This window comes from Pseudomonas sp. BF-RE-25, from assembly GCF_019956105.1.
In the GTDB taxonomy this organism is placed as follows: Bacteria; Pseudomonadota; Gammaproteobacteria; order Pseudomonadales; family Pseudomonadaceae; genus Aquipseudomonas; species Aquipseudomonas migulae.
Genome location: NZ_JAHBDB010000001.1, coordinates 56,406 through 139,007, shown reverse-complemented (window position 1 = coordinate 139,007; position 82,602 = coordinate 56,406). Strand labels below are relative to the sequence as shown.

Genomic DNA, 82,602 nt, shown 5'->3' with positions numbered 1-82,602 from the left:
GGCGATAGCGGTGGCACATTCAACATTGATGTGACTGACACACCGCTATCGCCAGCAAGCCGGCTCCTACAAGGGTAATCAGTGACCGGCGACGATGCGGGTTGAACTCGTGGCATACACCGGGCCGAGGCGATCGAGGCGGCCGCTCCAGGCGGTCAGCGCCAGCGCCACCAACACCACCAGACCACCGATCCATGCGGTATGGATCAGGCCCATGTGAGCGACGATCAAACCACCGCCCCACGCGCCACCGGCAATGCCGAGGTTGAACGCCGCGATGTTCAGGCCGGAAGCCACGTCCACCGCATTCGGCGTGTGATGTTCGGCCTGACGCACCACATACACCTGCAAACCCGGCACGTTGCCGAAAGCGACCGCGCCCCAGACCAGCACGGTGGCCAGCGCCAGCCACGGGTTGCCGGCGGTGAAGGTCAACACGAACAACACAGCAGCGAGCAGGGCGAAGATGATTTTCAGGGCTTTGATCGGGCCGCGTTTGTCGGCCAGTTTGCCGCCCCAGATATTACCGACGGCAACCGAGATGCCGTACACCAGCAACACCAGGCTGACGGTGCCGGCGCTGAAACCAGAGATGTCTTGAAGAATCGGCGCAAGGAACGTGAAGGCGATGAACGAACCGCCGTAACCGACCGCCGTCATGGCATACACCAACAGCAAGCGCGGTTGTTTGAGGACCTGCAACTGTTCCAGCAGCGAAGCCGGTTTGCTGTGGGTGATGTTTTTCGGCACGTAGAGCAGGCTGCCGATGAACGCAATCACACCCAAAGCAGAGACGGCGAGGAAGGTTTCACGCCAGCCGAAATGCTGACCGATGAACGTCCCCAACGGTACGCCGGTGACCAGCGCCACCGTCAGACCGGTGAACATGATCGCAATCGCGCTGGCGGCTTTTTCCTTCGGCACCAGGCTGGTGGCGATGGTCGAGCCAATCGAGAAAAACACCCCGTGGGCCAGGCCGGTGACGATTCGCGCAATGATCAGCGATTCGTAGCTCGGTGCTTTCCACGCCAGCAGGTTGCCAAGGGTGAACAGCACCATCAGCGACAACAGCAGCATTTTGCGCGGGACTTTGCCGGTGAGGGCGGTCAGCACCGGGGCACCGATGGCAACGCCCAGGGCATAGAGGCTGACCAGCAGGCCGGCGGACGGCAGGCTGACGCCGAGGTCGGCGCCGATAGTGGGTAACAAGCCAACGATGACGAACTCGGTCGTCCCGATGGCGAAGGCGCTGAGGGTCAGCGCGAGCAAGGCAATGGGCATGGCTGCAACTCCGGTGGGTTGATTGATGGAGCGCAGTGTCGGGGATTGGGTTGTGCGGAAAAATAGAGGTATTGGCATTTGATATTTGCCCTGAACGCAAATATCACCTCGATGGAAACACGCAGCCCTTTGTAGGAGCCGGCTTGCTGGCGAAGGCGGCCTCAAATGCACCGCCGTTCTCGAGGGCCTCATCGCCAGCAAGCCGGCTCCTACAAGGGTTGCGTGTAATCCAGGTTTTTTATGTGGCACCGGACCTGTAGGAGCTGGCTTGCCAGCGATGGCGGCCTCATATACGCCGCCGTTTTTGAGGGCCTCATCGCCGGCAAGCCGGCTCCTACAAGGGTTGCGTGTAGTCCGGGGTTTTTATGTGGCCCCGGACCTGTAGGAGCTGGCTTGCCAGCGATGGCGGCCTCATATGCGCCGCCGTTTTTGAGGGCCTCATCGCCGGCAAGCCGGCTCCTACAAGGGTTGCGTGTAGTCCGGGGTTTTTATGTGGCACCGGACCTGTAGGAGCCGGCTTGCCGGCGAAGAGGCCGGCCGTGACAGCGTCAATGCCGGATCAGCTTGTTGCGTATTTCACTCGTCGATTCCACCCAGAAAACCTGCTGGCCAGCGATCTCGGCAGCCACCGGCAAACCATCGCGGTACACCAACCGATTACTCGCCAGTGCCGGCACTTTCGCACCGGGTAGCAGCGTGCCGGCGAGATTCAGCGGATCAACCCCGCACACGGCAATCAGACTCCCGTCATGCGCCCGCCGCCGCACTTCGCGCAGTAACGGAATCGCCTCGGGCAAGGCGAACTGTTCACCGGCCAAACCACTGACAAACCGCCCGCCGCGAATCTCGCCGCGAGCCTCCAGCCGATGGAACGTGCGCAGCAATTCGCGCCAGCTCGGCAACCAGTCTGCTTCGCGTTCCAGCAGGCGCCAGAACACCACGCCGTAGCGGCGCAGCAAGGTCATGGCAATGTGTTCCAGGGTGTCGCTCGGCGTTGGATGTTTGTTATCCACCACCTGCGCTGGCGCCCCGCGTCGAAGCAAGGCCCAGCGTCCGGCGTCATCCATGCCTCCGATAAACGCTCCGCGCCCGCGTCGGCTGCTGCGATTCTGCCGTTTATTGGCCGGCGTGATCAGCGCCCGTAAACCGGCAAAACTGTCGGCGTTCACCAGCCCGGCGCCGACCAGTTCCTGCAAGGCGATTTCCAGCTCCGAGCGCAGCAGATGAGCCTCGTAAATCAGCTCATCGAAAAACAACGCGCCGTGTTGGCTGAGGGCTTGGTAAACCTTTTGAGTTTTGGGCGACAGGTCGCTGACCGGTGTCTGTTCAGTCAGACCGCTCCATAACCCGACCTGGCTGCGCGGCAGCAACACAATCGGCGTGCTGCGCAGCGCCGTGCTGGCGCTTTTGTTGTGCGCGGTCAGGCGCGTCCAGACCAGTTTGCCACTACGGCACAGGTCATCCAGCCAACTCGCTGAATAGCCTTTGATCCGCGCTGGCAGAATGTCGCTGTCCCAGGCTGAAGCGGCGGCGGGATAGCCTTCGAACTGAGCGACGATGGCGGGCAGCACCGCATTGCCCTGGCCTTGGGTCGAGGCAGAAAGATGCTGCCAGTCGAACAGGAATCGCATGAAATCCTGCAACGCCACAGGCTCGATTTCTCGCCGCAGACGCTTGACCGTGTAGCGATGAATTCGCGCCAGCAGATGCCGCTCGCACCATTCTTCCTGATCGGCGCCGGGGGTGAAGTGGCCGCGCAACACATAACCTTCGCGTTCCAGTTGCGCGAGTGCCTGGGTGACGTGAGTCGAAGGTAATCCCAGAGGTTTGGCAATCGCGCTCAGTGGCAACGGACCAAAAGCGCTGAGTCGTGCGCGGATAACTTCCAGCACCGCTTCGTCTGCTTCCCAGACGTCATTGAACCCCGGCAGCGCCTCCAGCGGTGGCGACAAATTTGCCTGTGGATAAATGGCGCGCAGGCACGTCAGCCGCTCCACCGCCAGCCACAGCAATTGCCCGGCATCGATCTGCAAACGACTGGCGCGACCGCTCTCGGCAAGGGCATTCAACCAATCAATCCACTGCGCATTGGCCTGCGCCTCGGCATCGGCGATGCACGCGAGGCTCATCAACGTCTCGTGCATTTCATCGGCATTGGTCGGCGTCGGCCAGGCCTCATCGCGCACCGCTTGAATCGCCTCGGCATCCAGCGCGCCGAGGTCGTCGGTGGACTGCGGGTCGGTCCAGCGCCGGTTGAGCACGGCTTGGGTGCGGCGCTCTTCCAGCGGCGCGTCGTCGAGAAAGGTGTAAGGCCGGGCGCTGAGAATTTCGGCGGCCAGCGGCGAAGGCGCCGGCAGGTCGCGGCTGATCAGGCGAACGTCGCCGCGTTCCATGCGCCGCAACAACGTCAGCCAGCCTTCGCAGTCCATGGCTTCGTGGAGGCAATCGTCGAGGGTCTGTTCCACCAGTGGATGATCGGGAATCTCCCGTTCGCCGGCGAGGTTTTCCACGCAGGCGATCTGGTCGGGAAACACGCTGGCGATCAGGTCTTCGCTTTTCATCCGCTGAATCTGCGGGGGGACTTTGCGCCCGCCGCTGTAACGCGGCAACGCCAATGCGACGCCGGCATTCCAGCGCCAGCGCACACCGAACAGCGGCGCATCGAGCACCGCTTGAATCAGCAGGTGTTCGGCGCTGTTGCTGTGCAGGTAGCGCCAGACATCATCGAGCTCAAAGCTGTGGCTGGTGGACAGCGACAACACGATCGCATCTTCGCTGGCGGCAGCCTGCAATTCGAAGTTGAAGGTGCGGCAGAAACGCTTGCGCAGGGCCAGGCCCCAGGCGCGGTTGATGCGGCTGCCGAAGGGCGTGTGGATGATCAGTTGCGTGCCGCCGGACTCATCGAAAAAGCGCTCCATCAGCAGCGTGTCCTGCGAGGGCAGGGCGCCCAATGTCAGGCGTGCGCGGGCGAGGTAATCCACCAGTTGTCCGGCGCTGTCGAGGTTCAGGCCGAGGGTCTCGGTCAGCCAGTCGAGGGCCGGCTGCAAGTTGCCGGGCGTGGCGCCGAGCAGGTCGTCGAGTTGCGCTTGCAGGCGCGCCACGGCGAAGGACAACTCCGCGCTGCGCCCCGGCGCTTCGCCGAGCCAGAACGGAATGGTCGGCGGCTGGCCGTGCGCATCTTCGACCCGGACCTTGCCGGCTTCGACCCGCAGGATTCGGTACGAGGTGTTGCCCAACTGAAAGACATCACCGGCGATGCTTTCCACGGCGAAGTCTTCGTTGACGCTGCCGATGTTCAGCCCTTGCGGTTCCAGCAGCACGCTGTAGTCGGCGTTGTCCGGGATGGTGCCGCCGCTGGTCACGGCGGTGAGTTTGCTGCCGCGTCGACCGCGCAAAGTACGCGTCACGGCGTCGCGGTGCAGGTACGCGCTGCGGATGCCCTGGCGACCGTTGTAGCCCTCGGCGAGCATCTGCAGCAGCGCCTGATAATGTTTTTCGTCGAGCTCAGCGTAGGGCGAGGCATTGCGGAACATCTCCAGCAGCGCGTGCTCCGGCCATTCCTGGCAACTGACCTCGGCGATGATCTGCTGGGCCAGTACGTCCAGCGGCGCTTGAGGAATCTGCAAGGTATCGAGTTCACCCCGGCGCACGCAGTCGAGCAGTGCGGTGCATTCGATCAAATCGTCGCGGGTGGTGGCGAACAATCGGCCCTTGGGCGTGCCGCCGATCTGGTGGCCGGAGCGGCCGACACGTTGCAGGAATCCGGCAATCGAACGCGGCGACGAGATCTGACAGACCAGATCGACATCACCGATATCTATCCCCAGTTCCAGCGACGCCGTGGCGATCAGCACTTGCAGGTCGCCGCACTTGAGTCGTTGTTCGGCATCGAGGCGAAACTCCTTGGCCAGGCTGCCGTGGTGGGCGGCGACTGCTTGCTTGCCGAGACGTTCGCTCAAATGCCGGCTCAGGCGTTCGGCCAGCCGCCGGGTGTTGACGAAAATCAGTGTGGTGCGGTGTTCGCGGGCGAGGACGGCGAGGCGGTCGTAGACCAATTCCCAGACATCGTTGGCCATCACCGCCGACAGCGGCACCGGCGGTACTTCGATGCCTAGATCCCGTGGACGGGCGTGGCCGATGTCGATGATTTCGCATGCGCGATCACGACCGACCAGAAAGCGTGAAACTGCTTCGATGGGTTTTTGCGTGGCGGACAGGCCGATGCGCATCAACGGTGCTGCGCATAACGCCTGCAAACGCTCCAGGCTCAGGGCCAGATGGCTGCCGCGTTTGCTGGCGGCGATGGCGTGGATCTCATCGACGATCACCGTGCGCGTGGTGCCGAGCATTTGCCGGCCGGAGTCGGAGCCGAGCAGCACGTAAAGGGATTCCGGGGTGGTCACCAGAATGTGCGGCGCGGTCTTGCGCATCGCCGAGCGTTCTTTTTGCGGCGTGTCGCCGGTGCGCACGGCGGTGTTGATCTGCAACTCGGGCAGGCCCAGCGCATGTAACTGTTCAGTGATGCCGGCCAGCGGGTTTTGCAGGTTGATCTGGATGTCGTTGGACAAGGCTTTGAGCGGCGAGACGTAGACCACCAGTGTTTCGTTGGGCAGCCCGTCTGCGGTTTCCAGGCCACGGTGGACCAGATCGTCGATGACGGCGAGAAACGCGGTGAGGGTTTTACCGGAGCCGGTGGGCGCGGCGATCAACGTCGAACGGCGCTGACGGATCAGCGGCCACGCCCGGGCCTGGGCGGCGGTGACCGTCGGGAAGGTGCTGCTGAACCAGGCGCTGACGGCGGGGTGGAAGCCTGCCATGGCCGCGTCCGTGGGGATGGGCAGATTCATGGAGTAATTTATGCGGGTGGGGTGAGGAAGATGCAAGTACCGCTCGGGATCTCTGCTGGCCTTCAGGGCCTCTTCGCGGGCAAGCCTCGCTCCTACAGGGGTAGGCGGTGCTCTTGTAGGAGCGAGGCTTGCCCGCGAAGAGGCCCGAAGCAGCACCACAAATCCCGGAGATCTACACTTTACGGATGACGGTTGCGCACTAAACCCGCAAAATGCAACGATTCCGGCAACTATCGACGGCACTGCCCGCGAGCGGTGCCGATAAAGCCATTGATCCAATCAGACTGGGCCTGCTGACTCTATGCGAATGCGCCTTATGTTACTGGGCGGCGGAAATGCCCTTGGGCAGGCGCTGATTCGCCTCGGTGCGGAGGAAGACATCGGTTTCCTCGCCCCCCGCCCACCGCAAGACGGCTGGGATGCCGCGAGCCTGACGCAACTGCTCGACGACACGCGCCCGGACGCGTTGATCAACCTCGCCTACTACTTCGACTGGTTCCAGGCGGAGACGGTCAGCGAATCGCGTCTGGCCGGGCAAGAGCGTGCAATCGAGCGTCTGGCCGAACTGTGCCAGCATCACAACATCGTTCTGCTGCAACCCTCGAGCTATCGGGTGTTCGACGGCTCGCGGGCGACCGCCTACAGCGAAAAAGACGAACCGGTGCCGCTGGGCCTGCGTGGTCAGGCCTTGTGGCGCATCGAGCAAAGCGTGCGCGCGACCTGCCCGCAACATGTGCTGCTGCGGTTCGGCTGGCTGCTCGATGACAGCCCCGACGGCACCCTCGGGCGTTTCCTGTCCCGTGCCGAAAAACCGGAAGAACTGTTGATGGCCGATGACCGTCGCGGCAACCCGACGCCGGTCGACGACGCGGCCCGGGTGATCATTTCGGTGCTCAAGCAACTCGATTGCGCGGCGCCACTGTGGGGCACCTACCACTACGCCGGGCACGAGGCGACCACGCCGCTGGCGCTGGGGCAGGCTATTCTCACCGAAGCCCGCGCACTGCATCCGCTGGCCATCGAAGCGCCGACCGCCCAGGCTCACGCCGCACGCCCGGACGCTGCCGAAGAGCCGCAACACGCGGTGCTGGCCTGCAAGAAAATCCTTCACACCTTCGGGATCAAGCCCCGCGCCTGGCGTGCGGCACTCCCTGGCTTACTGGACAGGTTCTATCGCCATGGCTGACGGCCCTGTTTTAATCACCGGCGGCGCGGGTTTCATCGGCTCGCACCTGACCGACGCCTTGCTCGCCAAGGGCCATTCGGTACGGATTCTCGACGACCTGTCCACCGGCAAGCGCAGCAACCTGGCGCTGGATAATCCTCGCGTCGAGCTGATAGTCGGCGACGTCGCCGATGCCGCCCTGGTCGCTCGCGCAATGGTCGGTTGCAGTGCGGTCGCGCATCTGGCAGCCGTGGCGTCGGTGCAGGCTTCGGTGGATGATCCGGTGAAGACTCACCAGAGCAATTTCATCGGTTCGCTGAATGTCTGCGAAGCCATGCGCCAGAGCGGCGTCAAACGTGTGCTGTTTGCCTCCAGCGCAGCGGTCTACGGCAACAATGGCGAAGGCCAGTCGATCGACGAAGACACGCCCAAGGAACCGCTGACGCCGTATGCGTCGGACAAGTTGGCCAGTGAACATTACTTCGATTTCTACCGTCGCCAGCATGCGCTGGAACCGGTGATTTTCCGCTTCTTCAACATCTTCGGCCCGCGCCAGGATCCGTCCTCGCCGTACTCCGGGGTGATCAGCATTTTTAGCGAGCGCGCACAAAACGGCCTGCCGATCACGGTGTTTGGCGATGGCGAGCAGACGCGGGATTTTGTTTACGTCGAAGATCTGGTCGATGTGCTGGTGCAAGCCATCGAAAAACCGCAGGTTGAAGTCGGTGCGGTCAATGTCGGCTGGAACCAGGCGACCACGCTCAAGCAAATGCTGGAAGCGTTGAAAGTGGCGGTCGGTGAACTGCCGCCAGTGAGCTACGGCCCGGCGCGTTCGGGTGATATCCGCCATTCGCGGGCGAACAATCAGCGACTGCTGGAGCGGTTTTCCTGCCCTGCTCAGACGCCGATGAGTGTCGGCCTGGCGCGGTTGTTGGGGCGCTGAGTTTTTCGCCAGCAAGAAAAAGGCGCCTGTGAAGGCGCCTTTTTTTGTAGCTCGTTCCCACCACGTGAACGATTTTAGAACTTGTAACCCAGGCCCACCATGTAGATGAACGGGTCCACGTCGACATCGACCTTGGCACGGGTGCCTTGTGCCACGGCGTTGTTTTCCACGGTGGCGGTGGTATCGATGTCGATGTAACGCACTTGGGCGTTGAGCATGATGTTGTCGGTGATCATGTAGTCGGCACCGACCTGAAACGCCATGCCCCAGGAGTTATCAGCCTTGAAGTTGCTGAAGCCATTGGCGCTGGCCTCGCTGCCGACGTGCTCGTCGTAGATCCAGGTGTAGTTGATACCGGCGCCAACGTACGGTTGGAATGCAGACTTGCCGTCCAGTGGGTAGTAGACAATGCTCAACGTCGGCGGCAGGTGTTTCAGGCTGCCGAGTTTGCCGTTCGCCGCGCCGAGGGCGGTGCCTTTGAGCTTCACGTCATGTTCGAATGGCGTGGCCGCGAGCAGCTCGATGCCCCAGTGGCTGTCGAGCATGTAAGCGAAGTTCAGACCCAGTTGCGTGTCGCTGCTCATGGTGGCCTTGCCACCCAGATCGGCGCCGGCCAACGGACCTTGATCGACCTTGACGTTGGAGCTGTCGGCTTTCGGGTTGACGGTGATTGCACCGGCACGAAGGAGGATGTCGCCGGCTTCGTGGGCATGGGCGAGCGGGGCTGCGAGCGCGAGGGCAAACAGCGAGGCGCTGAGCAAAGACTTGTGCATGGAGGCTCCAGAGGACGTTGAAAATGTTCGATGTCCAATGGTACGGAGCGGTCTGGTCCGGTCTTTTGACTCAGCTCAATGAAACGGTGATGGCACTAATTTTTGCGGAACCTTTGAGGACGCCTTCGCGGGCAAGCCTCGCTCCTACGGGTTAGCGCCACACCTGTAGGAGCGAGGCTTGCCCGCGAAGGCGTCCTTCAAATCAACACGCGAACACCAGATTCACTCCGGCAATTCATAGATATAAATCTTGTCCGCCTCCATCTGATACCCGGCATCCGCCAACTCACTGGTCGACGCTTTAACCTGCAACGCCCCCTCGATCCAATAAGGCTGATACAGCTCGTCCAGCTTCACGCCGACTTCGCTTTTGACATGCACGATCTGGTTCGACGGCGGTGGCGGTACATGGATGCAGGCGCCGAAATACGGCACCAGCAGAAACTCCGTAGTGCGGCCTTCTTCACTCACTTCCAGCGGCACGATGTAGCCCGGCAGGCGAATGTTCTGGCCGTCGAGGCTCTTCACCACCGGTGCATTGGGCATGTCCTGTTTCGCGGCTGGCGCCGACTCGGCGGACAGCGCGCTGCCCATCTGCGAGAGGTCGTGCAGGGGTGTCATGTTCGGCACTTCCGGTGCGGCGTCCGGCGGGATCATTTCCGACCAGGTCAGCTCTTTCGGCTCGGCGGCCCACAGCGGCAAGGCGACCAGCATCAACAGCGCAAGCAGAGCGCGGGGCATCATTAACGTCCTCATAGTCGGATCGACAGGCCATCGGCCAGGGATTGGCGATACGCGCGCCACGCCGGCACGCTGCCCATCAGCAGCGCGGCGATCAGGATGCCACCGAGCAGCGTCCATTCATATTCGCTGGGCCACGCCAGCGGCAGAAACAGACCGTAATTGGCCTGTACGTAGCCTTGCGCAGCGGCGATGCCCACATAAAGCAGGGCCACGCCGGCGATCACGCCTGACAACGCCAGGGCGAACGCCTCCAGCACCAGCAACGTCGCGATGTGCCATGGCCGCGCGCCCACCGAGCGCAGAATAGCCATCTCGCGCCGACGTTCATTGAGGCTGGTGAGAATCGCCGTGAGCATGCCGATCAACCCGGTCAGCACCACAAACAGCGAGACCACGAACAAGGCTTTTTCTGCGGTGCTCATCAAACTCCACAACTCTTGCAGCGCCACGCCCGGCAGGATCGCCAGCATCGGTTCGCCACGGAATTCGTTGATTTCGCGCTGCAGGGCAAAGGTCGAAATCTTGCTGTTGAGGCCCAGCATGAATGCGGTGATCGCTTGCGGCGTCAGGTCCATGTTGCGTGCCTGATCAGCGCTGATCCGACCGTTGCCGCGCGCCGGCACGCCGTTGTGCCAGTCGATGTGAATCGCTTCCATGCCGCCGAGGCTGATGTGCAATGTACGGTCCACCGGTGTGCCGGTGCGTTTGAGAATGCCGACCACCGTGAACGGTTTGTCATCGTGCTTGACCAGGCTGATCATCGCCACGCCGTGGGCCAGCACCAGTTTGTCGCCGAGTTTGTAGTGCAGTGCATCGGCCACTTCGGCGCCGAGCACCACTTCGAACGGATCGGTGGCGAAGGCGCGACCGTCAGCCAGTTCCAGGTGTTGTTGATGACCGTACTGGTAATGCTCGAAGTACGCCTCGGTGGTGCCCATCACCCGATAACCGCGATGGGAATCGCCCAGCGACATCGGGATCGCCCACTTCACTTTCGGGTTGTTGGCGAAGTGCTCGAAGCTGTCCCAGCGGATGTTGTTGGTGGCATTGCCGATGCGGAACACCGAGTACAGCAGCAGGTTCACTGAACCGGAGCGGGCGCCGACGATCAGGTCGGTGCCGCTGATGGTGCTGGCAAAACTGGCCTTGGCTTCGGTGCGCACGCGCTCCACGGCCAACAGCAGGCAGACCGACAGGGCGATGGCGAACGCGGTCAGGATCGCGGTGAAGCGGCGGTTAGCCAGGCTGGCCATGGCTAGACGAAACAAATACATCTCAAACCTCTGCAGGCGTGGCGGCGCGATTGAGTTCGGCCAGCGACAGGTTGCGATCGAACAACGGCGCAAGGCTTTGGTCGTGACTGACGAACAACAGGCTCGACCCGGCTTCGCGGCATTCGGCGAACAACAGGCGAATGAAGTTTTCGCGGGCGTCGTAATCCAGCGCGGAAGTCGGTTCGTCGGCGATCACCAGCTCCGGCTGACCGATCAACGCACGGGCGGCGGCGACGCGTTGTTGTTGGCCGATGGACAGTGAATCGGCGCGGCGACCGAGGATGCTTTCATCCTTCAAACCCAAATGAGCGAGCAAGGTTGCCGCCGCCTGATCGACGCTGCCATGGCGCTGGATCGCCCGTTCGGCGCGCAGCCTGGAGAAGTGGCAGGGCAGCTCGACGTTCTCGCGCACCGAGAGAAACGGCAGCAGGTTGAACTGCTGGAAGATGTAGCCGGTGTGATCGACGCGAAAGCGATCACGCGCGCCGGCACCGAGTTCGGTCAGTTCCTGGCCGAGCAGGCGAATGCTGCCGCGATCGGGCTTTTGCACGCCACCGAGCAGGCCGAGCAGGGTGGTCTTGCCGCTGCCGCTGGGGCCTTTGAGGAACAGGGTTTCACCCGGTTCCAGGCGAAAGGCCGGGATGTCCAGCAGCGGCGGGTGGCCGGGCCAACTGAAGCCCAGGTCGGACAGTTCGATGAGTGCTTGGGTCATAACACCGGTTTCATTGGGTTGTCTCAATTTCACATGCAACACCAATCCCTTGTAGGAGCGAGGCTTGCCCGCGAAGGCATACTGCCAGTCGACATCAATGTTGAATGTGACGACCTCTTCGCGGGCAAGCCTCGCTCCTACAGGGGGGGGGGCGGTGGGTTCAGAATTTCAGGGCGGCCGCCTTGGCCGTCACTTCTACCCCTTGCTGCCCGCTCGGGCTGATCAGTTGTACCTGAATTTTCTGGGTCGCCGGGAACGTGTTGAAAAGGTTTGCCAGATCCAGGGTTTTCAGTGCGCCCGGCGTCGCGCAGGTGAACTGGTAATGAGCGTGGATTTCGCTGTGGTCGTGGTGATGCTCGTCTTTGGCATCGTCGTCATGATCATCATCGGCATCCGGCTTGTCACCGAACAGCGGGCTTTCCAGTTCCTGAGTCGCGACCACGCAACCCGCCGCTTTCGGCAGGCTGAACAGGGCCAGCGGTTTTTCAAGTTGTGCACGGGCGGCGGCGACTTTGGCTTTGTCGGCGTCAGTGGCGGCCGCGTGTTCGAACCCCACCAGGTTCATCGCCGGGCTTTCCAGTTCCAGCTCCAGGGTCTGACCGTCCAGCGCTGCGTTCAGGCGACCGACACCATGCTCGTGGGTGCCGAGGCTGCCGTGTTCATGGTCGTGATCATGCTCATCGGCGGCATGGGCGATGGCCAGCGGCAACAGGGCAAACGGCAAAGCGAGCAGCAGACGGCGCATGGCGGGTCTCCGAAAAGTAAAATGAAGAATTTGTTATGTAATCTTATAACGTAAGTGCGGGGAGTTTGACCGGCTACTTGGCGTTGCACAAGTCCCATGGGAGCATGCAGGTCAGAAATGTGCGGGAGCGAAACCATGTTGCGTATACGCGGAAGCATCGGCGACTGGCCGGTGGATTTGACCCTGGAGATGGACGACGCTGACTGGGCGCGACTCGGCGCGCAGGTGCAGGTGGTCAAGCCAGAGGTCAGTGCAGCGCCGGCCAAACCGGTGAATCAGGATGATGCGCAGTGGCAGGTCGCAAAGGATCTGCTGCGCAAGGCCGGGCAACTGAGCGGGCCGGATTTGCTGGAGCAACTGGAAGGTTTGACTGGCAGCGCAGCGTCGGGCAAGCGCCTGCTGGTGCGGTTGCGGCATAGCGCGGAGGTGAAGGTGGAGAGTGGCGGAGATACGCCGCTGTATCGCTGGCTGTAGAAATGCGTTGTTTGTGCGGCCGCCATCGCCGGCAAGCCGGCTCCTACAGGTTCGTGCAAATCCTGTAGGAGCCGGCTTGCTGGCGATGAACGAAAACGCGGTCTATCAGTACAACGCAGCAAACAACTTGCGGCGATACGTGGTCACCAACGGGTGATCATTGCCCAACAATTCGAACACTTGCAGCAACGTCTTATGCGGCAAGCCTTCGCTGTAGCTGCGGTTACGCACGAACAGCTTGAGCAATGCATCCAGCGCCGCGTCGTACTGCTGACGGGCCAGTTGCTGGATCGCCAGTTGATACACCGCTTCATCGTCCTGCGGATTCTTCGCCAAGCGCGCCTTCAAGTCGGCGGCATCCGGCAAGTCCTTGGCCTGGCCGAGAAACTGGATTTGCGCTTTTGCACCGGCCAATGCGGCCTTGTGCTCATCGCTTTTCACCGCGTCGAGCACGGTTTGCGCTTCACCCAGCTCACCTCGTTCAGTCAGGCAGCGGGCATACAGAATCAGCGCTTTGGCGTTGGTGTTGTCTTCGCCCAGCAGCACTTTGAGAATGGCTTCTGCATCGGCGAAACGGCTCTCGTCAAACAGCGCCTGAGCCTGTTCGAACGGATCAGCCGCCGCCGGTGGCGGCATTTGTACGTGAGGCTCGAGCATGGTGCGGACGGCGGATTCCGGCTGCGCACCGGCAAAACCGTCCACTGGCTGGCCATCCTTGAACAACACCACGGTCGGCAAGCTGCGGATGCCGAAGCGAGCGACGATGTCTTGTTCCAGATCGCAGTTGACCTTGGCCAGCAGCAACTCGCCCTGATAGCTCTCGGCGATGGTCTGCAGCATCGGCATCAGCACTTTGCAGGGCGCACACCATTCGGCCCAGAAATCCACCAGCACCGGTTTGTGGAAAGAGTTCTCGATCACCGACTGGTCGAAATCGGCAGTCGTGGCGTCGAAGATGTACGGCGTTTGCTGACTCATGGGGGATCTCGTAAAAGCGTGAATGGGGCAACTATACGGCTTGGCGGGGTGTGGCTGAAAGTGTGCGCAGTCTGACAGATTGCCTTCGCGGGCAAGCCTCGCTCCTACAGGTTTAGTGCCGCTCTCAATAACGACGCGGACCTGTAGGAGCGAGGCTTGCCCGCGAAGCTTTTAAGCGCGCCGCGCGTGATACAGGCTCACATACCGAAACTCTTCCGGCTCGGCCAGATCCGGCAAGGTCATCGCTTCGAGCATTTCGATGCGTTGATACAACGGATGACGAAAATCCCTCACCCGCGAATCCGCCACCAGCGCTTCCCGGCCGCGACTCAAAAACTCATCGAGCAGCGGCAGATTCTCCCGGTCGTACAGCACATCGGCCACCAGGATCAGATCAAAGCGATCCGCCTCGGCGAAAAAGTCCGTCGAGTAACTCAGCTCCACTTCATTGAGTTCGGCATTCGCCCGACAGGCGGCAATCGCCAGCGGGTCCAGGTCACACGCCACCACTTCCAGCGCCCCGGCCTTTACCGCGGCAATCCCCGCGACGCCGGAACCGGCACCAAAATCCAGCACGCGTTTGCCTTTGACCCACTCGGGGAATTCAGCGAGGTAGCGGGCCATCGACAACCCGCTGGCCCAGCAGAAACTCCAGTACGGCGGTTCATGCAGGATCCGCCGGGTTTCTTCCGGGCTGAAGGCGCGGTCCATGTTGTCGCCGTCGATCAGCCAGAGTTTCAGGGCGGTATCGGGCAAGGCGACCGGGACAAGTTGTGCATCGCCCAGCAACTCCCCCAACGCCTGTTGCAGGTCGAGCGGTGCAATCATGGCGCTTTGACGAATTGCAGTTGACCCAGGGCCTGGGTCGTCGGCTGGGTGATGACTTGCGACGGCAGGTGCAAAATCAGTTGGCCGGACTGGCTGGCGCGGCCCCGCAGTTCCACGCGGGCACCGGCCGGAAACGAATCCGGGTTGAAGCGCAGGTGAAACGGCAATACCTGATTGGTGCCGATCAGGCTGGAGCTGGCGAGCAATTGTTGCGGGCGATCCTTTTCATCGATCACCAGCAGCGCCAATTCGACTTCGGCACCGGCCGGCACGCCTTGCAACGTGCCGCTCAATTCACGCTGATAAGCGGGCAACGGACCGAGGTTGGCGGACTCGCGGGCTTTTTTCTGCGCCGCCTGTGGAGCGGGGCCGGGCGTTGGCGGCTGGGGCTTGGGTGCATCGCTGCTGCAGGCCACCAACAGGCTGAAAAGGCTGAGCAATACGAGCGGTCTGAGTGACATTTGCGGCTCCAGCAAGGTGAAATCCATGGATCATTCTCTATAGCCAGTCTGTATACCGCAAACCCTATGGCTTGTCTTGCCACCGGGATGCGCTACCATGGCCCTCCCTTTTTTTGTTGCCTGCCACCATGCACTGTCCCTTCTGCGGTGCCAACGACACCAAGGTCATCGACTCGCGTCTGGTCGCCGAGGGCGAACAGGTGCGCCGCCGGCGCGAATGCCTGGCCTGCGGCGAGCGTTTCACGACGTTCGAAACCGCTGAACTGGTGTTGCCGCGCCTGATCAAAACCGACGGCAGCCGCCAGCCGTTCGACGAAGAAAAACTCCGCGCCGGCATGCAGCGTGCGCTGGAGAAGCGCCCGGTGAGTGTCGAGCGCCTCGAATCGTCGCTGGTGCACATCAAACACAAGCTGCGCGCCACCGGCGAGCGCGAGGTCAAGTCCCTCGTGGTCGGTGAACTGGTGATGGCCGAGCTGCAAAAGCTCGATGAAGTCGCCTACATTCGTTTCGCCTCCGTGTATCGGCGCTTCCAGGACCTCAACGAGTTCCGCGAAGAGATCGATCGCCTGGCCCGTGAGCCGGTGAAAGAATGACCACCTCCACAGAGCTTGCCATCCTCGACGCCCATTACATGGCTCGCGCCCTGGAACTGGCGCGCAAAGGCCATTACACGACGCATCCCAACCCGCGTGTTGGCTGCGTGATCGTGAAGGACGGGCAGATTGTCGGCGAAGGCTGGCACGAGCGCACCGGCGAACCCCACGCCGAAGTCCACGCGCTGCGCGCTGCGGGCGACAAGGCCCGTGGTGCCACCGCTTACGTGACCCTCGAACCGTGCAGCCACCACGGCCGCACGCCGCCTTGCGCCGATGCGCTGGTGAATGCCGGCCTCGCCCGCGTCGTCGCGGCGATGCAGGATCCGAACCCGTCGGTGGCCGGTCGTGGCATGCAGCGTCTGGCTCAGGCTGGCATTGCCATCGAAAGCGGTGTGCTGGAAGGCGAGGCACGCAAGCTCAATCAAGGCTTCCTTAAACGCATGGAACACGGCTTGCCGTTCGTGCGGGTCAAGTTGGCCATGAGCCTCGACGGTCGCACGGCGATGGAAAGCGGCGAAAGCCAATGGATCACCGGCCCGGCCGCACGTTCGGCGGTTCAACGCCTGCGCGCCCAGGCCAGCGTGGTGCTGACCGGCGCCGACACGGTGCTGGCGGATAACGCCCGTTTGACCGTGCGCGCTGACGAGTTGGGGCTGGACGCCGAGCAAACCGCATTGGCAATGAGCCGTCCGCCGCTGCGCGTTTTAATCGATGGCCGCCTGCGCGTGCCGCTCGATGCGCCATTCTTCAAGGCCGGTCCGGCGCTGGTCGCCACCTGCATGGCGATTGAAGAACAATACGCCAACGGCCCGGAATGCCTGATTGTGGCCGGTGACGATGGCTTGGTTGACCTGCGCAAGTTGCTGGTCGAACTGGCCAATCGCGGCGTCAACGAAGTGCTGGTCGAGGCCGGTCCGCGTCTGGCCGGGGCCTTTGCCCAGCAAGGTCTGGTGGACGAATTCCAGATTTTCATCGCCGGCAAGTTCCTGGGCTCTTCGGCCCGACCATTGCTCGACTGGCCGCTGGCGCAGATGAAAGACGCGCCCGAGCTCAAAATCACTGAAATCCGCGCGGTTGGCGATGACTGGCGAGTCATTGCCATTCCTGCGCCATCGGCGAGCGTATAATTCCGGGCCTGCGCCACGCGACGGCCCTGTTCTCGAGGAGGACTTCATGTTTACCGGCATCATCGAATCCATCGGCAGTATTCGTGCATTGACCCCAAAAGGCGGAGATGTGCGGGTCCATGTAGAAACCGGCAAGCTCGATCTGAGCGACGTCAAACTGGGCGACAGCATCGCGGTCAACGGCGTGTGCCTGACGGCCGTTGAGCTGCCAGGCAACGGCTTTGCCGCGGACGTCAGTCGCGAAACCCTCGACTGCACCGCCATGAACGACCTGAAAAGCGGCAGCCCGGTCAATCTGGAAAAAGCCCTGACCCCGACCACTCGCCTCGGCGGGCACCTGGTCAGCGGTCACGTCGATGGCGTGGGCGAGGTGGTTGCCCGCACCGAGAACGCACGTGCCGTGGAATTCCGCATCCGTGCACCGAAAGAACTGGCCAAGTACATCGCCCACAAAGGCTCGATCACCGTCGACGGCACCAGCCTGACCGTGAACGCGGTCGATGGCGCCGAGTTCCTGCTGACGATCATTCCGCACACCCTGAGCGAAACCATCATGGCGTCGTACCAGCCGGGTCGTCGGGTGAATCTGGAAGTGGACTTGCTGGCCCGTTACCTGGAGCGCCTGTTGCTGGGCGACAAGGCCGCAGAGCCAACCTCCAGTAACATTACCGAAAGCTTTCTGGCCGCCAACGGCTACCTCAAATCCTGACCCAAGGGGGTGCCTTGTGGCGCTCAATAGCATCGAAGAACTGGTTGAAGACATCCGCCAAGGCAAGATGGTCATCCTCATGGATGACGAAGACCGCGAGAACGAAGGCGACCTGATCATGGCCGCCGAGTGCTGCCAGGCCGAACACATCAATTTCATGGCCAAGCACGCCCGTGGCCTGATCTGCATGCCGATGAGCCGCGAGCGCTGCGAAACGCTGAAGCTGCCGCTGATGGCGCCACGCAACGGTTCCGGTTTCGGCACCAAGTTCACCGTGTCCATCGAAGCCGCCACCGGCGTGACCACCGGCATCTCCGCAGCCGACCGTGCGCGCACCGTGCAGGCCGCTGCCGCGAAAGACGCCAAGGCCGAAGACATCGTCAGCCCCGGCCACATCTTCCCGCTGATGGCCCAGGCCGGTGGCACCCTGGCTCGCGCCGGCCACACTGAAGCTGCCTGCGACCTCGCGCGCATGGCCGGTTTCGAGCCGAGCGGCGTGATCTGCGAAGTGATGAACGACGACGGCACCATGTCCCGTCGCGCCGAACTGGAAGCTTTCGCCGCCGAGCACAACATCAAGATCGGCACCATCGCCGACCTGATCCACTACCGGATGATCCACGAACGTACCGTTCAGCGGATTGCCGAGCAGCCTCTGGACAGCGAACTGGGCCAATTCAATCTGGTGACCTATCGTGATTCCGTGGAAGGCGACGTGCACATGGCCCTGACCCTGGGCACCGTGTGCGCCGAAGAACCGACCCTGGTTCGCGTGCATAACATGGACCCGCTGCGCGACCTGTTGATGGTCAAGCAACCGGGCCGCTGGAGCCTGCGCGCCGCCATGGCCGCGGTTGCCGAGGCTGGCAGCGGCGTGGTGCTGTTGCTCGGTCACCCGCTCGATGGCGACGTGTTGCTGGCGCACATCCGCGAAACCGCCGATCACGCAGCCGTGAAAAAACCGACCACCTACAGCATCGTCGGTGCCGGTTCGCAGATCCTTCGGGACCTGGGCGTGCGCAAAATGCGCCTGATGTCTGCGCCAATGAAATTTAATGCGATATCCGGTTTCGATCTGGAAGTTGTAGAATACGTGCCCTCCGAATAATGACCGGTTGTTCCCGGCCTTGTATTCGCGGTTCAAATATCACTGAGGGACGCGTAGAAGACGCGTCCCGGCTCTTTAAGAGAACTAACGAATGACCCTGAAGACCATCGAAGGTACCTTCATCGCCCCTAAAGGCCGCTACGCTTTGGTAGTGGGCCGTTTCAACAGCTTCGTTGTTGAAAGCCTGGTCAGCGGTGCAGTTGATGCCCTGGTTCGCCATGGCGTGAGCGAAAGCGACATCACCATCATCCGCGCACCTGGCGCCTTCGAAATCCCGCTGGTTGCGCAGAAAGTCGCTCAGAAGGGCGAGTTCGCAGCCATCATCGCTCTGGGCGCGGTCATTCGTGGCGGTACTCCGCACTTCGAATACGTGGCGGGCGAATGCACCAAGGGCTTGGCCCAGGTGTCCATGGAGTTCGGCGTTCCGGTTGCCTTCGGCGTCCTGACCGTTGATTCCATCGAGCAAGCCATCGAACGTTCCGGCACCAAGGCCGGTAACAAAGGAGCCGAAGCTGCCCTGTCCGCTCTGGAAATGGTCAGCCTGCTGGCGCAGTTGGAGGCCAAGTGATTAGCGACGAAAGCGATCGTTTCAACCCGCGCGATCCAAAGCCTGCGGATGCCGGCAAGCCATCGAAAAGCGTCAAGCGTCGCGAAGCCCGTCAGCTCGCGACTCAGGCGCTGTACCAATGGCACATGGCCAGGCAATCGCTGAACGAGATCGAAGCGCAGTTCCGGGTCGATAACGATTTCAGCGATGTCGACGGCGCCTACTTCCGTGAAATCCTGCATGGGGTTCCGGCGCAGAAGGACAAGATCGACGCAGCACTCAAGCCTTGCCTGGACCTGACCATCGAAGAGCTGGACCCGGTTGAACTGGCAGTATTGCGCCTGTCCACCTGGGAACTGCTCGAGCGCGTCGACGTGCCTTACCGCGTTGTGATCAACGAAGGTATCGAACTGGCGAAAGTCTTCGGTTCCACCGACGGCCACAAGTTCGTCAACGGTGTACTCGACAAGCTGGCCCCGCGTCTGCGTGAAGCTGAAGTGAAGGCGTTCAAGCGCTGATTGGCGCTTGAACTCTTTGTCTCAGCCATGGGCGAGTTTGAGCTGATCCGCAATTTCTTCGCCGCCGCGCCTTGTGCGCAGGGCGGCGAAGGCGTTGCCCTCGGGATCGGCGATGACTGCGCCTTGCTCGCTGTTCCCCCCGGGGAGCAGCTGGCGATTTCCACCGACACGCTCGTGGCCGGTGTGCATTTCGCAGACCCCTGCGACCCGTTTCTGCTCGGTCAGCGTTCGCTGGCCGTGGCCGTCAGTGATCTGGCGGCCATGGGCGCCACCCCCGTTGCCTTTACCCTTGCCCTGACCTTGCCGACGGTAACCGCCGATTGGCTGGACGCCTATGCCCGTGGTTTGAACCGCATGGCGCAGAACTGCGGTGTCGCGCTGGTGGGGGGCGACACTACCCGTGGGCCGTTGAGCCTGACCATGACCGTGTTCGGGCGTGTGCCAAGTGGTTTGGCGTTGACCCGCAGCGGTGCGCAACCAGGCGACCTGCTGTGTGTCGGCGGTGAGCTGGGCAATGCCGCCGGTGCCTTGCCGCTGGTGCTCGGTCAGCGCACGGCTGAAGCCGCCATCGCCGATCCGCTGCTGGCGCATTACTGGTCGCCACAGCCGCAACTCGCACTGGGCCAGGCGTTGCGCGGTAAAGCCACTTCGGCGCTGGACATCTCCGATGGCTTGCTCGCCGACTGCGGGCACATCGCGCTCGCGTCGAGGGTCGGCATTCAGGTTGAGCGGGACCGCTTGCCGCTGTCGAAGGCCCTGGTGGCTTTCCTCGGTCAATCGGGCGCCGAACACGCCGCCCAGAGCGGTGGTGACGATTACGTACTGGCCTTCACCTTACCGTCCGTCGAGTTGCCGGGGTTGCTGGCAGATGGCTGGCCAATCCATGTGATCGGGCGCGTGGTCACGGGGCAGGGCGTTGTGCTGCTGGATGCCGCCGGACAAGACATCACCCCGCAAGCACGGGGCTATCAACATTTTCGGGAGACACCGTGACAGATCATCCCAAACAGGTTCCGGCGGAATTCGTACCGCCGTCGGTCTGGCGCAATCCCTGGCATTTCCTGGCGTTCGGCTTCGGTTCGGGCACCTTGCCAAAGGCACCGGGCACCTGGGGTTCGTTAGTTGCGCTACCCTTTATTCCGTTGTGGCAGATGCTGCCCGACTGGGGTTACTGGCTGATGCTGGGCATCACCATGCTGTTCGGCTTCTGGTTGTGCGGCAAAGTGGCCGACGATTTGCGGGTGCACGACCACGAAGGCATCGTCTGGGACGAAATGGTCGGGATGTGGATCACCCTGTGGCTGGTGCCGGAAGGCTGGTACTGGTTGCTCGCAGGTTTTCTGGTGTTCCGCTTCTTCGACATCCTCAAGCCGTGGCCGATTCACTGGATTGACCGGCATGTGCACGGTGGTGTCGGGATCATGCTCGACGACGTATTGGCCGGAGTGTTCGCGTGGCTGGCGATGCAGGGGCTGGTATGGATTTTCGCCTGAGTGGCGGAACAGGGAACTAGGATGGCTCGACGCTGGTTGGCTGTGATGGGTTTCGCACTGTTTGCTTCGCTCGCCCAGGCTGGGGAGGCAGTGACAACGCCATCGGTGATTCATCTGGCCAGCGAAGACTGGGAAGACTACACCGCCGCCGATGGCCATGGCCTGGGTTGGGACGTGTTGCGCGAAGTCTTCGAGCCCGCCGGCGTCAAACTGGACATCCGGACGGAACCCTACATTCGCGCCATCGGCCTGGCGCAGCGTGGAGAAGTGGACGCCTGTGTCGGTGGTTATCGGGATGACGTCAGCGATCTGCTGTATCCGCGCTGGAATTACGACACCGATCACATCTACGCCCTGGGGCTGGCCAGCAATCCTGCGCCGACGCCGCAGACGCTGGGCAACTACCGGCTGGCCTGGGTCCGGGGTTACGACTTCCAGGACTACCTGCCCAACGTACGTCGCTATAACGAGGTAATGCGGCGCACCGGTATTCTGTCGATGCTGACCCACAACCGTGTCGACTACTACATCGACGCGCTGACCGAGGTGGATTACGTGCTCCGCTGGACCAAGGATCCGTCCCAGTTCCGGCGCACGCACATCGCGGAATTGCCGCTGTACCTGTGCTTTGCCAATACGCCCAAGGCGCGAAAACTGATGGCGCTGTTCGACCAGCGAATGGACGTGCTGGTCAAAAACGGCCAGTTGAAACCGATTTTCGAACGCTGGAAACAGCCGTATCCGTTCGATCAGAATTGAACAGGGCCTTTGTAGGAGCCGGCTTGCCGGCGATGGCGTCCGTCCAGTCACTAAATTAATCGTCTGACCCACCGCTATCGCCGGCAAGCCGGCTCCTACAGGTTCTGATGCGGGGCTGTGATCAAACTTTTAGATCGTTATGCTCCATAATTCAGCCTAAGCGTCTGTAGGAACCTGCTGTTACAATGCCGCGTCTGCGAATCTCCAGTACTTATTGATCAGGAGCACACCGGTGCCTGTCGTTTTTGTCGCCGCTTCCAAGCTGCCAACGCCTTTTGCGCAATTCACCATGCACGGCTTTCTCGATGAAGAGAACGGGCGCGAGCACGTTGTACTGAGCCTCGGTGAGTTCGACGACGGTGCCCCGGTACTCGGCCGCTTGCACTCTGAATGCCTGACCGGCGATGCCTTGTTCAGCCAGCGTTGCGACTGCGGCTCGCAACTCGAGGCTGCCTTGCAGGCCATCGCCCGCGAAGGCCGTGGCGTGTTGCTGTATTTGCGTCAGGAAGGCCGTGGCATTGGCCTGCTGAACAAAATCCGCGCCTATGAATTGCAGGACGGCGGCGCCGACACCGTTGAAGCCAACGAGCGTCTGGGCTTCGCCGCCGATCAGCGCGACTACGCCATGTGCCTGCCGATGCTTGAGCACCTGGGCGTGAAATCCCTGCGCCTGATGACCAACAACCCGCGCAAGGTCAAAGCCTTGACCGACATGGGTATCGTCGTCGCCGAGCGCGTGCCGCTGCACACTGGCCACAATCCGCACAACAAACTCTACCTGGCCACCAAGGCCAGCAAGCTCGACCACATGATGGGCAACGAGCATCAGGGTGAGGTAGACCGGGCGTGACCCGCGGTCAAGTGCGTCGCCGACTGTCCGTCAGCTGGTGGCAATACCTGGCGCTGGCCCTGCTGCCGCTGTTCGTGATCAACGGCGTGTTTGGCCAGGGCGAGGCGATCCTGCCGGTGCTGGCGATGCCGCTGTTCATCGCCGGTGTGGCCTCGATGTTTGTCAGCCTGAAGTTTTTCGGTGGCTACAAACACGCACTGATCGCCACCCAGAAAGCCCTCGATACCCCTGAAGAGCCCGCCGCGTGGATTGTCCTGGCTGCCAAGCGTCGTACAGCGTTTCTGGCCGCTGGTTTACCGGCCTGGATCGGTGCGTTGGCCGTATTCGTTGGGCTTGAAGCGGTGCCGTTGGTGCTGTTGGCGCTGTCGACCACGGTGCTGTTCTACCTCTACCGTATCCCGCGTCAACTCGGCTGATGCGCCGCATCGGGCTGGCGGTTTTGCTGCTGGTCGTCAGCAGCCTGACCTCTGCGGTCGAGCGCGTCGTCAGCCTCGCGCCGTCTCTCTCTGAAATCGTCGTTGAGCTGGGTTCTGCAGATCTTCTGGTCGGCGTACTGGATGCCGGTGATCGTCCTGCTGAACTCAAAGACCTGCCTTCCGTTGGCCGTTACGGCCAGTTGGACATGGAGCGGTTGCTCAGCCTCAAACCCGATTTGTTGCTGCTCTGGCCCGGCAGTGTCGGCTCGGCCCAGCGTGAACAACTCAAGCGCCTGAACATCCCCACGTACGTCGCCGACCCCCACACTCTTGACCAACTGACCGCGCAAATCGAGGCGATTGCTACGCAGCTCGGCCGGCCCGAGCGAGGCGTGTCATTGGCCAGCGACCTGCGTCAGCGCCTTGATGCACTGCGCCAGCGCTATCGGCGGGATGAACCGCTGCGGGTGTTTTATCAGGTCTGGGATCGTCCGCTGTACACCGTCGGTGGCGGGCAGATCATCAGCGATGCACTGGACGTGTGCGGCGCGCGCAATGTGTTTGCCGACCTGACATTGCCGGCGCCGCAGGTCAGCGTGGAGGCGGTGTTGCAGCGTAATCCCGAGGTGATTCTGGCCAGTGATCAGGCGCAGCTGGAGGCGTGGAAGGCCTGGCCGCAAGTGGCGGCGGTGTCGCAGGGGCGATTGCGGTTGGTGACGGATAAAGGGCTGGAGCGGCCGAGTGGGCAGATGATCGAGGCGACGGCCAAGCTCTGCCAATTGATAGCGCCCGACCGGTGAGACCGAGGTGTGGCCTTCGCGAGCAGGCTCGCTCCCACAGTTGATCTGAGGTGTTCACAGTTTCTGTGGTCACAGGAGATCCAATGTGGGAGCGAGCCTGCTCGCGATGGGGCCAGATCTAATACTGCAAACTCAGAATCAGATCTCCGGCGTCCAGGTCACCCCAAACATCCACGCCCGACCTTCTTCGCGATACCCATACTGACTGCCGTCATGGCTGTACAACGCCCGGCTGTAACCCTTGTCCAGCAGGTTATCGACCTTCAGCTCAAGCTTGATCTCACGATTCAGCTCCCAACTGCTGCGCAGCCCCAACAGCGCATACCCGCCTAACGGCTGCTGATTGTTCTCATCGTCAAAGCTGCTACTCACCGCTTGCCAACTGGCGCCGAGACCCAGTCGATCAAACTGTCGATCCAGATCCAGGCTCAACGTCCGCCGTGCACGACGCGCCAGGGTGTGCCCGCTGTCGCGATCCCGCGGGTCGATGAACGCCACGCCAAGGTTGCTCTGCCAACCGAACAGCTCCTGCTTCAACGCCGCTTCAAACCCGTTGATCCGTGCCGAGGCGACGTTCTGCGGGCGGTTGCTGCTGCCGAAGATAATCGCGTCCTTGAGATCGGTGCGATACAGCGAGGCTTCGAGGCGGCTGTTTTCGGTTAGCTGACTGCGCCATTGCAGCTCGTAGCTTTTCGAAGTTTCAGGCTTCAGGTCCGGATTGCTGAAATTCGGGTAATACAAATCATTGAACGTCGGTGCGCGAAAGCCTTCGCTGTAGGTCAGCAGCACATCGTTGTCCGGGTTCAACGGCAGGGTGAAGGTGCCGCTCCAGCTGTTCTGGCTGCCGAACTGCTGGTTCTGGTCGCGGCGCAGGCCCAGTTCCGTGGAAAAGCTGTCGGCTTGATAGCGATGCTGGATAAATGCCGCACGGTTCCAGCGACTGTCCTCGTCGAATGCGGTGCTGCTGTTGATGCGGTCTTCGTACCAATCACCGCCGAGGATCAGGCTGTTGCGCGCGTCGAGCGTCAGGTCGTTCTGCCAGTTCACCGAGTCTCGGTAGGTGTTGAACACGCTGCGTTCATCGCTGAGCTTGTCGAAGGTCTGCTCGCGGTTTTCGCTGTGGCCGAACTCAACGCGGGTTTTCCATCGGTCGTTGATGCGCGCATCGAGGTAACTGCTGAGGCTGCTCACCGTGAATTCGTTGTAAGGCTGCTGCTGGACCGACTCGAAGGTGGTGGTATCGAAGCGACCGAACGGGTTGTCGAACGCGCTTTTGCCACGGTTATCCAGCAAGTTGGCGCCGATTTCGAGGTCATCGGTGAGGGCGTGACTCAGGCTCAGGCTCACCGACTTGTTGCGATACTCATCGTGATCACCATCGCTGGGGTACGACGCGTGGGTGCGATTGATCCCGGCGGTCTCATCGAGACTGGCGCCCAGGTTGAAGCGGGTTTGCTCATCGCCACCGGACACGCCAAGGCTGCGCTCCCACGTCTGGTTGCTGCCAAAACCCATGTGCAGACGCGGTTGCAGGCCTTGTTCGGTGCCACGACGGGTGAAAATCTGGATCACCCCGCCAATCGCATCGCTGCCATAAATCACCGAGCGGGAGCCGCGCAGCACTTCCACGCGCTCGACTTGCTCGATGTTGATGTGTTGCAGGTTGCTGTCGCCGGAAGTCGAGTTGCCGATGCGTTGACCGTCCACCAGCACCAGGCTCTGAGCGGATTTGGTGCCGCGAATGTAAACCCCCGGCAAGCTGCCGCGCCCACCGGTCTGCCCGACTTGCACACCCGGCACGCGACGCAGCAGGTCGGTGACGCTGCCCGGTTGCAGGCGGTCGATGTCGTCGCGGGTGAACACGGTGTTGGCGGCGCTGCTGTCGTTGCGCGCTTCGACCTGGCGGTTGGCGCTGATCAGCACGTCGGGCAGCTTCAGGGCTTGATCGCGTTCGAAGGTGTCGGCCAGGAGCGGGCCGGACGGCAGAAGGGTCAGCGTCAGGGCTAGGCGGGAGAGTTTCATGGGTAATCCGTAGCAAACACGGGACTTGTAGGAGCGAGGCTTGCCCGCGAAGAGGCCATAACATTCAACATTTATGTTGACCGTTAGATCGTCTTCGCGGGCAAGCCTCGCTCCTACAGGGGGAGGGGTTACTGAGCTAGCAGTTGCAGGCGTTCGCGGATCGAGGCCTCGATCCCAGCCTCATCCAGCCCGCACTCGGCCAGCATTTGCGCGGGCTTGGCGTGTTCGACGTAAAGGTCCGGCAAGCCCAGGTGCAGCACCGACTTGAGGATGTTCTCGCGGGCGAGGAATTCGCTGACCGCGCCACCGGCGCCGCCCATGATCGCGTTCTCTTCTATGGTCACCAGCAACTCGTGGCTGCCGGCGATTTCGCGAACCAGCTCTTCATCCAGCGGTTTGACGAAACGCATGTCGACTACGGTGGCCTCCAGCGTCTCGGCGACTTTCAGCGCCTCGGCCAATTGCACGCCGAACACCAGCAGGGCGACTTTGCTGCCCTGACGGCGAACCACGCCTTTGCCGATTTCGATTGGTTGCAGGTCTTTCTCGATCGTTGCGTTCGGGCCGTTGCCGCGCGGGTAACGCACCGCCGCCGGGCCGTTGTACAGATGGCCCGTGGTGAGCATTTTGCGCAGTTCGTTTTCGTCGCTCGGGGTCATCACCAGCATGCCGGGGATGCAACGCAGGAACGACAGGTCGAAACTGCCGGCGTGCGTCGGGCCGTCTTCGCCGACCAGACCGGCGCGGTCGATGGCGAACAAGACGTCGAGGTTTTGCACCGCCACATCGTGAACAAGCTGATCGTAGCCACGTTGCAGGAACGTCGAGTAGATCGCCACCACCGGTTTCGCGCCTTCACAGGCCATACCCGCCGCAAAGGTGACGGCGTGCTGTTCGGCAATCGCCACGTCGAAATAGCGCAGCGGGAAACGCTCGCTGAAGGCCACCAGGTCGGAGCCTTCTTTCATCGCCGGGGTGATGCCCACCAAGCGTGGATCGGTCGCGGCCATGTCGCACAGCCATTCGCCGAACACACCGGAATACTTCGGACCGCTGGCTTTTTTCGGCGCAGCGGCCGGAGCGTCCAGCGGTTCGAGTTTGGTGATGGCGTGGTAACCGATCGGGTCGACTTCCGCCGGGGCGAAGCCTTTGCCTTTCTTGGTGACGATGTGCAGGAACTGCGGGCCTTTGAGGTCGCGCATGTTGCGCAGGGTGGCGATCAGGGTCGGCAGGTCGTGGCCATCGATCGGGCCGATGTAGTTCCAGCCCAGCTCTTCGAACAGCGTGCCGGGAACCAGCATGCCTTTGGCGTATTCTTCGGTGCGACGGGCGATTTCCCAGGCGCCGGGCAGGCGCGACAGGACCTTTTTGCTGCCTTCACGCATGCTCGCGTAGGTGCGGCTGGAAAGGATTTTCGCCAGGTAATTCGACAAACCACCGACGTTGCGCGAGATCGACATGTCGTTGTCGTTGAGGATCACCAGCATGTTGGCGTCCACTTCCGGCGCGTGGTTCAGCGCCTCGAACGCCATGCCGGCGGTCAACGCGCCGTCGCCGATCACGGCAATCGCCTTGCGATCACTGTTTTGCAGGCGGGCGGCAATGGCCATGCCCAGCGCAGCGCTGATCGACGTGCTGGAGTGGCCGACGCCAAAGGTGTCGTACTCGCTCTCGGAACGACGCGGGAAGGCGGCGACGCCATCCTTCTGGCGCAGGGTGCCCATGCGCTCGCGACGGCCGGTGAGGATCTTGTGCGGATAGGCCTGATGACCCACGTCCCACACCAGCCGGTCGTCCGGGGTGTCGAAGACGTAATGCAACGCGATGGTCAGCTCGATGACGCCCAGGCCGGCACCGAAATGCCCGCCGGTCTGACCGACCGTGTAGAGCAATTCCAGGCGCAACTCATCGGCCAGGGTTTCCAGCTCGGCTTCGCCTAACCGGCGCAGGCCGTCCGGCGTGTTGGCACGGTCGAGCAGGGGCGTGGTCGGGCGCTTGCGGGGAATCTCATGAAACGTCGTGGGCATCAGGCGAATCGTTATAGGTATAGAAGAGGCGGCAGTTTACCTGATGCATCGGCCCCTGCCCACGCGTTGCTCTTTTTTGGCGGATACGCTGTCAGCTGCGCCGTTCGACGATATACCGGGCCAAATCGCGCAATGGCTCGGCGGCCGCGTCAAACGGTCGCAGCGCATGCAGGGCCTGATCGCGCAGTTCCAGCGCGTAGGCTTTGGCCGCATCGAGGCCGAGCAGGGCCGGGTAGGTCGGTTTGTCGCGCGCGATGTCGGCGCCCTGGCGTTTGCCGAGGGTTTCGGTATCGCTTTCGACGTCGAGAATGTCGTCCTGCACCTGGAAGGCCAGGCCGATGGCCTGTGCATAAGTCTGCAAGGACTTCAGTTCGTCTTTCTCGGCACGACCGCTGGCGAGGGCGCCGAGTTTGACGCTGGCCTCGATCAGCGCGCCGGTCTTGTGCCGGTGCATGTATTCGAGGGCTTTCTGATCGAGCTTCAAGCCGACCGAGCCGAGGTCGATGGCTTGACCGCCGACCATGCCGGCTGGGCCTGCTGCCAACGCCAGCGCGCTGACCATTTGCAGGCGGATCTCAGCGTCCGACGAGCTCAGGCGCGGGTCGAGCAGGGCGCTGAAGGCCAGGCTCTGCAAGCCGTCACCGGCGAGAATCGCGCAGGCTTCATCGAATTTTTTGTGGGTGGTCGGCTGGCCGCGACGCAGATCGTCGTCGTCCATCGCCGGCAAATCGTCGTGCACCAGCGAATAAGCGTGGATCAGTTCCACCGCGCAGGCAGCGCCGTTGGCTTGCTCGGGCTTGCCGCCCAGCGCTTCGCACGCTGCGTAGGCCAGCAGCGGACGTACGCGTTTGCCGCCGTTCATCACGCTGTAGCGCATGGCTTCGTAGAGCCGCGCGAGTTCCGGGCTTGGTGCGTTGAACAGGGTTTCCAGTGCCGCGTTGACGCGGGCCTGGCTCGTCGCCGAATACGCTGCAATCATTCTGGTTGATCCGCGTCGAAGGGTTCCTCGGCGAGTTCGCCATCACGTTCGAGCAGCACTTGAACCTTCTGCTCGGCCTGGGCCAGCGCTGCCTGGCAATCACGGGTCAGACCGATGCCTTGCTCGAAAGCCGTCAGCGAGTCTTCCAGCGACAGTTCGCCGTTCTCCAGTCGCTCTACCAGCGTTTGCAGGTCGGCGAGGGATTGTTCGAAATCCAGTGCAGCTTTTTTGCGGGCCATGGCGGCGATTTCCGGTTGACGTTAAACCGGCGCGACACTAGCAGACATGGGGGTTATGGGCAAATGAGGGCATTGTTTGTTGTGCGGTTGGTTGGGGGGATATCCGTTTTTGCGGTAACGGCGGCTGGCGGTTTCGCCCTTGCGGCGAGTCACTTGGAAGAGCCCCAAGTAACCAAGGGCTTTTGCCCCTTTCGTTCGGTGCCTCGCTGTGGTCCTGCTCCGGTCCTGCTCCGTGGGCCCGCCGCGATCGGCCATCCATGGCCGGGGGCGGCTAACCCGGCATCCATGCCGGGTTGCCCACTGCGCAGAACCTGCGCTCGGCCTCTCGAGGGGGCGTGTACCTCAAGATCAAAAGCGGAAGGCGAGCTAACGCTCGGCCTGATGAGTGGTGAAAATCAATAGCAAACGCGATTCCCTGTAGGAGCCAGCTTGCTGGCGATGGCGGTGGGTCAGGCAATGAGTGCGTGACTGAATGGACGCCATCGCCGGCAAGCCGGCTCCTACAGGGGGATGCGTACGAACAAAGAGCCAGGTCGGCTGGCAGGCCGCCTCGTTTTTGCTTTGGCTTTTGATCTTGATCTGCCCCGTCGGAAGGCCGAGTGGAGGTTCTGCGCAGTGGGCAACCCGGCATGGATGCCGGGTTAGCCGCCCCCGGCCATGGATGGCCGATCGCGGCGGGCCCACGGAGCAGGACCGGAGCGAGGGTATGCCGAGCCTTGGCGAGGCACCGTACGTCAGGGGCGCAGGCGCTTGGTTACTTGGCGCTTTTCCAAGTAACCCGCCGTAAGGGCGGAACCAATAGCCGTCGTTACCCCAGTAATGGATATGTACACCATCAAAAAACTCGTCACCAGACACACAGCCTTCGCGAGCAAGCCCGCTCCCACAAGGGCACCGGATACATCCGCAGGACCACCCCGCTAACTGCTTTCTCAGGTAACAGCACTACTGCAGTGACGAGGATTATTCGGCCCACACCCAACAATCATCGTGATCCCTCCCGCAATTCAAGATGTATCCGATTGTTAAAAACCCGCCAAATGGCTAACCTTCGCGCCTTCTACGACCCAATAGTCACGGGTCTTTCTGACGAAACGCAGTATTTGGATCTGTAACGCGCCGAGGATCAGGCGCAAGGTTTCGTTATGCATGGCAGGAGGCATCACATGCGTTCATTTCTTCTATTGCTGATGGGGTGGGTCTGCGCGACCGCCGCCTGGGCCGAGCCGACAGCCGAGCTGTCGGAACCGGTGGGCGGCTGGCGCTACAACGGCCTGCTCGATCGCAGCGAAAACCCGCAAGTCGCCTACCCAACGCCGCCCATCGACCGGGGCGTACAGCGCAATCGCACGATGATCGAAGGCCAGCTCAAGGCCATCGGCACTCAGCACGGACCACACACGCTGGCGGTCAACGGCAATCCTCTGAACCTGTACACCGACGACCAGGGACGTTTCGCCCGGCCCTACGCGTTTGGCGCGGGCTCCAACAGCGTCGAAGTGCGCAGCGCCGAAGGCCAGTCCCTCAAGCGCGTCCAGTTCTATGAGGCCAATAACCTGCGTACCCCGGCGCGGATTCGCGTGGTGCTGGGTTGGGACGATCCGAAAGCCGAGCTCGACCTGCACATCATTACCCCCGACGGCCAACATGCGTTCTGGGCTCGCCCGGCGATGAGCAACGGCGGCGGCCTCGACCCGGACGGCGTCGACGGCCCCGGCCCGGAAATGTTCACCATGACCGCGCCGCTGCATGGCACCTATCTGGTTTACGTGAACTATTGGGGCAACTTCGGCAGCGGCGGCTATAACTTCGATGAGACCAGCAACCAGAACGAGGTGATCACCTCGCAGATCAACCTGGTGCTGAACGAAAACACCGTCGACGAAAAACGCGAGACCTTCATCGTGCCCCTGCGCGCGATCGGTGACCTGCTGCTGGTCAAGACTTTCAACTATTAAGCATCCCGCACCACGGATGAACTGGGCGTTGTGAACATGAGCGATAACACTGTTACCCCGGCTGCTGACGCACCTGCTGCCAAACCTTCCCGGCGCTGGCCATTGCTGTTGGGCGGGCTGATCCTGGTGGCTGGCGTGGCGGCCGGACTTGGCTGGTTCATGCACAAACCCAAGGCGCCGGCGGCGCAATTGGCCAGCGACAAACTGGGCATGAGCCGCCCGGACGGCCTGCTCGAAACCCGCTCCTTGAGCCAGTTGCCCAAGGACTTGCTGGCGGTGCCGTTCCTCAAGGAAACCCTGACCGAAGATTTCGTCTTCTATTACGAAGCCCATGCCGATCGCCTCGGCTTGATCGGCAGTCTGCGGCGGATCATCTACGAACATGACCTGAAGTTGCAGGACAGCCTGATCGAGCAGCTTTTCGATCAACCGGCGGATGTCGCGTTGTGGCGCGGGGCGGATGGTCGCCTGAAGGACTTTTTGTTGGTGATGGATCGCGGTGGTCTGGCCAAGGTGCTGGAGCCGCTGGCCAAAGTGGCGCTGGATGATTCGCAGCTGACACAACTCGGTGACATCAAGGTCGCCGGCGATACGGTGCCGCTGTATCAGCTCACCTACAACAACAGCAAGGCGCTGCTGTTTGCCTCTCATGGCGACAAGCTGGTGGTTCTGTCCAATCCTTCGAAACTGTACGACAACAGTAATGGCCCGATCGATGAGCCTGGGATGGTTTCGACTCAATCGCTGGAAGCATTGCTCGGCGGTCAGAAACTCTTCCCCGAAGCCTTCGGCCTGCCACTGCGCGCGCCGGAAGTGAAACAACGCCTGTCGGTCAATTCCAGCGTGCTGGCGATGGGTTACCAGCGGTTCATCCCGAACTTCGCCGGCCTGCGTTTCGACATGGACGACAAGGGCTGGCACAGCTTCCTCGCCATGGACGAACTGGAGAACCAGCCGGACTTCGATTTCAAACCGATCTGGCAAGCCATGCCGATGGGCGCCAGCGCTTGCGTGGCCTTGCCGCTCGCCGCCGAACAACAGAAACCGCTGCTGGTGAAACTCGGCGCCGAAGAACCCGTGGCCCAGGCGCTGACCGAGCACATGGCCGGTGCCGCCGGCCTGTGCTGGTACGCCGATTCGCGGCTGTACACGCCGCTGCTGGTGGCCAGTCTGAATGACGACGACAGCGCCAAACTCGACGGTGACCTGGGTAGCTTGTTCAGCTCGATGGTCGGCGCCTACGAAGGCAACGTCGAAGAGCACGCGTTCCCGGTGGTCGAGAAACAGGAGGGTGAAAACCGCCAGTGGCAGCGTCAGGTCAGTTCCAATTTCGGTCCTTACAAAGCCAAGGACGCCGAGGACCCGAACGCGATCACCGGCAAGGCCTTCATGCGCGTGAGCCTGGCGCGCCACGGTTCGACGCTGCTGTTCTCCCTCGACGACAAGCTCGTGGACAAAGCCCTCGGCACCCTCGACAAACGCTTCCCGCCGATGGCCGACGTGGTGCCGAAAGACCTGTTGATGCCGATCTATTTCGGCCCGGATTCCATGGCGCAGCTGATGCAACAGGAAACCCTCGATAGCCTGCCGCAGGACATGGAACCGGTGTTCTACAACGCCGCGCAAACTTACCTGATCCCGAAACTGCGCAAGCTCGGCGGCTACGGCAAATACGCGCTGACGTTGCCGGAAGGCAGCGAGCCCGACGGCCATTGGCAATGGCTGCCGCTGGAATGGAAAGCGCTGTGACCGCACTTATCCGAGGCCTCGGCCTGCTGGCGATGTTGCTGGGCAGTCGGGTATTTGCCAGTGACGCCTCGCCGCTCGATGTGCAGCAATCCCAGGTGTTCCGCGCCTGGTTCGTGCGCATCGCCCAAGAGCAACTGACCCAGGGCCCGAGCCCGCGCTGGTATCAGCAGGACTGCGCGGGGCTGGTGCGTTTTGCCGCCAACGAAGCGCTGAAAGTCCATGACGACAAATGGCTGCGCAGCAATGGTCTGTCCAACCGCTACCTGCCGCCGGAGCTGCAATTGAGCGAGGCGCAACGCGGTCTTGCACAGCAATGGCAGCAGGGCGGCGGCAAGGTCGGGCCGTACGTCAACGCGATCAAACTGATTCAGTTCAACAGCCATCTGGTTGGCCGCGACCTGGCGCAAGCCCGGCCCGGCGACCTGATGTTTTTCGATCAGGGCGACGACCAGCACCTGATGATCTGGATGGGCCGCTACATCGCCTATCACACCGGCACCACAACCCCCACTGACAACGGCATGCGTTCCGCGAGCCTGCAGCAACTCATGACATGGAAGGACACCCGATGGATACCCGACGCAGCCAACCCCAACTTCATCGGCGTCTATCGACTGAACTTTCTCTCCCAATGACCGGTGCCCGCATGCTGCGTTTTCTGTCTCTACTGTTGGTATTGGTCCTGCCTATTTCGGCAGTGAATGCCGAAGACACCGTCGAACCGAGCGGCTACACGCCGGTGGCCGGTGAAAGCTTTTTCCTGCTGGCGGACAGCAGTTTCGCCAGCGACGAACAGGCGATGGTGCGCCTCGAAGCACCGGGCCGTGACTATCGTCGTTTCCGCATGGAGCCTTACGGCGGCGCGGACATTCGTGTGTACCGCATCGACAAACCGCTGGATTTCCTCAAGCGCCAGAAGAACCTGCACCGCGTGGTCAGCGACGGTCAGTTCAAGGGTGAAGGCCTGTCGAACACCCTCGCGTACCTGTGGGACAACTGGTACCGCAAATCCCGTCGCGTGATGCAGCGGGCGTTTTCCTACGAGTCGCGTAAACAAGTCACCGAGGAAGTGCCTGAGCTGAAGATGGGCACTGCGATTGCCGCGCCAACGCCTTACGACGCGCAGCCGCAATTCGCACTGATTCCGGGCCTGCCGGTGGTCAGTCAGTTCCGTTATCCACTGTGGCAAGCCAAACCGATCCAGCCGCCTGAGGGCGTGAACCTCGCCGGTTCGTCCAGCGAGTTCGTCACTGTCGCGCCGGGCAATGTGTACATCCCGTTGGGCAATCTGAAGCCGGGCCTGTACCTGGTGGAAGCGCTGATCGGCAAGTACCGCGCGACCACCATGGTCTTCGTTTCCAACACCGTGGCCGTGAGCAAGATTGCCGGTGATGAACTGCTGGTCTGGGCCGCACGTAAACACGAAGGCAGTTCGGTGCCGAAGGTCAATGTGTTGTGGACCGATGGCCTCGGCGTGATGAGCAGTGGCGCCACCGATGCTGATGGTTTACTGCGCCTGAAGCACGTCAGCCCGGAGCGTTCGTTCGTGATCGGCGAGGACGAAGAGGGCGGGGTGTTTGTCTCCGAGAACTTCTATTACGACAGCGAAATCTACGACACCAAACTCTATGCGTTTACGGACCGGCCGCTGTATCGGCCGGGGGATTGGGTTTCGCTGAAAATCGTCGGTCGCGAGTTCAAGAACGCCCGTGATTCGGTGTTGCCGACGGCGGCTGATGTGAATGTCACGGTGCTCGATGCCACCGGCACCGCGCTGCAAACGCTGGTGCTGAAGCTGGATTCCAAGGCCGGCACACAAGGTCGTTTCCAGCTACCGGACAACGCGGTCGCGGGCGGTTATGAACTGCGTTTCAGCTACAAGGATCAGGCCTATAGCAGCGCCTTCCGTGTCGCTGAATACATCAAGCCGCATTTCGAAATATCCCTGAACCTGGCCAAGCAGGATTACCGCACCGGCGAGCCGGTGAAAGGCAGCCTCGTGCTGTTGTACCCGGACGGCAAACCCGTCGCGAATGCCAAGTTGAGCCTGAGCCTGCGCGCCCAGCAACTGTCGATGGTCGATAACGAGCTGCAATACCTCGGGCAATTCCCGGTGGAGCTGACCAGCACCGAACTGACCACCGACTCTAAAGGCAACGCGACCCTTGATCTGCCCGCCGCCGAGAAACCGAGCCGTTACATGCTCACCGTTTTCGCCAGCGATGGCGCGGCGTATCGGGTCAAGACCACCAAGGAAATCCTCATCGACCGTGGCGCCGCGAGTTTCCGCTTGAGCGCGCCGCAGCGCTTCAGTGCGGTGGGCGACAAGGTTGCATTCAGCTACCTGAATGAAGGCGGCAGCGAGCAGAGCAAAGCGGTCACGCCGAGCGGCTACAGCTGGGTGCGTCTGGAAGATCAGACCACGGGCGAAGGCAAACTGGCGGCAAGCGATAAAGGCTTCACATTGGCCTTCGAACGTCCGGGGACTTACAACCTGACGTTGAAGGATGATCATGGTCGCGTGATCGGCGCGACCGGGCATTCGGTCACTGGTGATGGCGTCAAAGCCGTGCCCGGCACCGTGGAAATCGTCCTCGATAAACCCGAGTACAAGGCGGGCGACGAAGCCCTCGCGCTGATCACTTTCCCTGAGCCTGTCAGCGATGCCTTGCTGTCGCTGGAACGCGACAAGGTCGAGGCCACGGCGTTGATGTCGAAGGGCGGCGACTGGCTGAAAATGGAAAAACTCAGCGACACCCAATACCGCGCGCGCATTCCGGTGAAGGATAACTTTGCGCCGAACCTGACGTTCTCTGTGTTGTACACCAAGGGTGGCCAGTACAGCTTCCAGAACGCCGGCATCAAGGTGGTTGCGCCGCAAATCGACGTCGCCATCGTCACCGATAAAGAGGTGTATCAGCCGGGTGATACGGTGTCCGTGGACCTGACAACGCAGTTCGCCGGCAAGCCGATTCCGGCGCACCTGACGGTCAGCGTCGTCGACGAAATGGTCTACGCGCTGCAACCGGAAGTCGCGCCAACCATCGACCAGTTCTTCTATCACCCGCGCCGCAATAACGTGCGCACCAGCGCCAGTCTGTCGTTCATCAGCTACGACGTCGCGTTGCCGGGCAGCCCCGGTGCACCGGGCAAAGCCAATCGCAGCGAACGTGGTGTGAAAGTGCTGGAGCGGCCGCGTCGTGAGGACGTCGACACCGCCGCGTGGCAGCCGGAATTGATCACCGACGCCAATGGCAAAACCCGCTTCACCTTCAAGATGCCGGACTCGCTGACCCGCTGGCGCATCACCGCGCGCGCCATCGCCGATGACGGTCAGGTCGGGCAGAAAAAGCAATTTCTGCGCTCGGAAAAACCGCTGTACCTGAAGTGGAGCGGCCCGACCAAATTCCGCAGTGGCGACAAACCGGACCTCGGCGTGTTTGCCTTCAGCCAGGCGGAAAAACCGGTCAAGGCTGAGCTGGTGATTCATTACGCAGGTGCCGAACAGCGCGTGCCCGTGACGCTGAACAACGGCATCAATTACATCGCGCTGCCGGCGTTTGCGTTGTCCAGTGGCGAGTGGACCGCCGAGCTGGTGCAGGACGGCAAAACCGCTGACACCCTGGCCGTGCGTCTGATCGCGACCGGCGAAGGTTGGCTCGTTACGCAGAGTCAAAGTCTGGATGTGGCCAGCGGTGATACGCCGCTGACCTTGCCGGCAGATGCGACGGACATTCGCCTGCGTCTGGATGACAGCCCGCAAGCGCTGTTCCGTTCGGCGCTGGATGATTTGCTCAGCTATCCGTACGGCGGCGTCGAGCAGACGGCCAGTCGTTTGTTGCCGTTGAGCATTGCGTACCCGACCTTGTCGTCGAACCCGCAGATCCGCGATCGCTTGCGCCTGATCATGCAGAACAGCCGTCTGCGCCTGGTGCAAATGGCCGGGCCATCGGCGAGCTTCACCTGGTGGGGCATGGACGGTGAGCCGGACGCGTTCCTCACTGCGTACGCCTATTACGCCGACTGGCACGCCAGCAAGGCGCTGGAACTGAGCCTGCCGGCGGAGCATTGGCAGCGGGTGCTGGAGGTCTATTCGAAGCAGGCGAAAAACACGCCGCTGTTGCAGCGTGCGTTGATCCTGTCGTTCGCCAAACAGATGCAATTGCCGGTCAACACGTTGCTCAGTGGTTTGATGGATGACCTGGCGAAAGCGGGCGAGGGCAATGCCGCGACGCTGATGGAGGATGGCGAAGACAGCATTGTCATGAGCGATCCGGATTCGGCGTTGGGTCTGGCGGCGGCGCGTGCGTTGACCGCTTCTTTGGCGAAGCAGTCGAAGGTCAATCTGCCGGATGCTTTCAATCGGCAACTGGCGGATGCGCAACAGCGTCTGGCCGTCAGTTCGCAGCCGTTTGCCGAAGCCTTGAACCTGTCGCTGCAAAGCTTCGATCAGGCTCATGCACAAGCGTTGTTGCAACGTTTGCTGCCACAGCAATCGACCCTGGAGCGCGCATTGGCGCTGACCTGGTTGCAACGCAGCATTGAGCAGGCTTCGCCCACCATCGCACTGGCTCCGGGTGAAGGCTGGAAGAAAAAATACGGTGATACCGGTGAGATGTATTGGACGTGGCAGGGCGCTTCGCCGGTGCCGGCAGTGCTGGCGCTGACCGGGACACAAGAGCGCCCGTTGCGTGCCGCGTTGAGTTTCCAGACCAAACAACCGCCGGTTGATCCGATGGCGGTGACCATCACCCGTCGCTTGTCGCGATTGTTGCCGGGTGATGAAGCCTTCACCTTCAAACTGGAAGCGGTGGGCACCAAGCCGTTGTCCAGCGACAGCCTGTATCTGGACGAAGTGATCATCACCAGCAAAGCCGCGAAACCGCTGCGCTACGGCATGATCGAAGTGCCGCTGCCACCGGGCGCGGATGTCGAGCGCACCACGTGGGGCATCAAGTTGATGGGCAAGGCGGGCACTGAACCGACGGCGTTGGAGAAGGCACGCTTCGAGCCGGGGCAGATGGCTTACGCAATTCCGGTGGATGCCTTGAGCGGCGAATTGCGTTTGCGTCACTTGGTGCGCTTCTCGCAGAAAGGCCAGTTCAACCTGCCGCCGGTGCGCGTCACTCAGGTCTACGCGCCGCAGCATCAGGCTCAGGAACAGAAACCGGCGCTTGGTCAGGTCACGGTCAACTGACATGACCCGGCGTTTGCTTTGGTGGCTGCTGTGTTTGATCCCTGCGCTGGCGACGGCGCAGGACGAGCCGCTGCGTCTGGGCTTCAAGGGTGAATTGCTGTCGCTGAGCCGAACTCAGGTGATTGCCCGCGAGCCGTTGCCTTCGGATTTGCAAACGCCATTGGGCAGTCTGTGGAAGTTGTTTGTGTACGGCTGGCTGGTGGATACCGGCGCCCGTGAGCCCGCGTATGAGTGTCGCGGGCAGTCGAAAGAAGAAGTCTATTGCTGCACCGCAGGCGGCAAGATCGAGCGTGATCAGGCGCTGGTGAAGTCCTGCGGCTTGTACTTCGAGCCTACGCGGTTGGGCATTGCTGGCGCGGATTGGCGCACGTATTGGCAGGCACGGCAGGCGCCGGAGTGGTTGCTGGACTTGCCTTCATTGCAGCCATCCACGCGAGTGTCGGTGGTTGAATTGCTTAAAGTGCTGGCCGTGATGCCCGCGCAGGATCAGGCACGGCGAGTGTTGCTGGATGTGGTGTTGAATGCCGCCGACGGCAATGTCGTGGGCGAACTCGGTGGCCGATTGCGGGTGAAAACCTGGAGCTGGTTGGGTGATCAGGATCCATCGTCGCGTCAGGGTGGGTTTGCCGGTTGGCTGGCCGATGGCACGCCGATCTGGGCGGGTGGACGCGGGACCAGTCAAATGGTGCTGCGCAATTATGGTGAGGCGTTGGCTTCGGTGCTGCCGGTTGAATGGCCTCTGGATGCGGGGCGCTGCGTCGAAGTCGGTCTGTTTTCTCGTTATCCGATCGGGCGGGTTCTGGCGGGGGATCGTGTTGTTTCTTCCGGACCATTGCAGGGCGATTTTCGCGTCGAGTTTTCTAATGGCAACCAACTCGATATCCATAGCGACGGAGAACTGTTTTTGGTGGGCGATAAATTGATCGCCCGTCTGGACCGCGAAGAATATGTCGCTCGCGTCCTGCAACGAGAAGCCAAAGCCGAACCTGCTGAAGCAGCTAAAGCACTGGCCATCGCGATAAGAACCTACCTGCTGCAAAACGCCACCCGCAACGGCGACTGCCTGAGCATCGACGACAGCAGCAGCCGCCAACGCGTCGCCCCACGCCCGGCCACCGCCGAATCACGCAACATCGCCGCATGGACCAGTGACCTGGTACTCGCCGGCAGCACCGTCACCTATCACTCCGACCAACCCGGCCCGGACAAACTCTCCTGGCAACACGCCGTCGAACAAGCCAACGCCGGCCAGCGCTACGACGCCATCCTGCTGCACGCCTACCCGCGCGCGAGCCTCAGCCGCTGGGACAACCCCGTCGCCTCCTGCGAAGCACTGCCCGCCGCCCAAGACTGGCTGCAAACCCAACGCCGCGGCTGGCGCCAACGCCTCGAAAACGAAACCGGCTACAACGAAGTCAGCACCTTCGCCGTCTGCCGCCTGGCCTTCGGCCGCCCCTACGTCGACCGCGAGCGTCAGCGCATTTACGTGCGCGGCGTGCTGTCGCTGCAAGACCGCCTCGACCTGACCCACGAATACCTGCACCTGGCCTTCGAAGCACACCCCAACGGCCAGGATGAAACCTACATCGAAGGGCTCGCCCGCCACCTCTTGCTGGAATAGGCCATGAAACTCCGTTATCCACAGGTCTTCCTGTTCCTTTGTTCTGTTTGCGTGTTGCCGACGGTTTTTGCGGCTGAAAGCGCCGTCAAACTCGACACCCCCGTCGGCGGCTGGCGCACGGGCGCGGCCGAAGGCGAAAACTTCCGCCAGACCGTCAACTACCCGGCCTCCTCAGTGAACACGCCGGTGGGCCAAGCCAACACCGCACGCATCACCGGCCAGATCAAAGCCACCCCCAAGTCCACTGAACCGGGCCGGTTGATCGTCAACGGCGTCAGCATGCCGCTGAAAATCGATCCCGCTGGCCGCTTTGACCGACCGTTCTCCTTCCCCAACGGCAGCAACAGCGTCGAAGTCCGCAGCCCCGATGGCCAACAACGCCATCGCACACAGTTCCTCAACGCCAGCGGCGGTGCGACACCGGCGAAATTGCGGGTGTTGTTGGCCTGGGACAGCGACGGCACGGATCTGGACTTGCACCTCATCACGCCTGATGGCGCGCATATCTGGTATGGCGATCGTGTTGCGCCTAATGGCGCGGCGCTGGATGTGGATGTGACGACTGGGTATGGGCCGGAAATCTTCGCCATGCCGGCGCCGATCAAAGGGCAGTATTTGGTGTATGTGAACTACTTCGGCGGCGGGTATCGGAGTGATGAAGACGGGCAGGAGGATGCGGTTCAGCCGTTGACGACGGCGCAGGTGACGGTGATTACCGAGGAAGGGACGCCGAACGAGAAGATGGAGACTTTTCTGGTGCCGATGCGGGCGGTGGGGGAGTTGACGTTGGTTAAGGGGTTTAGTTATCCGTGATGCTCAAACACCGCATTCGCAGTGTTTGTTCCCTCATTGCGCATCGTCCTCGAAGGATGAGCCCTCACTTGCCAGCTCGCGCTCGATCTGTTCAATGCTAGGCAGGCTGGTTTGCAACTCTGCCGGCAGGGATTCCACCAATTGGTACTCGGCCACGCCGATGGGACGGGCGTTATCACGCAGGGCATATTCGGCCACTACCTTATTCTTGCTCTTGCATAGCAGAAGGCCGATGGTTGGGCCGTCCTGCGGGTGCTTGAGTTGAGCATCCACTGCGGTGAGGTAAAAACTCAGTTGACCCAGATGTTCGGGCTTGAACTTGCCAGACTTCAGCTCGATTACCACATAGCAACGTAGCTTGAGGTGATAAAACAGCAAGTCGATGAAGAACTCGTCACCGCCTACATCCAGCAGCACTTGCTGGCCGACGAAGGCAAAGCCTGCACCCAGTTCCAGCAAGAAGTCGGTGACATGCTTAACCAGAGCGTTTTCGATCTCGCGCTCTTGGGCATCAAGAGTCAGGCCGAGGAAGTCGAAACGGTAAGGGTCTTTCAGTGATTCGCGAGCCAGATCGGACTGCGGTTTGGGCAAGTGGCTATCGAAGTTACTGACTGCGTTGCCGCTGCGCTCCAGCAGACACGTCTCGATCTGCATCACCAAAATATTGCGCGACCAGTTGTGCTCGATGGCCTGCACGGCATACCAGTAGCGGGTTTCCTGGCTAGACAGTTTGTCCAGCAGCGCTATCTGGTGATACCAAGGCAATTGTGCAAGCACCTCTTGCACAAATTCTTTGTCCGGCCACGCTTCTGCAAAGGCGCGCATGTATTTGAGATTGCGTGGAGAAAACCCCTTCATATCAGGAAAGGCTGCGCGCAAATCCTGAGCCAAGCGGTCGATCACCTTGGCCCCCCAACCCTGCTGTGCTTGCCGGGACAAAATATCGTGACCGAGCTGCCAGTAGAGCAGCACCAGTTCGCGGTTCACCGCTAGAGTGGCGCGCTGTTGGGCGTAATGGATTCGGACTTTGAGGTTGGCCAGCCAATCGCCATAACCTTCGGGTGGCATGCTCAGGCTGACAGGGGTGTCGCTCATGCTTTTTTTCCCTGGTAATTTTTTTTCGTCGCGACCTTCGCCGCGTTTGCCGCTATGTCGGTTTAGAGGTCAGTAGTGACGGTCGAAGATTAGTCAGCCCATTTGTCAGGTACAAGCAAGTTGGGCTTTCAAGGATCTTTCCTTCAAAAGAAAGCGAAGCTGCTTACTTTTAGGCCGTTATTGCTCAATGAACGGAAAAAAGGCTGGCAAAAGCAGAGAGATTAAGAAGTGCGAGTGACTTCCAGCAGGCATTAAAAAGCCGGCTTGTGGCCGGCTTCTCGGGGACTGGCTTGGTTCATTTTTGGTAAACCGCGCCAGCCTTCAAAACGTACACCCGGATCTTGCGTCCGGCTGTGGGACTCGGCGAGAAAATCATCTGCCTTGTCGGTGCGATCGGAGCCGCTGGGCGGGTCGATGCGCAAATGTGGGGCGCAGCATACTGATTTTTTTGGGGAATTCCCAGTGTGGTGTGTGGGGTAGAGCTGTCGGATGGGCTCTGGCCAGGTAATTCGCGTGGATTTTTCGGTGAATGTTCCACCGCCTTCGCGAGCAGGCTCGCTCCTACAGGTACTGCGCAGTACCTGTAGGCGCGAGACCGGCTTGCCAGCGAAGTATGCGGCGCGGTATTACAGGAACGGCAACGGCGGTCTGCGTTTGTTGAGGGTCGACCACCAAAACACCCACCCCAATACCCGGATGTTCTGCTCTTCAATTTGCGCGGCCCTGAAAGTCTCATCCGGGTACTCGGCGCTGTTGTGGCTGCGCATTCGCAATCCATTGCCCGGCATTCGGTGCAGGTACTTGATGCGCAGCATCCCGTCGTGTTCGATCGCATAAATTTCTCCATCGACAATCTGGGTCAGGCCGCGATCGATGGCGATGGTTGAGCCGTCTTCAATTTTCTCGGCCATGCTGTTGCCGATCATGTAGGCGCAGATGGCATCCGCATGGTTGATTTCCAGGGAATCGAGGTGGCTGCGGGGTAGGCGGATGGGGTGGCTGGTGTCCTCGACCACGTGGGTTTTGCTGGAGCCGGGAGCGACGGGCATTTCTTTGTAAAAGGGCAATTCGACATCGGTGGGTTCGATGACGGTGTAGATGCCGCGGAGGGCCTGGGCGTCGAAGGTGTTGCCGGTGTCGCTGACGAGCCTCAGGTGTTTGGCGTCTTTCGGGCCTTCGAGATATTTGAGCCACTCGCTGTTGACCGAGAGTTTTCTGGCGACGGCTTCCATGCAGTGATCGGGCACACCGCGGGTGTACCAGTTGTGGACGTTTTGCGGCGCCGTGCCGAGGTATTCGGCGAATCCGGTCGTCGTGATGTTCGCTACTTTGAGGAGCGCTTTAAACCGTGGACCGCTAGTGTTTTTTTTCTTCATGGGCACGAGTTTACGGGCGTATGGCGAGGCTTTGAATAAACGAACCGTTCAAAATACGAGGGAAATTTAAGACCGGATGTAAGACGTATCGAGTCAAAATTAAACAAGAAAAAACCGAATCGCCGGATGGTTAAACGGCACGTTTAAAAGCTTTTCTGCGCGCACAAAAAACCCCGGATCAACCGGGGTTTTTTCAAGTCGTCAGTGGCGCAAGGCCAGTGGCGTCTCAGCCTTTATAGGCAGCAACCGACTTGGTGATCGCTTCGCGGGCGGCGTCTGCACCGGCCCAGCCTTCGATTTTCACCCATTTGCCTTTTTCGAGATCTTTGTAGTTCGCGAAGAAGTGCTCGATCTGCTGAATCAGCAGGGCTGGCAGGTCGGTATATTCCTTCACGTCGACGTACAGCTGGGACAGCTTGTCGTGTGGGACTGCGATGACTTTGGCATCGCCGCCGCCGTCGTCGGTCATGTTCAGGATGCCGACCGGACGAGCGCGGATCACGGAGCCTGGGGCAACCGGGTAAGGTGTCACGACCAGCACGTCGAGGGGATCACCGTCGTCAGCCAGGGTGTTCGGGATGTAACCGTAGTTGGCCGGGTAGAACATCGGGGTGGCCATGAAACGGTCAACGAACAGGCAATCGCTGTCTTTGTCGATTTCGTATTTGATCGGCGCGTGGTTGGCCGGAATCTCGATCGCGACGTAGATGTCGTTCGGCAGGTCTTTGCCAGCCGGAATCTTGCTGTAGCTCATTGGGCGGTGCCCCCGTTAGTTGACCAAAAACACTTGGCCGGATTGACCAAAAAGTGGCGGCGATTATAGGCATATTCCGCCGATCACGCTACGGATCAGAGGTCGTGTAGACCTTAGTCGTGTGCCTGATAGACAGGGTTCTCGGCCAGAAGTTGCCGCAGACGCGCCAGTGGATCCTGCCGGTAAAACAGCCTCAACTGCTCATACACCTGTGGATAAGCCTCATGCAGCAAATCCGGGGCGCTGAAGAAGTATTCGCTGGTGACCGCGAAGAACTCGGCGGGGTTTTCCGCGGCGTAGGGGTCGATGGCGGTTTCGGCGTCCGGGTTGCGCTCCAGTTGCCCGTCGAGGTCGTCGTAGGCCTCTTGCATGACCTTGGCCCAGTCGCTGACGCGCATGTCGGCGTGCAGCGGCGGCAGGCCGTTGGCGTCGCCGTTGAGCATGTCGAGCTTGTGCGCGAGTTCGTGGATCACCAGGTTGTAGCCTTCCCAGCCACCACTGGCCATCACGCCGGGCCAGGCCAGAATGATCGGGCCTTGCTGCCAGGCTTCGCCGCTGTGTTCGCCGTCCCACTCGTGTTCAACGCCGCTGGCGTCGCGATGGCGCTGCGGGCTGAGGAAGTCGTCGGGGTAGAGGATGATTTCGTGAAAACCCTGATACCAGTTCAGATCGCCCAGCTTCAGCAACGGTAATTGCGCCTGGGCGGCGAGCAGCAAACGCTGCTCCTGATGGAGTTCGACGCCGGGCAGGGCGGTCAGGTGTTTGTCGTCGAGAAACAGTACGCAGGCTTCGCGCAACCACTGGTCTTCAGCCGCGCTGATGCCGTCGAGAAAACTCAGGTGATGGCGCACCCGCTGCCACATATCGTCGGCAATCGGGTGCCTGGCCAGGATGCGCCGGCGACGCCAGGCGCTGAGCGACCACATCGTTCAGTGTGGTTCGGCTTTGGAAGCGGCGCTGCCGAAGCGGCTGCGAATCACGCCGATGATCATCGGCACCAGTGAAAGCAGAATGATGCCCACCACCAGCAGCGACAGGTTTTTCTTGATGAACGGTACGTTGCCGAAGAAATATCCGAGGGTCACCAAACCGCCAACCCACAGGATGGTCCCGAGGACGCTGAAAAAGAAGAAACGCGGGTAAGGCATTTTCGCCACGCCAGCGACGAACGGTGCAAAGGTGCGAATGATCGGCAGGAAGCGCGCCAGGGTCACGGTTTTGCCGCCGTGCTTGTCATAGAAGTCGTGGGTTTGTTGCAGGTAATCGCGGCGGAAAATTTTCGAGTTCGGGTTGCTGAACAGTCGCTCGCCCGCCGTTCGTCCGATGATGTAGTTGGTGCTGTCCCCGAGGATCGCCGCCAGCATCAGCAGGCCACCGAGCAATACCGGGTCCATGCCGCCACCGGCCGCCACGGCGCCGGCGATGAAAAGAAGGGAATCGCCCGGCAGGAAAGGCATCACCACCAGGCCGGTCTCGCAGAAAATCACCAGAAACAGGATGGCGTAGATCCATGGCCCGTAGTTGTTTACCAGCAAGTCGAGGTAAACATCGAGATGCAGGATAAGGTCGAGCGGGTTGAAATCCATGGAGGCACCTGTGGTGACGGCCCGACTCGGCAGGCCTGTGCGGATGACTTCGCGTAAGGCTACAGACGAGTGTAGTTTTTCTTACAAGCCGGAAAGGTCGGCATTATACGAGCTGAGAAGTGAAAAGCGCGTCGAGTTTGTAGCGAGGAGTGTCGCGCAAGACCGGCGGCGCGGTCTGCTTTTTTTTTGTAGGAGCGAGCCAGCTCGCGAAGGACGAGTGAGCGCCACGGGGTGTCAGGTTTCCCGCGTTATCGTTGACGACCATCGCGAGCTGGCTCGCTCCTACAGGTACGCGGTGCGGATCAAAGCTCGTCGCTGATCGGCAGCACGTAGTTTTTGAACTCTGTGTCTTCCTTGAATCCGATGGACTCATAGGTTTTCTGTGCGATTTTGTTGTCGCTGCTGGTGGAAACGCGCATGCGCACGGCATTGGTTTCCTTGGCCATTTTTTTCGCGGTGCGCATCAGGTTGTCAGCCACTAACTGCCGGCGGGCGTCTTCGGCGACATAAATGTCGTTGAGGATCCATACGCGTTTAAGCGAAAGCGACGAAAAGCTCGGGTATAGCTGACAGAAACCCATCAGCTTCTTGTCGTCGTCATCGGCCAGGGCCAGGTAGATCACCGATTCCTTGCGACGCAGGCGTTTCTCGAGGAACGCCCGGGACGAGTCCGGATACGGCAGGGAACCATAAAACTCGCGATATTTGACGAACAACGGGGTCAGCAGGTCCAGGTGTTCGAGGGTCGCTTGAATAATCCGCATCGATAGGTCTCGTCTTCAAGTGGCTGTCTTCACGTGCTCTGACGGCGAACGGTTCTTCACTCGGGCAGCCGTGTTTCGATCCTGCCTGAAATCGAATCAGAAACGCAATGCGGAAACGGTTCAGGCATCCGGCAGGCTCAGTAGGAAATTGCCTTTCATGTCCGCACCGGCGTCCGATTCCAGCGTCTGAAGTTGCGCTTCGTCCTTCAGGTTGACCCCCGACAACTGTCGCCGACAGGCTTCGCGCATCAGATAAAGCAAGCGGTGTGCCGCCATGCCATAACTCAAGCCTTCCAGTCGCACATTGGAGATGCAGTTGCGGTAAGCATCCGTCAGGCCGACCTTTGGATTGTAGGTGAAATATAATCCCAGACTGTCTGGCGAGCTGAGGCCAGGGCGTTCGCCGATCAGGATCACTACCATTTTTGCGCCCAGCAACTCGCCGATTTCGTCGCTTATCGCGACCCGGCCTTGTTCTACCAGAATCACCGGCGAAACCGTCCAGCCATCGACTTCGATCTGCTCTCGCATGCGCGAAAGGAAGGGCACGGTGTGGCGGTGCACAGCCAGTGCCGACAAACCATCGGCCACGACAATCACCAGATCGACGCCGCCGGGATAGGCTGAAGCATGGTTGCGCAGGGTTTGCGCGGACTCATCGCTCAATTTCCGCCCCAAGTCAGGGCGCTGCAAATAACTGTCGCGGTTTGTGGCGGCGCTGTGCAGGAGCACACTTTCGTATCCACATTCGGCCAATTGCGCGCTGAGCCCGGCATGGTCGAAGGGCAGGTGCACCGCGTCCCGAGCCTGGGCGTGGGCGTACTGGAAATCCAGCTGTGCGCTGGTCGGCATGCTGGTGCCGGTGCGGCCCAGAGCAATCCGTGCCGGGGTCAGGCGCCGCAGTTCCAGCAATGGATTTTCTGAATCAACAGGCGGTTTATCCATCTCGACACTCATCCCAGTTGCCCCATCGCCTGGCGGAAGGCTGGCGGCAGGCGCTCGCCGAAATGAATCTTGCCATCGGCCTGAGTGAAAATGCCCATTTTGGCCAGCCACTGTTCGAACTCCGGTGCCGGTTTCAAGCCCAGGGTTTGTCGGGCGTAGAGCGCGTCGTGGAACGAAGTGGTCTGGTAGTTGAGCATGATGTCGTCGGAACCGGGGATGCCCATGATGAAGTTGATCCCGGCCACGCCCAGCAGGGTCAGCAGGGTGTCCATGTCGTCCTGGTCGGCCTCGGCGTGATTGGTGTAACAGATGTCGCAGCCCATCGGCACGCCCAGCAATTTGCCGCAGAAGTGGTCTTCCAGGCCGGCGCGGATGATCTGTTTGCCGTTATAGAGGTATTCCGGGCCGATAAATCCTACGACGGTGTTCACCAAAAACGGTTTGAAGTGTCGGGCAACCGCGTAGGCGCGGGTTTCGCAGGTTTGTTGATCGATGCCGTGGTGGGCGTTGGCCGACAGGGCGCTGCCCTGGCCGGTCTCGAAATACATCAGGTTTTGCCCAAGCGTGCCGCGATTCAGGCTCAAGCCGGCGTCGTAACCTTCCTGCAACACGTTCAGGTTGATGCCAAAACTGGCATTGGCCGCTTCGGTGCCGGCGATCGACTGGAACACCAAGTCCAGTGGAACGCCGCGATTGATCGCTTCGATGGACGTGGTGACGTGGGTCAGCACGCAGGCTTGTGTAGGAATTTCGTAGCGCTGGATGATCGCGTCGAGCATTTCCAGCATCGCGCAAATCGAGGCAATGCTGTCGGTGGCCGGGTTGATGCCGATCATCGCGTCGCCGTTGCCGTAAAGCAGGCCGTCGAGAATGCTCGCGGCGATACCGGCCGGTTCGTCGGTGGGGTGGTTGGGTTGCAGGCGGGTGGATAAGCGTCCCCGCAGGCCCATGGTGCCGCGAAAGTGCGTGATCACGCGGATTTTCTGCGCGACCAGCACCAGGTCCTGCACGCGCATGATTTTCGACACGGCTGCTGCCATTTCCGGCGTCAGGCCTGGTGCGAGGGCGCGCAGGCTCTGTTCGTCGGCGGCATCGCTGAGCAGCCAGTCGCGAAACCCGCCAACGGTGAGATGGCTGACCACGGCGAAGGCTTGTTTGTCGTGAGTGTCGATGATCAGTCGGGTGACTTCATCGGCCTCGTAGGGAATCAGCACTTCCTGCAGGAAGTGAGTCAACGGGATGTCAGCCAGGGCCATTTGCGCGGCAACGCGCTCGCCATCGTTAAGGGCTGCGACGCCGGCCAGAAAATCGCCGGAGCGCGCCGGGCTGGCCTTGGCCATGACCTCTTTGAGGCTGGCAAAGCGGTAGGTCTGGGCGCCGATGGAATGGGCAAATGTGGCCACGGTGTCCTCCTGGTTCTATGAAAAACGTAACAGAGCCGCTAATCCTGTAGGAGCGAGGCTTGCCCGCGAATGCGGTGGGTCAGTCAGCATCTATGCAAATGACACACCGCATTCGCGGGCAAGCCTCGCTCCTACAGGAAACGGGCGCACTCAAACAGGGCGTGCGCCCGGCGCCGGTGCAGTTCAGGCGCCTTCAAGCATCGCATCCGCTGGCGCATCGAAGCGCTGCTTGGCGGTCAGTTGGAAATACAAATACCCGGCCGCCATGAAGCCGAGGAACACACAGCCGATCAGCGGGTTGAACCACGCCATCGCCACCAGGCACACCACGGCCAGGAACAGCGCAATTCCCGGCACGATCGGGTAACCCGGCGCGCGGAAGCTGCGTTCCAGGTTCGGCTCGGTCTTACGCAGCTTGAACAGGCTCAGCATACTGATGATGTACATCACGATGGCACCGAATACCGACATGGTGATCATCGCTGCCGTCAGCGTCATGCCTTGCAGGTTGACCAGGCCGTCGCTGTAGATTGCCGCGATGCCGATCACGCCGCCGGCCAGAATGGCCCGGTGTGGGGTCTGGAAACGTGACAGTTTGGCCAGCGAACGTGGCAGGTAGCCGGCCCGGGCCAGGGCGAAGAACTGACGCGAGTAGCCGAGAATGATCCCGTGGAAACTCGCCACCAGCCCGAACAGGCCGATCCAGACCAGCATGTGCATCCAGGTCGAATTGTTGCCGACCACGGCTTTCATCGCCTGAGGCAGCGGGTCGTTGATGTTCGACAATTGACGCCAGTCGCCCACGCCGCCGGCCATCACCATCACGCCGATTGCGAGGAACACCAACGTCAAAATGCCGCTGACGTACGCCTTGGGAATCGTGCGTTTCGGGTCTTTGGCTTCTTCTGCTGCCATTGCCGCGCCTTCAATCGCGAGGAAAAACCAGATCGCAAACGGGATCGCCGCAAAGATGCCGGGGATTGAGGCAATGGTGAACTCGTTCGAACCCGACCAGCCGTTGAGCACGAAGTTGCTGAAACTGAAGCCCGGCGCGACCACGCCCATGAACACCAGCAACTCGGCGACGGCCAGCACGGTCACCACCAGTTCAAACGTGGCGGCGATGCTGACGCCGAGGATGTTGAGCGTCATGAACACAAAATAGGCGCCAACGGCGGCAATCTTGGGGTCAAGTTCCGGGTATTGAACGTTCAGATAAGCGCCAATGGCCATGGCAATGGCTGGCGGCGCAAAGACGAATTCAATCAGCGTGGCAATGCCGGCAATCAAGCCGCCTTTCTCGCCGAAAGCCCGTCGGCTGTAGGCAAAGGGCCCGCCAGCGTGGGGGATGGCGGTAGTCAATTCGGTGAAACTGAAGATGAAACAGGTGTACATCGTCGCCACCATCAGGGCGGTGACGAGGAAACCCAGAGTGCCTGCGGTGCCCCAGCCGTAACTCCAGCCGAAGTACTCGCCGGAAATCACCAGGCCGACGGCAATGCCCCATAAGTGCAGGGTGCCGAGTGTGGGTTTGAGCTGTGTGGAAGAAGTCATAAGTCCTCGCTGTCTTTTTTATTGTTTGATCTGTTGGACTTTCGGAAACTGATTTTTGGTGTGGAGCGGGCACGCAAAGCCCGTGCCAGAGCGGCAGGGCAGTGATTTTCGGTGTGTTTAAGGATGCCTTCGCGGGCAAGCCTCGCTCCTACAGGCACGGCGTGATCCTGTAGGAGCGAAGCTTGCTCGCGAAGGCCGTTACGCGGTTTCGCGCGGGGTTAGAAGAAGCCCAACGGATTGATGTCGTAGCTCACCAGCAGGTTTTTGGTCTGCTGATAGTGATCGAGCATCATTTTGTGGGTTTCACGACCGACGCCGGACTTTTTGTAGCCACCGAACGCGGCGTGCGCCGGGTACAGGTGATAGCAGTTGGTCCACACGCGACCGGCCTTGATGGCGCGGCCCATGCGATAGGCGCGGTTGATGTCACGGGTCCACAGGCCGGCACCGAGGCCGAACTCGGTGTCGTTGGCGATGGCCAGGGCTTCGGCTTCGTCCTTGAACGTGGTGATGCTCACCACCGGGCCAAAGATTTCTTCCTGGAACACACGCATTTTGTTGGTGCCCTTGAGCAGGGTTGGCTGGATGTAATAACCCGTCGCCAGACTGCCCTCGAGTTTTTCCACTTTGCCGCCGGTCAGCAGCTCGGCGCCTTCGCCCTTGGCGATTTCCAGGTACGAAAGGATTTTGTCGAATTGCTGCTCGGACGCCTGGGCGCCGACCATGGTGTCGGTGTCCAGCGGGTCGCCGCGTTTGATCGACAGGACTTTTTTCATCACCTCTTTCATGAAGTCGTCGTAGATCGATTCCTGCACCAGCGCGCGGGACGGGCAGGTGCAGACTTCGCCCTGGTTGAAGAATGCCAGCACCAGGCCTTCAGCGGCTTTCTCGATGAAGGACGGTTCGGCTTTCATGATGTCTTCGAAGAAGATGTTCGGCGATTTGCCACCCAGCTCCACGGTGGACGGAATGATGTTTTCGGCAGCGCATTTCATGATGTGCGAGCCGACCGGGGTCGAACCAGTGAAGGCGATCTTGGCGATGCGTTTGCTGGTGGCGAGCGCTTCGCCGGCTTCCTTGCCGAAGCCTTGAACAATGTTGAGCACACCAGGTGGCAGCAGGTCGCCGATCAGCTCGACCAGCACGGTGATGCCCAGCGGCGTTTGTTCTGCTGGCTTGAGCACCACGCAGTTACCCGCCGCCAGCGCCGGGGCGAGTTTCCACGCGGCCATCAGGATCGGGAAGTTCCACGGGATGATCTGCCCGACCACGCCCAGCGGTTCATGGATGTGATAGGCCACGGTGTTGCCGTCGATCTCGGCAGCGCTGCCTTCCTGCGCGCGGATGCAACCGGCGAAGTAACGGAAGTGGTCGGCGGCCAGCGGGATGTCGGCGTTGAGGGTTTCGCGAACGGCTTTGCCGTTGTCCCAGGATTCGGTGATCGCCAGCAGTTCCAGGTTCTGCTCGATGCGGTCGGCGATTTTCAGCAGCACCAGCGAGCGCGCCTGAGCGGACGTGGCGCCCCAGGCATCGGCAGCGGCGTGGGCAGCGTCCAGGGCTTTGTCGATGTCTTCAGCCGTGGAGCGCGGGAATTCGGCAATCGGTTGGCCATTCACTGGCGAGGTATTGGTGAAGTACTGACCTTTGACAGGCGCGACGAACTCGCCGCCGATGTAGTTACCGTATTTGGCTTTGAACGAAACGATAGCGCCTTCAGTACCGGGGTGAGCGTAACGCATGATGTTTTCTCCTTGGCTTTTGTACTTATTAGAGAGGCGCATGTGCGCTTGCTATAAGCGTAGAGCAAAGGTCGGGCCACTGCCCTGTGAGCTAGGAAAATCAAGGCCTTGCGCGTTTTTTGTCGGACGGATGGATGGCGGCTGTGACGCTTTCGGTACAGCCCCCGTGACAGTTTGTACCGCTTGTGGCACAAGCTGTGACTGACCGGTCTTGCCAGCATTGCAATGCGGGCTAGGCTGGAGGATGCTCGGCATGACCTGTAGGAGCTGCCGCAGGCTGCGATCTTTTGATCTTGAAAAACAAAATCAAAAGATCGCAGCCTGCGGCAGCTCCTACAGGGGGTGCAAACCGCACGGGGAGAATAATAAGAAATGCACGACAACCATTTGAGTCGCCATGCCCAGCAAGTGCTGACCGTGACCCAGGGGAAATCTCACCTGCACGGTCCCGGCAGCGATCCGTCCATCGCCCGTTCCTGGCTGCGTTGTCTTGAGGACTATCACCTCGACCCGGCCCTGACCATGGCGCCGACGGTGCTGGAGCATGGTCGTGTCCTCGAAAGCCGCGAACGCTTGCAGCAAGTGCTGCACATCGCCGGCAATGAAATGAGCAGTCTTCATCAGCAGCTGTCCGGCGCCGGCCATGCGGTGTTGCTGACGGATGCGCGCGGGGTGATCCTCAATTGTGTGACGGCACCCGCCGAGCGGAAGATTTTCGAACGCGCTGGCCTCTGGCTCGGTGCCGACTGGAGCGAAGCCTGTGAAGGCACCAATGGCATTGGCACCTGCCTGGTGGAGCGTCAGTCGCTGACCATTCACCAGGACGAACATTTTCGCGGACGCCACACTGGCCTGACTTGCTCGGCGAGCCCGGTGTTCGATCCGCATGGCGAACTGCTGGCGGTGCTCGACGTGTCCTCGGCGCGGCACGAGGTGTCGCGGCAAAGTCAGTTCCACACCATGGCCCTGGTCAATCTGTCGGCGAAGATGATCGAGAGCTGCTATTTCCTGCGTTACTTCGACAATCAATGGTTGCTGCGTTTTCACCTGCAGGCGGAATCCGTCGGACTATTCAGCGAAGGGCTGCTGGCGTTCGACGGCGAAGGTCGGATCAGCGCGGTCAATCAGAGCGCGCTGAACCTGCTGGGGCATAGTCGTGGCGGGCTGCTGGGCAAACCGGTCGAGGCGTTTTTCGATTGCTCGCTGGATGAGTTGCTGGGCCGCGCGAGTGTGAATGCCAGCGCCAGTTGGCCGTTGCGCGCACGTGACGGGCGCGGCCTGTTTGCCGTGTTGCGCGGTCAGCCGCGCAGCATTCCGGTGCCGGTAGTGACCAGTCGGGTCGTTGCCGAACCTGCGCGCCTGTCGGGCATTTGTCTGGGCGATGCGGGTTTGCAGGAAGATTTCCGCAAATCCTTGCGTGTGTTCGAACGGGATGTGCCGCTGTTGATCAATGGCGAAACCGGGTCCGGCAAGGAGGCCTTCGCCAAAGCGGTGCATCAGGCCAGTCAGCGGGCCGAAAAAGCCTTTGTCGCGCTGAACTGCGCGGCCATCCCGGAAAGCCTGATTGAGAGCGAATTGTTCGGCTATCGCGGCGGCAGCTTTACCGGCGCACGCAAGGAAGGCATGCGGGGCAAGTTGCAGCAGGCGGATGGCGGGACCTTGTTTCTCGATGAAATCGGCGACATGCCGCTGGCGTTGCAGACCCGGCTATTAAGAGTGCTGGAAGATCGGCAAGTGGTGCCGATTGGCGGCGAGCCGGAGGCGGTCAACGTGCGGATCATCAGCGCGACTCACCGTAATCTTCTGGAGCGGGTGCAGGACGGAAGCTTCCGCGAGGATTTGTATTACCGGCTCAATGGGTTGGAGATTGCGTTGCCGGCGTTGCGCGAACGCAGTGACAAATCGCAGTTGCTCGACTTCCTGCTGGCGGAAGAGGCGGGCGGGGAGACGGTGCTGATTGATGAGCCCGCCCGCCAGGCGTTGCTGGGTTTTGCCTGGCCCGGAAACGTGCGGCAACTGCGCAACGTGCTGCGCACCTTGGCGGCGTTGTGTGATGGCGGGCGGATCGGGCTGGAGGATTTGCCGGCGATGATTCGACAGGCCAGGCCGGTGCCGGTTGTTGCCGTCGAACCGCCTTGCGAACATCCGCTGGATGATGCCGAGCGCCTGGCGTTGCTGAATGCGCTGGAGCAAACCCGTTGGCACATGACCCATACCGCCGAGCAGCTGGGTGTCAGCCGTAACACCCTCTATAGAAAGCTGCGTAAACACGGCATCGCCCGGTGAATGCAAACCTGTAGGAGCCGGCTTGCTGGCGATGGCGGTTTCAAGGACGCCATCGCCGGCAAGCCGGCTCCTACAAGAATGGGGGCGTTTCCCATTCTTCGGTTAAAACGCCGGACCTGTAGGAGCCGGCTTGCTGGCGATGGCGGTTTCAAGGACGCCATCGCCAGCAAGCCGGGCTCCTACAAGAATGGGGGCGCTCCCCGTTCATCGGTTAAAACGCCGGACCTGTAGGAGCCCGGCTTGCCGGCGATGGCGATTTCAAGGACGTCATCGCCTGCAAGCCGGCTCCTACAAGAATGGGGGCGTTTCCCATTCTTCGGTTAAAACGCCGGACCTGTAGGAGCCCGGCTTGCCGGCGATGGCGATTTAAAGGACGCCATCGCCAGCAAGCCGGGCTCCTACAGAGGCTGACACGAAACAAAGGTGCGATTTTCGCCTCCCTACGCTAACCTGCGGCCATGTTTTACGAGGTCGACTAATGCACATTCATATTCTTGGTATCTGCGGCACTTTCATGGGTTCGATGGCGGTTCTGGCCAAAGAGTTGGGCCATCACGTGACCGGCTCCGATGCCAACGTCTATCCGCCGATGAGCACTCAGCTTGAGGCGCAGGGCATTGAACTGACCCAAGGTTATGATCCCGCGCAGCTCGATCCGGCGCCGGATCTGGTGGTCATCGGCAACGCCATGTCCCGCGGCAACCCGGCTGTTGAATACGTACTGAACAAAGGCCTGCCTTACGTCTCCGGTCCGCAATGGCTGGCCGATCACGTGTTGCAAGGCCGCTGGGTGCTGGCCGTCGCCGGTACGCACGGCAAAACCACCACCAGCAGCATGCTGGCCTGGGTGCTGGAACACGCGGGCATGAGCCCCGGTTTCCTGATCGGCGGCGTGCCGCAGAATTTCTCGGTGTCGGCGCGTCTGGGCGGCACGCCGTTCTTCGTGATCGAAGCCGACGAGTACGACAGTGCGTTCTTCGACAAGCGCTCCAAGTTCGTTCACTACCGCCCGCGCACGGCGATCCTGAACAACCTGGAGTTCGACCACGCTGACATCTTCCCTGATCTGCCGGCCATCGAGCGGCAGTTCCACCATTTGGTGCGGACCATCCCGAGCGAAGGTCTGGTGATCCATCCGACCACCGAGCCGGCGTTGCAGCGCGTGATCGAGATGGGCTGCTGGACCCCGGTGCAAACCACCGGCGCCGGTGGTCAGTGGCAGGTCAAACTGCTGAGCGAAGACGGTTCGAAATTCGAAGTGATGTTCGAAGGCGTCGCTCAAGGCGTGGTCGAGTGGGACATGACCGGCCAGCATAACGTTGCCAACGCACTGGCCACCCTGGCAGCAGCGCGGCATGTCGGTGTTGTGCCGTCGATGGGCATTGCCGCGTTGAGCGCGTTCAAAAGCGTGAAGCGCCGGATGGAAAAGGTCGCCGAGGTTCGCGGCATTACCATCTATGACGACTTTGCCCATCACCCGACGGCCATCGCCACGACCCTCGACGGTCTGCGCAAACGCATCGGCGACGCGCCGCTGATCGCCATCATCGAGCCGCGCTCCAACTCCATGAAGCTCGGCGCGCACCGCGACGGCTTGCCGGAAAGCGTGGTCGATGCCGATCAGGTGATCTGGTACGCACCGGCCAACCTCGGTTGGGATCTGGGCGCAACGGCGGCGCTGTGCACGGTGCCGTCGATTGTCAGCGACTCGCTGGAAGGCATCATCGAACGCGTGAAGAGCCAGGCCCAGCCCGGTACTCACGTGGTGATCATGAGCAACGGCGGCTTCGGCGGCCTGCACGGCAAACTCGCCGAGGCGCTGCAATGAACAACGGCCCGGAACGCATCACGCTGGCGATGACCGGCGCTTCGGGCGCCCAGTACGGTTTGCGCCTGCTGGACTGCCTGATCCGCGAAGACCGCGAGGTGCACTTCCTGATTTCCAAGGCTGCGCAACTGGTGATGGCCACCGAGACTGACGTCACGCTGCCGCCGAAAACCCAAATGATGCAGGCCTTCCTCACCGAGTACACCGGCGCTGCCGCCGGGCAGATTCGGGTGTACGGCAAGGAAGACTGGATGTCGCCGGTAGCCTCGGGTTCCGGTGCGCCGTCGGCGATGGTGGTCGTGCCGTGTTCGACCGGCACGTTGTCGGCCATTGCCACCGGTGCCTGTAACAACCTGATCGAGCGCGCCGCCGATGTCACGCTGAAGGAGCGTCGCCAGCTGATTCTGGTGCCGCGTGAAGCGCCGTATTCGAGCATTCATCTGGAGCACATGCTCAAGTTGTCGAACATGGGCGTGACCATTTTGCCTGCGTCGCCGGGCTTCTATCATCAGCCGCAGACCATCGATGACCTGATCGATTTCGTGGTGGCGCGGATTCTCAACCTGCTGAACATTCCACAAGACATGCTGCCGCGTTGGGGCGAACACCATCTGACCAGCGATGAATAAGCTGCTGACGATTGTGCTGGCGCTGCAACTGGCGGGGTGCGCCACGGCACGCACGCTGGATGCTGCCAAACCGGGGGCGCCGGTGGTGTATGCGGGGACGCGCCTGGATTTGTACGCTCTGAATGGCGGTTGCTGTGCGATGGATCGTTTTGGGGCAGAGGCGCCTAGCTATCCGGGTGTCGATCTGCCGGCCAGCGCGTTGCTTGATACGCTGCTGTTGCCGTTGTCGGTGTTGACGGTGATCGGCGTGAGTTTTCAGGCGACGGGTGGATTGTAGGAGAGCGCTTCGCGCTCTATCGCGAGCAGGCTCGCTCCCACATTGGATTTGTGAGCGACACAGATCAAATGTGGGAGCGAGCCTGCTCGCGATGGTTCATCCCTGACTCAACAAATTACTTGCCTAGCTTCCTCAACTCATCCGACTCGACAATCCGTATCCCATCCTGTTCTTCCAGCGCCAGTCGCCACATCGCCCTGGCCAGTTGGCAAGCTTCGATGCCGCGGTATTTGCCGGGGATCAAGCGGGACAACGGACCGGCGACCTGCTCGGCCAGACGCGGTTCGAGGCGCTCACCCAGCAACACCGAAGGTCGACAAATGGTCAGCTGTGGCCAGTTTTGTGCGCGCAATGCGTACTCCATCTCGCCTTTGACCCGGTTGTAGAAAACCGAGGATCTGCGATCGGCCCCCAGGGCGCTGATCACGATCAAGTGTCGCGCACCCATTTCCCGCGCCCGTTTGGCGAAGGCCACTACCATGTCGAGGTCGACCGCGCGGAACGCCGCTTCCGAGCCGGCCTGCTTGATCGTGGTGCCGAGGCAGCAGTAGGCGATGTCGACGCGACCGCTAAGTTGCGGCAGGAACATCGCCGGGTCGCCGACCGGGTTTTCCAGATGCGGATGCTCGGCCAGCGGCCGACGTGAGGGGGCCAATACGCGCGTGATCGTGGGCTCGTTGAGCAGGCGATCAAGCAAGTGTTCACCGGTTAACCCGGTAGCTCCGGCAAGCAATACGTGCTGAGGCGTCAAGTACATAATATGTCCCCCTTGATACTGATCAGCTTAGTTGCTCTTTGCGTCCTTGCTGTCGTTAGAGACACTTTGTAGCGCTTTTCGTGCCTGCTGTTTGCGTAACAGCTGCCAATGGGAGAGAACGGTTTTCGGCGCCCAGATTTGCGGTTCAGAGGCTTCGAAGCTGTCCGCCAGTTCACGCTCGGCCACGGAGGCCTTGGCCAGCTTGAAGGCTTGTTCCAGGTCGTCGGTCTGGTTCAGTGCCTGGGCGAACAACGCGTCGCCGAAGTAGGTGAAGTTGGCTTCTTCCGAGCACCCGAAGGACACGCGGTCGGCGCGCGACGCGGTCATGATCAGGGTGCGTTCGTCCTTGAGGGCGGGGATGAAACCACCGGAGTAGCAAGACGAAATCACGATGATCTTGTCGCGGTTTTTCAGTGGGGCGAGCACGGCGCCGAGTTCGTTGGCCGGCAGGTCGGACAGCTCCATGCGTGGCTGGTCGAGCACCAGTTCGTGCTCGCTGGTGCCGTGGCTGGTCAGGTAGATGAAGATCAGGTCTTCCGGACCGCTGCGCTCGGCCAGCGTCAGCGCCGCACGGCGCAGGTTTTCCCGGGTGGCCATCGGCCGGTCGACGAGGTGGTCGCGATGGTTCACCAGGCGGATCTGGCCAAACGCACCGAAACGGCTGGTGAGCATGTTGCTGACGTAATCGGATTCACGCAGGAACACGCTCTGCTTGCCGTCACCGCCGACGGTCAAGGTGTACAACTCGATCGCCGGGGTCGAAGCCGGCACATTGGCCAGCGCGTCTTCGAGCAAGCGGCCCTGGGCCAGCAAGCCGAGTTCAAGGCTGTCGGGCAACAGCTTGCCGTCGGCATCGCGTACTCGCTGGCCGTTGGCCCAGGTGCCGCTCTGCACGGTGCCATCGGTCAGCACCAGCGTGCCGCGTCCCTGATAACTGTCGCTGTCGAACTGGCCGATGTAGAAACTGCCATCTGAAAGGTTCAGTCGACCCTGACCGGTGAAGCGCCAGTCGCTGAACTGGCCGATGTAGTGACTGCCGTCGGCGCCGATCAACTCGCCTTTGCCATTCAGCGAGCCTTCCTTGAACTGGCCGAGCCAGACATCACCGTCGGCGTTTTCGTAGCGGCCCTTGCCGTGCAGTTGGTTGTTCTTGAAGCTGCCGACGTAAATGTCGCCTTCAGCGCTGTTGAATGTCCCGTTGCCTTCCAGTTGACCGTCCTTGAAATGCCCGGTGAACTGATTGCCGCTGGCGTCGCCACGCTGGCCTTCGCCGTTGGGTTTGCCATGGGCGAACTGGCCTTGATACGAGCTGCCGTCTTCGAGCTCCAAGCGGCCGAGCCCCGAATATTGATCGGCCTTGAATTCGCCGCGGTAGGTCATGCCGTTTTCTTTGAGGGTGCCTTCGCCTTCGCGCCGACCCGCCTTGAAGCCGCCGGTGTAGCTGCTGCCGCTGGTGGTCAGCGTGCCCTGGCCGTCGAACAGCCCCAGGTTGAAATTGCCGCGATACAGCTCGCCGTTGCTGCCGTGCCATTCGCCCTGGCCGTGCCACTGGCCCTTGTCGAAACTGCCGGCGTACCAGCTGCCGTTCGGGTAATCGACGCGACCCTGGCCTTGCAGCAATCCGTTGACCAGGTCTCCGCGATAGCGGCCGCCGTCCGGCAGGCGCGCATCGGGCGGCAACAGCGATTCGCTGTCGCCGCAAGCGGTGAGCATCAGGGTCAGGGCAATGAGTGCAAGTGAGCGCATAGCGGGATCCGGGCAATTAGGCGACCGAGTATGCCGCAGCTCTATGACTGAGATATAGAGAGAGGTCGCGAAACAGCGTGAGCTGCTTCGCATCCGGGAGGGTTTACACGAAGCAGAGCGACAGTGGCTCGGCGATATAGGCCGGTTTGTCCGAACCTTCGATCTCGAGCGTGGCGGTGGCCTTGAGCAGCCATTGGCCGGGCTTCTTCTCGGTGACTTCGGTCAGATCGACCTTGAGGCGCACTTTCGAATTGACCTTGACCGGCTGAATGAACCGCACGCTGTCGAGGCCGTAATTGACCACCATCTTCAAGCCTTCAGGCAGGATGAGGATGTCTTCCATCAGTTTCGGGATCAGCGACAGCGACAGGAAACCGTGGGCAATGGTGCTGCCAAATGGCGTTTGCGCGGCTTTGACCGGGTCGACGTGGATGAACTGATAGTCTCCAGTGGCTTCGGCGAACAGGTTGATGCGCTCCTGATCGATAGTTAGCCATTCGGAACGTCCAAGTTCCTTGCCGACATAATCTTTGAGCTCTGCAACTGGAACATAGGGCATTGAGACTCTCCTTGGGTTCATCGGTTTTATAGTTTTGAGGTGGGGGGATTTGACCTCCCGGATTACCACTTTAGATCAACATGGCAAATTGCTCCGGTCAACTGACCATGCTTTTGGCGAATGCCGGTCTATAGCGTTGGCATGCTTATAATGCCGGGCGCGATTTTTCGGGGGAGAGGACGGATGTTGTTACGTGGCCTGACCTGGCTGGTGTTGTTCCAATTGCTGGGCACCGCCATCAACCATTTGTTTTTACCGGTGCTGCCGGGGCCGATCATTGGCCTGCTGCTTCTGCTGGTGTTCCTGATCAGCCGTGGCCAGGTCGGCGAACCGCTGAGCCTGGCGGCCGGCAGCCTGCTGCGTTACCTGCCATTGCTGCTGGTGCCGCCGGCCGTGGGCGTGATGGTTTACGCCAAGGACATTGCCGCGGACTTCTGGGCCATCGTCGGTGCACTGGTGTTGTCGCTGCTGCTGTCCATGGCGTTCGCCGGTGTGCTGATGCAGCGCATGGTCAAACGCCACGCGCACCGCGAGGACTCGCAATGATCTTCGACTGGCAGGGCGCCTGGGTGTCGGTGATTCATCATCCGTTGTTCGGCATCGGCATCACCCTCGGCGCCTATCAGCTGGTGTTGGCGGCGTTCGAGAAAACCCGCTGGATTTTTCTGCAGCCGGTGCTGGTCTCCATGCTGTTGGTCATTGGCGTGCTGGTCGGCTGCGGCCTGACCTACGCCGAGTACCGCAAGAGCACCGAGATCCTCAGCATTTTGCTCGGCCCGGCCACCGTTGCGCTGGCCGTGCCGCTTTACCTCAACCTGCGGCGGATTCGGCAGTTGTTCTGGCCGATATTTACTACGCTGGTGATAGGTGGCGTGATTGCCACCGGCATGGGCGTGTTGCTCGGGTGGTCGTTTGGTGCAGAGCACATGATCCTGATGACCATGGCGCCGAAGTCGGTGACCTCGCCGATCGCCATGCTGGTGGCCGAACAGATCGGCGGCGTCGCGGCGCTGGCGGCGGTTTTTGTGTTGATCACCGGCGTGATCGGGGCGATCTTTGGGCCGAGCCTGCTGAACCGGCTCGGCGTCCACAGCCCCGAGGCGCGCGGCATGGCGCTGGGCATGACCGCCCATGCGGTGGGCACGGCCGTGGCGATGCAGGAAAGTGAAGAATGCGGCGCCTTCGCGGCGCTGGCGATGAGTCTGATGGGCGTGGCCACGGCGGTGTTCCTGCCGTTGGCGGTGTCGATGGTGGTGTAAGGAAATGTCTATGAGCTTGCCGCTTTTCCCGCTGAATACGGTGCTGTTTCCGGGCTGCATCCTCGACTTGCAGATCTTCGAGGCGCGCTACCTGGACATGATTGGTCGCTGCATGAAACAGGGCGGCGGCTTCGGCGTGGTGTGCATCCTGGAGGGTGAAGAGGTCGGCATCGCCCCGTCAGGTTATGCGCTGGTCGGGTGTGAGGCGCTGATCACCGATTTCAAGCAGCAGGACAATGGCCTGCTGGGCATTCGGGTGCAGGGCGGGCGGCGTTTTCACGTGTTGCGCACCGAGGTTCAGCGCGATCAGTTGACCGTCGCCGAGGTCGAGTGGCTGGAAGACGAGCCAGAGCAACCCTTGCAGGATGAGGATGCCGATCTCGTCGCACTGCTCAAGGCCCTGGCCGAACACCCGATGGTCGAAGCGCTGAACATGGGCACCGAAGCGACCGGGCAACAGTCGCTGGCCAATCAGTTGGCGTACCTGCTGCCATTCGCCGAGGTGGACAAGATCGACCTGCTGCAACTCGACGATCCGCAGCAACGACTGGATGCGATCCAGGCGCTGCTCGATGAATTACAGGGTGAGTTGTTCGCTTGAGAGCGAAGGACTGATGAACGCATTTGGTAGCAGTTTGGGCCTCAGGCCAGCATTGTCGGAAGCAACGGATGCGCATAGTTTCAAGTCTGCCCACAGGAAGTGGGTTCGCACTTGAAAAGGAAGATGTAGATGGATTCCGACGCAACACAAAAACAGGCTATCTGGGATCAATGCGCCGTTGAGGTCATGCTGGTAGTGCTGAAGAGTCAACAGCGATTCAATTATGAAGTCGCTGCTCAGGCTGCCGTCGATGCCGCGGATGCACTGATCGAAAAACGCGAAGCTCGACGTACTTGAACAATTTCGCTGGATAAAAAAGCCCGAGCAATGCTCGGGCTTTTTGTGTTCGATCAATAGGCATACCGCAACATCGCGTGCGGCAAATGCCGCAACGCAAAGAAGCCGAATAACACCGCCATTGCCGGCAACACCAGCCACCAGACTTTGGGTGGCATGGCGTTGAGCGGCGTCTGGCGCTGACTCAACCCCAGGCTCGCCGCACACACGCACGCCGCCAGCATGGCGCCGGCCAGCACATCCGTTGGCCAGTGCGCGCCCAGGTACACGCGTGACAAGGCAATCGCCAGCGCCGGCAGGCAACCTAGCAGCAACCAGGTCAGGCGCATCCTTGGCGGTTGTCCGCGACCGGCCAGCACGGCGAGCGTCAGAAACAGCGCGAAAGAGCCTGAGGCATGGCCGCTGGGCATGCTGTAGCTGGTAAGCGGGTCGCTCAGGACTTCCGGGCGCAACCGGGCGAAAAAGTGTTTGGTGAGCGTATTGCCGAGTGCGGTGACGAGCAGCGTGCTGCCGGCGAAAATCGCTTGGCGCCATTGCCGGGTCAGCAGCAGCAAAACGGTGAGCAGGGCGCTGAACAGCAGCATGTTGCGGAACTCGCCGATCAGGGTGAAAGTCACGGCGACTTCATCGAGCATCGGGCTGCGGTGTTCCTGCACCAGCGTCATCAAGCCTTGGTCGAGAGCGGTGAGGTGCGGGTAGCCGATAAACAATCCGGCCAGAATCAACAAGCTCATGCTGGCGATCAGTATCGTGGCCTTGCGATGACGGCGCAGGCTGCTGGTTGCGCTCAGGCCGATCATCACGGCGATGCTGCCGGCGACGATCCCGGCCTCAGGCCAGAAACCTTCCGGTAATGGCAAGCGAATCGCCGCGCCCGTGGCCCAGCCGGGCAGCAGGTAGGCAACACTCCAACCGGCAGTGGCCAGCAGGCTGACGGCGACGAAGCGCGGGAACGGCATGTCAAACATCCCGGCGACCATCGGCAGCATCGGCCTTAGTGGCCCGATGAATCGCCCGACCAGCAGGCTGGCGATGCCGTAGCGCTGGAAGTAAGCCTCGGCACCGGCGATCCACTCCGGGTGATGGCGCAGACCGGGCAGGCGCCGGATGTTCTGATGGAAATGTCGCCCAACAAAGTAGGAAACGATATCGCCCAGCACGCCGGCGACGAATCCCAGCAGCAAGGTTTCGCTCAACGACAGTGCACCGCTGCCGGCCAGCACGGCGACGGCAAACAGCAACACCGTGCCGGGTACGATCAGTCCGGCAATCGCCAGGCATTCCACGAAGGCCACGATGAACACCGCCGCAGCCAGCCATTGCGGGTTGACCGTCAGCCATCCGGTCACGCTATCGAGCCATGGGCCCATAAAAACAACTCCATTGAATAATCAATCTTCAAAACACCGCGGCCCCCCCCCTGTAGGAGCAAGCTTGCTCGCGATGGTCGTTAACGATAACGCGTGCCGTCTGGATAAACGCAGCGTTCTGGAGACCATCGCGAGCAGGCTCGCTCCTACAGGGGGGCACAATTATTCAGGTCAGCAAAAAATAATCGCGACCTTCGACTTGCCCCCGTCGCAGCGGGTTCCGCGTGCAATACGGCGCGTAAGCCGCATCTACGAAGCGGTACATCAGATGCTCATCGCGCCCATGGGGAATACCCAAGCGTGTGGTTTGAATAATGTGGCCCGGTGCCGGGCCGACATCCTCCACCAGCAGCACTTCATGATCAAAACGCTTGGCGTCCCAGACCGGCACCTTCAAACCCAGCGCCTTGCACAACAGCGTTTGCCCGGCACAGAGTTTTTGCGACGGGCGAGGGCGTCCCTGGGCGTCGGGATTGTTCAGCAGCATCTGCGCCAGGCTAGCCGGGCCGCTCAACTCATCGACCCACGGATAAGCGGATTTGATCAAAACCGCATTGCCCGGACCTTGAGCGCTGAAATTCAGGGAATCGCCGCCCCGTGCGTAATACATATAGATGTGGCCGCCATCCAGAAACAAAGCCTTACGCTTTTCTGTGTAGCCGAGAGAGGCATGGCTGCCTTTTTCTTCGAAGTAATAGGCTTCGGTCTCGATGATCCGGGCGCTGAGCCACAGTTCACCGACCCGATGCCGGATGACTTTGCCAAGTAAATCCCGGGCCAGCGTTTGCGCATCCCGGTCGAAAAATGCGTCCGGGAGCCCGGTGGGCAGGCTCGCATCGGTCGCACGAACAGTCAGGTTGGACATGATGAACGGCATTTATCAAAGCTGATTGAGTCGTGATGATAACAATTTGCAGCTTAATCACGGCTGAACGTCGGCAAATTGCCCTCCATTTCGACCATCCGCCCGTCACCGCTGTTAGTCAGGGGACGCGACAGCTATAATCTGCCGCTTTCATCTTTGCCAAGATCACAGCAGACAATGACTGAGTCCGTTCTCGACTACATGACCCGCCTGGGTCGCGCCGCCCGTGAAGCGTCGCGCATCATCGGCCGTGCCAGCACCGCGCAGAAAAACCGCGCCTTGCAGGCGGCTGCCAATGCGCTGGATGCCGCGCGTGCCGAGCTGACGGCCGCCAATGAGCTGGATCTGGCGGCTGGTCGAGCCAATGGCCTGGAACCTGCGCTACTGGAACGTCTGGCGCTGACCCCGGAGCGTATCGACGGCATGATCGTCGGTTTGCGCCAGGTTGCAGCGTTGCCGGACCCGGTCGGAGCCATTCGCGACATGAGCTTCCGTCCGTCGGGGATTCAGGTCGGCAAGATGCGTGTGCCGCTGGGCGTGATCGGGATCATTTACGAATCCCGGCCCAACGTGACCATCGACGCCGCCAGCCTGTGCCTGAAGTCCGGTAACGCGACCATCCTGCGCGGCGGTTCCGAAGCGATTCATTCCAACCGTGCCATCGCCGCCTGCATCCAGCGCGGCCTGGCCGAAGCCGATCTGCCCGCCGCCGTGGTTCAAGTGGTCGAAACCACCGACCGTGCCGCCGTTGGCGCGCTGATCACCATGCCTGAATACGTCGACGTCATCGTGCCCCGTGGCGGCCGTGGCCTGATCGAACGCGTCAGCCGTGATGCGCGCGTGCCGGTGATCAAGCATCTGGACGGTATCTGCCACGTTTACGTCAGTGCCCACGCTGATCTGCCGAAGGCCCAGCGTATTGCCTTCAATGCCAAGACTTACCGTTATGGCATTTGCGGTGCGATGGAGACGCTGTTGGTGGATCAAACCGTTGCCAAAGATTTCCTGCCATCGATGGCTGCCCAGTTCCGCGAGAAAGGCGTTGAACTGCGGGGGTGCGAGCGCACTCGGGCGATCATCGATGCCGCAGTGGCCACAGAAGAAGACTGGCACACCGAATACCTGGCACCGATCCTCTCGATCCGCGTGGTCGACGGGCTGGACCAGGCCATCGAGCACATTAATAAGTACGGCTCCCATCACACCGATTCGATCGTCAGCGAAAACCTTGCGGACACCCGGCGTTTCGTCGCGGAAGTCGATTCGTCGTCGGTGATGATCAACACCCCGACCTGCTTCGCTGATGGCTTCGAATACGGATTGGGTGCCGAGATTGGCATTTCTACTGATAAGCTGCACGCCCGCGGCCCGGTGGGTCTCGAAGGTCTGACCTGCGAGAAGTACATCGTGGTCGGTGATGGCCAGTTGCGCGGCCAGGCGTCGGTCTGACTTGGGCGACCTTAATCCGTCGGCCCCGGTAACCACCAGCGAACCTGCGCCTCGACGTATCGGCATGCTGGGCGGGACGTTCGACCCGGTGCACATCGGCCATTTGCGCGGTGCGCTGGAAGTCGCCGAAGCGCTGGGGCTCGACGAGTTACGCCTGACACCGAGTGCCAGGCCGCCTCATCGCGGTACGCCGCAGGTGTCGGCGAAGGATCGTCTGGCGATGGTCGAGTGCGCGGTGGCCGGTGTGGCGCCGTTGGTGGTGGACGCCCGCGAATTGCAGCGGGACAAGCCGTCCTACACCATCGACACCCTGGAACTGATGCGCGCCGAACTGGCCGCTGAAGACCAGGTTTTTCTACTTTTGGGCTGGGACGCATTTTGCGGCCTGCCCACTTGGCACCGCTGGGAAGAGTTGCTCCAGCATTGCCACATCCTGGTGCTGCAACGCCCGGATGCCGACAGCGAACCGCCGGATGCCTTGCGCAACCTGCTGGCAGCGCGCTCGGTGAGCGACCCGCTGGCCCTTAAAGGGCCGAGCGGACAGATTGCATTCGTCTGGCAGACGCCGCTCGCGGTATCCGCCACCCAGATCCGTCAACTGCTGGCCAGCGGTAAGTCGGTACGTTTCCTGGTGCCCGACGCGGTCCTGGCCTACATCGATGCGCACGGACTTTACCGTGCGTCGAACTGAAAAAGGGTGCGCTTCAAGGCACGTGAATGCGTGTAGCGAAGCGCCCGAACATACGAGCAAAACGAGTTTTATATGACTGACAAAGACGTAGCTAAAGTAAAGCGCAAAGGCACATTCAAGAGCGCCCCGCTGCCAGTAGAAGCGCCAACCGGCCCTGAGCTGGCTGGCGAAGCGCTGGTCAAGGTTGCCGTGGCAGCCCTGGAAGACGTGAAGGCCCAGGACATCCAGGTCATCGACGTTCGTGAAAAGCAGAGCATCACTGACTTCATGATCATCGCTACCGGTACGTCCAACCGCCAGATCGGCGCCATGCTGGACAAGGTCCGCGAAGCCGTCAAAGCCCAGGGCGTCAAGCCTTTGGGTGAAGAAGGCAAGGGCGACAGCGACTGGGTCCTGCTGGATATGGACGATGTCATCGTGCACATGATGACCGCCTCGGCTCGCCAGTTCTACGACCTGGAGCGCCTGTGGGCCGGTGCAGAGCAGAGCCGTTCGGCCAGCGCTGCGCATCACAGCCCGGAAAACACCCACGAGCATTTCACCAAGCTCAACAAAGACCAGCTGTAAGGGATTGCTGTGCGACTGCGACTGATCGCCGTCGGTTCACGCATGCCCAAGTGGGTGGAAGAAGGCTGGCATGAATATGCCAAGCGTCTTCCGTCCGAGCTGGCGCTGGAACTGGTGGAAATACCGCTCAACACCCGTGGCAAGAACGCCGACGTGGCACGCTTCATCCGTCAGGAAGGCGAAGCCATGCTGGCCAAGGTCGGGCCGAACGAGCGCGTTGTCACCCTCGAAGTCCACGGCAAGCCCTGGAGCACCGAGCAGTTGGCGGTCGAGCTCGATCGCTGGCGGCTGGACTCGCGGACGGTGAATTTCATGGTCGGCGGCCCCGAAGGGCTGGCGCCGGAAGTTTGTGCGCGGGCCGATCAGCGCTGGTCGTTGTCACCGTTGACGTTGCCGCACCCGCTGGTGCGGATTCTGATCGGCGAACAGCTGTACCGTGCCTGGACAGTTCTGTCCGGTCACCCTTACCACAAGTAGTTCTGCCTCATGTCCCAGCCGATCCGCATCAAGGACCACGAAAAAGACGCCCGTCTGGTGCGTGGCCGCGTCGTGTTCGGGGCTATTGCAGTGGTGGTGCTGATCGGCGTGCTGATCGCTCGCCTGTATTTCCTCCAGGTGATCCAGTACGAGTACCACTCGACCCTGTCGGAAAACAACCGCGTCCATGTGCAGCCGATTCCGCCGACCCGCGGATTGATCTTCGACCGCAATGGCGTGGTGGTGGCCGACAACCGGCCCAGCTTCAGCCTGAGCATGACCCGCGAGCGTTCCGGCGACTGGCAGCAAGTGCTCGACGTGATCGTCGAAGTGCTGGAGCTGACGCCCGAGGATCGGGTGATCTTCGAGAAACGCATGCGCCAGGGGCGTCGGCCATTCGAGCCGGTGCCGATCCTGTTCGAGCTGACCGAAGAGCAGATCGCCCGCATCGCCGTGAACCAGTTCCGCCTCCCGGGTGTGGAAGTGGTTGCGCAGCTGGTGCGGCATTACCCGCAGGGCGCGCACTTTGCGCACTCGGTGGGTTACATGGGGCGGATCAACGAGAAAGAGCTGAAGTCTCTCGATCCGGTCAATTACAGCGGCACCCACCACATCGGCAAGACCGGCATCGAGCGTTTCTACGAGCCCGAGCTGCATGGCCAGGTGGGTTACGAAGAAGTTGAAACCAACGCACGAGGCCGTGTTCTGCGGGTGCTCAAGCGTACCGATCCGATTCCCGGCAAGGACATCGTCCTGAGCCTGGACATCAAGTTGCAGGAAGCGGCCGAAGCGGCACTCGGCGGTCGCCGTGGTGCGGTGGTCGCGCTGGACCCGAAAACCGGTGAAGTGCTGGCAATGGTCAGTCAGCCGAGTTTCGACCCGAACCTGTTTGTGACCGGCATCAGCTTCAAGGCATATTCCGAACTGCGTGATTCCATCGACCGGCCGCTGTTCAACCGCGTGCTGCGTGGTCTTTACCCACCGGGTTCGACCATCAAGCCAGCGGTGGCCATTGCAGGCCTGGACTCGGGCGTTGTCACCGCGTCGACCCGGGTCTTCGACCCCGGCTACTACATGCTGCCCAATTACGATCACAAGTATCGCAACTGGAACCGTACCGGTGACGGCTACGTCGATCTGGACACGGCGATCATGCGGTCCAACGACACCTACTTCTATGACCTGGCCCACAAGCTGGGGATTGATCGCTTGTCGGCCTACATGGGCAAGTTCGGCATCGGCCAAAAGGTCTCGTTGGACATGTTCGAAGAGTCGCCGGGGCTGATGCCGTCCCGTGAGTGGAAGCGCGCGACCCGGCGCCAGGCCTGGTTCCCGGGTGAAACGCTGATTCTCGGGATCGGTCAGGGCTACATGCAATCCACGCCGCTGCAACTGGCCCAGGCCACGGCGCTGGTGGCCAACAAAGGCGTGTGGAACCGTCCGCACCTGGCCAAGACCGTCGAAGGCGAGCGGCCGAAGGATGAAAATCCGATGCCGGACATCATCCTGCGCGATCCGTCCGACTGGACCCGGGTCAACCACGGCATGCAGCAAGTGATGCACGGTGCGCGCGGTACGGCGCGCAAGGCTTCGATCGGCGCGCAATACCGGATCGCCGGCAAAAGTGGTACCGCCCAGGTGGTCGCAATCAAGCAGGGCGAGAAGTACGACCGCTCGAAGGTTCAGGAACGTCATCGCGACCACGCCTTGTTTGTCGGCTTCGCGCCGGCCGACGACCCGAAAATCGTGGTGTCGGTGATGGTCGAGAACGGCGAGTCCGGTTCCGGCGTCGCCGCGCCTGTGGTGCGTCAAGTCATGGACGCCTGGCTCCTCGACCAGGACGGCCGACTGAAAGCCGAATACGCCAGCCCTATCAGTGCGGAGGCTACGGCCCGTGAAGAGTAATTTCGATCGCATCCTCTCCAGCGAGGATGTGATGCGTCGCCGTGCGACGCTGTTGCAACGCATGCACATCGACGGACCGCTGCTGATCCTGCTGCTGACCCTCGCCGCCGGCAGCCTGTTCGTGCTGTATTCGGCCAGCGGCAAGAGCTGGGACCTGCTGGCCAAGCAAGCTACTTCGTTCGGCATCGGCCTGGTGTCGATGATCGTCATCGCCCAGTTCGAGCCGCGCTTCATGGCCCGTTGGGTGCCGGTCGCTTATGTCGTCGGCGTGCTGTTGCTGGTGGTGGTGGACGTCATGGGTCACAACGCCATGGGCGCCACGCGCTGGATCAACATTCCGGGGGTGATCCGCTTCCAGCCTTCGGAGTTCATGAAGATCCTGATGCCGGCAACCATCGCCTGGTACTTGTCCAAGCGTACCTTGCCGCCTCAGCTCAAGCATGTGGGCGTCAGTCTGTTCCTGATCGGTTTGCCGTTCATTCTGATCGTGCGTCAGCCAGACCTCGGCACTTCGCTGCTGATCCTGGCGGGTGGCGCATTCGTTTTGTTCATGGGCGGGCTGCGCTGGCGCTGGATCATCAGCGTGCTGGCCGCCGCTGTGCCGGTGGCCGTGGGGATGTGGTTTTTCATCATGCACGACTACCAGAAGCAACGAATCCTGACGTTCCTCGACCCGGAAAGCGATCCGCTGGGCACCGGCTGGAACATCATTCAGTCAAAAGCCGCCATCGGTTCCGGCGGCGTGTTCGGCAAGGGTTGGCTGCTGGGCACGCAATCGCACCTGGACTTCCTGCCGGAAAGCCACACCGACTTCATTATTGCGGTGATGGGTGAAGAGTTCGGCCTGGTGGGCATCTGCGCACTGCTGCTGATTTACCTGCTGTTGATCGGTCGCGGGCTGGTGATTACCGCCCAGGCCCAGACATTGTTCGGCAAACTGCTCGCGGGCGCCCTGACCATGACGTTTTTTGTTTACGTTTTCGTCAACATCGGTATGGTCAGTGGCCTGTTGCCGGTTGTAGGGGTGCCGTTGCCGTTCATTAGCTACGGAGGAACTTCGCTGGTAACGCTGCTGTCAGCGTTTGGGGTTTTGATGTCGATCCATACCCATCGCAAGTGGATCGCACAGGTTTGAATAAGGTGAAGATTTCAATGCAAGTAATGCGTGGCTGGGCGACTCGATACGCGCCATGGGTCGGCCTGGTAAGCATCCTTGGCACAGCGCAGGACGCGTTGGCCGGCGATTACGAAGGCTCACCCCAGGTGGCCGGCTTCGTCGGTGAAATGACCCGCGACTACGGTTTTGCCGGTGAACAGCTGATGGGCGTGTTCCGCGAAGCCGAGCGCAAGCAGTCGATTCTGGACGCGATCTCCAAGCCCGCCGAACGGGTCAAGCAGTGGAAAGAATATCGCCCGATGTTCATCACCGACGCGCGCATCGCCCGCGGCGTGGATTTCTGGCGGCAGCACGAGGCGGTACTCGCCCGTGCCGAGCAGGAATATGGCGTACCGGCTCAGGTGATTGTCTCGATCATCGGCGTTGAGACCTTTTTCGGTCGTAATACTGGCAATTACCGGGTAATCGACGCCTTGTCGACCCTGGGTTTCGACTATCCTCCCCGTGCTGAATTCTTCCGCAAGGAATTGCGTGAATTCCTGTTGCTGGCCCGGGAAGAGCAGGTCGATCCATTGACCCTCAAAGGCTCCTACGCCGGGGCGATGGGCTTGCCACAGTTCATGCCGAGCAGTTTCCGCGCCTATGCGGTGGACTTCGACGGTGACGGCCACATTAATATCTGGACCAATCCGGACGATGCAATCGGCAGCGTCGCCAGTTATTTCAAGCGTCACGGCTGGGTGGCCGGCGAACCGGTGGTCAGCCGAGCCGATGTGCGTGGCGATCAGGTCGACGAAGGTTTGACCACCGGCATCGAACCGACTAAAACCGTCGGGGAGTTGCGGGCTCTAGGGTGGTCAAGTCATGATGCGCTGCGCGATGATATGCCGGTCACGGCATTCCGCCTGGAAGGTGACAATGGCCCTGAATACTGGATGGGCCTGACGAATTTTTACGCAATCACGCGTTATAACCGCAGCGTGATGTACGCCATGGCAGTACATCAACTGTCTGAACAGCTGGTCCAAGCACGGGGCGTCAAGTAATGCGGGCATTGCCTATGAATAAACCCCTGAAGCTGATGGCATTCGCCGCGTTGGCAGTGCTGGTCGCCAGTTGTTCGACCAGCCGCGCACCGTCGCAGAAATCATCCACCGCCGTGCGCTCGACGCCGGGGCTGGACATCAACCGCGCCCACAAAGATGGCGCACCGTGGTGGGACGTCGACGTATCGCGCATCCCGGATGCCACGCCGACCCTGCACACCGGGCCTTACAAGGCCAACCCGTACACCGTGCTGGGCAAGACTTACTTCCCGCTGCAAGAATCCAAGACCTACGTCGCCTCGGGCACGGCGTCCTGGTACGGCACCAAGTTCCACGGCCAGAACACCGCCAATGGCGAGGTTTACGACCTGTATGGCATGAGCGCCGCTCACAAGACCTTGCCACTGCCGAGTTACGTTCGGGTGACCAACCTGGACAACAACAAGTCAGTGATTTTGCGGGTCAACGATCGCGGGCCGTTTTACTCGGATCGCATCATTGACTTGTCCTACGCTGCCGCGAAGAAACTCGGCTACGCCGAAACCGGCACCGCACGGGTCAAGGTCGAAGGCATCGACCCGCAGCAATGGTGGGCGGCCAAAGGCCGTCCGGCGCCTTTGATGCTCAACGAGCCACAAGTAGCGCAAAATGCCGCCCCGACGATTACCGCATCGGCCGGCACGGTCGAGCAATGGACGCCTCCGCCGCAGCAACACGCCGCGGCCGTTGTACCCGTGCAGATCGATGCAAAAAAAAACGCTTCTGTACCAGCCTCTGGCCAGTATCTGCAGGTGGGCGCGTTCGCCAACCCGGACGCTGCAGAACTCCTGAGATCGAAGCTCAGCGGGATGGTGAGCGCTCCGGTGTTCATCAGCTCGATCGTGCGCAATCAACAGACACTGCATCGGGTGCGCCTGGGGCCGATCGGCTCGCCGGGTGAAATCCAGCAAGTGCAGAACAGCGTGCGCCTGGCCAATCTCGGTTCGCCGAGCGTGGTCACCGCCGAGTAATACGTAGTACTTGATTGACGGTTCACTTGCGGTTTTGAGGGGTGGACCTGGTTGTTGGCTCGTTGAAGAACAAAAGCCCGGCAAGGGTACTGAGTGAACGACTGAACACGCGACAGCTCGTTAGAAGGCTGTCTGATTAGTTTTGCCTTCGGGCAGTTTCCATTAGCGATTTCGAGAGACGGATGAACATCACCACCTTTGCCAAACGCCTGTGCCTTCTAGTCCCGCTGCTCCTCTCGCCTGCCGCTTTCGCGGTCGAGATGATGCCGTCGCCGCCACAACTGGCCGCCAAAGCCTATGTGCTCATGGATGCCAGCAGCGGCAACGTGCTGGTCGAGAACAACGGTGACCAGCGTCTGCCGCCTGCCAGCCTGACCAAGCTGATGACCGCGTACATCGCGACCCTGGAAATCCGTCGCGGCCAGATCGGCGAAAACGACCCGGTGACCGTCAGCGAAAACGCCTGGCGCACCGGCGGTTCGCGGATGTTCATCAAGGTCGGTTCGCAAGTGACCGTCAGCGACCTGCTGCACGGCATCATCATTCAGTCGGGTAACGACGCCAGTGTTGCGCTCTCCGAGCACATCGCCGGCAGCGAAGACGCGTTCGCCGACATGATGAACAAAACCGTGGCCGACCTGGGCATGACCAATAGCCACTTCATGAACCCGACCGGTCTGCCGAACCCTGAGCACTACTCGTCGGCTCACGACATGGCTGTGCTGGCTCGCGCGATCATCCACGAAGACCCGGCTCACTATGCGATCTACTCGCAGAAAGAGTTCTTCTGGAACGGCATCAAGCAACCTAACCGTAACCTGCTGCTGTGGCGCGACAAGACTGTCGACGGTCTGAAAACCGGCCACACCGACGAAGCCGGCTACTGCATGGTGTCTTCGGCCGTACGTGATGGCATGCGCCTGATCGCCGTGGTGTTCGGCACCAACAGCGAAGTGGCACGTGCGTCGGAAACCCAGAAGCTGCTGACCTACGGTTTCCGTTTCTTCGAAACCCAGACCTTCTATCAGAAAGGCGCCGAGCTGGCTCAGGCCCCTGTCTGGAAGGGCAGCACCAATCAAGTCAAGGCCGGCCTGGCTGAAGACCTGACCATGACCCTGCCCAAAGGCCAGCTGAAAAAGCTCGCTGCCAGCATGACCATGAACCCGCAACTGGTTGCGCCAATCGCCAAGGGCGACGTGATCGGTAAAGTCGAAGTCAAACTGGACGACAAGGTGGTGCACAGCGCTGACCTGATCGCTCTGGATGGCGTCGAAGAGGGTGGTATCTTCCGTCGCATGTGGGATAGCATCCGTCTATTCTTCTACGGCTTGTTCAACTGAATTAGTGTGCACCTGCATGGTCCCGCGCTCATCCGGCGCGGGGTCATGCCCGTCGCCACGGCTTACGCTTACGAGGCCGTTACGCCATGACCGATACTGAAGTAAAGGCGCCCAAGATCGAATTCCCCAACGTTGATTACCCGGTTAAGGTGATCAGCGATACCGGTGTTGGCAACAAAGACAGGATCATCGAGATCGTCAAGAAACACGCGACGATCAACCATGACCGTGTGGATGAGCGCCAAAGCACCAACGGCAAATACACCACGATTCAATTGCACATCGTCGCCACCGACCAGGACCAGCTGTACAACATCAACAGCGAACTGCGGGCTACCGGCTTCGTGCACATGGTGCTGTGATGTCTGGCACGCTGGGCTTTCGCGAGCTCGGCCAGATGGCGTACGAGCCGGTCTGGCATGCCATGCAACGCTTCACCAACGAACGCGGCAGCGATGCCGCAGACGAGATCTGGCTGGTTGAGCACCCGCCGGTGTTCACCCAGGGCCAGGCCGGCAAGGCCGAGCACTTGTTGCTGCCGGGAGATATTCCGGTGGTGCAGGTCGATCGCGGTGGTCAGGTGACTTATCACGGTCCAGGCCAGTTGGTCGCCTATCTGTTGCTCGATGTGCGCAAGCTGGGGTTCGGTGTGCGTGACCTGGTCACCCGCATGGAACACTGCCTGATCGAGCTGCTGGCCAGCTACGGCGTGACGGCTGCGGCCAAGCCGGATGCTCCGGGTGTCTACGTCGATGGGGCGAAAATCGCTTCCCTGGGTCTGCGGATCCGCCACGGTTGTTCCTTTCATGGCCTGGCCCTGAACGTGGACATGAACCTGGAACCGTTTCGACGGATTAATCCCTGCGGCTACGCCGGGCTGGCGATGACCCAGCTGAGCGATCACGCAGGATCGATTGAATTTGCCGAGGTAAGTGCCCGGCTGCGCGCGCAGCTCGTCAAACACCTCGACTATGCTGAGCAGACGACCCTAACGGGCGGAATCGACTGATATGACTACTGATGCAGTGCAAACCATGATCCCGACGCTGGATGTCACCGAGCGTCCGGCCCCGCGTGCCAAGGTTGAAGCCGGCGTCAAGCTGCGCGGCGCCGAGAAGGTTGCACGCATCCCGGTAAAGATCATTCCTACCACCGAACTGCCGAAGAAACCTGACTGGATCCGCGTGCGCATCCCGGTTTCCCCGGAAGTCGACCGCATCAAGGCGTTGCTGCGCAAACACAAGCTGCACAGCGTGTGCGAAGAAGCGTCCTGCCCGAACCTGGGCGAGTGCTTCTCCGGCGGCACCGCGACCTTCATGATCATGGGCGACATCTGCACCCGTCGCTGCCCGTTCTGCGACGTTGGCCACGGCCGTCCGAAACCACTGGACGTGAATGAGCCGGAAAGCCTGGCCATTGCCATCGCCGACCTGAAACTGAAATACGTAGTGATCACTTCGGTTGACCGCGATGACCTGCGTGACGGCGGTGCCCAGCACTTTGCCGACTGCATCCGCGAAATCCGCAAGCTGTCGCCGAACGTGCAGCTCGAAACCCTGGTCCCGGACTACCGTGGGCGCATGGACGTGGCGCTGGAAATCACCGCCGCCGAGCCACCGGATGTGTTCAACCACAACCTGGAAACCGTGCCGCGCCTGTACAAGGCTGCGCGTCCGGGTTCGGACTACCAGTGGTCGCTGACCTTGCTGCAACGCTTCAAGCAGATGATGCCGCACATTCCTACCAAGTCCGGCCTGATGCTGGGTCTGGGCGAGACCGACGAAGAAGTCATCGAAGTCATGAAGCGCATGCGCGAGCACGACATCGACATGCTGACCCTCGGCCAGTACCTGCAACCGTCCCGCAGCCACTTGCCGGTGCAACGTTTCGTGCACCCGGACACCTTCGCCTGGTTCGCCGAGGAAGGTTACAAGATGGGCTTCAAGAACGTCGCTTCCGGTCCGTTGGTACGTTCCTCGTACCACGCCGACGAGCAGGCGAAGCTGGTTAAAGCTGAACTGATCTCGTCGTTGTAACAAAACGCCCGCAAGGCTTTTCAGCCTTGCGGGCATTTTTTTGGCCGTGCCTACGGCAACTACAGTCTTTTCCTGCACGCTGTGGGGCGACTGTCCCTCTTCTGTTTATTCCCGTTCCTGACTACTGTGTGCAGAAGCTTTCGCGCAGGGAGATTCATGGATGACCGTTCGACCGACCCACACTCTTTTTCCCCACAAACCCGTACCGGCCTTGCCCTCGCAAGGGCTGATCGGCGTCATTGCGCCCGCAGGCCCCGCTGCACTGGACACCGATAAGGCCATCAGCTGGATGCGCGCGCGCGGTTACGCATTGCGGATTTTCCCTGGTGTGTATGAGCAGGACGGCTACCTGGCCGGCAGCGACGACGTGCGGCTCAATGACCTGCACGCCGCGTTCGCGGACAGCGAGGTCGATGCGATCATTTGCCTGCGCGGTGGTTACGGCACGCCGCGTTTGCTCGATCGCATTGATTTCGAACTATTGCAGAACAACGCCAAGCCGTTCATCGGCTACAGCGATATCACGGCGCTGCACCTGGCGATCAGCCGTTATGCCGGGTTCGTGACTTTTCATGGCCCGCTGCTCAACGCTGATTTATTGGGGGACAAGCAAAAGCCTACCGAGTCCTCGTTTTTCAACATGCTCAGGGGGCAGGTGAAGGCGGGCAGTGTCTTGACGCACCCGGTGGCTTACCCGTTGACCACAATCGAGCCAGGCATCGCTCATGGGCGCTTGCTGGGCGGTAATCTGTCGATGATTGCCGCGACCATGGGTACGCCTTATGAAATCGAGGCCGAGGGCGTCATCCTGCTTATCGAGGACATCAACGAGCCGTTGTACCGCATCGACCGATTGCTGACTCATCTGCGTCTGGCCGGCACGCTGGGCAAGCTGCGCGGGGTTCTGGTGGGCGATGTGGCGGGGGTCGACTCGATTGCGCTGGAGCGGTTGCTCAAGCAGACGTTCGAGCCGTTGCGGATTCCGGTGTTGTCGGGGTGGCGCAGCGGGCATTGCGATCCGAACCTGACGCTGCCCATGGGGGCATTGGTCCGGCTGGATGCGGGGAGCAAGGAGTTGGTGTTGGAGCAGGATGTTGTGATCAAGCGGTAGATATTGTCGCCAGATAGTCAGTCATCGCCGGCAAGCCGGTCTCGCTCCCACAGGTTATGCGCGAACCCTGTGGGAGCGAGCCTGCTCGCGATGCTTTTAGCGGTTTCTCAGGCCTTCGAGCAACTTGTGCGTCGGATACCCGTCCGCCGGCCAGCCAAACGACTGCTGGGCGCTGCGGATCGCTTTGCGGGTATTGGCGCCGATGATGCCGTCGGCGGTTCCCGCTTCGTATTTCTGCGCGCTCAGCAGGTTTTGCAGCTCGATCCGTTCGGTACGGCTCAGCGGCAAATCATCCTTGGGCCAGGTGCCATTGATGAAACCCGCGCCGTTGAAGCGCCCAGCCAACAAGCTGACGGCCAGCGCATAGGACGACGAGTTGTTGTACTTGAGGATCGCACGGAAGTTGTCGAGCACCAGGAATGCCGGGCCACGATAGCCCGCCGGCAGCAGCAGGGCCGCCGACAGGTGTTCCGAACCGGCCGGAACCTGGCCGCCGTTAGGCAGCGTGACGCCCAATTGCTGCCATTCGGCGACGCTCTTGCGAATCGAGCCATCGGCCAGCACGTAGTTGAAGCTGCCCGGCAGCTGCACTTCAAAGCCCCATGGCTGGCCTTTCTGCCAGCCAGAGCTTTGCAGGTAGTGCGCGGTCGACGCCAGGGCGTCGGCAGAGCTGCCCCAGATGTCGCGACGGCCGTCGCCATCAAAGTCCACGGCGTGGGTGTTGTAGGTGGTCGGGATGAACTGGGTCTGGCCCATGGCGCCGGCCCAGGAGCCGAGCATTTTCTCCGGCGCGATGTCGCCCTGTTGCAGGATCTGCAGGGCCGCGATCAATTGCGCGTGGGCGAAACCAGGGCGCCGGCCTTCGTAGGCCAGCGTCGCCAGGGAGTTGATCACCGACTTGCTGCCCTGAAACTGGCCGAAGTTACTTTCCATGCCCCACACCGCAACCAGTGCCTGACGATCGACGCCGTAGCGTTGTTCGATACTTTGCAGGATGTCGGCGTACTGGCTGACCAGTGCCTGACCTTTGCGCACGCGCAGCGGCGACAGGGCGCCATCGAGGTATTCCCACACCGGGCGGGAAAACTCCGGTTGGCTGCGGTCGGCACGGATCACGCTGGTGTCCAGGCTGACATTGGCGAAGGCGCGGTCGAACAGGTCGGCGCGGATGCCGGCGGCCAGCGCATCCTTGCGGAAACCCGCCTGCCATTCGGCGAAGGTCTGGGTCGGCTGGATGTCGAGATTCTCACCGGTCGGCACCACGGGCGGGATCACCGCTGGGGCTGTCGCGACGGGAAGGGTCTGAAGCGGTTGGGCGTCGGCGGCGGTCGGTTTTTCCGCGCAGGCGACAAGCAGAACGAGGCTGGAGGCAGCAATCAATTGGCGAAAATGCCAACGACGGGAAATACAAAGGGGCATGCACGGGTCCAGGGAATACGGATCAGGTGCAGACCTTAACATGTTGAGCGATGGCTTGCCTTTCAGGCCGCCAGAAAGTAAGAAGCCTCCCAGTTGTCAGACTGGAAGGCTTCGCGGCGGTAGCTGCCTTTGCCCTTGCCGGCTCGTTCCTGACGGCTGCGGAACAGTGGCTGGGCGATGATGGATTTGGCCTTGTTGGGGCCATGTTTAGATGGCTTTTTGCTCATGATCGGATCTCTCGATTGAGTGGGGTTTTGCGGGGGGAAATAATCTGCCGAAGTTGGGGTTCTGTCTAGACCCCACATTGCGTAGGACCTTTCGGACGTCTTCGCGGGCAAGCCTCGCTCCTACAGGTTTAGCATCGGATCTGTAGGAGCGAGGCTTGCCCGCGAATGGCCGTGATGCGGTCGAACGCCTTATTCGGCAGGCAATGTCAGCCGCTGCCCAGACATCAACAACGACAGCCGACTCAAACTCATCCATGGCGAACCCGCCGCCTGACCTTTGATCTGTGCGTCGATGCGCTGCGCTTCCAACAACAACTGTGCCCAGCGTTGCGCCGAGTAGCGTTGCAAGGCTTTGCTCATCAGCGGTTTGCGTTTGTCCCAGACCGGCGGTCGGGCAGAGCTGAAGGCTTTGTCCAGCGGCACACCCTGGCTGTATTGCAGCGAGAGGTTGGCCAGCAAGCGCAGTTCCCGGGCCAGCGCCCAGAGAATCACCGGCGGCTCGACGCCTTCACCGCGCAGCCCTTCGAGCATGCGCAGGGCATGAGCGGCTTCGCCGTTGAGAATCGCGTCGGTCAGGCCGAAGACATCGAAGCGCGCACTGTCGGCCACCGCGGCTTGCACGGTTTCGACGGTAATCTGCCCGCCTTCGGCCATCAGCTTGAGCTTTTCGATCTCTTGCGCGGCCGCCAGCAAGTTGCCCTCGACTCGCGCGGCAATCAGTTCCACGGCGTCCTGGCTGGCGGACAGGCCTGCCTGGGACAAGCGCTGCCGGATCCAGCCCGGCAACTGGCTGGCGTCCACCGGCCAGATTTGCACGAACTGAGTGTGCTGACCTTCGATCAGCGCCTTGCCCCACTTGGTTTTCTGCGCGCTGCCGTCGAGCTTCGGCAGGCTGATCAGTAACACGGTGTCTTCGGCCGGTCGCGAGCAGTACTCGATGAATGCGGCTGCGCCTTTGTCACCGGGTTTGCCGGATGGCAGACGCAGTTCCAGCAGGCGTTTTTCAGCGAACAACGACATGCTTGCGCCGGCTTGCAGCAGCGTTCCCCAGTCGAAACTGGCTTCGGCGGCGAACACCTGACGTTCATCGAAGCCCTGTTGACGGGCGGCTGCGCGAATGGCGTCGGCGGCTTCCTGACACAGCAGCGGATCGTCGCCACTGATGATGTAGACCGGCGCGAGCGTACCTTGCAGGTGTTTGGCGAGTTGGGCGGGGGCGAGTTTCATAGGCGAGGGCAAACGGGGCGCCTGAGCGCCCCGCAAGTCTTATTGCTGCGGGATTTCGACAGGCGACTGACGCGGCGTTTCCGCTTCAGCCTTCTGCGCTGCTTCCAGTGCTGCAGCGTCAGCTCTGACCTTGGCGTCGGCGGTCTGTTGCATTTGCTCCAGATGAGTCGGCGTAAGCTGTTGCAGGCGGATCATCATGCGTTGAACCAGTTCACGACTAGTGTCCTTGCGGGCATCGGCGGCTTCCTGGTCGGAACCCACCAGATTGTTGCCGTCGTGGATGAAGACCCGCTGCATTTCGATCTTGTCGCTCAACAGCGGCACGTCGCCGTGGCCATTGATGTCGTAGCTGAGCACGGTAGTGAGCTCATACTCGCCAGTACGGCCGGCACCTGCGTAGCTGAGAATGCGCTGGCTTTCCTGTTCATTGGTCAGCACCAGCTTGAACGGAGCACCGCTGTAGACTTTGACGCCGCCGCTTTCCAGCGCCTGACGCATCAGGTTCACGGTGTCGCCATAGGCATTGCGCGCGCTCAGGTCGATTTCCTTGATCGCCATTTCATAGGTGCCGGTGCCGCGCAGCTGGAAACCGCAGGCGCTCAACAGGACCGCGAGGCCCATCACCAGCAAATTGCGTTTGATCATCTTGTTGCTCCCCTTGAAACCATGTGGGCCGATCATGCGGCCCGAAAGGTTTTACTCGGCGCCAGGCTCACCTGGCGCCTGATCCAATTAGCTGGCGACGATATTGACCAGTTTCCCGGGCACTACGATCACTTTACGAATAGTCAGGCCATCGACAAAACGCAGCACGTTTTCGTTGATACGGGCAGCGGCTTCGATCTCTTCACGCGTCGCGCTGGCCGGCATTTCGATCTGGCCGCGCAGCTTGCCGTTGACCTGGATAACCAGTGTCAGGCTGTCCTGCACCAGTGCGCTGTCGTCCAGCACTGGCCAGCCGGCGTCGATCACCGGATCGGCGTGACCCAGGCGATGCCACAGCTCATGGCTGATGTGCGGGGTGATCGGAGCCAGCAGCAGCGTCACGGTTTCCAGACCTTCGTGAACCAGCGCGCGATCCTGTTCGGTCGCCTGCGGGGCTTTTTCCAACACGTTCATCAGCGTCATCACCTGGGCGATGGCGGTGTTGAATTTGTGGTTCTGGCCAACGTCGTGGCTGGCCTGTTTGATCGCCTGGTGGATCGAACGGCGAATGACTTTCTGCTCGTCGTTCAGGCTGGCGATGTCCAGTTTGCCCGGCAGGCCCTGAGTCACGTGCGCTTGAGCCAGACGCCAGACGCGCTTGAGGAAGCGGTGCGAACCTTCTACACCTGAGTCGGACCATTCCGCGCTCATGTCAGGCGGCGAGGCGAACATCATGAACAGGCGGCAGGTGTCTGCGCCGAACTGGTCAATCATCGACTGAGGGTCGACGCCGTTGTTCTTTGACTTGGCCATCTTCTCGGTGCCGCCGATTTCCACCGGCAGGCCGTCGGCGATCAACTTGGCGCTGATGACCTTGGCCTTGCTGTCGCGTTCGAGTTCGACGTCCGCCGGGTTGAACCAGGTGTAAGCACCATTGGCTTCGCGACGATAGTAAGTCTCGGCGATCACCATGCCCTGGGTCAGCAGGTTCTTGAACGGCTCGTTGGAGCTCACCAGGCCTTCATCGCGCATCAGCTTGTGGAAGAAGCGCGCGTAGAGCAGGTGAAGAATCGCGTGTTCGATACCGCCGATGTACTGATCCACCGGCAGCCAATGGTCGGCCGCGGATTTCTCCACCAGGCCGCCTTCATAGTGCGGCGAGGCGTAACGGGCGTAGTACCAGGAGGACTCGACGAAGGTGTCCATGGTGTCGGTTTCACGCTTGGCCGGTGCGCCGCATTTCGGGCAAGTGCACTCGTAGAACTCGGGCATGCGGGCCAATGGCGAACCGGCGCCATCCGGCACCACATCTTCCGGCAGTACGACAGGCAGCTGGTCTTCCGGGACCGGCACGTCACCGCAGGTGCCGCAGTGGATGATCGGGATCGGGCAGCCCCAGTAACGCTGACGGCTGATGCCCCAGTCGCGCAGGCGGAACTGGGTACGCGAGGCGCCGAGGTTTTTCTTGATCAGCGCGACTTCCATGGCGTCGAAAGCGCCTGCGAAGTCGAGGCCGTCAAATTCGCCGGAGTTGATCAGCGTGCCGTGCTCGCCGTAGGCGTCTTGCCACGGCGCCGGGTTGGTGTCACCTGAACTGGTGCGCACCACCGATTTGACCGGCAGGTTGTACTTGTGGGCGAACTCGAAATCACGCTCGTCGTGCGCCGGAACAGCCATGACCGCGCCATCGCCGTAATGCATCAGCACGTAGTTGGCGACCCACACCGGCAGCTTCTCGCCGGTCAGTGGGTGCTCGACGAACAGGCCGGTCGGCAGGCCTTTTTTCTCTTGGGTGGCGACGTCGGCTTCAGCGACGCTGCCGCCCTTGCATTCAGCGATGAACGCTTGCAGCTCAGGGTTGTTCTGTGCGGCCAGGGTGGCCAGGTGGTGTT

Annotated in this window: 76 protein-coding genes (1 of these 76 cut by a window edge); 42 read left to right on the top strand and 34 right to left on the bottom strand. The window is 61.1% G+C overall.

What is annotated here, in order from left to right; translation table 11 throughout:
• Positions 1–78: 78 nt before the first annotated feature.
• Both KGB24_RS00635 and KGB24_RS00630 read right to left on the bottom strand, forming a co-directional pair.
• Positions 79–1,281 (bottom strand): MFS transporter, encoded by a 1,203-nt coding sequence (locus KGB24_RS00635; RefSeq protein ID WP_223415633.1) that lies wholly within the window; start codon positions 1,279–1,281, stop codon positions 79–81.
• 548 nt (positions 1,282–1,829) lie between these two features.
• A complete protein-coding gene (locus tag KGB24_RS00630) occupies positions 1,830–6,128 on the bottom strand; it encodes a DEAD/DEAH box helicase (RefSeq protein ID WP_223415634.1) in 4,299 nt (1,432 codons plus the stop codon).
• Between the two features lie 301 nt (positions 6,129–6,429).
• Between KGB24_RS00630 and KGB24_RS00625 the strand changes: the two genes are divergently transcribed.
• Both KGB24_RS00625 and KGB24_RS00620 read left to right on the top strand, forming a co-directional pair.
• Positions 6,430–7,314: a sugar nucleotide-binding protein gene (locus tag KGB24_RS00625; protein WP_032829110.1), complete on the top strand. Its 885-nt coding sequence runs from the start codon at positions 6,430–6,432 to the stop codon at positions 7,312–7,314.
• Positions 7,307–8,236, top strand: a complete 930-nt coding sequence (locus KGB24_RS00620) for an NAD-dependent epimerase/dehydratase family protein (RefSeq protein WP_192228078.1) — start codon at positions 7,307–7,309, stop codon at positions 8,234–8,236. The genes KGB24_RS00625 and KGB24_RS00620 overlap by 8 nt, the downstream gene beginning before the upstream one ends.
• 74 nt (positions 8,237–8,310) lie before the next feature.
• On the opposite strand, the gene KGB24_RS00615 is transcribed toward KGB24_RS00620, so the two are convergent.
• The 5 genes from KGB24_RS00615 to KGB24_RS00595 form a co-directional block, all read right to left on the bottom strand.
• Entirely contained in the window at positions 8,311–9,009 is a 699-nt protein-coding gene (locus tag KGB24_RS00615) for an OmpW/AlkL family protein (protein ID WP_008033766.1), read from the bottom strand.
• Positions 9,010–9,231: 222 nt separating this feature from the next.
• Positions 9,232–9,750 (bottom strand): DUF3299 domain-containing protein, encoded by a 519-nt coding sequence (locus KGB24_RS00610; RefSeq protein ID WP_223415635.1) that lies wholly within the window; start codon positions 9,748–9,750, stop codon positions 9,232–9,234.
• Between the two features lie 11 nt (positions 9,751–9,761).
• Positions 9,762–11,027 carry an ABC transporter permease gene (locus tag KGB24_RS00605; protein WP_223415636.1) on the bottom strand — a complete coding sequence of 422 codons (1,266 nt, stop codon included), beginning with the start codon at positions 11,025–11,027 and terminating at the stop codon, positions 9,762–9,764.
• Between the two features lies 1 nt (position 11,028).
• Positions 11,029–11,739: an ABC transporter ATP-binding protein gene (locus tag KGB24_RS00600; protein WP_008033756.1), complete on the bottom strand. Its 711-nt coding sequence runs from the start codon at positions 11,737–11,739 to the stop codon at positions 11,029–11,031.
• Between the two features lie 160 nt (positions 11,740–11,899).
• Positions 11,900–12,484, bottom strand: coding sequence for a DUF2796 domain-containing protein (locus KGB24_RS00595; RefSeq protein ID WP_223415637.1), 585 nt, complete (start codon positions 12,482–12,484; stop codon positions 11,900–11,902).
• A 135-nt stretch (positions 12,485–12,619) separates the two neighbouring features.
• Here KGB24_RS00595 and KGB24_RS00590 point away from each other — a divergent pair, with 135 nt between their 5' ends.
• Positions 12,620–12,958, top strand: a complete 339-nt coding sequence (locus KGB24_RS00590) for a hypothetical protein (protein WP_008033753.1) — start codon at positions 12,620–12,622, stop codon at positions 12,956–12,958.
• 105 nt (positions 12,959–13,063) lie between these two features.
• Here KGB24_RS00590 and trxA read toward each other — a convergent pair whose 3' ends face one another.
• From trxA to KGB24_RS00575, 3 genes are all read right to left on the bottom strand, one after another.
• The gene (gene trxA, locus KGB24_RS00585) at positions 13,064–13,936 is read right to left on the bottom strand and encodes a thioredoxin (protein WP_223415638.1); all 873 of its coding nucleotides are present in this window, start codon (positions 13,934–13,936) and stop codon (positions 13,064–13,066) included.
• Between the two features lie 171 nt (positions 13,937–14,107).
• Positions 14,108–14,764: a class I SAM-dependent methyltransferase gene (locus KGB24_RS00580; RefSeq protein ID WP_008042945.1), complete on the bottom strand. Its 657-nt coding sequence runs from the start codon at positions 14,762–14,764 to the stop codon at positions 14,108–14,110.
• Positions 14,761–15,225, bottom strand: coding sequence for a YbaY family lipoprotein (locus KGB24_RS00575; RefSeq protein WP_032832770.1), 465 nt, complete (start codon positions 15,223–15,225; stop codon positions 14,761–14,763). Before KGB24_RS00575 ends, KGB24_RS00580 begins: the two co-directional genes overlap by 4 nt.
• 128 nt (positions 15,226–15,353) lie before the next feature.
• On the opposite strand from KGB24_RS00575, the gene nrdR reads away from it, so the two are divergent.
• The 12 genes from nrdR to KGB24_RS00515 all read left to right on the top strand — a co-directional run bounded on the left by nrdR (position 15,354) and on the right by KGB24_RS00515 (position 24,148).
• Positions 15,354–15,818: a transcriptional regulator NrdR gene (nrdR, locus tag KGB24_RS00570; protein ID WP_003228656.1), complete on the top strand. Its 465-nt coding sequence runs from the start codon at positions 15,354–15,356 to the stop codon at positions 15,816–15,818.
• Positions 15,815–16,948, top strand: a complete 1,134-nt coding sequence (gene ribD / locus KGB24_RS00565; protein WP_008033747.1) for a bifunctional diaminohydroxyphosphoribosylaminopyrimidine deaminase/5-amino-6-(5-phosphoribosylamino)uracil reductase RibD — start codon at positions 15,815–15,817, stop codon at positions 16,946–16,948. The genes nrdR and ribD overlap by 4 nt, the downstream gene beginning before the upstream one ends.
• Positions 16,949–16,994: 46 nt before the next feature.
• Positions 16,995–17,657, top strand: a complete 663-nt coding sequence (locus KGB24_RS00560) for a riboflavin synthase (RefSeq protein WP_008033746.1) — start codon at positions 16,995–16,997, stop codon at positions 17,655–17,657.
• Between the two features lie 16 nt (positions 17,658–17,673).
• Entirely contained in the window at positions 17,674–18,765 is a 1,092-nt protein-coding gene (gene ribBA / locus KGB24_RS00555) for a bifunctional 3,4-dihydroxy-2-butanone-4-phosphate synthase/GTP cyclohydrolase II (protein ID WP_008033745.1), read from the top strand.
• Positions 18,766–18,856: 91 nt separating this feature from the next.
• On the top strand, positions 18,857–19,333 hold the full coding sequence (gene ribE, locus KGB24_RS00550; RefSeq protein ID WP_003228649.1) for a 6,7-dimethyl-8-ribityllumazine synthase: 477 nt from the start codon (positions 18,857–18,859) through the stop codon (positions 19,331–19,333).
• On the top strand, positions 19,330–19,830 hold the full coding sequence (gene nusB, locus KGB24_RS00545) for a transcription antitermination factor NusB (RefSeq protein ID WP_178129415.1): 501 nt from the start codon (positions 19,330–19,332) through the stop codon (positions 19,828–19,830). Before ribE ends, nusB begins: the two co-directional genes overlap by 4 nt.
• A gap of 27 nt (positions 19,831–19,857) precedes the next feature.
• A complete protein-coding gene (gene thiL, locus KGB24_RS00540) occupies positions 19,858–20,823 on the top strand; it encodes a thiamine-phosphate kinase (RefSeq protein WP_008042956.1) in 966 nt (321 codons plus the stop codon).
• Positions 20,820–21,323, top strand: a complete 504-nt coding sequence (locus KGB24_RS00535) for a phosphatidylglycerophosphatase A (RefSeq protein WP_008033735.1) — start codon at positions 20,820–20,822, stop codon at positions 21,321–21,323. Before thiL ends, KGB24_RS00535 begins: the two co-directional genes overlap by 4 nt.
• Before the next feature lie 21 nt (positions 21,324–21,344).
• Positions 21,345–22,082 (top strand): substrate-binding periplasmic protein, encoded by a 738-nt coding sequence (locus tag KGB24_RS00530; protein WP_223415639.1) that lies wholly within the window; start codon positions 21,345–21,347, stop codon positions 22,080–22,082.
• Positions 22,083–22,314: 232 nt separating this feature from the next.
• Positions 22,315–22,932: a GTP cyclohydrolase II gene (gene ribA / locus KGB24_RS00525; RefSeq protein ID WP_008033730.1), complete on the top strand. Its 618-nt coding sequence runs from the start codon at positions 22,315–22,317 to the stop codon at positions 22,930–22,932.
• The gene (locus tag KGB24_RS00520; protein ID WP_008033728.1) at positions 22,929–23,348 is read left to right on the top strand and encodes a hypothetical protein; all 420 of its coding nucleotides are present in this window, start codon (positions 22,929–22,931) and stop codon (positions 23,346–23,348) included. The genes ribA and KGB24_RS00520 overlap by 4 nt, the downstream gene beginning before the upstream one ends.
• Entirely contained in the window at positions 23,348–24,148 is an 801-nt protein-coding gene (locus tag KGB24_RS00515; RefSeq protein ID WP_223415640.1) for a cobalamin-binding protein, read from the top strand. Before KGB24_RS00520 ends, KGB24_RS00515 begins: the two co-directional genes overlap by 1 nt.
• A gap of 138 nt (positions 24,149–24,286) precedes the next feature.
• Here the strand turns inward: KGB24_RS00515 and KGB24_RS00510 are convergent, their stop codons facing one another.
• The 4 genes from KGB24_RS00510 to KGB24_RS00495 all read right to left on the bottom strand — a co-directional run bounded on the left by KGB24_RS00510 (position 24,287) and on the right by KGB24_RS00495 (position 29,415).
• A complete protein-coding gene (locus KGB24_RS00510) occupies positions 24,287–26,170 on the bottom strand; it encodes a TonB-dependent receptor domain-containing protein (RefSeq protein ID WP_223415641.1) in 1,884 nt (627 codons plus the stop codon).
• Positions 26,171–26,298: 128 nt separating this feature from the next.
• Positions 26,299–28,197, bottom strand: coding sequence for a 1-deoxy-D-xylulose-5-phosphate synthase (gene dxs, locus KGB24_RS00505; protein WP_223415642.1), 1,899 nt, complete (start codon positions 28,195–28,197; stop codon positions 26,299–26,301).
• A 91-nt stretch (positions 28,198–28,288) separates the two neighbouring features.
• Positions 28,289–29,176 carry a (2E,6E)-farnesyl diphosphate synthase gene (gene ispA / locus KGB24_RS00500; RefSeq protein ID WP_008042967.1) on the bottom strand — a complete coding sequence of 296 codons (888 nt, stop codon included), beginning with the start codon at positions 29,174–29,176 and terminating at the stop codon, positions 28,289–28,291.
• A complete protein-coding gene (locus KGB24_RS00495) occupies positions 29,173–29,415 on the bottom strand; it encodes an exodeoxyribonuclease VII small subunit (RefSeq protein WP_007894317.1) in 243 nt (80 codons plus the stop codon). Before KGB24_RS00495 ends, ispA begins: the two co-directional genes overlap by 4 nt.
• 1,166 nt (positions 29,416–30,581) lie before the next feature.
• On the opposite strand from KGB24_RS00495, the gene KGB24_RS00490 reads away from it, so the two are divergent.
• Genes KGB24_RS00490 through KGB24_RS00465 form a run of 6 tightly spaced genes read left to right on the top strand, consistent with a single transcriptional unit; the run spans position 30,582 to position 40,753 of the window.
• The gene (locus KGB24_RS00490; RefSeq protein ID WP_223415643.1) at positions 30,582–31,373 is read left to right on the top strand and encodes a YfaP family protein; all 792 of its coding nucleotides are present in this window, start codon (positions 30,582–30,584) and stop codon (positions 31,371–31,373) included.
• 36 nt (positions 31,374–31,409) lie between these two features.
• A complete protein-coding gene (locus tag KGB24_RS00485) occupies positions 31,410–33,122 on the top strand; it encodes a DUF2138 domain-containing protein (RefSeq protein ID WP_223415644.1) in 1,713 nt (570 codons plus the stop codon).
• The gene (locus KGB24_RS00480; protein WP_411736641.1) at positions 33,107–33,757 is read left to right on the top strand and encodes a DUF1175 domain-containing protein; all 651 of its coding nucleotides are present in this window, start codon (positions 33,107–33,109) and stop codon (positions 33,755–33,757) included. Before KGB24_RS00485 ends, KGB24_RS00480 begins: the two co-directional genes overlap by 16 nt.
• Positions 33,754–38,319, top strand: coding sequence for an alpha-2-macroglobulin family protein (locus KGB24_RS00475; protein WP_223415645.1), 4,566 nt, complete (start codon positions 33,754–33,756; stop codon positions 38,317–38,319). Before KGB24_RS00480 ends, KGB24_RS00475 begins: the two co-directional genes overlap by 4 nt.
• A gap of 1 nt (position 38,320) precedes the next feature.
• Positions 38,321–39,940, top strand: coding sequence for a DUF2300 domain-containing protein (locus tag KGB24_RS00470; protein WP_223415646.1), 1,620 nt, complete (start codon positions 38,321–38,323; stop codon positions 39,938–39,940).
• A 3-nt stretch (positions 39,941–39,943) separates the two neighbouring features.
• Positions 39,944–40,753, top strand: a complete 810-nt coding sequence (locus KGB24_RS00465) for a YfaP family protein (protein WP_223415647.1) — start codon at positions 39,944–39,946, stop codon at positions 40,751–40,753.
• A 33-nt stretch (positions 40,754–40,786) separates the two neighbouring features.
• On the opposite strand, the gene KGB24_RS00460 is transcribed toward KGB24_RS00465, so the two are convergent.
• The 10 genes from KGB24_RS00460 to KGB24_RS00415 all read right to left on the bottom strand — a co-directional run bounded on the left by KGB24_RS00460 (position 40,787) and on the right by KGB24_RS00415 (position 51,969).
• The gene (locus KGB24_RS00460) at positions 40,787–41,848 is read right to left on the bottom strand and encodes a YhcG family protein (protein WP_223415648.1); all 1,062 of its coding nucleotides are present in this window, start codon (positions 41,846–41,848) and stop codon (positions 40,787–40,789) included.
• A gap of 626 nt (positions 41,849–42,474) precedes the next feature.
• Positions 42,475–43,224, bottom strand: coding sequence for a S24 family peptidase (locus tag KGB24_RS00455; protein ID WP_223415649.1), 750 nt, complete (start codon positions 43,222–43,224; stop codon positions 42,475–42,477).
• Positions 43,225–43,450: 226 nt separating this feature from the next.
• Positions 43,451–43,978, bottom strand: a complete 528-nt coding sequence (ppa, locus tag KGB24_RS00450) for an inorganic diphosphatase (protein ID WP_007990564.1) — start codon at positions 43,976–43,978, stop codon at positions 43,451–43,453.
• A 113-nt stretch (positions 43,979–44,091) separates the two neighbouring features.
• A complete protein-coding gene (locus tag KGB24_RS00445) occupies positions 44,092–44,904 on the bottom strand; it encodes a zinc-dependent peptidase (protein WP_223415650.1) in 813 nt (270 codons plus the stop codon).
• Between the two features lie 3 nt (positions 44,905–44,907).
• Positions 44,908–45,564 (bottom strand): DedA family protein, encoded by a 657-nt coding sequence (locus tag KGB24_RS00440; protein ID WP_008035782.1) that lies wholly within the window; start codon positions 45,562–45,564, stop codon positions 44,908–44,910.
• 302 nt (positions 45,565–45,866) lie between these two features.
• Entirely contained in the window at positions 45,867–46,328 is a 462-nt protein-coding gene (locus KGB24_RS00435) for a GNAT family N-acetyltransferase (protein ID WP_008042983.1), read from the bottom strand.
• Between the two features lie 120 nt (positions 46,329–46,448).
• Positions 46,449–47,273, bottom strand: coding sequence for an ethanolamine ammonia-lyase subunit EutC (eutC, locus tag KGB24_RS00430; RefSeq protein WP_223415651.1), 825 nt, complete (start codon positions 47,271–47,273; stop codon positions 46,449–46,451).
• 8 nt (positions 47,274–47,281) lie between these two features.
• Positions 47,282–48,676 carry an ethanolamine ammonia-lyase subunit EutB gene (locus tag KGB24_RS00425; protein WP_192228058.1) on the bottom strand — a complete coding sequence of 465 codons (1,395 nt, stop codon included), beginning with the start codon at positions 48,674–48,676 and terminating at the stop codon, positions 47,282–47,284.
• 183 nt (positions 48,677–48,859) lie between these two features.
• Positions 48,860–50,230, bottom strand: coding sequence for an ethanolamine permease (gene eat, locus KGB24_RS00420; RefSeq protein WP_008035770.1), 1,371 nt, complete (start codon positions 50,228–50,230; stop codon positions 48,860–48,862).
• Between the two features lie 218 nt (positions 50,231–50,448).
• Positions 50,449–51,969 (bottom strand): aldehyde dehydrogenase family protein, encoded by a 1,521-nt coding sequence (locus KGB24_RS00415; protein WP_008035766.1) that lies wholly within the window; start codon positions 51,967–51,969, stop codon positions 50,449–50,451.
• 372 nt (positions 51,970–52,341) lie between these two features.
• Here KGB24_RS00415 and KGB24_RS00410 point away from each other — a divergent pair, with 372 nt between their 5' ends.
• The 4 genes from KGB24_RS00410 (at position 52,342) to KGB24_RS00395 (ending at position 56,989) form a co-directional block, all read left to right on the top strand.
• Complete coding sequence (locus tag KGB24_RS00410; RefSeq protein ID WP_008042979.1) at positions 52,342–54,255, top strand: sigma-54-dependent Fis family transcriptional regulator; 1,914 nt, start codon at positions 52,342–52,344, stop codon at positions 54,253–54,255.
• A 478-nt stretch (positions 54,256–54,733) separates the two neighbouring features.
• Positions 54,734–56,083: a UDP-N-acetylmuramate:L-alanyl-gamma-D-glutamyl-meso-diaminopimelate ligase gene (mpl, locus tag KGB24_RS00405; RefSeq protein ID WP_223414471.1), complete on the top strand. Its 1,350-nt coding sequence runs from the start codon at positions 54,734–54,736 to the stop codon at positions 56,081–56,083.
• On the top strand, positions 56,080–56,712 hold the full coding sequence (gene ubiX / locus KGB24_RS00400) for a flavin prenyltransferase UbiX (protein ID WP_008035761.1): 633 nt from the start codon (positions 56,080–56,082) through the stop codon (positions 56,710–56,712). The genes mpl and ubiX overlap by 4 nt, the downstream gene beginning before the upstream one ends.
• On the top strand, positions 56,705–56,989 hold the full coding sequence (locus tag KGB24_RS00395) for a YceK/YidQ family lipoprotein (protein ID WP_008035760.1): 285 nt from the start codon (positions 56,705–56,707) through the stop codon (positions 56,987–56,989). Before ubiX ends, KGB24_RS00395 begins: the two co-directional genes overlap by 8 nt.
• A gap of 115 nt (positions 56,990–57,104) precedes the next feature.
• Here the strand turns inward: KGB24_RS00395 and KGB24_RS00390 are convergent, their stop codons facing one another.
• The 3 genes from KGB24_RS00390 to KGB24_RS00380 all read right to left on the bottom strand — a co-directional run bounded on the left by KGB24_RS00390 (position 57,105) and on the right by KGB24_RS00380 (position 60,051).
• Positions 57,105–57,746 carry an oxidoreductase gene (locus KGB24_RS00390; protein ID WP_008042977.1) on the bottom strand — a complete coding sequence of 214 codons (642 nt, stop codon included), beginning with the start codon at positions 57,744–57,746 and terminating at the stop codon, positions 57,105–57,107.
• Positions 57,747–57,773: 27 nt separating this feature from the next.
• Positions 57,774–59,492, bottom strand: coding sequence for a C13 family peptidase (locus KGB24_RS00385; RefSeq protein WP_223414470.1), 1,719 nt, complete (start codon positions 59,490–59,492; stop codon positions 57,774–57,776).
• A 103-nt stretch (positions 59,493–59,595) separates the two neighbouring features.
• Positions 59,596–60,051, bottom strand: a complete 456-nt coding sequence (locus KGB24_RS00380) for a MaoC family dehydratase (protein WP_008035756.1) — start codon at positions 60,049–60,051, stop codon at positions 59,596–59,598.
• 183 nt (positions 60,052–60,234) lie between these two features.
• Here KGB24_RS00380 and KGB24_RS00375 point away from each other — a divergent pair, with 183 nt between their 5' ends.
• From KGB24_RS00375 to KGB24_RS00360, 4 genes are all read left to right on the top strand, one after another.
• Positions 60,235–60,597 carry a CidA/LrgA family protein gene (locus KGB24_RS00375; RefSeq protein ID WP_008044533.1) on the top strand — a complete coding sequence of 121 codons (363 nt, stop codon included), beginning with the start codon at positions 60,235–60,237 and terminating at the stop codon, positions 60,595–60,597.
• The gene (locus KGB24_RS00370; protein WP_008035079.1) at positions 60,594–61,310 is read left to right on the top strand and encodes an LrgB family protein; all 717 of its coding nucleotides are present in this window, start codon (positions 60,594–60,596) and stop codon (positions 61,308–61,310) included. Before KGB24_RS00375 ends, KGB24_RS00370 begins: the two co-directional genes overlap by 4 nt.
• A gap of 10 nt (positions 61,311–61,320) precedes the next feature.
• A complete protein-coding gene (locus KGB24_RS00365; protein WP_008035081.1) occupies positions 61,321–61,911 on the top strand; it encodes an LON peptidase substrate-binding domain-containing protein in 591 nt (196 codons plus the stop codon).
• A 129-nt stretch (positions 61,912–62,040) separates the two neighbouring features.
• The gene (locus KGB24_RS00360; protein ID WP_008035083.1) at positions 62,041–62,208 is read left to right on the top strand and encodes a hypothetical protein; all 168 of its coding nucleotides are present in this window, start codon (positions 62,041–62,043) and stop codon (positions 62,206–62,208) included.
• 53 nt (positions 62,209–62,261) lie between these two features.
• On the opposite strand, the gene KGB24_RS00355 is transcribed toward KGB24_RS00360, so the two are convergent.
• Positions 62,262–63,578: a bifunctional DedA family/phosphatase PAP2 family protein gene (locus KGB24_RS00355; protein WP_223414469.1), complete on the bottom strand. Its 1,317-nt coding sequence runs from the start codon at positions 63,576–63,578 to the stop codon at positions 62,262–62,264.
• Between the two features lie 166 nt (positions 63,579–63,744).
• Entirely contained in the window at positions 63,745–64,443 is a 699-nt protein-coding gene (locus KGB24_RS00350; RefSeq protein WP_032829223.1) for a DNA-3-methyladenine glycosylase, read from the bottom strand.
• A 177-nt stretch (positions 64,444–64,620) separates the two neighbouring features.
• Here KGB24_RS00350 and KGB24_RS00345 point away from each other — a divergent pair, with 177 nt between their 5' ends.
• From KGB24_RS00345 to KGB24_RS00285, 13 genes are all read left to right on the top strand, one after another.
• Entirely contained in the window at positions 64,621–65,892 is a 1,272-nt protein-coding gene (locus KGB24_RS00345) for a glutamate-5-semialdehyde dehydrogenase (protein ID WP_008035088.1), read from the top strand.
• A 1-nt stretch (position 65,893) separates the two neighbouring features.
• Positions 65,894–66,583, top strand: coding sequence for a nicotinate-nucleotide adenylyltransferase (nadD, locus tag KGB24_RS00340; RefSeq protein WP_263287351.1), 690 nt, complete (start codon positions 65,894–65,896; stop codon positions 66,581–66,583).
• 72 nt (positions 66,584–66,655) lie between these two features.
• Positions 66,656–67,150 (top strand): ribosome silencing factor, encoded by a 495-nt coding sequence (gene rsfS / locus KGB24_RS00335; protein ID WP_008035092.1) that lies wholly within the window; start codon positions 66,656–66,658, stop codon positions 67,148–67,150.
• Positions 67,151–67,159: 9 nt separating this feature from the next.
• Positions 67,160–67,627, top strand: a complete 468-nt coding sequence (gene rlmH / locus KGB24_RS00330; RefSeq protein ID WP_007937439.1) for a 23S rRNA (pseudouridine(1915)-N(3))-methyltransferase RlmH — start codon at positions 67,160–67,162, stop codon at positions 67,625–67,627.
• A 9-nt stretch (positions 67,628–67,636) separates the two neighbouring features.
• A complete protein-coding gene (gene mrdA / locus KGB24_RS00325; protein ID WP_223414468.1) occupies positions 67,637–69,532 on the top strand; it encodes a penicillin-binding protein 2 in 1,896 nt (631 codons plus the stop codon).
• A gap of 31 nt (positions 69,533–69,563) precedes the next feature.
• Positions 69,564–70,667, top strand: coding sequence for a rod shape-determining protein RodA (gene rodA / locus KGB24_RS00320; protein WP_050550375.1), 1,104 nt, complete (start codon positions 69,564–69,566; stop codon positions 70,665–70,667).
• Positions 70,668–70,684: 17 nt separating this feature from the next.
• Complete coding sequence (mltB, locus tag KGB24_RS00315; protein WP_008035098.1) at positions 70,685–71,695, top strand: lytic murein transglycosylase B; 1,011 nt, start codon at positions 70,685–70,687, stop codon at positions 71,693–71,695.
• Positions 71,695–72,705 carry a septal ring lytic transglycosylase RlpA family protein gene (locus tag KGB24_RS00310; RefSeq protein WP_008035099.1) on the top strand — a complete coding sequence of 337 codons (1,011 nt, stop codon included), beginning with the start codon at positions 71,695–71,697 and terminating at the stop codon, positions 72,703–72,705. The genes mltB and KGB24_RS00310 overlap by 1 nt, the downstream gene beginning before the upstream one ends.
• Positions 72,706–72,887: 182 nt before the next feature.
• Positions 72,888–74,045 carry a D-alanyl-D-alanine carboxypeptidase family protein gene (locus KGB24_RS00305; protein ID WP_008035100.1) on the top strand — a complete coding sequence of 386 codons (1,158 nt, stop codon included), beginning with the start codon at positions 72,888–72,890 and terminating at the stop codon, positions 74,043–74,045.
• Positions 74,046–74,131: 86 nt separating this feature from the next.
• Positions 74,132–74,407, top strand: a complete 276-nt coding sequence (locus tag KGB24_RS00300) for a DUF493 domain-containing protein (protein ID WP_008022933.1) — start codon at positions 74,132–74,134, stop codon at positions 74,405–74,407.
• Positions 74,407–75,054, top strand: a complete 648-nt coding sequence (gene lipB, locus KGB24_RS00295; RefSeq protein ID WP_128871443.1) for a lipoyl(octanoyl) transferase LipB — start codon at positions 74,407–74,409, stop codon at positions 75,052–75,054. Before KGB24_RS00300 ends, lipB begins: the two co-directional genes overlap by 1 nt.
• A gap of 1 nt (position 75,055) precedes the next feature.
• Positions 75,056–76,081, top strand: a complete 1,026-nt coding sequence (lipA, locus tag KGB24_RS00290; protein WP_008035102.1) for a lipoyl synthase — start codon at positions 75,056–75,058, stop codon at positions 76,079–76,081.
• Positions 76,082–76,241: 160 nt separating this feature from the next.
• Complete coding sequence (locus KGB24_RS00285) at positions 76,242–77,192, top strand: LD-carboxypeptidase (RefSeq protein WP_223414466.1); 951 nt, start codon at positions 76,242–76,244, stop codon at positions 77,190–77,192.
• Between the two features lie 96 nt (positions 77,193–77,288).
• Here the strand turns inward: KGB24_RS00285 and KGB24_RS00280 are convergent, their stop codons facing one another.
• From KGB24_RS00280 to leuS, 5 genes are all read right to left on the bottom strand, one after another.
• Positions 77,289–78,611, bottom strand: coding sequence for a lytic murein transglycosylase (locus tag KGB24_RS00280; protein ID WP_223414465.1), 1,323 nt, complete (start codon positions 78,609–78,611; stop codon positions 77,289–77,291).
• Positions 78,612–78,673: 62 nt separating this feature from the next.
• Positions 78,674–78,838, bottom strand: a complete 165-nt coding sequence (gene arfA / locus KGB24_RS00275) for an alternative ribosome rescue factor ArfA (protein ID WP_008035105.1) — start codon at positions 78,836–78,838, stop codon at positions 78,674–78,676.
• 189 nt (positions 78,839–79,027) lie between these two features.
• On the bottom strand, positions 79,028–80,065 hold the full coding sequence (gene holA / locus KGB24_RS00270; protein ID WP_223414464.1) for a DNA polymerase III subunit delta: 1,038 nt from the start codon (positions 80,063–80,065) through the stop codon (positions 79,028–79,030).
• Between the two features lie 39 nt (positions 80,066–80,104).
• Positions 80,105–80,710, bottom strand: coding sequence for an LPS assembly lipoprotein LptE (gene lptE, locus KGB24_RS00265; RefSeq protein WP_008035109.1), 606 nt, complete (start codon positions 80,708–80,710; stop codon positions 80,105–80,107).
• Positions 80,711–80,797: 87 nt separating this feature from the next.
• Positions 80,798–82,602, bottom strand: partial view of a leucine--tRNA ligase gene (gene leuS / locus KGB24_RS00260; RefSeq protein ID WP_223414463.1) — the 3' portion only. It continues 802 nt past the right edge of the window; only the last 1,805 of its 2,607 coding nucleotides appear in the window; the start codon falls outside the window, past its right edge; it ends in the stop codon at positions 80,798–80,800.

Bases quoted from the DNA above. Each gene is read 5' to 3' on its own strand.
- ubiX (WP_008035761.1), top strand. From the start codon at position 56,080: ATGAACAACGGCCCGGAACGCATCACGCTGGCGATGACCGGCGCTTCG.
- KGB24_RS00605 (WP_223415636.1), bottom strand. From the start codon at position 11,027: ATGTATTTGTTTCGTCTAGCCATGGCCAGCCTGGCTAACCGCCGCTTC.
- rsfS (WP_008035092.1), top strand. From the start codon at position 66,656: ATGACTGACAAAGACGTAGCTAAAGTAAAGCGCAAAGGCACATTCAAG.
- KGB24_RS00575 (WP_032832770.1), bottom strand. From the start codon at position 15,225: ATGTCACTCAGACCGCTCGTATTGCTCAGCCTTTTCAGCCTGTTGGTG.
- KGB24_RS00435 (WP_008042983.1), bottom strand. From the start codon at position 46,328: ATGCGGATTATTCAAGCGACCCTCGAACACCTGGACCTGCTGACCCCG.
- trxA (WP_223415638.1), bottom strand. From the start codon at position 13,936: ATGAGTCAGCAAACGCCGTACATCTTCGACGCCACGACTGCCGATTTC.
- KGB24_RS00375 (WP_008044533.1), top strand. From the start codon at position 60,235: ATGTTGTTACGTGGCCTGACCTGGCTGGTGTTGTTCCAATTGCTGGGC.
- arfA (WP_008035105.1), bottom strand. From the start codon at position 78,838: ATGAGCAAAAAGCCATCTAAACATGGCCCCAACAAGGCCAAATCCATC.
- holA (WP_223414464.1), bottom strand. From the start codon at position 80,065: ATGAAACTCGCCCCCGCCCAACTCGCCAAACACCTGCAAGGTACGCTC.
- lipB (WP_128871443.1), top strand. From the start codon at position 74,407: ATGTCTGGCACGCTGGGCTTTCGCGAGCTCGGCCAGATGGCGTACGAG.
- KGB24_RS00440 (WP_008035782.1), bottom strand. From the start codon at position 45,564: ATGGATTTCAACCCGCTCGACCTTATCCTGCATCTCGATGTTTACCTC.
- KGB24_RS00345 (WP_008035088.1), top strand. From the start codon at position 64,621: ATGACTGAGTCCGTTCTCGACTACATGACCCGCCTGGGTCGCGCCGCC.
- KGB24_RS00380 (WP_008035756.1), bottom strand. From the start codon at position 60,051: ATGCCCTATGTTCCAGTTGCAGAGCTCAAAGATTATGTCGGCAAGGAA.
- KGB24_RS00455 (WP_223415649.1), bottom strand. From the start codon at position 43,224: ATGAAGAAAAAAAACACTAGCGGTCCACGGTTTAAAGCGCTCCTCAAA.
- KGB24_RS00485 (WP_223415644.1), top strand. From the start codon at position 31,410: ATGAGCGATAACACTGTTACCCCGGCTGCTGACGCACCTGCTGCCAAA.
- KGB24_RS00595 (WP_223415637.1), bottom strand. From the start codon at position 12,484: ATGCGCCGTCTGCTGCTCGCTTTGCCGTTTGCCCTGTTGCCGCTGGCC.
- KGB24_RS00415 (WP_008035766.1), bottom strand. From the start codon at position 51,969: ATGCGTTACGCTCACCCCGGTACTGAAGGCGCTATCGTTTCGTTCAAA.
- KGB24_RS00410 (WP_008042979.1), top strand. From the start codon at position 52,342: ATGCACGACAACCATTTGAGTCGCCATGCCCAGCAAGTGCTGACCGTG.
- KGB24_RS00470 (WP_223415646.1), top strand. From the start codon at position 38,321: ATGACCCGGCGTTTGCTTTGGTGGCTGCTGTGTTTGATCCCTGCGCTG.
- KGB24_RS00465 (WP_223415647.1), top strand. From the start codon at position 39,944: ATGAAACTCCGTTATCCACAGGTCTTCCTGTTCCTTTGTTCTGTTTGC.
- KGB24_RS00515 (WP_223415640.1), top strand. From the start codon at position 23,348: ATGCGCCGCATCGGGCTGGCGGTTTTGCTGCTGGTCGTCAGCAGCCTG.
- KGB24_RS00620 (WP_192228078.1), top strand. From the start codon at position 7,307: ATGGCTGACGGCCCTGTTTTAATCACCGGCGGCGCGGGTTTCATCGGC.
- KGB24_RS00310 (WP_008035099.1), top strand. From the start codon at position 71,695: ATGCGGGCATTGCCTATGAATAAACCCCTGAAGCTGATGGCATTCGCC.
- KGB24_RS00590 (WP_008033753.1), top strand. From the start codon at position 12,620: ATGTTGCGTATACGCGGAAGCATCGGCGACTGGCCGGTGGATTTGACC.
- KGB24_RS00300 (WP_008022933.1), top strand. From the start codon at position 74,132: ATGACCGATACTGAAGTAAAGGCGCCCAAGATCGAATTCCCCAACGTT.
- KGB24_RS00285 (WP_223414466.1), top strand. From the start codon at position 76,242: ATGACCGTTCGACCGACCCACACTCTTTTTCCCCACAAACCCGTACCG.
- KGB24_RS00370 (WP_008035079.1), top strand. From the start codon at position 60,594: ATGATCTTCGACTGGCAGGGCGCCTGGGTGTCGGTGATTCATCATCCG.
- KGB24_RS00365 (WP_008035081.1), top strand. From the start codon at position 61,321: ATGAGCTTGCCGCTTTTCCCGCTGAATACGGTGCTGTTTCCGGGCTGC.
- KGB24_RS00360 (WP_008035083.1), top strand. From the start codon at position 62,041: ATGGATTCCGACGCAACACAAAAACAGGCTATCTGGGATCAATGCGCC.
- mrdA (WP_223414468.1), top strand. From the start codon at position 67,637: ATGTCCCAGCCGATCCGCATCAAGGACCACGAAAAAGACGCCCGTCTG.
- eutC (WP_223415651.1), bottom strand. From the start codon at position 47,273: ATGGATAAACCGCCTGTTGATTCAGAAAATCCATTGCTGGAACTGCGG.
- KGB24_RS00495 (WP_007894317.1), bottom strand. From the start codon at position 29,415: ATGGCCCGCAAAAAAGCTGCACTGGATTTCGAACAATCCCTCGCCGAC.
- KGB24_RS00460 (WP_223415648.1), bottom strand. From the start codon at position 41,848: ATGAGCGACACCCCTGTCAGCCTGAGCATGCCACCCGAAGGTTATGGC.
- ispA (WP_008042967.1), bottom strand. From the start codon at position 29,176: ATGATTGCAGCGTATTCGGCGACGAGCCAGGCCCGCGTCAACGCGGCA.
- thiL (WP_008042956.1), top strand. From the start codon at position 19,858: ATGGGCGAGTTTGAGCTGATCCGCAATTTCTTCGCCGCCGCGCCTTGT.
- KGB24_RS00625 (WP_032829110.1), top strand. From the start codon at position 6,430: ATGCGAATGCGCCTTATGTTACTGGGCGGCGGAAATGCCCTTGGGCAG.
- KGB24_RS00615 (WP_008033766.1), bottom strand. From the start codon at position 9,009: ATGCACAAGTCTTTGCTCAGCGCCTCGCTGTTTGCCCTCGCGCTCGCA.
- KGB24_RS00475 (WP_223415645.1), top strand. From the start codon at position 33,754: ATGACCGGTGCCCGCATGCTGCGTTTTCTGTCTCTACTGTTGGTATTG.
- KGB24_RS00280 (WP_223414465.1), bottom strand. From the start codon at position 78,611: ATGCCCCTTTGTATTTCCCGTCGTTGGCATTTTCGCCAATTGATTGCT.
- rodA (WP_050550375.1), top strand. From the start codon at position 69,564: ATGCGTCGCCGTGCGACGCTGTTGCAACGCATGCACATCGACGGACCG.
- KGB24_RS00635 (WP_223415633.1), bottom strand. From the start codon at position 1,281: ATGCCCATTGCCTTGCTCGCGCTGACCCTCAGCGCCTTCGCCATCGGG.
- KGB24_RS00390 (WP_008042977.1), bottom strand. From the start codon at position 57,746: ATGTACTTGACGCCTCAGCACGTATTGCTTGCCGGAGCTACCGGGTTA.
- eat (WP_008035770.1), bottom strand. From the start codon at position 50,230: ATGACTTCTTCCACACAGCTCAAACCCACACTCGGCACCCTGCACTTA.
- KGB24_RS00445 (WP_223415650.1), bottom strand. From the start codon at position 44,904: ATGTGGTCGCTCAGCGCCTGGCGTCGCCGGCGCATCCTGGCCAGGCAC.
- KGB24_RS00480 (WP_411736641.1), top strand. From the start codon at position 33,107: ATGGAAAGCGCTGTGACCGCACTTATCCGAGGCCTCGGCCTGCTGGCG.
- nrdR (WP_003228656.1), top strand. From the start codon at position 15,354: ATGCACTGTCCCTTCTGCGGTGCCAACGACACCAAGGTCATCGACTCG.
- KGB24_RS00580 (WP_008042945.1), bottom strand. From the start codon at position 14,764: ATGATTGCACCGCTCGACCTGCAACAGGCGTTGGGGGAGTTGCTGGGC.
- KGB24_RS00610 (WP_223415635.1), bottom strand. From the start codon at position 9,750: ATGCCCCGCGCTCTGCTTGCGCTGTTGATGCTGGTCGCCTTGCCGCTG.
- ppa (WP_007990564.1), bottom strand. From the start codon at position 43,978: ATGAGCTACAGCAAGATTCCGGCTGGCAAAGACCTGCCGAACGACATC.
- lipA (WP_008035102.1), top strand. From the start codon at position 75,056: ATGACTACTGATGCAGTGCAAACCATGATCCCGACGCTGGATGTCACC.
- KGB24_RS00600 (WP_008033756.1), bottom strand. From the start codon at position 11,739: ATGACCCAAGCACTCATCGAACTGTCCGACCTGGGCTTCAGTTGGCCC.
- ribD (WP_008033747.1), top strand. From the start codon at position 15,815: ATGACCACCTCCACAGAGCTTGCCATCCTCGACGCCCATTACATGGCT.
- KGB24_RS00490 (WP_223415643.1), top strand. From the start codon at position 30,582: ATGCGTTCATTTCTTCTATTGCTGATGGGGTGGGTCTGCGCGACCGCC.
- KGB24_RS00350 (WP_032829223.1), bottom strand. From the start codon at position 64,443: ATGTCCAACCTGACTGTTCGTGCGACCGATGCGAGCCTGCCCACCGGG.
- ribE (WP_003228649.1), top strand. From the start codon at position 18,857: ATGACCCTGAAGACCATCGAAGGTACCTTCATCGCCCCTAAAGGCCGC.
- KGB24_RS00355 (WP_223414469.1), bottom strand. From the start codon at position 63,578: ATGGGCCCATGGCTCGATAGCGTGACCGGATGGCTGACGGTCAACCCG.
- mltB (WP_008035098.1), top strand. From the start codon at position 70,685: ATGCAAGTAATGCGTGGCTGGGCGACTCGATACGCGCCATGGGTCGGC.
- KGB24_RS00395 (WP_008035760.1), top strand. From the start codon at position 56,705: ATGAATAAGCTGCTGACGATTGTGCTGGCGCTGCAACTGGCGGGGTGC.
- mpl (WP_223414471.1), top strand. From the start codon at position 54,734: ATGCACATTCATATTCTTGGTATCTGCGGCACTTTCATGGGTTCGATG.
- lptE (WP_008035109.1), bottom strand. From the start codon at position 80,710: ATGATCAAACGCAATTTGCTGGTGATGGGCCTCGCGGTCCTGTTGAGC.
- KGB24_RS00305 (WP_008035100.1), top strand. From the start codon at position 72,888: ATGAACATCACCACCTTTGCCAAACGCCTGTGCCTTCTAGTCCCGCTG.
- dxs (WP_223415642.1), bottom strand. From the start codon at position 28,197: ATGCCCACGACGTTTCATGAGATTCCCCGCAAGCGCCCGACCACGCCC.
- KGB24_RS00510 (WP_223415641.1), bottom strand. From the start codon at position 26,170: ATGAAACTCTCCCGCCTAGCCCTGACGCTGACCCTTCTGCCGTCCGGC.
- KGB24_RS00560 (WP_008033746.1), top strand. From the start codon at position 16,995: ATGTTTACCGGCATCATCGAATCCATCGGCAGTATTCGTGCATTGACC.
- KGB24_RS00630 (WP_223415634.1), bottom strand. From the start codon at position 6,128: ATGAATCTGCCCATCCCCACGGACGCGGCCATGGCAGGCTTCCACCCC.
- KGB24_RS00385 (WP_223414470.1), bottom strand. From the start codon at position 59,492: ATGCGCTCACTTGCACTCATTGCCCTGACCCTGATGCTCACCGCTTGC.
- KGB24_RS00530 (WP_223415639.1), top strand. From the start codon at position 21,345: ATGGCTCGACGCTGGTTGGCTGTGATGGGTTTCGCACTGTTTGCTTCG.